The sequence below is a fragment of the Pedobacter sp. WC2501 genome (genome assembly GCF_052682415.1).
Window position 1 is genome coordinate 3573065 of sequence record NZ_JBQZFI010000001.1, and the last position, 115343, is coordinate 3688407.

General features: G+C 38.6%; 84 protein-coding genes, 1 tRNA gene and 1 pseudogene (2 of these 86 running past the window's edge). 49 read left to right on the forward strand and 37 right to left on the reverse strand.

The window, feature by feature from the left end; translation table 11 throughout:
- From ACUN24_RS15120 to ACUN24_RS15145, 6 genes and pseudogenes are all read left to right on the forward strand, one after another.
- Positions 1-2663 carry the 3' portion of a DUF6443 domain-containing protein gene (locus ACUN24_RS15120; RefSeq protein WP_445563249.1) on the forward strand. 898 nt of this gene lie to the left of the window's left edge, so only the last 2663 of its 3561 coding nucleotides appear in the window; its start codon lies beyond the left edge, outside the window; it ends in the stop codon at positions 2661-2663.
- Between the two features lie 103 nt (positions 2664-2766).
- Positions 2767-3456, forward strand: a complete 690-nt coding sequence (locus ACUN24_RS15125; RefSeq protein ID WP_445563250.1) for a hypothetical protein — start codon at positions 2767-2769, stop codon at positions 3454-3456.
- A 27-nt stretch (positions 3457-3483) separates the two neighbouring features.
- Positions 3484-3717, forward strand: a pseudogene (locus tag ACUN24_RS15130) (RHS repeat-associated core domain-containing protein); the annotation flags it as partial.
- 41 nt (positions 3718-3758) lie between these two features.
- Positions 3759-4310, forward strand: a complete 552-nt coding sequence (locus ACUN24_RS15135; protein WP_445563251.1) for a hypothetical protein — start codon at positions 3759-3761, stop codon at positions 4308-4310.
- Positions 4295-4933: a hypothetical protein gene (locus ACUN24_RS15140; protein WP_445563252.1), complete on the forward strand. Its 639-nt coding sequence runs from the start codon at positions 4295-4297 to the stop codon at positions 4931-4933. Before ACUN24_RS15135 ends, ACUN24_RS15140 begins: the two co-directional genes overlap by 16 nt.
- Before the next feature lie 115 nt (positions 4934-5048).
- Complete coding sequence (locus ACUN24_RS15145) at positions 5049-8234, forward strand: hypothetical protein (protein ID WP_445563253.1); 3186 nt, start codon at positions 5049-5051, stop codon at positions 8232-8234.
- Between the two features lie 462 nt (positions 8235-8696).
- Here ACUN24_RS15145 and ACUN24_RS15150 read toward each other — a convergent pair whose 3' ends face one another.
- On the reverse strand, positions 8697-8999 hold the full coding sequence (locus tag ACUN24_RS15150; protein ID WP_445563254.1) for a hypothetical protein: 303 nt from the start codon (positions 8997-8999) through the stop codon (positions 8697-8699).
- 78 nt (positions 9000-9077) lie between these two features.
- The gene (locus ACUN24_RS15155; protein WP_445563255.1) at positions 9078-9518 is read right to left on the reverse strand and encodes an Hsp20/alpha crystallin family protein; all 441 of its coding nucleotides are present in this window, start codon (positions 9516-9518) and stop codon (positions 9078-9080) included.
- 452 nt (positions 9519-9970) lie between these two features.
- Between ACUN24_RS15155 and ACUN24_RS15160 the strand changes: the two genes are divergently transcribed.
- The 3 genes from ACUN24_RS15160 to ACUN24_RS15170 are packed head-to-tail and all read left to right on the forward strand — an operon-like array spanning position 9971 to position 12836.
- Positions 9971-10825, forward strand: coding sequence for a COG1470 family protein (locus tag ACUN24_RS15160; RefSeq protein ID WP_445563256.1), 855 nt, complete (start codon positions 9971-9973; stop codon positions 10823-10825).
- Positions 10826-10864: 39 nt separating this feature from the next.
- On the forward strand, positions 10865-11836 hold the full coding sequence (locus ACUN24_RS15165; protein ID WP_445563257.1) for an ABC transporter ATP-binding protein: 972 nt from the start codon (positions 10865-10867) through the stop codon (positions 11834-11836).
- Entirely contained in the window at positions 11823-12836 is a 1014-nt protein-coding gene (locus tag ACUN24_RS15170; protein ID WP_445563258.1) for an ABC transporter permease, read from the forward strand. Before ACUN24_RS15165 ends, ACUN24_RS15170 begins: the two co-directional genes overlap by 14 nt.
- A gap of 292 nt (positions 12837-13128) precedes the next feature.
- On the opposite strand, the gene ACUN24_RS15175 is transcribed toward ACUN24_RS15170, so the two are convergent.
- From ACUN24_RS15175 to ACUN24_RS15205, 7 genes are all read right to left on the reverse strand, one after another.
- Positions 13129-15417: a GH92 family glycosyl hydrolase gene (locus ACUN24_RS15175; RefSeq protein ID WP_445563259.1), complete on the reverse strand. Its 2289-nt coding sequence runs from the start codon at positions 15415-15417 to the stop codon at positions 13129-13131.
- A gap of 146 nt (positions 15418-15563) precedes the next feature.
- Positions 15564-17771, reverse strand: a complete 2208-nt coding sequence (locus ACUN24_RS15180; protein WP_445563260.1) for an alpha-N-acetylglucosaminidase — start codon at positions 17769-17771, stop codon at positions 15564-15566.
- A 1-nt stretch (position 17772) separates the two neighbouring features.
- Positions 17773-19005, reverse strand: a complete 1233-nt coding sequence (locus ACUN24_RS15185) for an acyltransferase family protein (protein ID WP_445563261.1) — start codon at positions 19003-19005, stop codon at positions 17773-17775.
- 8 nt (positions 19006-19013) lie between these two features.
- Entirely contained in the window at positions 19014-19994 is a 981-nt protein-coding gene (locus tag ACUN24_RS15190) for a purple acid phosphatase family protein (protein ID WP_445563262.1), read from the reverse strand.
- 197 nt (positions 19995-20191) lie between these two features.
- On the reverse strand, positions 20192-21790 hold the full coding sequence (locus ACUN24_RS15195) for a RagB/SusD family nutrient uptake outer membrane protein (protein WP_445563263.1): 1599 nt from the start codon (positions 21788-21790) through the stop codon (positions 20192-20194).
- Between the two features lie 11 nt (positions 21791-21801).
- Positions 21802-24843 carry a SusC/RagA family TonB-linked outer membrane protein gene (locus ACUN24_RS15200; RefSeq protein WP_445563264.1) on the reverse strand — a complete coding sequence of 1014 codons (3042 nt, stop codon included), beginning with the start codon at positions 24841-24843 and terminating at the stop codon, positions 21802-21804.
- A gap of 60 nt (positions 24844-24903) precedes the next feature.
- Positions 24904-25791 (reverse strand): inositol oxygenase family protein, encoded by an 888-nt coding sequence (locus tag ACUN24_RS15205; protein ID WP_445563265.1) that lies wholly within the window; start codon positions 25789-25791, stop codon positions 24904-24906.
- Between the two features lie 485 nt (positions 25792-26276).
- Between ACUN24_RS15205 and ACUN24_RS15210 the strand changes: the two genes are divergently transcribed.
- From ACUN24_RS15210 to ACUN24_RS15220, 3 genes are all read left to right on the forward strand, one after another.
- The gene (locus ACUN24_RS15210; protein WP_445563266.1) at positions 26277-27284 is read left to right on the forward strand and encodes a LacI family DNA-binding transcriptional regulator; all 1008 of its coding nucleotides are present in this window, start codon (positions 26277-26279) and stop codon (positions 27282-27284) included.
- 124 nt (positions 27285-27408) lie between these two features.
- A complete protein-coding gene (locus ACUN24_RS15215) occupies positions 27409-29037 on the forward strand; it encodes a sodium/sugar symporter (RefSeq protein WP_445563267.1) in 1629 nt (542 codons plus the stop codon).
- Positions 29038-29084: 47 nt separating this feature from the next.
- Positions 29085-30503: a glycoside hydrolase family 28 protein gene (locus ACUN24_RS15220; protein WP_445563268.1), complete on the forward strand. Its 1419-nt coding sequence runs from the start codon at positions 29085-29087 to the stop codon at positions 30501-30503.
- 57 nt (positions 30504-30560) lie between these two features.
- Here the strand turns inward: ACUN24_RS15220 and ACUN24_RS15225 are convergent, their stop codons facing one another.
- Positions 30561-30845, reverse strand: a complete 285-nt coding sequence (locus ACUN24_RS15225) for a hypothetical protein (RefSeq protein WP_445563269.1) — start codon at positions 30843-30845, stop codon at positions 30561-30563.
- A gap of 148 nt (positions 30846-30993) precedes the next feature.
- On the opposite strand from ACUN24_RS15225, the gene ACUN24_RS15230 reads away from it, so the two are divergent.
- Both ACUN24_RS15230 and ACUN24_RS15235 read left to right on the forward strand, forming a co-directional pair.
- Positions 30994-31317 (forward strand): TfoX/Sxy family protein, encoded by a 324-nt coding sequence (locus ACUN24_RS15230; RefSeq protein ID WP_445563270.1) that lies wholly within the window; start codon positions 30994-30996, stop codon positions 31315-31317.
- A gap of 106 nt (positions 31318-31423) precedes the next feature.
- Entirely contained in the window at positions 31424-33304 is a 1881-nt protein-coding gene (locus tag ACUN24_RS15235; protein WP_445563271.1) for a gamma-glutamyltransferase family protein, read from the forward strand.
- 617 nt (positions 33305-33921) lie between these two features.
- Here the strand turns inward: ACUN24_RS15235 and ACUN24_RS15240 are convergent.
- Both ACUN24_RS15240 and ACUN24_RS15245 read right to left on the reverse strand, forming a co-directional pair.
- Positions 33922-34641, reverse strand: a complete 720-nt coding sequence (locus ACUN24_RS15240; protein WP_445563272.1) for a hypothetical protein — start codon at positions 34639-34641, stop codon at positions 33922-33924.
- Complete coding sequence (locus ACUN24_RS15245) at positions 34625-35578, reverse strand: hypothetical protein (protein ID WP_445563273.1); 954 nt, start codon at positions 35576-35578, stop codon at positions 34625-34627. The genes ACUN24_RS15240 and ACUN24_RS15245 overlap by 17 nt, the downstream gene beginning before the upstream one ends.
- A gap of 589 nt (positions 35579-36167) precedes the next feature.
- On the opposite strand from ACUN24_RS15245, the gene ACUN24_RS15250 reads away from it, so the two are divergent.
- Together ACUN24_RS15250 and ACUN24_RS15255 are read left to right on the forward strand one after the other, a co-directional pair.
- A complete protein-coding gene (locus ACUN24_RS15250) occupies positions 36168-37388 on the forward strand; it encodes a hypothetical protein (RefSeq protein ID WP_445563274.1) in 1221 nt (406 codons plus the stop codon).
- The gene (locus ACUN24_RS15255) at positions 37385-37888 is read left to right on the forward strand and encodes a hypothetical protein (RefSeq protein ID WP_445563275.1); all 504 of its coding nucleotides are present in this window, start codon (positions 37385-37387) and stop codon (positions 37886-37888) included. Before ACUN24_RS15250 ends, ACUN24_RS15255 begins: the two co-directional genes overlap by 4 nt.
- Before the next feature lie 211 nt (positions 37889-38099).
- Here the strand turns inward: ACUN24_RS15255 and ACUN24_RS15260 are convergent, their stop codons facing one another.
- Positions 38100-38654, reverse strand: coding sequence for a hypothetical protein (locus tag ACUN24_RS15260; protein WP_445563276.1), 555 nt, complete (start codon positions 38652-38654; stop codon positions 38100-38102).
- 749 nt (positions 38655-39403) lie between these two features.
- Between ACUN24_RS15260 and ACUN24_RS15265 the strand changes: the two genes are divergently transcribed.
- The 6 genes from ACUN24_RS15265 to ACUN24_RS15290 all read left to right on the forward strand — a co-directional run bounded on the left by ACUN24_RS15265 (position 39404) and on the right by ACUN24_RS15290 (position 48720).
- Positions 39404-40486: an efflux RND transporter periplasmic adaptor subunit gene (locus ACUN24_RS15265; RefSeq protein ID WP_445563277.1), complete on the forward strand. Its 1083-nt coding sequence runs from the start codon at positions 39404-39406 to the stop codon at positions 40484-40486.
- Positions 40487-40507: 21 nt separating this feature from the next.
- A complete protein-coding gene (locus ACUN24_RS15270) occupies positions 40508-43678 on the forward strand; it encodes an efflux RND transporter permease subunit (protein WP_445563278.1) in 3171 nt (1056 codons plus the stop codon).
- Positions 43671-45104, forward strand: coding sequence for a TolC family protein (locus ACUN24_RS15275; RefSeq protein WP_445563279.1), 1434 nt, complete (start codon positions 43671-43673; stop codon positions 45102-45104). Before ACUN24_RS15270 ends, ACUN24_RS15275 begins: the two co-directional genes overlap by 8 nt.
- 327 nt (positions 45105-45431) lie before the next feature.
- Positions 45432-46262, forward strand: coding sequence for an aldo/keto reductase (locus tag ACUN24_RS15280; protein WP_445563280.1), 831 nt, complete (start codon positions 45432-45434; stop codon positions 46260-46262).
- 784 nt (positions 46263-47046) lie between these two features.
- Entirely contained in the window at positions 47047-47508 is a 462-nt protein-coding gene (locus ACUN24_RS15285; RefSeq protein ID WP_445563281.1) for a VOC family protein, read from the forward strand.
- A 66-nt stretch (positions 47509-47574) separates the two neighbouring features.
- Positions 47575-48720, forward strand: coding sequence for a serine hydrolase domain-containing protein (locus tag ACUN24_RS15290; RefSeq protein WP_445563282.1), 1146 nt, complete (start codon positions 47575-47577; stop codon positions 48718-48720).
- A 1-nt stretch (position 48721) separates the two neighbouring features.
- On the opposite strand, the gene ACUN24_RS15295 is transcribed toward ACUN24_RS15290, so the two are convergent.
- Positions 48722-48919 carry a hypothetical protein gene (locus ACUN24_RS15295; RefSeq protein ID WP_445563283.1) on the reverse strand — a complete coding sequence of 66 codons (198 nt, stop codon included), beginning with the start codon at positions 48917-48919 and terminating at the stop codon, positions 48722-48724.
- Between the two features lie 8 nt (positions 48920-48927).
- Entirely contained in the window at positions 48928-49149 is a 222-nt protein-coding gene (locus ACUN24_RS15300; RefSeq protein WP_445563284.1) for a DUF3606 domain-containing protein, read from the reverse strand.
- Between the two features lie 466 nt (positions 49150-49615).
- Between ACUN24_RS15300 and ACUN24_RS15305 the strand changes: the two genes are divergently transcribed.
- The 4 genes from ACUN24_RS15305 to ACUN24_RS15320 all read left to right on the forward strand — a co-directional run bounded on the left by ACUN24_RS15305 (position 49616) and on the right by ACUN24_RS15320 (position 53249).
- The gene (locus tag ACUN24_RS15305; RefSeq protein ID WP_445563285.1) at positions 49616-49789 is read left to right on the forward strand and encodes a DUF3606 domain-containing protein; all 174 of its coding nucleotides are present in this window, start codon (positions 49616-49618) and stop codon (positions 49787-49789) included.
- Between the two features lie 10 nt (positions 49790-49799).
- Positions 49800-52496: a DNA ligase D gene (ligD, locus tag ACUN24_RS15310; protein ID WP_445563286.1), complete on the forward strand. Its 2697-nt coding sequence runs from the start codon at positions 49800-49802 to the stop codon at positions 52494-52496.
- Positions 52497-52546: 50 nt separating this feature from the next.
- The gene (locus ACUN24_RS15315; protein WP_445563287.1) at positions 52547-52843 is read left to right on the forward strand and encodes a Dabb family protein; all 297 of its coding nucleotides are present in this window, start codon (positions 52547-52549) and stop codon (positions 52841-52843) included.
- Between the two features lie 208 nt (positions 52844-53051).
- A complete protein-coding gene (locus tag ACUN24_RS15320; RefSeq protein WP_445563288.1) occupies positions 53052-53249 on the forward strand; it encodes a hypothetical protein in 198 nt (65 codons plus the stop codon).
- 223 nt (positions 53250-53472) lie between these two features.
- Here ACUN24_RS15320 and ACUN24_RS15325 read toward each other — a convergent pair whose 3' ends face one another.
- Positions 53473-55971: a TonB-dependent siderophore receptor gene (locus ACUN24_RS15325; RefSeq protein ID WP_445563289.1), complete on the reverse strand. Its 2499-nt coding sequence runs from the start codon at positions 55969-55971 to the stop codon at positions 53473-53475.
- Between the two features lie 157 nt (positions 55972-56128).
- Between ACUN24_RS15325 and ACUN24_RS15330 the strand changes: the two genes are divergently transcribed.
- From ACUN24_RS15330 to ACUN24_RS15345, 4 genes are all read left to right on the forward strand, one after another.
- On the forward strand, positions 56129-57298 hold the full coding sequence (locus tag ACUN24_RS15330; RefSeq protein WP_445563290.1) for a DUF3095 domain-containing protein: 1170 nt from the start codon (positions 56129-56131) through the stop codon (positions 57296-57298).
- A gap of 114 nt (positions 57299-57412) precedes the next feature.
- On the forward strand, positions 57413-58558 hold the full coding sequence (locus ACUN24_RS15335) for an ATP-binding protein (RefSeq protein WP_445563291.1): 1146 nt from the start codon (positions 57413-57415) through the stop codon (positions 58556-58558).
- A 53-nt stretch (positions 58559-58611) separates the two neighbouring features.
- Positions 58612-59985 carry an NAD-dependent succinate-semialdehyde dehydrogenase gene (locus tag ACUN24_RS15340; RefSeq protein ID WP_445563292.1) on the forward strand — a complete coding sequence of 458 codons (1374 nt, stop codon included), beginning with the start codon at positions 58612-58614 and terminating at the stop codon, positions 59983-59985.
- An 11-nt stretch (positions 59986-59996) separates the two neighbouring features.
- Complete coding sequence (locus ACUN24_RS15345; RefSeq protein WP_445563293.1) at positions 59997-60926, forward strand: NADP-dependent oxidoreductase; 930 nt, start codon at positions 59997-59999, stop codon at positions 60924-60926.
- Positions 60927-61074: 148 nt separating this feature from the next.
- Here the strand turns inward: ACUN24_RS15345 and ACUN24_RS15350 are convergent, their stop codons facing one another.
- Together ACUN24_RS15350 and mgrA are read right to left on the reverse strand one after the other, a co-directional pair.
- Positions 61075-62016, reverse strand: a complete 942-nt coding sequence (locus tag ACUN24_RS15350; RefSeq protein WP_445563294.1) for a cation diffusion facilitator family transporter — start codon at positions 62014-62016, stop codon at positions 61075-61077.
- 909 nt (positions 62017-62925) lie between these two features.
- On the reverse strand, positions 62926-63915 hold the full coding sequence (mgrA, locus tag ACUN24_RS15355; protein WP_445563295.1) for an L-glyceraldehyde 3-phosphate reductase: 990 nt from the start codon (positions 63913-63915) through the stop codon (positions 62926-62928).
- A 313-nt stretch (positions 63916-64228) separates the two neighbouring features.
- Between mgrA and ACUN24_RS15360 the strand changes: the two genes are divergently transcribed.
- Entirely contained in the window at positions 64229-65401 is a 1173-nt protein-coding gene (locus tag ACUN24_RS15360; protein ID WP_445563296.1) for an aldose epimerase family protein, read from the forward strand.
- 71 nt (positions 65402-65472) lie between these two features.
- On the opposite strand, the gene ACUN24_RS15365 is transcribed toward ACUN24_RS15360, so the two are convergent.
- Together ACUN24_RS15365 and ACUN24_RS15370 are read right to left on the reverse strand one after the other, a co-directional pair.
- Positions 65473-66138: an HAD family hydrolase gene (locus ACUN24_RS15365; protein ID WP_445563297.1), complete on the reverse strand. Its 666-nt coding sequence runs from the start codon at positions 66136-66138 to the stop codon at positions 65473-65475.
- A gap of 96 nt (positions 66139-66234) precedes the next feature.
- Positions 66235-66867: a phosphatase PAP2 family protein gene (locus ACUN24_RS15370; RefSeq protein ID WP_445563298.1), complete on the reverse strand. Its 633-nt coding sequence runs from the start codon at positions 66865-66867 to the stop codon at positions 66235-66237.
- A 138-nt stretch (positions 66868-67005) separates the two neighbouring features.
- Here ACUN24_RS15370 and ACUN24_RS15375 point away from each other — a divergent pair, with 138 nt between their 5' ends.
- The 3 genes from ACUN24_RS15375 to ACUN24_RS15385 all read left to right on the forward strand — a co-directional run bounded on the left by ACUN24_RS15375 (position 67006) and on the right by ACUN24_RS15385 (position 69717).
- Positions 67006-68049, forward strand: coding sequence for a tetratricopeptide repeat protein (locus tag ACUN24_RS15375; protein ID WP_445563299.1), 1044 nt, complete (start codon positions 67006-67008; stop codon positions 68047-68049).
- A gap of 15 nt (positions 68050-68064) precedes the next feature.
- Positions 68065-68595 (forward strand): metalloprotease family protein, encoded by a 531-nt coding sequence (locus ACUN24_RS15380; protein ID WP_208529856.1) that lies wholly within the window; start codon positions 68065-68067, stop codon positions 68593-68595.
- A gap of 429 nt (positions 68596-69024) precedes the next feature.
- Positions 69025-69717, forward strand: coding sequence for a lysoplasmalogenase (locus ACUN24_RS15385; protein WP_445563300.1), 693 nt, complete (start codon positions 69025-69027; stop codon positions 69715-69717).
- Positions 69718-69980: 263 nt separating this feature from the next.
- On the opposite strand, the gene pbpC is transcribed toward ACUN24_RS15385, so the two are convergent.
- The 3 genes from pbpC to ACUN24_RS15400 form a co-directional block, all read right to left on the reverse strand.
- Positions 69981-72362, reverse strand: a complete 2382-nt coding sequence (gene pbpC, locus ACUN24_RS15390; protein WP_445563301.1) for a penicillin-binding protein 1C — start codon at positions 72360-72362, stop codon at positions 69981-69983.
- A 216-nt stretch (positions 72363-72578) separates the two neighbouring features.
- Complete coding sequence (locus ACUN24_RS15395) at positions 72579-73130, reverse strand: REP-associated tyrosine transposase (RefSeq protein ID WP_445563302.1); 552 nt, start codon at positions 73128-73130, stop codon at positions 72579-72581.
- A 131-nt stretch (positions 73131-73261) separates the two neighbouring features.
- Positions 73262-78853, reverse strand: a complete 5592-nt coding sequence (locus tag ACUN24_RS15400) for an alpha-2-macroglobulin family protein (protein ID WP_445563303.1) — start codon at positions 78851-78853, stop codon at positions 73262-73264.
- Positions 78854-79066: 213 nt separating this feature from the next.
- Here ACUN24_RS15400 and ACUN24_RS15405 point away from each other — a divergent pair, with 213 nt between their 5' ends.
- Entirely contained in the window at positions 79067-79489 is a 423-nt protein-coding gene (locus ACUN24_RS15405; protein ID WP_445563304.1) for a nuclear transport factor 2 family protein, read from the forward strand.
- Positions 79490-79550: 61 nt separating this feature from the next.
- On the opposite strand, the gene ACUN24_RS15410 is transcribed toward ACUN24_RS15405, so the two are convergent.
- Positions 79551-79955, reverse strand: a complete 405-nt coding sequence (locus tag ACUN24_RS15410; RefSeq protein WP_121283269.1) for a hypothetical protein — start codon at positions 79953-79955, stop codon at positions 79551-79553.
- A gap of 93 nt (positions 79956-80048) precedes the next feature.
- A complete protein-coding gene (gene topA, locus ACUN24_RS15415) occupies positions 80049-82613 on the reverse strand; it encodes a type I DNA topoisomerase (RefSeq protein WP_445563305.1) in 2565 nt (854 codons plus the stop codon).
- A gap of 438 nt (positions 82614-83051) precedes the next feature.
- Here topA and ACUN24_RS15420 point away from each other — a divergent pair, with 438 nt between their 5' ends.
- Positions 83052-83564 (forward strand): glutathione peroxidase, encoded by a 513-nt coding sequence (locus ACUN24_RS15420; protein ID WP_057934336.1) that lies wholly within the window; start codon positions 83052-83054, stop codon positions 83562-83564.
- A gap of 353 nt (positions 83565-83917) precedes the next feature.
- Here the strand turns inward: ACUN24_RS15420 and ACUN24_RS15425 are convergent, their stop codons facing one another.
- Positions 83918-84754 (reverse strand): MBL fold metallo-hydrolase, encoded by an 837-nt coding sequence (locus ACUN24_RS15425; protein WP_445563306.1) that lies wholly within the window; start codon positions 84752-84754, stop codon positions 83918-83920.
- A gap of 46 nt (positions 84755-84800) precedes the next feature.
- Complete coding sequence (locus ACUN24_RS15430) at positions 84801-85244, reverse strand: MarR family winged helix-turn-helix transcriptional regulator (RefSeq protein WP_121283273.1); 444 nt, start codon at positions 85242-85244, stop codon at positions 84801-84803.
- A 170-nt stretch (positions 85245-85414) separates the two neighbouring features.
- Between ACUN24_RS15430 and ACUN24_RS15435 the strand changes: the two genes are divergently transcribed.
- Entirely contained in the window at positions 85415-86644 is a 1230-nt protein-coding gene (locus ACUN24_RS15435; protein ID WP_445563307.1) for an MFS transporter, read from the forward strand.
- Positions 86645-86857: 213 nt separating this feature from the next.
- On the opposite strand, the gene ACUN24_RS15440 is transcribed toward ACUN24_RS15435, so the two are convergent.
- Complete coding sequence (locus ACUN24_RS15440) at positions 86858-87877, reverse strand: LacI family DNA-binding transcriptional regulator (RefSeq protein WP_445563308.1); 1020 nt, start codon at positions 87875-87877, stop codon at positions 86858-86860.
- Between the two features lie 251 nt (positions 87878-88128).
- Here ACUN24_RS15440 and ACUN24_RS15445 point away from each other — a divergent pair, with 251 nt between their 5' ends.
- The 5 genes from ACUN24_RS15445 to ACUN24_RS15465 all read left to right on the forward strand — a co-directional run bounded on the left by ACUN24_RS15445 (position 88129) and on the right by ACUN24_RS15465 (position 93364).
- On the forward strand, positions 88129-89958 hold the full coding sequence (locus ACUN24_RS15445) for a glycoside hydrolase family 2 protein (protein ID WP_445563309.1): 1830 nt from the start codon (positions 88129-88131) through the stop codon (positions 89956-89958).
- A 63-nt stretch (positions 89959-90021) separates the two neighbouring features.
- Positions 90022-90846, forward strand: coding sequence for an SDR family oxidoreductase (locus tag ACUN24_RS15450; protein WP_445563310.1), 825 nt, complete (start codon positions 90022-90024; stop codon positions 90844-90846).
- A gap of 67 nt (positions 90847-90913) precedes the next feature.
- Positions 90914-92077, forward strand: coding sequence for a mannonate dehydratase (uxuA, locus tag ACUN24_RS15455; protein WP_445563311.1), 1164 nt, complete (start codon positions 90914-90916; stop codon positions 92075-92077).
- 749 nt (positions 92078-92826) lie between these two features.
- On the forward strand, positions 92827-93060 hold the full coding sequence (locus ACUN24_RS15460) for a hypothetical protein (protein ID WP_445563312.1): 234 nt from the start codon (positions 92827-92829) through the stop codon (positions 93058-93060).
- 230 nt (positions 93061-93290) lie between these two features.
- Positions 93291-93364 (forward strand) — tRNA-Arg (locus ACUN24_RS15465).
- A gap of 180 nt (positions 93365-93544) precedes the next feature.
- Here ACUN24_RS15465 and ACUN24_RS15470 read toward each other — a convergent pair.
- From ACUN24_RS15470 to ACUN24_RS15480, 3 genes are all read right to left on the reverse strand, one after another.
- Positions 93545-94432, reverse strand: coding sequence for a helix-turn-helix domain-containing protein (locus ACUN24_RS15470; RefSeq protein WP_445563313.1), 888 nt, complete (start codon positions 94430-94432; stop codon positions 93545-93547).
- A gap of 9 nt (positions 94433-94441) precedes the next feature.
- Positions 94442-95446 (reverse strand): aldo/keto reductase, encoded by a 1005-nt coding sequence (locus ACUN24_RS15475; RefSeq protein ID WP_445563314.1) that lies wholly within the window; start codon positions 95444-95446, stop codon positions 94442-94444.
- 165 nt (positions 95447-95611) lie between these two features.
- Positions 95612-96304, reverse strand: a complete 693-nt coding sequence (locus ACUN24_RS15480; protein WP_445563315.1) for a CPBP family intramembrane glutamic endopeptidase — start codon at positions 96302-96304, stop codon at positions 95612-95614.
- Between the two features lie 183 nt (positions 96305-96487).
- Between ACUN24_RS15480 and ACUN24_RS15485 the strand changes: the two genes are divergently transcribed.
- The 3 genes from ACUN24_RS15485 to ACUN24_RS15495 all read left to right on the forward strand — a co-directional run bounded on the left by ACUN24_RS15485 (position 96488) and on the right by ACUN24_RS15495 (position 98589).
- Positions 96488-97186, forward strand: a complete 699-nt coding sequence (locus ACUN24_RS15485; RefSeq protein ID WP_445563316.1) for a DUF1826 domain-containing protein — start codon at positions 96488-96490, stop codon at positions 97184-97186.
- Between the two features lie 75 nt (positions 97187-97261).
- A complete protein-coding gene (locus ACUN24_RS15490; RefSeq protein WP_445563317.1) occupies positions 97262-97978 on the forward strand; it encodes a DUF92 domain-containing protein in 717 nt (238 codons plus the stop codon).
- Positions 97979-98202: 224 nt separating this feature from the next.
- Positions 98203-98589, forward strand: a complete 387-nt coding sequence (locus ACUN24_RS15495; protein WP_445563318.1) for a hypothetical protein — start codon at positions 98203-98205, stop codon at positions 98587-98589.
- A gap of 584 nt (positions 98590-99173) precedes the next feature.
- Here the strand turns inward: ACUN24_RS15495 and ACUN24_RS15500 are convergent.
- Entirely contained in the window at positions 99174-99632 is a 459-nt protein-coding gene (locus ACUN24_RS15500; protein WP_445563319.1) for a MaoC family dehydratase, read from the reverse strand.
- Between the two features lie 383 nt (positions 99633-100015).
- On the opposite strand from ACUN24_RS15500, the gene ACUN24_RS15505 reads away from it, so the two are divergent.
- The 4 genes from ACUN24_RS15505 (at position 100016) to ACUN24_RS15520 (ending at position 106406) form a co-directional block, all read left to right on the forward strand.
- Positions 100016-102406: an ABC transporter permease gene (locus tag ACUN24_RS15505; RefSeq protein ID WP_445563320.1), complete on the forward strand. Its 2391-nt coding sequence runs from the start codon at positions 100016-100018 to the stop codon at positions 102404-102406.
- 501 nt (positions 102407-102907) lie between these two features.
- Positions 102908-105364: a TonB-dependent receptor gene (locus ACUN24_RS15510; protein WP_445563321.1), complete on the forward strand. Its 2457-nt coding sequence runs from the start codon at positions 102908-102910 to the stop codon at positions 105362-105364.
- Between the two features lie 264 nt (positions 105365-105628).
- Positions 105629-106069, forward strand: a complete 441-nt coding sequence (locus ACUN24_RS15515; RefSeq protein ID WP_445563322.1) for a PaaI family thioesterase — start codon at positions 105629-105631, stop codon at positions 106067-106069.
- Between the two features lie 163 nt (positions 106070-106232).
- Entirely contained in the window at positions 106233-106406 is a 174-nt protein-coding gene (locus tag ACUN24_RS15520; RefSeq protein WP_165902604.1) for a hypothetical protein, read from the forward strand.
- A gap of 76 nt (positions 106407-106482) precedes the next feature.
- Here the strand turns inward: ACUN24_RS15520 and ACUN24_RS15525 are convergent, their stop codons facing one another.
- The 5 genes from ACUN24_RS15525 to ACUN24_RS15545 form a co-directional block, all read right to left on the reverse strand.
- On the reverse strand, positions 106483-107763 hold the full coding sequence (locus ACUN24_RS15525) for a nucleoside recognition domain-containing protein (protein ID WP_445563323.1): 1281 nt from the start codon (positions 107761-107763) through the stop codon (positions 106483-106485).
- Positions 107764-108193: 430 nt separating this feature from the next.
- Entirely contained in the window at positions 108194-111052 is a 2859-nt protein-coding gene (locus ACUN24_RS15530) for a prolyl oligopeptidase family serine peptidase (protein ID WP_445563324.1), read from the reverse strand.
- A 419-nt stretch (positions 111053-111471) separates the two neighbouring features.
- Complete coding sequence (gene yidC / locus ACUN24_RS15535; protein ID WP_445563325.1) at positions 111472-113265, reverse strand: membrane protein insertase YidC; 1794 nt, start codon at positions 113263-113265, stop codon at positions 111472-111474.
- 20 nt (positions 113266-113285) lie between these two features.
- The gene (locus tag ACUN24_RS15540; RefSeq protein ID WP_315424145.1) at positions 113286-114902 is read right to left on the reverse strand and encodes a CTP synthase; all 1617 of its coding nucleotides are present in this window, start codon (positions 114900-114902) and stop codon (positions 113286-113288) included.
- Positions 114903-115061: 159 nt separating this feature from the next.
- Positions 115062-115343: the 3' portion of a GLPGLI family protein gene (locus ACUN24_RS15545; protein WP_445563326.1), read on the reverse strand. 480 nt of this gene lie beyond the right edge of the window; 282 of the gene's 762 nt are visible here — the last part of the coding sequence; its start codon lies off the right edge, out of view; its stop codon occupies positions 115062-115064.

Here is a 115343-nt window from a genome sequence, read left to right on the forward strand (position 1 = left end):
AAACAACTGATGGTTGTCTAAACACAACAGAAGAATTTAGGGACAAAGAAGATAAACTCGTTCTAAAGCGAACATATAATAAGTTGAAAGAAAGTGGTGAAGGTAGTCTGGAAATGCTATCCACTTACTACGTATATGACGACTTTAATAATCTGTGCTTTGTTTTAACGCCTAAGTCCAATCCTGACCTTGCATCTGGCATACCGGCATATATAGATGAATTTTGTTATCAATACCGGTATGATGAACGTCAGCGATTAGTGGAAAAGAGAGTGCCGGGTAAGGATTGGGAGTATATGGTCTATAACCTGCTGGACCAGGTGGTGATGACACAAGATGGCAACCAACGTAGAAAAGCGCCACGCCAGCAGTGGACTTACACAAAGTATGACGTGCACGGGAGACCGGTTATCACCGGTATTTGGTTGGACGATATATATGGCGGGAATACCGCTTCTCACCGGACTCAGGTGCAGCAGCTGGCCACTAATTATAGCACTAAAGGAGCGAACTGGGAGACATATAATGGAGGGAATGATGACGGGCAGCATACTGGCTACACCAACACAGTCATGCCGCAGGGCAGCTTCGGGCAATTGCTTACGGTCAATTACTATGATCACTACGATTTTCTGATGGTAAGCAGCCTAAATCCTAACAACGATTTCTTTGTTCAGCCGCAAGGCACACAGACCACTAGCGTGACTGGACTACTGACCGGTACCAAGGCCGGTATTCTGGGCAGCGGCACCTTGCTGATGATGGTAAACTACTATGACATTAAAGGAAGAGTGATCAGGTCGAAGAGTCAAAATCATCTTTCGGGAACCGATGAGGTTGACAACATATGGAGCTTTACAGATGAGCTGCTCAACTCTACCCGTACGCACAAGATAGGTACGGGTAGCACGTTGATAGCCGATAGTTACAGCTATGATCATGTGGGCCGTAAGCTGGAAACCCTGCAAAGCATTGATGGCTCTTCGCCAACCACAATATCCAGGTTGTCGTATAACGAAGTGGGACAGTTAACGAGTAAGAGTATTGGTAATAATCTGGAGACAATTACCTACAGCTACAATGAGCGGGGCTGGATGACCGGAAGTATGGCTAGCAAATTCTCGCTGTCTCTAGGGTATAACAGTGGCACCAGTCCCCAGTGGAATGGAAACATCAGTTTGCAGTCTTACAACAACAACGGCTCGCAGAACACCTATACTTATAGCTACGATAAGCTGAATAGATTGCTCTCAGGCTATGCTTCAGGAATGGATGAGCAGATTAGCTATGATATAATGGGTAATATCCTTAGTCTAAAGCGGGATGGTGCCGATCACGCTTACAGCTATCATAACGGCGGGCAGAGTAATCAATTGAAGTCTGTTGCCGGTCTCACAGCTACGGACTATGTATATGATGCTAACGGTAATGCTACGACGGATGGCAGGCTGAATAAAACCATCACATATAACCTTTTAAACCTGCCCGAAAACTTTAGTGGCGGTCCTGTATATACTTACCTTTCCAACGGGCAAAAGCTGAAGAAAGTGTCAAATGGCGTGACGACCGATTATATAGCTGGCATCCAGTATACTAACGGTATTTTAGACTTCATCCACACGGAAGAAGGGCTGGCTAAAAAAAGTGGCAGCACTTACAGCTATAACTACGATTTGAAGGATCACCTGGGTAACGTCAGGACCACGCTTTACCGTAACCCGGTTAATAACCAGGTAGAAGTACTGCAGCAGGATGACTATTATGCTTTTGGGCTAAGAAAAGCTACAGTTGGTGGAACAAATAACTACCTTTACAATGGAAAGGAGTTACAAGAGGAGTTGGGGCAGTATGATTACGGCGCAAGGTTCTATGATCCGGTGATTGGCAGGTGGAATGTTGTGGATCCAATGGCTGAACTGGATCGTAAATCTACTCCCTATAATTATGCATTTAATAATCCTATTATATTTATCGATCCTGACGGTATGTTTGGCGATTATTATGGTACTGATGGGAAATGGCTTGGTACAGATCATATTGATGACGATAAAGCCTATGTAGCAAAAGATGGCTCTTATACAAAACAGGGTGATGGATACGCCATAAAAAAAAGTGGGATTACAGAGTTAGAAATTGGTAATAAAGAACTTCTCAGTAAATCCGCGACCATATATGGTGAAAGTTCAGCTTTTAGGCTTAATAAAATTACTGATGATCTAAAAAAAGAAATGTTTTCTATCGCAAGTGTACATGAGAAAAATGATCTTGCTTTTGGGAAAGATAGTGATCAGGCTAAAGCATTCAATAAATTGACATCTGGTGAGAGAAATGGTACAATGAAGCAACTTGCTATCGCTGCAGAAATAAATGCGCAGATTGGCGGCGTTGATTATAGCTTTGGTGCAAGCCAATGGGACGGAGCTGAACAAGGGTTGTTTCCGGCTTCTGATAAAAGAAAATCTTCAGGGACTTGGGAGCTTCATAAAAATACGATGGGTTGGGATATTTCTGATGAACACTATTCGAAATGGAAAACTAGTGTAGGAAAGAATTTTGTTGCGCCTCAAGTAAGTACAGCAAACACAGGATTGAACAAAGGTAAAATTAGATTGACATCGAGTGCAGTTTACAATTCAACGATTTTTTGGAAAGTTAATAAATAGTACATTCTATATGAAATTTAACCTCATAATATTTCTACTTCTAATTTCTTGCAAATCCAATGATAATGGCTTTAAAATAGATAAGTTTTTAAATAGGAAGGGCATGCACTCAAAGTTAGTGAATAACAAAATACTTCAAACGAATATTTATGACCATAAATTAAATCTTATTCTAAAAAATGAATACAGTAGAACCGGTTGTAATCTAGTGGATTCAACCATTTATGTTTATTCAAATAAAAATCAGTTACTCGAACAAAGACATTATTCTGCAATAGATGTTCTATCTAATTGTACGAGTAAATTTAGTTTAAAAGATCAAATCTTGTTTAAGTATAATCCGAAGGGAGTATTAGTTAATAGAAATGTGTTAAAAGGTGTAGCTTTAGAAGACATTAAAAAAAATAAAAATATATTCAAAGATTTAAAGGACTCCTTATCTCTTCTTCAAACTTATGTTTCAGATATAAAGTTTATAGCTGATAATACTGCAAATTCAAATTTGAAATACGAAAATATAAATAACGTTAATATTTATACGTTCAAAATTAACGCTATACTATCTATTCTCTTAGAGTATGGCATTCCGACAAACGAGCTGTTATTACAGGCTAAAATTTATATTGAAAATAACCACTTAATTAAGGATGAGTTTAAGTTTGAGAACTATATACTAACTCGAGTATACGATTACAAAAATAGCCTACTGCAAAAAGTTATCATTGAAAATACTCAAATTGATAATAAAAATAAATCACTTTCAACCGAATACTTTGTGAAAATGAAACTTTAGTTATTCAATTAACTAGATTACTGTGCAAGGTTTTATGACCCGGTAATTGGTAGATGGAATGTGATTGATCCATTGGCGGAGAACTTTACACATATTTCAACATATAATTATGGTGTCAATAATCCAGTTTTGATGATAGATCCAGATGGGAGAGAAAGTACATCTACACATACTGATAAATATGGTAATGTTTTAGCTGTTTATAATGATGGGGATTTGGGTGTTTATAAACATGATGATGCTAAAAAAAGGAGGATATAGATAAACAACCAAGGGTTAGTACATCCAGAGGAGGAACAAAAATGGGCGTAACATTGATGTGGAATTCTTTTACAGAATTTGATGGTAATGGAAATCCTGCAGGGAAAATTAACTTTGGATCATTCCAAGCTAGCGGATGGTTGGATCGTTTCAATAAATCTATCAATGATGCAACTGATAATCTTGGGGATTTTTTGGCTAATAAGCATTATGCAATTAATGCTGGAGGTAATGATTTATATGATTATAAAACTCAAAACGGCAATGGATTGTATGCAGGATCTCAAATTTCTGAAGGAGTATATGTATCAGCTAGGGACGTAGGAAATTTTGCCGCGGGGCGTGCTACTGCTATGACTGGACAGTCAAAAATGGATTTTATGCTGACAGCAGGAGGATTTAACTTGTCCGGTAATAGTAAATTAGGTATAGTTTTCAGAACTTCTCATTGGCAGAATGAAGCTCGGAAATCGGGGTATCCAGCGTTTGGAGAAGCCAGAGGATCGAATTTCTTTCAGCGATTGGGTTATGAAAATGTAAGAACGAGTCAGGGGATGAAAACAAATTATAAAAGAATATGGGATCTAAAATAAATAAACTTTTTCTGCTATTATACTTGTGTATTTTTGCTGTAGGCTGCGGAGAGCGTCACTTTGATGAGTTAGAAGGGCCAGATATAAGTTATCAGATTTGTCCTGGCAAAACAGATATCCTGTGCATTAGGCGTACGATTGATAAAGGAGCACCATTGATTCAACTTTTTGATAATAGAGGAAATCTATTGGAATCATACGTTTTAGCGTCAATGGCTGGCTTTCAGGTAACTGCAATGGGAAATAATTCTATACAAATCACGTATTTTGTAGGTCAAAGTGATCTTGAAATGTTCCTGCCTTGGTTTAAGAAAAATAAATTTAATCCTAATCATATTGGTAAATATGCAATTAATTATAATTATGAAATACACAATGAGTATTCAGAAAGTGAAGGCTCAGGTATAGATTCGCTGAATGTTGATAAGATGGCACAGACTACATCATTATTTTTAAAAGGAAAATTGATTGCTACAAGACCTACGTATTTATTAATTCTCAAATCATCAGAATTGTTGGCATATGAACCTAAAGATAAAGTCTATACGCCTTACCTATTAGGCAATAACGATCTTGCTAAAGATTATCTTAATAAGATTCTTGCCAACTATGATAAAAAGTAATAATCAATAAGAAAGTATGCTTGTAAAGTAAGGTTCTATGACCTCATTATCAAAATAATCTATCATCATTAAAGTATGTTATTATACCAATTGAACCAATAAACTAAATCTTCATATGTCATTGAACCGAGTTAAATTAATACTTATTGTACTGCTGATGCCTTTGTCTCTATTTGCCCAAAACAAAGAGCAACTAGGTGCATTATTATCAAATGGAGCACCATTGACGCCCAACCTTACAAATATCGAAAGATATGGCAATTACGAGGTGTCTATGTTTACTGGTTTACCTAATATCAACATCCCTCTGTATACTATTTCAGTTGGCGATTTGCAGGTACCTATCAGCCTTAGCTATCACGCGGCAGGCATTCGTGTAAATGACACAGGGAGTTGGGTTGGAACTGGTTGGACCTTAAATGCGGGATATTCCATTTCAAGACAAGTTAGGGGACTTCCTGACGAACTGCTTAATAATTACCTTTCAGGAAACACGCCTGTTAAAACCACGATAAACTTAAGTTCATCGGATGATATAACCTACATGAGAGACCGGCATCGGGGTATACAGGATGTAGAACCTGATTTATTTTCTTACAATCTTCCTAATAAAAGAGGGCAATTTGTTTTTAATTGCAATGACAGCTACAAACCAGTAATCATACCATACGCTCCTATCGAGATTAACCGTACTCCAATTTCATTTCCTGCAGGAATGAATTTAACAATTTTAGATGATGATGGTTCGAAATACGAATTTTTTGAAAAGGAAGTGACGCGGGGGATGGATGATGTATCTGCTTACAATTCCAGTTGGCTAGTTAGCAAGATAAGTGCTGTTAACCAATTCGACCAGATCAGTTTTCTTTACAGTACGGTGAAATCGGCACAGTACGATATTGCCGACTACGAAATGGTAGAAGATTACGGTAGAGTTTTGCAGAAAACTCTCAACAATAGCACAACTGCTGAGCCAAAATGGTATACAAACTATAATCATACCAATATTTCAAAAACAATTACCACCAGCACGGAAGAAAAGTTCTTACAGGAAATTAACTTTAGAACGGGTAAAGTGGTGTTTTTTACAGCTTTAAGAGAAGATAGGTCGCCCTCTACTCCTTTGCTTTCATCAATTATTATATATGATGTAAATAATATCCAGGTACGTAAGGTTAAATTCAACTATAGCTATTTTATAAAAAATGGTGATCCGGAGACTAAGCGATTAAAGCTCGACAATATAAATATTCAAGACAGAAATTCTACTTCCGTTTTAACATACACTTTTGCTTACAATACATCACGGTTGCTGCCATCAAGACTTTCTAGGGGGAGAGACTACTGGGGATATTACAATAATCTTGATAACAACACTACCCTGATTCCAGGTATGAATGTCGATTATATACCGGTAAGCGGAGGACTAGGCCCGACTTTTCATGTTGGTGGAAATACTAATGGCAGAGAGCCAAATCCAGACTATATGCAGGCTTGTGTTCTTAACAAAATTACCTATCCCACTGGAGGTTTTACAGAGTTTACATATGAAACTAATCAATACAAGACCTTAAATGGTGTGATCAAATATGCCGGTGGCTTAAGAGTTTCATCGATACAGGATTTCGAGAATGCGACAGCTATTCCCGTGACAAAAACATACAAATATGGCACTGTCCAGGAACCTAATAGTGGTTGTGGTGAGGCAAATTTTTATCTTGATGGAAACTATTATAGAACCGAGCAAACCCTGAGATATTTTTATGGAAATGGAGGATATGATAATTTTTGTTTTGGTACGCAAGCCAAGCGAGTTAGAAATTTTATTTCCAGCCCATTAATGCCTTTAGATCCTACAGACGGGAGCCCTGTACAATACCCTTTTGTAACGGAATATATGGGAACAGAAACAACAAATGTCGGTAAAACAGAATATACTTATCGTTTTGTTAAAGATCCGATCAGTTCGTTCTCCACCTTGATATCAACAAAACCACAAACTACATCTCTTCAGTTTGCGCGGGGGCAACTTGAAAAAAAGCTTGATTACAGCAATGGTATAGTTATAAAAAGCCTCGAGAATGTATATGAGGCATTTCCGAGAAATATTATTGAGAACTTGGGTTTTTCGGTATATAAGAAGAAAATCAACCTTTTTGAAAACTCTGCTTGGGGGCCTTATATAGAAGGCGAATGCATTGGTAATCCGGAACAAAGTGATAAGTACAGTTACGATTATGGTAATTATGGCGTAATTACAGGTGACGACAAACTTGTTAAAAGCACAGAGAAAATTTATGGGGTAGGTCAGTCAGCGCCTCCGTTAACAAAAATTACCCAATATTCATACAACAATGTTTTACATATGCAACCCTCAAAGATTGAAATTGAGGCAGGTGGGACTAACGAAAAGAGTATAACAGAAATTAAATATCCAAGTGATTTTTCTACTGTTAATCCAATCGGCGACGCTTGGAAAGGACTTGTTTCTTTACAAAAGAAACATATTTTAAACAGACCGATAGAGAAAAGTACGTTCAAATTTTCTCTTACAAATAGTAACAAAAGATTACTGTCATCAAACCTGTTTTATTATAATCCAATTAGCCCGGTTTTAGATAGTATAGCCATAATAAGAACAGCGACACCCCTTAGTGATTTCATACCTGCTGCCACAATTAACAATTCCTTTGAAAAAGATGTCAGGTATAAAAGTGAAGTTTTTTTTGATAATTATGATGCTGAATATCAACTGTTGCAACAGCATTCGCTCAAAGGAGCCAATAAAAGTTATATTTGGGCGGGAAGTCATAAGCTTATAGCTGAGGCCAATAACTGTGACTCCAAAGATATTTTTCATGAGAACTTCGAATATTTGTGGCTTGGAACTGGTGAGCAAAGCGCCTTGAATGATAGTAGGTCTGGGCTTTACAGTAAAATTGGTGGCTTCAACATAACTTTACCATTACCGGGGAAACCAGCGCTTAATAATGGAAAATATAAGTTAAGTTATTGGAAAAAAATCAATGGTGAATGGAACCTTATTATTGATAACAATATCAACATAACCAACGGCACATATACAGTAATGCTGACAGGTCAAATCGATGATGTTTGCTTTCTGCCCTTAAATGCACAAATGCTGACCTATACTTATAATGTTGATGGTAATGTAACCAGCACTACTGATATTAAAAACTTTAGTGTTTATTACGAATACGATACTTTTCAGCGTTTAAAATTTTTAAAGGATCAAAAAGGGAATATCATTAAAGCTATAAATTATAATTATAGACCTTAAGTTAAACGAGCCGTCAATGGTAAAAGCCATTAGCACCATAAAGGGTAAAAGTAGCTTTAGACACTTGATCCTGATTATATCTTGCGATAGATATACCTGCGACGTTCGCCGCGTAAACTGATAACTAGTTCATGGCGCAAACCACCTGCCCGCGTTGCTATAAGCCAACGTATTAAGAAGGCATTAGCGTCAGCGAAATGAGATGCTGCTTTCAAAGTATAAGCTACTCAAAGCACTTGCCCGATCGGTGGAAAGCACCGTACAAATAAAATAGATAAACTAAACCACAAAACATGTGTATTATGTAATTAATGGCCTTATTCGGTATTATGTGCTTTCAGAACAGGTCTCAGTTGAAAGGGTTTTAATAATAGTCAATGACCCTTCGACCGTTTGGCCATTAAACATATCTTCTGGGTAGAGGATAGAACAATTTCTTTACAGGAATCGATCAAACCAATATTAACAATCAATATTTCCGTTCTCCAGGTGGGCGATGCGGAATATTTCCTTAGTAATAATTGCGATATTTTCTTTTAGCTCATCCAAGGAGCAGTTTATGGTGCCGATAGGAATAGGCAGTTCCATAAGTTCTTCCAGAAATTCTATTTTTAGCGAACAGCCTGGAACATCTTCTGCGCTTCCTTTTAGCTGTGAGAAAATTTCGCTGGCTTCTTTTTTGTCTTTGCCGAGAGAAAATTTGCCATAGGTGATTTTTCCACCTGGTCCCTGAAGGCTGATGTTGATGGTGAAACGGGTTTCCATAGCTAAATGTTGTATTTTCTTTAACAGATTTGGGTACATTATCAATAAAAAGTGCCGCATTTAGCGGCACTTAGGAAATTATTGTATTTCGATCTGTCTGGCGATCGCTTTTGCCTCTTCCTTTTTAGGGATGTTGAGTTTGAGTACGCCATCCGTATAAGTAGCCTGAATTTGCTCAACGTTAGCACTTTCCGGAAGGGTGAACGATCTGGTAAATGCCGAGTAGCTATATTCCCTTCTGTTATAAACTTTACCTTCAGTATTGTTTTCGGTGCGCTGCTCGGTAGAAATGGTCAGCATATCCCGCTCTACAGCTACCTTGAAATCTTCTTTTTTTAATCCGGGTGCCGCAAGTTCGATATGGTACTCTTCATTAGATTCGGAAATGTTAACCGCAGGTACGCTGCTTAAACGACGGTCGTTAAAAAAGGTATCGCCTAATACTGATTCGAAGATGTCATTAAAGCCTGGCAATAATGAACTGTTCTTTTTTTCTGGATTGAATTTAACCAATGTCATAGTTTTTTCTCCTTTTAATGTTTTAATAATAAATGGACTATAAATCAATTAATTTAACGCTTTAACCTTCTTTCAAAAGGTTACATTTCTAGTTAATCAAGCGCCGTGCCAAGGCGTTTAAGGCAGGCTAACGAAGGGTTTTTACTGAAAAATTTTCATTTTTTATGAAATTTTTTCAGTGCATTGCTGAAATTTTTTCAGCTTTAGCCAGGTGTGTTATCGTTATTACGTTTAAATAGGGGATACCAGCATTACACATTTATTGTCTTTTACTGCATTTAATAGTATCAATAAAGTACGCCATGATCATTTGACAACTTCTACAATATGAATTGTTAAAAAATGTTAAAATATTTTGAAAGAAATGCAACTTTTTTTTGTTTTGAGGCCTCATCAGATAATAAGATCAGAAAACATTTTTTAGAGCAATTATTAATATTTTGGTTTAGACTATGTCACTACAATTACTACCCGAATCCTCGCGAAAAGGCTTATTTCGCACATTTTTATTAATTATTTTTTTTGTGGCGACCAAGCCACTTTATGCACAAAATCAAGGAACTCCGAAAGGGGCATCTGAATTTTCTGCCAAGCTGATTAACATCGAATCGGCTGTTAACGAACCGTTCCGCTTTTCCGCTTCGCTGCACAATAGTTCAGCTAGCCAGCAAGTTTACGAACTGAAGTCGGAATTGCCCATAGGATGGCAGATTAGCTACCGTGTGGACGGTAGCCTGGTAACCTCTGTTAATTTAGCAGGTGGCCAAACGCGGGAGATCGCCATCGAAATTACCGCACCCAATAACGCGGCTACCAGGAAGTACCTCATTCCTGTCAAAGCGGTATCCTCTTCGCAGACGCTGCCCCTACAACTGGAAGCGGTGGTTAAGGGATCTTACGGTGCCAGCCTTGGTACGCCTAGTGGAAGGCTAAGTGAAGAACTTACGGCTGGTTCTCATCAGGATATTGAGCTTGAGGTGAACAATACAGGTACCTTGCCGCTATCTTCGCTGAGTATTTCTTCACAACTGCCTACCGGATGGGAAGCCAGTTTTTCGCCAAGCCAGATTGAAAGACTGGAAGGTGGTAAAAAGGCGACCGTTAAAGTGACGTTAAAAGTGCCTGATAAAACAATTGCCGGAGACTATAGTGCCACCTTTACCCTGAGCGGTAACAATGCCAATGCTCAGGCCCCTTTCAGGATCTTTATCAAAACCTCTGTGCTTTCTGGCTGGATCGGTATACTCATTATTGCACTAGCAGTTGCAGCAGTATATGTGCTCATCCGTAAGTACGGTCGTAGGTAACCATTTTTTTAAGACACCTTAAAATCTTCAACCAGAAAGATGGAACCTATTATAGATTTAAAGAACCTGTGTAAAAGCTATGGTTCGCATGTCGCCGTTGATCAACTTAACCTCAAGATTCCTCATGGCGAAATATTCGGCTTGCTGGGGCCAAACGGCGCAGGTAAGACCACCAGTATACTGATGATGCTTGGCCTGACTGAACCCGATAGAGGCACAGCCATTGTTTGTGGTTATGATGCCACACGAAATCCGATTGAAGTAAAACGAAAAGTGGGCTATATGCCCGATAATCTCGGCTTTTATCCACAGTTAACCGGTCTTGAAAACCTGGCATATATGGCAAGGCTTAATGGGTTGCCTGAAAAGGGTATTATTGAAAATGCCCGTCGGTTTATGGAATTGGTAGGGCTGAAGGCAGCCTCAGATAAGGCAGCTTCCAGTTATTCCAGGGGGATGAAGCAAAGACTCGGGTTGGCTGAAGTGCTCATCAAAAAACCGGAACTAATTATCCTTGATGAGCCTACTTTGGGGCTGGATCCGAACGGAGTGAAGGAGTTTTTAGAACTTATCAAATCGTTGCAGCAGGAACAAGGCTTAACGGTATTGCTTTCGTCTCACCACCTTCACCATGTTCAGCAGGTTTGCGACAGGGTAGGTATATTCGTAGATGGAAAGTTACTTGCAACAGGAGATTTGCCTACACTTTCCCATGAGCTCTTCGGGAATACAGGTGTAGAGACGAGCATTCATCTCACTAAAGTTCCAATGGATCCTGATGTCCTGAAAGATGAATTCAGTAGTTTGCCGGAATTTAATAGTCTGACTATTAATGGTGTGGACTTACAATTTAATACGACTGAGGACATTACCCCAAAACTCATTCGCAGGCTTATCGAATCAGGTGCAGACATCCAGGCGGTAAGCCAGAAACAATATGGACTGGATGAGATCTATGAGAAATATTTTGAAAAAAACACAAATTTAACCCCAGAGCATGAAAGCGCTTAGCGAAAGCCATTATTGGGCAACAAATAAAAATAATTCAAAGGAAAATTACCAGCTCAGTCCTTTTAAGGTAATGGTGAGAAAAGAGGTGTCAGATCACGTACGCAGCTGGCGTTTTATCCTGCTGCTTGCGCTGGTGGTGCTCACATTTTTTGCCTCACTGTACATTTCCATGTCCAACATCCGGGCAACCTTTACCAATACTAACGACCCTGATCATGCGTTTTTTTACTTAAAGCTGCTCACGGCTACAGATGGCTCTATGCCGCCTTTCCATATCCTGATGAGTTTTTTAGCGCCATTGCTTGGAATTACTATGGGCTTCGATGCGATTAATTCGGAACAAAACAGCGGTTCGTTGACAAGATTATTAGCCCAGCCTATTTACCGCGACAACATACTGCTGGCCAAATTTTACAGCGCAATGCTGATTATTGCAACATTATTTATTTCCCTCACATTGCTGATGATTGGCGGCGGACTGTTTCTTACCGGGGTAAGGATTGAGCCTCAGGAGTTTTTGAGAATTCTTGCCTTTGCCTTACTCACCATGGTGTATGTTGGTTTTTATTTAAGCCTGTCTATCATGCTTTCGGTTGCTTTTCGCCACGCCGCTACTTCAGCCTTAACTGCGCTGGGCATCTGGCTGTTTTTTACGGTATTTTATCCGATTGTGGTTAATCTGGCTATCAGGGCCTTTTTACCAGATGCGGCTTCTCTGACACAAAGTGAGACGATGGCCTACAATGAATTGATTCTGAGTATCATGCGTATTGCCCCGGGGCAGCTCTATAGCGATGCTGCAACTACCATGCTAATGCCATCTATCAGGAGTCTCGGGCCAATGAGTATGGAACAGCTTTCCGGCGCTATTCCTTTGCCGCTTCCACTACGGGAGAGTCTGCTGATTGTATGGCCACAACTTAGTGGACTTTTAGCAGGCAGCATTGCTTGTTTTGCGCTCTCTTATTATCTTTTCATGCGTCGTGAAATCAGAAGTTAATGTTTGGAGGATTGAATAAGTCAACGTATTCATAGGAATAATCTTTGGCACATTTTTGTATTTTATCGTCAGCCTGATCCGATCGCTATCGGATTTATTTCAGAGTCTTAGAGCCTGTTTAAATTTTATTGCAAATATTACATAGCCTTTTGTTGTCTTCCTGAACGTAATAGATTGCTTTTATTAATGCGTTGAAATGGTCTTCGACTACGCTCAGACTGACATACGAATTAATTTTATTTAATTTTTAAACAGGCTCTAATGAACAGAAAGATGCTGACCACACCGTAGCTTATGGTGTGGCAGGTTGATCCTGGAGATAAAAGATCAATTCTCCGCCCTGAATCAGCGATTGGTGGGTAATTTGATTTTTGTTAAGAGATTTTCCATTTAAAGTGATTTTTGAACTGTAAATAGATTTTTTACTCTTTTTAATGGCTGTTATGGTTAATTTCTTACCGTTTTTAAAGGAAATCACAGTTTGTTTAAACAAAGGACTGGTTAATTGGTAATTTCCTGAAACAGGATCTACCGGATAAAAACCCATTGCTGCAAATACATACCATGCAGACATTTGTCCGGCATCATCATTACCACTTAATCCGCCAGCCCCCTCATCATACTCTTCTGCTAAAATGCGCGATACCTGCAGCTGGGTCTTCCAGGGAGAAGCCGTATAATTATACAAAAAGGGGATCTGGTGACCAGGCTCGTTGCCATGCCAGTATTCCTTTTTGTCGAAAAGGGAATCAAGTTCATTTTCGAGGTTTTTACTTCCGCCCATTAATTTAATCAATCCAGGCATATCATGTGGTACGTAAAAGGTGTATTGCCTTGGGGTTCCTTCCGTAATATAGGGTTCACGGTGATCAGGATAAAAAGGCTTATACCAACTGCCATTGGCAAAGCGGCCCCGGGCCATTCCCACCTGTTGATCGAATACGTTTTTATAATTAGAAGCCCTTTCCATCAGCTGTTTATAATCTGCCGTTTTACCCAGATCTTTCGCTACAGTGGCCAAAGCATAATCATCATAAGCATACTCGAGCGTTCTGCTCACCTGTTCCCGTTTGTGAAAAGCATCAGGAATGCTGTCTTCCATGGGGATATAACCATATTTCAGGTAACTGTTAATCCCACGGCGGCCTTTGCCATTGAGGTAATCGGCCGAATCAGGCATTTGAAAGGCATTTTGGCGCATCAGGCGATAGGCTTCCTTTACATCATAACCGCGAATCCCCTTGTTATAGGCCGAAGCCAGAAAAGCAGTAGCGTGGTCGCCAATCATGGCTGCAGTATAATTATTCCAACAGGGGAAAATAGGCAGCCAACCACCTTGTTGCCCTTTTAGCACCAACGAATTTGCAAAATCATTGGTCAGATCAGGTTTTAAAAGTTCTGTAAGCGGTAATTGGGCACGGTAGGTATCCCACATCGAAAAATCATCGTAATAATTGCTTTTTGTCAGTGTTTTTTTAACATAACTGCCTGCAAATTGAGGGTATCCACCATCTACATCATTAAATAATCGGGGGTGCTGCTGTGCATGGTAAAGTGCCGTGTAGAAGATCCGCTTATTTTTTTCATTAGGGTCGTTAACCTTAACCTGGCCAAGCGACTGCTCCCAAACGCGACTTGTTTTAGCCACAACGGTTTCGAAACTGGCCGTATTGATCTCGGTTTCGAGGTTAAGTTTTGCTGCGGCTATGCTGGTGAAAGAAGTACCGGCATAAATGCTGATGGTTTCTCCTTTTTGTAGTTTAAAGCCCAGATAGGCACCTAAATCTATTTGGTTTTCGATGGATTGACGTGCTGAAACATTGCCACTGCTAAATACACCACTTCTGGTAAAAGCTTTTTCAATGCGTATAAAAAAATAGCCGCTAAAGCCTGCTGGCTGTCCCCAGCCCTGGTAAATGCGGTGAACAGGATTGTAGCCTGAGATTTCACCTCTTTGGCGGTCAATTTTAATATATCCTTTACCCTGATCACTATTTGGGGTAATTAACAGATAAACACTATCTGCCTTTAATGCTGTAATTTTAATCAGGCCACAACGCAAAGTGGCGGTAGCTTCCGTAAGTAGCTTATAGCCAGGTAAAATTGCTTTGTAATAAGCAGGTGTGGCTATTTCACCCTGATGTGTATAATCAACAGCGTAATCTGTTGGGCTGGTTTTCAGTTTGCCAGAAATGGGCATAATGGTAAAGCTACCATAATCTTGCGTACAGGAGCCGCTGATCCAGTGACTGGCCCTGATGCCATAAAATTTCTTATTGTTATAATAATAGGGGGCAAGGCATTTTTTTTCCGAAAGCTGGGTTTGTGGCGTCCACTGGGTCATGCTAAAGGGTGGTGCAACGGCTGGTATGGTATTGGCCAGCCGTTCTGTTTTATCTTCTATATGCTGGCTGGCTAGTGTTGTACTGGCGGATGTACCCGAAAATGGCTGAACATATTTGATTACAGATTGCTGCGCGAAGACTTTACTGCCAACAAGGATAAAAAGCAATAAAATACCGATATAAAATGTTAATCGGACGTCCCGGTTGTGACTTCGTTTTGTAAACGGTTTAATCATTTTTATATCGGGGAAGCTAATCATCGCAGCGTTTTTATTGCCTCTTTCTAGTCAATGGGTAATTAATATTTTTAAAGCATACCAGATCTTTTGTATTCAAAACGATGCTGTTATTGAGCACTGTTTTTCAATTTCCACAACGAGGTTTACTGGTGCATTATCCCCATGGTTTTGCGGTATTTCTGATACATTTCCATAGCAACATTTACCGGGTTTCCAACGGTTTTGGTTGGGTAGTCTTTTCGCTGGTTAACCCATTTCCATTCCCAGTTGCTCACTTCTTCATTAAATTGGCTGGTATTAAAATCACTTTGCTGTTTTAATGATTGTTCAGCACGGCTTACGAAAAGCTGCCATCTTGGTTTATAAAAATCACTTAACAAGCCGCTCCATTGTCTGCAGGCATACTCATTTAAAGGGCTTTTAGTATCGCCCCATAGGGTAATCAGGTCTTTGGCATTCATTTCGTAAAGTGCTTTTTCGGCCGGTGTTTCTCCCCATTTCCTTGCATCACTTACCCATGGGCCAAGCATAAAATCTTTTCTGGTGGCCAAAAGCCTGTCCATATCATCAATCAGCTGTATAAATTTGCTGCTTTCTTTTTTAAAGGTAAGCAGGTCTTTTTTGCGGTAGGCCGCCACCATATTTCTTTGTACAGGCAAGGCATAATTGGCCATTACCTGTCGGGTGATATCAACCAGATCGTATTGAAAACCATCACTGGTTTTGCAAAGTGGTGCCGCTTTTACAAATTCATCCCAGGCCGGCAGCAAATCTTTTTCCTTGTAATTTAAGGTGGTTTTTGCCCAACGGGTCAGCGAATCGAAAGTAGGGCGTGCCTGAATGATCGATTCTGCACCATCTCTGATATATTTATCGGCCGGCACGTTGTAAACGGTTTTACGCAATATTTCCCAGCCTTTTAACGCATTTACATTACTTTTTCCGTAGCGGTTGCGCACAAATTTGGGTAACCAGGTTTTTAAATCTATGGGTTTAGACTGCCAGGCATTATCCATCATTAACTCATAAAGTACCGGGTTTTGTTCTATACCTTCCATGCTCAACCCAATACCTTTCATTTTACCACTTTGTGGATCATTGAGCGCCTCGGCCGGCGCAGTTGCCACTACATCCATCCGCCCAAAAAGGTTAGTATTGCCACCAAAATTGTGCAACATATTCCAGATCCATGGTTTACCATAAAAGCCTTGTGTCCTTTTCCAAACCGGTTCTATTTCGGTAGCCAGATCAAGTAAAATCATCTTATCGTTTGGTACAGCCTTTAATAAGGCCTCTGTTTGCGGCTCTTTCCAAAATTTCCGATCACTGTAGAATAACCATCCCTGCATTACCCAAATGGCTTTCGGATCTGCTTGTGCCATACCATCGTAAATCCTTGCGCTTAGTTTACCTAAAAACTCCGGATCGGAAGAAGGCGGCTCATTCTCATTAAAAGTATCGGCTGAGTAAAGGTGATCAGTACCTAATAATTCGGTTTGTTTCTGCAGGAATTTCTTCCCGATCTGGGCAAACATCGGATCTTCAGAATCAAGGATATAAGTATCGGCAAAGCCATTGGTCCAGTTGGTGGCTTTTAACTTGGCTTGTGGGAATTTGTTTTTAAATGCTGCTGGCACATGTCCGGTAAAGGCAGGCAGTACCGGTTTCATCCCTAGCGACCTTTGCCGCGCTAAAATTTTCTTTTGCAGTTCAAAATGGCTTTTCATCCAGCTTACCGGAAGCGGACCAGCCCAGCCATCGATATTACCCATCCAAAACCACGAGAAATAAGCAGGTCCGGTAAAAAAACCTTTAAGTTCTTCATCCGAAAAGCCCATTTCTTTGTATAAAAGGTACCAGGTATATTCTTCACCGGTAATAGCAAGAGGCATGTTGATCCCATGGAGGGCCATCCAGTCTATCTCTTTTTCCCAGCGCGACCAATCCCACCAGCTCATACTGTAATTAAAAGTACAATAGTTTAAATAGTAACGGTAATCGTAGGGTGTTTCCTTTCTTAATTTCGTTTTTACTGCAGGCAGGGTAGCGGGCAGATTTAAATTGGTGCCATTCCAGGTAATCTGGCAGTGTGCATATTCAGTTAAGTAATAATAAAAAGCCGAAGCCAGGGCAACACCGCTGCTGCCACTAAGTACGATCTTGTTGTTTTTGCTTTCAATTTCAAAAACATCTTTACCATTTGCTGCAGCAATACTTTTGGTAACGAATGTCTGGTGTTGTTTCGGTAAAATCCGTGCGATAAGTTGATTAGATGAAACCAGGTATTCCTGAGACCACAGGTTAGTGAACGATAGTACGAGCAGCACTATGAATAGCATTTTTATTTTCATATCAAATTTTTAGGAACCACTTTTTATCAAAGAGGAACTTTAAGCCAAACAATTGTATTAGGAGTACACCGGTCCATACGCCAGCCTGTTGCCACGTGGCAGGGATGGTATTGATGATTCCGCCGAAGAGGAAGTTAGCAGTAGATTCGAAATTAAACAGACCGTGGGCAAAAATATAAATTAATATAGAATTGGTACCCATCCATACCATGGGCATACACCATTTTTGGAAACTGAACACATCAATAAAATAATAGAAAAGTGCAAAAAATATGATGCTCCAGCCGCCTGCAAAGAGTACAAAGGTACTCGTCCACATGGTTTTGTTGATGGGGAAAAGGAAGCTGCCAGCGAGTGCGATTAACAGTAGTGCAATGCCCGCAATGATTAAATACAATACTTTTTTATTTGGATTGGGGCATACTGTTTTATTCTTGATAAATGTGCCGGTAAATATACCCAACATGGCCGAGCAAATGGCCGGTATGGTACTCAGTAAGCCTTCCGGATCGTAAACTACCCGGTGAAGTTTACCTGGAAGCAACAAACGATCTATATAAGCAGAAAGATTGCCTTCTGGCGTAAATATACCACTGCCAAAGCCTGGAACGGGCACAAAACGCATAATGAGGTAATAGCCAACGAGGATAGATATAAACCAGATGACCTGTTTTTTAAGTGAGGTGTTCAGGTATATTAAAGCAGCAAAAAAAGTGGCCAGGCCAATACGCCCCAGTACACTGGCAAAACGGATCTGCTCATAACCTTTCCATTGCAGCATGCCGTTAACTACTGCACCCAGTAAAATTAAAATCAGGGTTCTTTTAATCAAGGCATAATAAATTTTACCTGTTGAAGCCTGCCCGGTCTCTTTTTCCATGAAATACTTCTGGTAAGAAAAAGGCATAGATACCCCCGAAATAAAGATAAAAAGCGGGAAAATAAGGTCGTAAAAGGTAAAGCCATTCCAGGGCGAGTGGTGCAGTTGGTTGCTGATGCCCACCAAAATCTTTTCTAACAGAGAGAGATTTGGGGTGCTTGCAATGGTCCAGTTGTGCGGATCCCGTACTAGTGCATGGTCTTCTTTAATGCCATTGGCCAATCCATGAAAAATACCTTCGCCACTCACAATCCAAAACATATCAAAGCCACGTAAGGCATCTAGCGATAGCAACCGCTTGGGTTTATTTGCTATGGGTGCTGTTGAAGATATTGTATTGGTTGGTTGATCCATGATTCAGATTATTTTTTAATCAATGTATTATAAATAATCTCCCCCTGATCGTTAATGGCTTGTACGCGTAATTGGTTGTTGGTAACTGAGAATAACATGAAGCCATATTCAGATGCCACCATTTCAGCATCGGTAATGAGTTTTACTGGTGTTTTTTCAGAAGCTGAACCGGAAATAAAATAATGTGTTTTTCCGGCAGGTTTAATATACTGCATACTGTGTTCGTGACCGGTAAGATACACATCTACGCCATATTTTTCAAAAGTTGATTTTAATGAATTACGCACAGCTTTAGTATCATATGCATCGGTGCGGCTGCCGCCCGTATAAATAGGGTGGTGGCCTACAACAATTTTCCACTTAATTGCAGGATCGGTATCTGCCAGTGTTTTAGCTATCCAACGTTTTTGCGCTGTGGTATCTTGTCCTTTAACATTTGGGCCATATTCGGCATTGCTGTAAAATTCGGGTATAAGTGGGTTAGTATCGATAAAAGCAATGAGTACCTGGTTATTGAGGTCTCCATTGATGGGGAATTTCTTAGCGTAATACCGGGCCGGCATTTTCCACCTGCGGCTGATTTTTGAATACTCTACCTGTGCATCAGGGTTTGATTTATAATCGTGGTTGCCCAGAACAGGGTACCAGTCCCATTGCAATGAAAAATCGGTATATATATCTTCGAAAGAATATTTAAAAGAAGGGTCTTGGGCGCTGATTACGCCACTGGGATAGAAGTTATCGCCTGTAGAAATGATAAAATTAGCCTTTACTTCAGAAGCCGTGATACCCATTTGTTTGGCTACCTGTTTTTGATGATCGGCACCATTCCTACCCCAATCGCCCATGGCGATGAAATTTAAAGCAGTTGGATCTTTGGTCAGCAATTTTGTTGCCGTAATATTTTGTGAAGGGCTTTTGGTTATAGTTTGAGCATATAAAGAACCCGAAATAACAATGGGGAAAATCAGTAGTAATTTTTTAATCATAAAGGCAGATTTAAGCTGTTGCAAGTTTAGGAGAAAAAAATAAGAAGAGGCTATTTCATAAATCAATTTATCTTTGAATTTTGTCACGTTGAGCTTGTCGAAACGCCTTAAAAGACACTTTCGCAAGTCCTTCGACAAGCTCAGCATGACATCTGTATTTATGAGACAACCTCTTCTTATAAAGTTGCTGGATATTTCTAATTGTATCCGGGATTCTGTTTTAGCTTAGAATTTAAAATCATCGCTGAGGCCGGAATTGGCATGAGTCGATGGAATGTTTGCGCATCCGTTTTGAAGCCCCATGTACCTTCATACTTGCCAAAGCGAATCATATCGTTACGGTGCCAGCATTCCCAGGCCATTTCTCTGCAACGTTCTTTATACAAATCTTCAAGGGTAACTGAGGTCCATGCTGGTGAGGTTGTACGAACTGCTCTTAGTTGATTAACCAATGATAAAGCAGTTTGACCTTGTGTAGGTGTTGCACCTCTCAATATAGCTTCTGCTTTCATTAACAAAATATCAGAATACCTGAAAACCGGTACATCATTATTCTGGTTTCTGCTGGATGATGTGCTGTCACAGTAAAATTTATTGTTTCTATATCCCATATTCCAGGCAATTTCATCGTTTCCTGCGTCAAAAGGTCTGGATGCATCTCTAAGGGTTACGGTTGGAGTAATATCAACCTGGTAAGTGAGTGCCGCTGAACCATCAGAACCTGCATAAAATTGATCGTATCCTTTTTTTGTGGTAGGTACTGTCACCGGTGAGCCATCATAATAAGTCTGTAGTCCCTTTATCCATTGTGCATTTCTTTTATCATTAGGATCATTGAAATTAGCGTAATATTCCGGCAAGGTACTCATTGGTGCACTTGGCGTAAATTTTAAGCTGTATTTTTTCTGTAAGGAACGAGGCATGGAGTAACGAGAATAAATCATGGTACCATTACTAAAACCCGGGTCGAAGGGGATCGCAAAAATAAACTCTTTGATTTGCGGCCCGTTATCAATAAAGAACATTTTTCTATAATCGCTTTCTAAACCATAAGGAGAACCTGATGCGCCAATAATGGCATCACACATGGCTACTGCCTCATTGTATTTTGGCGTATTAATATAAACTTCTGCATTCAGGTACATTTTAGCCAGAATAGCATAGGCTGTATATTTATTTGGGCGACCATAGGTCGCTGCTCCTACGGCGCTGCTTAAATTAGGCAATACCTCTTTAAGTTCTGCTTCAATAAAGTTGAAAACTTCCAGGCGCGATTTGGTTTCAGGAGGTGTTGTTTGACCAAAAGTAGTCACAACAGGAATATTTCCCCATAAATCCATCATTAAGAAAAATGCTAAGGCTCTAGTAGCCCTAACTTCGGATACTGCTACTGTTTTTGCCGGAGATTCAGGCGCATCTTTCAGTAAGAACAAGCTTTGATTTGCTTTACTGATGGTTGCGGAAAGCCAGCCCCAGCCACTATTCACATGGCCATTATCTTTAGTCCAGGTATGCTTATGGTGGTTTTCAAATACGCCACCATCGTACCAGTTACCGCCCCTGGCAGGCATAATGGCTTCATCAGTACTTAAAGACTGCATAAAGAAATAATCGGTACTCCAGTTTTGGCGAAGCTGTACATATACCTGACCCGTTAGCTGTATAAAGTGTTGGTCTGTTTGAGGAAATGTTTCAGGAGTGAGCTGCGTTTCCACTTTCAAATCCAGTTTATGGCAAGATGTGAACAGGCTTAGAGATAAAGCTGTACCTGCTATGTATTTAATAAGATTTTTCATCTTTTTTAATTTTAATTAAATGATACGTTTAAACCAAATAAAAATGTTCTGGTTTTAGGATAAAAGTTATTGGTATCTACGCCTGGAGCAGTACCGCCCTGGTTAATTTCCGGGTCGATGCCTTTATAGCCTGTAATTACAAACAAGTTATTCGCTGTAGTATACAAACGAAGAGAATTTACACCAGGAATGATTCCTTTTTTGAATGTATATCCCAGTGTTGCGTTATCTAAGCGTAAATAGCTACCATTCTCTAAGAACCTACTAGAGTATTTAGGAGCGTTAAAATCAGCTACTGATTCATTTTCAACCTCTACCGGGATATTGGTAAATTGTGCAGTGCTAGGGCGGAATAAATCTGCACGGGTAACATTCATGATTTTAAGACCTAAAGCAGCTCTCATGAACACACTTAAATCAAAATTCTTGTACCTGATATTGTTTGTCCAACCTAAAAGTGCTTTTGGCTGTGCATCTCCAAGAACATAATAGTCTGTTTTATTTACCGGGGTCGTTGTAACATTACCAGCTGCATCATAATACTGTGAAACACCGTTTGCATTTTTACCTGCATATTGAAATGTGAAAAAAGTTCCGATTGGCTGCCCTGGTTTTAGTATTTGAATTGTTGCACCACTTTGTCCCGCTCCATCAGGAGAAACTGTCAATCGGTCTTCAATATTAAATCTACTATCATCCGATAATGAAATGATTTTATTTTTATTATGGGCTAAGTTGAATCCTGTAGTCCAACTAAAGTTATCTGTAAGTATTGGCGTACCGTTTAAAACCAGCTCGATACCTTTGTTGCTCAAACTACCAACATTTGCCGTATAAGATGGTGCTGGATACAGGTTATTATCTACCGGAAATGTCAAAATCAAATCAGTTGTTTTTTTATCATATAGATCTACAGATCCTGTTAACCTGCCATTAAATAGTCCGAAATCTAAACCTATATTGGTTGTAGCGGTTCTTTCCCATCTTAAATCAGGGTTTTCATTTTGGATTGCGCCATAGGCACCTTCTCTTGGAGAACCATTGTAATAAAACTGACCCACATTACCATATATGAGCTTGGTGGTCAACGGTGCAAATCCAAGAGAGTTACCCGCAATACCATAACTACCTCTCAATTTAAGGGTTTTGATCACGCCTATGCTTTTAAAGAAATTTTCCTGATCAATGTTCCATGCCGCACCTACAGATGGGTAATAACCCCATGTTTCATTTATTCCGAACACATTTGACCCATCTCTTCTGATTGAACCTTGTACAAGGTATTTGTTTTTGTAATTATAATTTACCCTTGCAAAATCAGAGATCATCAAAATTTCCTGATAAGTTGTGCCCGGGTTATAATCAACCCTGAAATCAGTTACCGCATATGGGTTTCCTAAACTTAAGTTGTTGTAACTTACCTGGTTAATCGGGAAATTTGTTGAGGTAGACTGAAAACCATCATTATTTAGCGATTGCTGATAAGAATAACCCACCACGGCATTAATATCATGGTCACCAAATTTTTTATTCCAGGTTAAATAGGTCTCTATAATTTTATTGGTGCTCTGATAGGCATTTCTTACCGCCAAACCATCTTTACCCACCAAAGTTACAAAGCTAGGCGTTGCAGGTGGCTCCGGAGTATTACGAACATTGTTATACCTGGAAGTATAAATGCTGTTATAAAAGGCACCATAAACGTTTTGGCTATTCTGGTAAGATGCAGAAATATCGTAAGAGAAACCGAAAGGTAATTTTAAGTTCACGGTTAAATTTCCTAATATATTTTTATTCTTCAGGTTCTCTGTACCGTTTTCAAGCATAGAAACCGGATTATAATAGCTGGTTTGGATTAAGTTATCGAAATAAGACCCATCTGGATTCTTTACCGGCGCTGTTGGCAGGTAAGTAAGCATTTGCGAAAGTACCGTATTGCGATATGGAACCAGATTAGCATTGGTTACCGAATTGCTAATGTTCAGTCCGATCTTCAACTTGTCGTTTAAAGCCTTTTGTTCAATTCCGATGCGACCGATAAATCTATCTAAATCGCTGGTTTTGATAATTCCTTCTTGTTTGAAATAATTTAAACTGGCATTATAGGTAGTTTTTTCGGTACCACCACTTAAAGAGATGTTGTGGTTGTATGATAAAGCATCACTGCGTTGTACCTCGTTTTGCCAATTGGTATCCGCACCCTTATCATTTGCTGGTGTAAGAGCCGAATTGCTTTTAGCTAAGAATGCCTTTAATTGATCAGCATTCATCATGTCATATCGGTTAGATACATTTTCTACACCAAAGTAACCATTGTAAGCAATTTGTGTTGCACCTGCTACACCTTTTTTGGTGGTGACCATAATTACACCATTGGCAGCCCTGTTACCATAAATAGACGCAGCGGCTGCATCTTTTAACACGTCGATCGTGGCGATATCATCTGGCGCAAGAATCGAAATGTCGGCACCAACTACACCATCAATTACAAATAATGGCGATTGCGCACCGTCACGCAGGGTAGATGCACCACGCATAATGATTGCTGCACTTTTGGTAGGATCTCCATTTTTGGTAATGTTTAAACCAGGTACCTTACCTTGTAACATCTGGCCAATATCACTAATAGCCCCCCGATTCAAATCATCGCCTTTAACCGTAGAGATGGAGCTGGTTAAAGCTTTTCTTGAGCTTTTACCATAACCTACCACAACCACATCATTAAGAGCGGCTGTAGATTCTAAGATAGTAACTTTATAAGTAGACGCTGTACCTACGGTAAGTTCCTTAGTTTGGTAGCCCAGGAAACTGAAAAGAATTTTGTCGCCGGTTTTTGCTGAAATGCTGAATGATCCATCTGTACCTGTAGAAGTTACTTTCGAAGTACCTTTTACTGAAACAGACGCACCGATTACAGGCTGGTTTGTATTATCCAATAAGTTTCCAGTAATTTTTCGTTCAGTTTGCGCGTAGGCAACATTGAACACCTGGCTGATGAGTAAAAGCAGCATAAATAAGCCACTATACTTTAAGCGTGTACATTTAAATCTCATGATTTTTGTAAAATTAGATTCATAAATTGTTTATTTGGTTATTAATGTTTGGAGATAGAATTAAAATTTAATAGTAGCCGGTAAATATTTAGCCACCAGTGCTTTGTAATAAGGTTGCAGTTCTTCCCAGCTTTTTTGATTGGGGTTTTTGGAATATAAATCGTAAGGGTTAAAGAGGTTAACCCATTTAAACATTTCATGGTCCTTTTCATTCATCAGGTGATCGTATGCATTTTCCCTGTGCTGTGAATAAAAAGAATGGTAACGGAGCATATATAAACCTGGTTCTGGTAAGTAGGGCTTCATCATGTGGTACACATATTCATCGTGTCCCCAAGACATATCTACATTATCCAGCCCACAATTTTGGGTGTAAACACCCAATTTGGTTTGATAAGTTTCATTGTTGAAATCGGGATTCTGACTGAAAAATTCAGGATAAACAATTTTATCTGAATAAGCACAACCTACCGGGAAAGTATCGCCAACTACAGCCCATTGTGGTTCTCCGAATAAACAAAGCACTTTACCCATATCGTGGATTAAGCCTACCAACACCATCCAATCGGGATGGCCATCGTTTCTGATGGCCTCAGATGTTTGCAACAAATGCTGCATCTGGTCTAAATCGGTATCAGGATCAGAATCGTCTACTAACTTATTCAAAAAATCAAACGCACTCCAGATAGGCATCTCTTGTTTGTCGAACTTTAAGTAATCTGCTTTTTTCTGCTTTACGAAATCGTATGTTTGATAGGTATGGTTAAGCCTGTAAAATTCTTTTACACTATCTTTTTCGGTTTCTTCGTAATTTCTGAACTGCTCTTCTTTTTTGTCAGCATTGATGTTTTTAGGATCCGGATAGCGGGTTAATATATCCTCTTCCCATTGATCAAGATTTTGCAACGGATTTTGGTTGTCCTCTGAAGATGCACTTGGGTTTCTCATAAGGCTAGAAATTGATTTGAATAAAATTTTGTTGGTTGTTGGGTTAAAGTTGAGTTTTTGAAAGCTTAAAATTTTATTTTTGGCCAATTTTATTTACTTAAACGATTACGTAAAATATTCTTTCGGACTGCGGAATACGAATTAAAAAGTTTAAATTTAAGTAGTTGCAAATTGTTGCTGGTTTAACAAATGCCGCTCTGCCTGGATAATGGTAGAGAAACGGACAAAAGAAAAAATTGAAGATGATGTAACGATTATTTTATATTTGCGTTTGCGGCCAGCTATTTATTCATAAAGAAAAGATCTCTGGCAGTTTAACCAGCTAAATTATTTTTAACATCAACTTCCTCTGTTTATATCCGTATAGCGAGGAAGCTACTGTTTTTGATAAAGGTGCTGGCGAAGGAAAGGGAGGGTTTGGCCTATCGCATTTCTCGCGGTAAAGCCAGGTAAACCTCAAAAAACTAACAAACAAAATTAAATACATGGCGGAAACAGTTAATATTAAGCGGTTGGCTCAGGAATTGAACATTTCTATCGCAACCGTTTCTAAGGCCCTCAACGACAGTCATGAAATCAGTTTAAAAACCAAAAACAGGGTGTGGACTTTGGCTAAAGAACTAAATTATACACCAAATCCGGCAGCGAGTAACCTTCGGAGCAATAAAACCAAAACCGTTGCAGTAGTTATACCCTGTGTAGCCAATAATTTTTTCTCCTTATCCATCATGGGAATTGAAGAAATAGCCCGACAGTATGGTTACCATGTGCTCATTTATCAAACCCATGAAAATATAGAGGCAGAAAAAGCCTTCACCAACAGTTTGTTAAATGGAAGGGTAGATGGTATTCTTACTTCTGTATCAAGCAGTGAATACAATAGTGAATATTATGCCAATCTGGTTAAGAAAATCCCTTTGGTGTTTTTCGACCGGGTGTATGAAAACCTGGATGCGGTTAAAGTAACTACTGATGATTATGAAATTGCTTTTCAGGCCACTGAACATTTAATTGAGTGTGGCTGTACCAAAATTGCCTATTTATTTGGCCTCGAAAATCTTCCGGCTGGTAAATCAAGGTTTGCGGGTTATCTAGACGCATTGAAATCACATGGGCTAGCGGTTTCGGATGAACTCGTGATTAAATATCATGATGACGAAGAATTTAACCTGCAACAGATCAAAGAATTGCTTGGAAAGTATAAACCCGATGCACTTTTTTCTTCTATTGAAGAATTCATCATTCCTGCTTATTGTGCCTGTAGGGAATTGGGCTTGCAGATCCCAAATGATGTTAAAGTCCTCAGCTTTTCTAACCTGAGTACGGCAAAGCTCTTAAGTCCCTCGCTTACAACAATTTCGCAACCTGCTTTTGAAATTGGGCGTGAAGCGGCAAAATGCCTTTTCAAAATCCTCCACAACAAACAATTGGACGATGAACAGAATATCATATTAAAATCCGTGCTGACCAAACGCGAATCTACAGGTTGTTAACGGGATAAATTTAGGTCTTGCTACCTGATACGCGAAAACGTTTACGTAATTAAATAATTGAATTAAACCTTCAACATTGGGATTTTTTCTGATTTTTAAAAAAAACCAAATGTAAAAAATCCTTATGAATCACTTGTCTGTATTCGATTATGTTGTTTTTTTAATGTATTTTATCATTGTTTCGGCGTATGGCTATTGGGTTTATCGAAGCAAGAAACAAAAGCGTACTGATACGAAGGATTATTTTTTGGCGGAAGGTTCACTCACCTGGTGGGCAATTGGTGCATCTATCATTGCTTCTAATATTTCTGCCGAACATTTTATTGGTATGTCTGGTTCGGGTTTTGCCATGGGGCTTGCCATTGCCAGTTATGAATGGATGGCTGCCGCTACATTAATTATTGTAGCCATATTCTTTCTGCCCATTTACATTAAGAACAAAATTTACACCATGCCACAGTTTTTGTCTAATCGGTATAATAATACGGTAAGTACATTAATGGCTGTTTTTTGGTTACTTGTTTATGTATTTGTAAACTTAACGTCCATTTTCTTTCTTGGTGCCATCGCTATTGAAACGATTACGGGTATTCCTTTTAATATCTGTATCATTTTTTTGGCCATTTTTTCAGCCATTATCACCCTTGGCGGCATGAAGGTAATTGGTTATACCGATGTAATACAGGTTTTTGTTTTAGTGGCAGGCGGACTGATTACCTGTTATATGGCGCTTAAACTAGTAGCTGAAAAACTGGATGCACCCAGCGTTTTGGCCTCGCTTCCATTATTGCGTAGTGAAGCATCCGATCATTTTCATATGATATTTTCTAAAGGAGATAAATTTTACCACGAATTGCCTGGTATTGCGGTACTGGTAGGTGGTTTGTGGATCAATAATTTAAATTACTGGGGCTGTAACCAGTATATTGTTCAGCGGGCATTAGGAGCCGATTTAAAGACCGGGCGTAACGGATTAATATTTGCCGCGTTTTTGAAATTACTCATTCCGGTAATTGTTGTTATTCCAGGCATTGCAGCCTACGTGCTTTATCAACGTGGTTATTTCCATTCCGAAATGCTTGATGCAGCCGGAACTGTTAAACCCGATCATGCTTACCCGGTTCTCATGAATTTATTGCCTGCAGGGATAAAAGGACTAGCTTTTGCTGCGCTTACTGCGGCTATCGTAGCCTCACTTGCCGGAAAATGTAATAGCATTGCCACTATTTTTACACTTGATATTTACAAGAAGTTTATCAAACCCGAAGCTTCAGAAACCCGATTGGTTTCGGTTGGTCGCTGGTCTGTGGTTGTCGCATCTTTAATTGCGATCGTTATCGCTCCGGCATTGCGCAGTTTTGATCAGGTTTATCAGTTTATCCAGGAATATGTAGGTTTTATTTCGCCGGGTGTTTTTGCTATCTTTTTACTGGGCTTTTTCTGGAAGAAAACCACTTCACGTGCAGCGCTTACCGCTTCTTTATTAACCATCCCTTTATCTACTTTTTTTAAATTCCTGCCTACTCTAACCAGCGGAGCTATCGCACCGATTCCTTTCTTGAATAGAATGTCGTGGGTATTTGTGATTATAATGGTTTTAATGGTTCTGGTAACCTTAACCGATCCTAAAAGTAAAGATAACCCGCAGGGACTGGAAATTGACAGCAGCATGTTTAAGGTTACTCCGGCATTTACCATTGCCTCGGTTATTATCTGTGGTATTCTTGCAGCGCTTTATACCGTCTTTTGGTAAGCAAGTCATGGCTTAAAATAACCTATTTTATATTATAACGAATTGAAATGAAGATTAGAATTTTACTTTTTTTTGCACTGCTGATTTCTTTCAGTGGGATGGCCCAGAATAAATTATATAATATTAAAAATTATGGTGCGGTTGGCGATGGCAAAACCAACGATGCAGTTGCCATTCAGAAGGCCATCAATGCCTGTTCTGCAGCAGGGGGTGGGCAGGTGATTGTTCCCGCCGGGCATGTATTTTTAGCCGGTCCTTTTAACTTAAAATCGTTTGTTGATTTAAGGGTAGAAGGTGGAGCTAAACTCCTGGCTAGCCCTGATGAAAAACTGTATACGCAAAGTGCTTTTAGAGAAAATAAAGGCGAGGGTACCATTTGGATAGGCGGAGAAAAACTAGAACAGGTAAGCATTAGCGGAACAGGGGTGATTGATGGGAATGGAATTTCGTTTATGGGGGATGAACTTAGCGACTCGTATGTTTTAAAACCTTTTAATGTTGTAGATCCGCGACCGCATTTGCTTACCCTAATCGGCTGTAATAAACTGAATATAGATGGGGTAACTTTTCAAAATTCAGCCTACTGGACCGTTCATTTAATAGGTTGTAATGATGTTTCGATATCGAATATAACATTACTCAACAGTATTAAAATCCGTAATAGTGATGGAATTGACCTGGATCACAGTAAAAACGTGCGGATTACCAATTGTTTTATCGAATCGGGTGATGACTGTATCTGCTTAAAAAACAGGCGTGAATTTGAAGAATACGGTGCCTGTGAAAACATTGTAGTTAGTAACTGTACCATGACCTCCAGCTCATGCGCCATTAAAATAGGTTCTGAAAATATGGACCGGATTAGTAACGTACTGATCAATAACTGCAATATCAGAAAGAGTAACCGCGGTATAGGTATTCAAAACCGTGATGAGGGTACCGTAAATAATGTGATTTTTTCTAACCTGTTTATCGAATCGAAACTTTTTTCGGATGTATGGTGGGGTAAGGCAGAGCCGATTTATATTACCGCTTATCCAAGAGCAACCAGCAATAATAAAGATGCTGGCTGGCGTTTGCCGAAGGGGCAAACGAAGGGCAAGGTTGGAGCAGTTAAAAATATTTATTTCAGTAATATCAGATGTACAGGAGAAAGTGGTGTGTACATCAGTGGTGAAAGCCCTGATAAAATTTCTGAGATCTATTTTGACCAGGTTAGTGTTTACCTCGATAAAACTACAAAAGAAGCAGGAGGAGTATATGACCGCAGGCCAAGCAATGTTGAAGGGCTCGTTAAAAGTGCAATTGCGGGATTTTATTTTGAAAATACCGGATACATCAGCCTACTCAACAGCAATGTGGTATGGGGTGCAAATAAGCCAGAATATGCAGGAAAAGCTTTGGAGGAAAAGAATGTGAGTAAACTTAAAACAGTTAACTTTAGCGAAACTACAGTAGGGAAGTAAAGAAATTTAAATACTGGAGCTGCGTTCGTGGGCCAGCCCCTGCTGCGTTTTAATATATTAATTTAGCTGTTGCTTTCCGGTGTTATTGGTGTCAATTTCAGCTAATGCAACTGTAATTTTATTAATGGTTTTGATACTGAAAACATGCCTGCCAGTTAACCACCTTTTGATTTCATCAGGATTAATATCCAATATAAACGCCAGGTCGTTTTCAGTTGAACCTTTTACTGCAAGTAATGCTGTAGTTTTAAGGGCAGCTTCCAGGTTTAGCTGTTCTAGTTTCTCAATTGCAGGATTTCCGGTTTCTTCCAGCCAGATAGAAACAAAATCGTTTTTTTCCATTTTATAATTTTCCTTTTAGCGCAACGGTTTGCCTGAACGAGCAACCAGCTTTTAGGGCGGCAAATTTAGTGATTAAGCGTATCATTGCAAACCAGAATCAAAAGAAAGATTTTAATCAAATTAAAGTTTAAATTAAATCAATTTACAAATGGCATCAGATCAGAAATTCGTGGACTTTGTTATCGATCAGATTGGTTATTCCGGACAGGTTACCTGTAAGAAAATGTTTGGTGAATACGGTTTGTATTTTGATGATAAGTTATTTGCGCTCGTGTGCGATAACAAATTGTTTGTTAAGCCTACTTTATCGGGAAGAGCATATATCATTGACGTTGTGGAAGCACCACCTTATCCGGGCGCAAAAAATCAATTTCTAATAGAAGAACAGTTGGAAGATAGCGATTGGCTGAAAAAACTGGTAAGTATCACCGTAGCTGAACTGCCCGAACCCAAGCCCAGGAAAAAGAAATAAAGGCAGGATTTAAAATTTTGTAACAAGCTTGTTTTATTGTCCTGAATTAAGGGTTTTTAGTGCTGATGCGGATTGCCATAGTAGATATTTTAGCTATATTGGAAGTATGAAAAATTTATTCCTCTTTCTATTATTATCACTTTCTTTTCATCCTTTATTTGCACAGCAAACACAAAAGCCGATGCTGTACGGTAACAGCTGGATGGCCATCACGGGAAAGCCAATGGCAGCAACAGCAGGGTCAATGATCTTTCAGCAAGGAGGAAATGCTGTTGATGCGGCATGTGCCATGTTAGCTGCCACTTGCACCATGTGGGATACCTTAAGCTGGGGAGGAGAAACACAGGCACTGATTTACAATCCGAATACCAAAAAGGTAATCGCCATAAATGCGATGGGCGTTGCCCCAACCGGAGCAACGGTAGCCTTTTTTAAGGCTAAAGGGTATAGTTTTCCGCCAGAATACGGTCCTTTGGCCGCCACTACACCTGGTACGCCCGGCGGCCTGATCTACATGCTGAGTAAATACGGTAGCATGAGCCTGGGTCAGGTTTTAGCACCTGCCATGCACATGGCTGCGGGTTATGCCATAGAAGCACAGGCTGCAAACAGTATGGAGCGCGATAAAGAATTGATTAAAACCTGGCCTTACAGTAAAAAGGTGTTGTTGCCACACTTGGGTGAGAAACGTGAGGCACCAGAAGCAGGGGAGGTTTTTGTTCAAAAAGAACTGTTGGCCACCTTAACCAAAATGGTTGAAGCAGAACAAGCAGCGTTAAAGAAAGGAAGCAACCGAGAAGAGGCATTAATGGCCGCTTACGATCGTTTTTATAAAGGAGACATCGCGAAAGAATTTGTCCGTGGGAGTAAAGAACAAGGCGGTTTGATAACCATGGATGATCTTGCTAAATGGAAACCGGTTGAAGAAGAAGCGCTAAGCACCGATTATAAAGGAATTGAAGTGTATAAATTAAAACAGTGGACACAGGGTCCGGTTTTACTCCAGGCATTGAATATATTAGAGAATTTTGATCTAAAAGCAATGGGCTATAATAGTTCAAAATATATTCATACTGTTTATCAGGCGATGAACCTGTCTTTCGCCGACCGCGATTTTTACTATGGTGATCCAGATCAAAATCCTGTTGAACCGATAAAAGGTCTTTTAAGTAAAGATTATGCAAAACAACGGGCCTCGCTTATTCAGGCAGATAAAAATGATGTAAACGTAGGCCCTGGTGATCCTTATCCGTATGAAGGCAGGAAAAACCCTTACTTAAATCTGTTAAAGAGCAGGGGTTTTAACCCTGATACAGCCAAACGGAATTTTGCGCCAAAACACGATTTGGGCAACAATACGCCAAAAGAAATTTATGAAGACCGTTTATGGCGGGGAACAACGTCGATAGAAGCTGCAGACAAGGCAGGTTGGGTGGTATCAGTTACCCCAAGCGGAGGCTGGCTTCCGGCCTGTATTGCCGGTAATACAGGTATTGGAATGAGTCAGCGCATGCAAAGTTTTGTGCTCGATTCTGCTTTAAATCCCTTCAATGTTGTTGCGCCTGGCAAACGACCAAGAGTAACCTTATCGCCCTCACTATTTCTCAAAGATGGTAAACCTTTTATATCTGCCGCAGTTCAGGGTGGGGATACCCAGGACCAAAACTTACTGCAATTCTTTTTAAATATGGCTGAATTTGATATGAATGTGCAAAGGGCAACCGAAGCCGCTAATTTTAACACCAATCAACTTTGGCTTTCGCTAGGTGGTACTAAAACGAGCGACAGAGCACCAAAGCCTGGTCAGATCTTGTTAAATGCCAATACTAAAGAAGAGGTGCGTAACGAACTAAAAAAAATGGGTTATACACTCAGTTTTTCAGAACGTACCAGTGGGCCTATCAATGCCATTTATTTTGATTGGAAACACAATAGCTTGCAAGGTGGATCGAGCAACCATGGAGAAGATTATGGCATTGCATGGTAGTACGTTGGTTTGATGAATAACCTGTGCTGTATTATTGTTTGATAGCATAACGAACTAATGCACCAAAAACACGCATAGTGTTTAAATTTATAATGCACATCAAGACTAAGCGCAATTACAGTTTAATATCTATAATTGTATGCTTTGGTTAAGATTTGTATTTTCTGGCTCTGGATTGCCCGGTGCTTCGGCTAATGGTGCTATGCCACAAGCTGCCCATATAAATTTAAAAATATTTAGGAATTCGCATTGGATATCCCTTTCAGATTGTATTTCGTTTTCCATTTTGTGCCGCTCTAATCTGGTTATAAAACAAAGAAGGGCTGGTTTGTGTTTGCTAAGATAATCTTTTAATGTAAGTATTCTGTTTCATAAATGTTAAGATAATGTTCGTTGTTGAAAGGGCAAGAATTATAGCGAATAACAGCGATTTGCTCCGGTTTGCCTTTTGCATTCTTCACAAGTAGTATAGGTTATTCCTGTTTCGCTCCAACCACCATCTTTTCTTTCGAAAACACAAAATTCTCCGTCAATTTTTACACACCTTAACGTAGGTAGGAAAAATAATTTATCCCTCTTAGCCCTTTTTTTTCTTAATTTTCTCATTGTTAGCAATGTTAAGGTTTCAAAATAATGGTGTCTTCATACCTCATAATAAGCGATACCTTATCGCCCAGTACATCATCAACCGATATCACTAATGCCTTGTTGCCGCTTAGCTGATTTTCTTGCGTGAGCACTACTTTTTCAATCCGAAGACTGTCTGAAGTAAAGTTGGAGCCATATTGTTTATCCAGTAAAAAATATATTTTGTCACTTTTTCTCTTGGTTGGCGTATAAGTTGTGCATTTAGCAGTTATCTTAAAAGTTTCATCAGTAAGGAGATAGGGGCCAGATGCCCGGCTGTCTAAAATTCCGTAATAAAAAGGGCTGAAACCTGTGGCAACATCTGTTTCTAACCATGGCCGCTGTACTGTGAAAAACAAGAAACTGTTTTTGTTTCCACTTTTTGCATCAAATAAAATAAGGTAAACATCATACTCGCTTTTGCCTCCTCTATTATAGGAAGTGAACTCATTTTTGCGCTGTTTACTCAGAACCGCCCAGTCTACGAAATGATTCTGTTCCATCCAGCCTTGAAGAAAACCTGCTTTATATACCCTTGCACGGGTGGCATTCTTTTCAGTGGCCAGTATAGATTTGCTTCCGCCGATCACACTTTGCAAAAACGCTTTATCAATGTCCTTATTAAAGTTAAACGGATGTTTCCTGATGGTGCAAGAGCTCAGCGCCACCAGCAAAAAGATAATGAGTTTACTGCTATTTAACTTTAACATAATTGATATTATTAAATGATCCTCCAATAAAAACCCTGTTCACATCGTTATTTGGGTGCAAAGGCATTTTTCCAATTACGTGTATCAGATCCTGAAAAGAAAATATAGTTCCGTTTTCACCTACCCTTAACGAACCCAAAACACCCGCATCAACACTAAAATGTTCATTTAGTCCAATCCTGAGATGATATTGAGAACTGTTGTAGTTCGAATCTTTTTTTCTTTTCGACTGATCATCGGCAGACTGAGCATACGGAGGAACATCTATACCGATGATTTCAGAAAGCTCGAACAAAAATGGCTGGTAACCTGTAAACTGATCGAAACTTAACTCACCATAATTAAAGCCCTTGCGGGAGTGTACGAAGAATGAACCACCACCTGTCCACCAGCGATCAAAACCATCGCCAATGCCAAACCACTTTACTGGTGCAGCACCATCATTATAATAATTAAAGCTAAGTCCAGGCCCTGAAAGGGTAACCGAACCTACCACCTGGTTGCGCCGATGGTTGTTGAATACAATATTGGTAGAGAGCAGTCCGAAATAATTGTTGTTTAAGTTGATGTTGTAGAAAGCAGAATTCTGCATCGTACGTATTAGTTTCTTATAACTTAGTGGATTACCACCGTATCCTGCAGAGATAGAATTGGTAAAGTCTATCTCAACATTATCAATCAAGGGATTCAGATTGGTACCAACAGTTTTCCTGTATATAGAAATACTGCCACCATAGTTTGCGATAAAGCTGTTTTTGTAAACGGCACTCACTGCAAAACCGCCATAGAGGTTTACCCCAGGAAAAGTTTGCTTTTTTCCATAGTTAAGATTTACATTAAGCCCAAAACTGAAATATGGTGCGTAAGCCCAATCTTTTTGAGCGTAGGTTCTACCATTAAAAAGAATCAAGAAGACAAGTGTAACTAAATATTTCATGGTAGAGCGACTTAAATAATCAGTTATCAATACAATAAACTATATGTACTTTGCTTTAATCAGGTCGTACTAATTATCTTTATGGTGTAATATTAGTTTGTATTGGTTATGCAATTTAACCAATGTAGTGCAGAATACAAATACCTATTAGGCGGTATTTATCGTATTTTTTCGAACGGATACATTAGATTTTATACCCAGCATCGGGTATTGGAATCTATCAGGTGATCCGTTATATTTACGTATTCGATAACAGTAAATGCTGTAGTTTAAAGTGAGCTGTTATCGTCGGTTGAGTGCTATATATATTTCAATTAATATTACCCGGTATGTCCCCAAGCGGATTTTGTGCTGTGCCTTAGGGATATTTCATCTAAAACTTTTCAACTCATGAATATTTTGCCGACTTTGGATTACTTAAAGACAGACTTCTTATCCATGCAAATGCCTTTGTTGCAAATCCGGATTACAGCATGTCGATTCCGGATAATTTGATCTCAGGAGAAGAGATTGTAGAGAAGTTTATGAGCAGGAACATGCTCAGTTTTATGGAGAAACATTTCAGGTAATAAAAATTAACCTAAATAAAATGATATACAACGAACGAAAAGCCATGGATCCTGCTATAAAGAAATGTCTTATCGAAAAATTGCTGAATAACAAAATTACGGTTAGCGAACTTGTTGATTTGCGGCCTGAAATTAATGAGTTTGATCTCTCAGAAATTATTCAGCACATCTACGATCTTAATCTGGAGCAGGTACGTAAAATAGCGGCATTAGCACCTGTCATGGCCAAAGTTGACGCATTAAAAAATAGCCAGCGTAATGCCCGTTTTATAAAAAAGGTAAAAAATAATTTTCGTAAGCATAATGCTAAGCACAACGGACTTAAAAACAGGGTTGTGGTGGTAGAGGGCGATTCCTGGTTTAATTATCCCATTCTTTTAAGCGATGTAATCGACTGGGTTGCTATGGAAGAAAATATAGCTGTTTATAGCCTGGCCTCCGGAGGCGATTGGCTGATGAATATGCTTAGTGCCAAAAAATATGTGGAACAGCTTTCCACACTTCAGCCTGATGTATTTATCATTAGCGGGGGCGGAAACGATCTGGTCGGAAACCGGAGGATTGCAGCCATGGTTACACATAAAGGCGATTCTAATGAATTTGAAAATAGTGCATTTGCGAAATATCTCTATCAAAATGCGGTTAAGGCACCCGATAAACCGGAAGATTTTATGCGGGGTACGCAGTTCATATCCAAAGATTTTTATGCTTTACTGGCCTTTTTTCAGCTGCAATATTACTTTATTATAAATGGAATTCTTACCGGAGGAAAAGGCAAGGGTGAAAAGGGCAAATTTCCGGGAATACAGATCATTACCCAAGGTTACGATTACGCTATTCCGAGCGATAAAAAGATAACAGGGTATAACCCATTCAAATGGTATCGGTTGTTTGCACGAACCTTTCTCGGACATGGCGGATGGCTAAAAACGCCCTTGCAGCTCAGAGGTATTTACGACCCCGAAGACCAACGCAAAATTGTTTATGCCATGATTTACCTGTTTAATGAAATGATGATCGATATTGGCCGCACTTTTACTAAAATGTTAGGGGAGAACCGGGTATTCCATATCGATTCGAGAGGATCAATTGGTAAAAACGGCTGGACAGATGAATTGCACCCATTGCCTAAACATTTCAAAAAAACAGCAGCAGCCTTTATCCATTGTATTAATAACCCAAATAAACAAGGAACTGCAGTTGTTGAAGTTGTAAACCAACAGGAAGGAGGACAGCAATGAAAAAGATATTGATTTTAGCATTTGTTATCGTTTGTGGTGTAATGTCTTTTCAAGGAAATGTCCTTCAGCAATTCAGTGGTAAAGGAATCATTGGCCTGGAGCTTGCCAATAAAGATACAGGAACGGAGATTATTTCGCTTTGGAGCGACACGCTGTATGGCGACCAAACACTTTTAAACCTTGCACAAAAGAATACACACCTCGATTTTCTGTTTATTTTGGTCTATGTATTGCTTATCATGACACTATCTAATGCGCAAATGCAAAGAGAAAAAACAAGTTGGTTAAATGAATTATTAAGATTTAATTTATTTCTGGCCTTCTTAATTGGCTCATTGGATGTTATTGAGAATGTCAGACTGCTACACAGTTTCCATCACCCTGGCAACCTGGCTGAATTTTGGCGAACAGATTTTATTGCCTGGCCTAAATTTGTGATGGCAGGCTGGGTAATCCTAATCTACCTTTTCTCGGTAATTAAGGGCTGTTTAAATAAGTAATTTTGGGATCAATCGGCATCAACGGTTGAATAAATTTACAGCACTATATTACCGCTTTTTAATACCCTTAAAAACTAATCACTACCTCGTCGGTTATTGGATGGATAAACATGCCAATGAACGTATAAAACAATCGGGTTTCCATAGCCCCATGCTTTTTGGCATAGGGCTACCGAAATATTTGTTATTTTTTATTTAAAAAAGCGGACAATTAAATTGCACCGTCTTCTTTAACCATTTTATTAACGGCTTTTTGTACTTTGATTACATCTGTTTCAACTGTTTTTCTAACCGCTGCATCAAATGATGCTGCAAATTCTGCACTGATAGAAATCTGGTCTTTTTCATTCAGTACATTGAGTACAAAAGCATGGCTTCCAAATTTAAATCCGCTTTTTATTTTAATCACCTCTTTTTCAAAGGTTTTCAAAAATTCGTAACTGTTGCTGATCTGATCAAAACAATCTCTTACTGCCTGAAAAACAAGGTGCGTTTCGATATCCAAACCGTTTATAATTACCATAACCGAGGTAAGATCATTTAGCTCTGGAAGAAGGTCTTCGCTGTAAATAATGTCTTTTGGGTCCAGGATTACAACTGTTTCCTTATCTGCATTTTCACCTGCCTGTTGTGTTAATTGCATAGTGGCATTACCGTCTTTTAGGGTAACAGTGTTTGCAGAAGTGTTTTCAATTTTAATATCGCTAATGGTATCTTTTATGATGCCTACAACAAGTTCGAGCGCTTTTGATTGGGTACTGTTCATTATGGTATTTTTTACAAAGGTAATGCTTGCCTACGGTGCTGGATAATTATCGTTCAAATAAATATAACATTTATTGCTAAGTGTTTTATTTTTAAAGGCTTAATCTTTTATTTTGGCTGGTGTTATTTTATTTCAACTGTTTGTTACATGGTGAAGGTAAAGCTGCGGACGATCAAAAACGATTTCGTGAGGGTAAACTGCTCCGTATCCTCGTAACCGATCTCTGATATGCCATCTTCATCAAATTGATAAATACTGGCCCCGATAGCAGATGAGCAGAGGGGAGTGCTCGGCAATAGTAAACTGGGACTGGCCCGGTTTATCCCATTGATTAATTCATTTCATGTAGTTTAACAGTCATAAAACCTTTTTCTTCACTATGACGGAAATATTCAAATACATAAAAACAAGCATTTTTTTTTGGGGAAATGCCAATTTCTTCATCTAAAAGGAATCATTAATTGCTTCATTAGTTAAAAAAGCACTATAAATATGATGTTTGTAATTATAAATCACCTCTTTATGTGCTAAACCACGATTTTCAGAATGGAAACCTGAAGTTCAACTTCATTATAACTTCATAAATCTGTATTTATTTCGCATTCGAATTAAATCATTGCGTAACCAGAATTTATTGAAATCAATTAAGTATCTACAAACCGGTCGTAGATCACTTTTCATATAAATTGGTTGCCAATGGAAACTAATTAGAAAAATTAAATCAGATTAAAACCATTCAACGAAAAAAAATGAAAAGAGTTCTCATGTGCTTAGGCTTGTGTACTTTGCTTTACGTAACAGGTTGCACCTCGAAGAAAGAAGAAAAAGAAGAAGTAGCCACTTATGCGGTAACAACGCCGTTAAGGATGGATACTTCCTTTACCAAAGAATATGTTTCGCAGATTAAATCCGTTCGGAACATCGAAGTTAGGGCCCAGGAAAAGGGTTATCTCCAAAATATTTATGTAGATGAAGGCCAGCATGTAAAAGCAGGTCAGCTTTTGTTTAAGATTATGCCTAAAGCTGCACAATCTGAATTGCTAAAAGCACAAGCTGAAACTAAATCGGCAGAAATTGAGTTGGAAAACACAAAATTATTGTCAGATAAAAATATCGTTTCTAAAAATGAACTGGCGATGGCTAAAGCCAAACTGCAATCGGCAAATGCTGAAACCTCACTGGCTAAATTCCACTTGTCTAATACCGAAATCAGGGCGCCTTTTGATGGCACCATCGACCGTATTCCTTTAAAATTAGGGAGTTTGGTAGATGAGGGCGCTTTATTAACCAGTCTTTCTGATAATAGTCAGGTTTTTGCCTATTTTAATGTATCTGAGCCAGAATACCTGAACTACCAGAGTAGTGCAAAAGCAAAGGGGCAACAAGAGGTTAGCCTGCTATTGGCGAATAACGAGTTGCTGAAATCGAAAGGTAAGGTTGAAGTAATCGAAAGCGAATTTGATAACGAAACAGGAAACATCGCTTTCAGGGCCAGGTTTAATAACTCGGATAACTTGCTAAGAAACGGAGAAACCGGTAAAATCCAGATGGTAGTTCCCTTAAAAAATGCCTTGGTAATTCCACAGAAAGCCACTTATGATATTCAGGATAAGACTTATGTTTTTGTGATTGATAAAAGTAACAAGGTGCATTCCAGAGCGATTACCATTGCGGGCGACCTCCCTGATTTATACATCATAGGCGATGGCATCACAGCTGAAGATAAAATATTGCTTGAAGGTGTACAGAAGGTTAAAGACGATGATAAGATCGCCTTCAAATTCCAGCAGCCTCAGGAAGTGATGAAACAATTAAGATTAAAAACTGAATAATCTACCCTCCAAACTTATTTTATGTTTAGTAAATTCATACAAAGGCCTGTCCTTTCTATAGTAATATCGCTTATCATTGTGTTTCTTGGGGTATTGGCCATCAGCTATCTGCCCGTTACACAATTCCCTTCTATTTCGCCGCCTAAAGTTAATATTACGGCAGAATACCCAGGGGCAAATAACGAGTTGTTGATTAAATCGGTGGTTATTCCGCTCGAGCGTGCACTTAACGGTGTACCGGGAATGAAATATATCGCTTCTGACGCCGGTAACGATGGTGAAGCATCAATCCAGGTGGTATTTAACCTGGGTACCGATCCCAATCAGGCTTCACTTAACGTTCAGAACCGTGTTGCAGCTGTTACCAATAAACTTCCTCCTTTAGTGGTTCGTGAGGGGGTTAAAATCACCCGCGAAGAGTCTAACATGTTAATGTACATCAATTTGTACAGTAAAGACCCTAAAATGAACCAGAACTTCCTGTACAATTATGCCGACATCAACTTGCTTTCTGAGTTGAAAAGGGTAGATGGTGTGGGTTTTGCCGATATTTTGGGTGATAGGGATTACGCCATGAGGATCTGGCTTAAGCCCGACCGGATGCAAGCTTATAAAATCTCTGTTGATGAAGTGATGAAAGCACTTGATGAGCAAAGTTTAGAAGCCTCACCAGGTAAAACCGGTGAGAGTTCTGGTAAACGCTCACAAGCTTTTGAGTACGTATTAAAATATTCCGGACGCTTTAGTACGAAAGAAGGATACGAAAATGTAGTGTTAAGAGCAAGTGCCAATGGAGAATTACTTCGCTTAAAAGATGTGGCCGATGTAGATTTTAGTGCTTCTGCTTACAATTTATACTCTACATTAAACGGAAAGGCTTCAGCAGCTATTGTGTTGAAACAATCGTATGGTAGTAACGCCAGTCAGGTAATTAAAGATGTGAAAGCGAAAATGGCCGAGATCAAATCGAGCTCTTTTCCTAAAGGATTGGATTATGAAGTAAGTTACGATGTTTCGAAATTCCTCGATGCCTCAATTGAAAAGGTAATCCACACCCTTGTCGAAGCTTTTATTTTGGTAGGTCTAGTGGTATTCCTGTTTCTTGGCGACTGGCGCTCAACACTTATTCCAGCTATTGCTGTACCCGTATCCTTAATCGGAACCTTTGTGTTTATGCAGTTTTTCGGCATTACGCTCAACTTAATTACCTTATTCGCCCTGGTGTTGGCCATCGGGGTAGTAGTAGATGATGCCATTGTGGTAATTGAAGCCGTGCATGCCAAGATGGAGCACGATCGGAAACTTTCGGTACTGAAAGCTACACAACAGGCCATGAAAGAAATTGGTGGGGCAATTATCGCCATTACCTTTTTAATGGCATCGGTATTTATTCCGGTAGCTTTTATGTCTGGGCCAGTAGGTATTTTCTACCGTCAGTTCTCCATCACCATGGCAACAGCAATTATCCTTTCGGGTATTGTGGCTTTAACACTTACACCAGCGTTGTGTGCCATTATGTTGAAGAATAACCATGGATCGAAGAAAAAGAAGACCATTATTGATCGCTTTTTAGATGGTTTCAACAATGGTTTTGCCAAACTTTCTGGTAAATATGAATTGGTGTTAACCAAGGTAGTAAGTCGCAGGATATTAACCTTTGGTATTCTGGTGGTGTTTTGTTTAGGTATCTGGGGATTGAGTGGAAGTGTGCCATCAGGATTTATCCCGAATGAAGATCAGGGGATGGTTTATGCCATTATCCAAACTCCGCCGGGATCTACATTAGAACGTACCGACCAGATTGCAGAGAAACTGCAGAGAATGTGCGAAGATATTGACGGTGTAAAGTCAGTTTCATCTTTGGCAGGATATGAGATTCTTACTGAAGGTACAGGATCGAACTCGGGTACCTGCTTAATTAACCTGAAAGATTGGAGCGATCGTAAACATTCGGCAGTAGAGATTATTGAAGAACTTGAAGAGAAATCGAAATCTATTCCAGGTGCAACTATCGAGTTTTTCCAGCCACCAGCTGTTCCCGGTTATGGTGCTGCGGGAGGTTTCGAGCTTCGTTTACTGGATAAAGCGGGTAGCGGCGATTACAAAAAAATGGAAACTGTTGCCAACGATTTTGTAAAAGAGCTGAATAAACGTAAAGAACTTTCATCAGTATTCACTTTTTACAGTGCAAGTTTCCCTCAGTACATGTTAGATGTTGACAATGATATTGCACAACAAAAAGGCGTGAGTATTGATAATGCGATGAATACACTATCCACTTTTGTAGGTAGTAATTACGAAACCAGTTTTATTAAATATGATCACCAATACAAAGTAATCGTGCAGGCATTGCCTCAATACAGGGCTTTGCCAGAAGATATCTTAAAACTGTCGGTTAAAAACGATCGCGATGAAATGGTGCCTTTCTCAGCGTTTATCAAAATGAGGAAAGTATATGGTTTATCTGAAATTACCAGACACAACATGTATAATGCTTCGGAGATCAGCGGACAATCTGCTCCAGGTTATAGTTCTGGTGAAGCCATTAAAGCCATTACCGAAGTAGCTAAGAAAACTTTGCCAAGGGGTTTCGGTATTGATTGGGCCGGTATTTCTAAAGATGAGGTATCAAGAGGTAACGAAGCAATATATATCTTCCTGATCTGTTTAGGCTTCGTTTATTTAGTTCTGGCAGCCCAATATGAAAGTTTTATTTTGCCACTTTCAGTTATCCTTTCATTGCCAGCGGGTATTTTTGGTGCTTTCTTGTTCTTAAAATTATTAGGATTGGAAAACAACATTTATGCACAGGTTGCAATGGTGATGCTGATTGGTTTACTCGGGAAGAACGCAGTATTGATTGTGGAATTTGCCGCACAACGGCAGGCTCAGGGGGCAACGGTACTAAAAGCGGCAATGGAAGGTGCAAGTGTACGTTTCCGTCCGATTTTAATGACCTCTTTTGCCTTTATTGCAGGTTTAATTCCTTTAATGATTGCTTCCGGACCTGGAAAAATAGGTAACAGGACCATTGGCTCGGCTGCTGCCGGCGGGATGCTTTTCGGAACCATTTTCGGAGTAGTTGTAATCCCTGGACTATATTACATATTCGGATCAATAGCAGCAAAACACAAGCTGATCAAAATTGAAGAAGAACATCCATTAACTGAAGAAGTAGAAGATAATGTTTAAGAATAATATTTATAAAGGCCTTGGCTTAGTGCTGATATGCGCGGCATATACCGCCTGTAAGCTACCGGAAGTAGCCCAACGTGCCGAGAATAAAAACGTACCTGTGAGTTTTAATGGCTCAGATGATACTGTAAGTACAGCTGGTATGCAATGGCGTAACTTTTTTACAGATCCCAACCTGATCAACCTGATTGATACCGCTCTGAAAAATAACCAGGAGCTGAATATTACCCTTCAGGATATCGAAATTGCCAAAAATGAAATTAAGGCCAGAAAAGGAGAACTTTTACCAAGTGTAACCTATGGCGTTGGTGCTGGATTGGATAAAGTTGGCCGTTACACCAGTTCGGGTGCAGGCGATGCTTCTACTGAAATTACGCCAGGTAGAGAAGTGCCTGAAGTATTGCCCGATTATCGTTTTGGTTTACAGGCCAACTGGGAAGCGGATATCTGGCATAAACTGCGTAATTCTAAAAAAGCAGCCATTAACCACTATCTTTCGACAGTAGAAGGTAAGAATTTCGTAATCACCAATTTAATTGCCGAAGTAGCCAATTCGTATTATGAATTGTTAGCTTCTGATAATCAGTTGGAGACGGTAAAAAAAACGATCGAACTGCAAAGCAATGCATTGGAGTTGATGAAAATACAGAAACAGGCCTCCAGGGTTAATGAACTTGCCGTGCGTAAGTTTGAGGCAGAGGTGCTCAGCTCAAAAAGTTTAGAATTTGATATTCAGCAAGATATTACTGAAACCGAGAATAAAATTAATTTCCTGCTGGGCCGTTTTCCTCAACCCATTGTTAGGGATAAATCAAGTTTTACCGATTTGGTACCGGCAACCGTACACTCGGGTTTACCAGCTCAGCTGTTGGCCAACCGTCCTGATATTAAACAGGCAGAGTACGAACTGGCAGCTGCTAAATTGGATGTTAAAGTAGCTAAGGCACAGTTTTATCCATCATTGGGTATTTCTGCTGCAATTGGTTATCAGGCTTTCAATCCTTCGTATTTATTAAGAACGCCAGAATCTTTGATCTACTCTTTGGCCGGAGATTTGGCCGGACCACTGATCAATAGAAATGCCATTAAAGCGGAATATTCATCTGCAAATGCCAAACAATTACAGGCAGTTTTTGACTATGAAAAAGCCATTTTAAATGGTTATATTGAAGTAGCCAATCAGTTATCGAAAATCAGCAATTTGCAGAAAAGCTATGACCTGAAGTCGAAACAGGTCAACGCACTTACCCAATCGATTGATATTTCAAACGATTTGTTTAAATCTGCCAGAGCTGATTATTTTGAGGTATTGATGACCCAACGTGATGCTTTACAATCGAAATTAGAATTGATCGAAACCAAAAAACAGCAATTGAATGCTGTGGTAGATATTTACCATGCTCTGGGTGGCGGATGGAAATAGTTAAATTGCGATAACCTCATTTTATTATTATCCTTATAAATCTAGTCAGGCTGTTCCAAACCGGGGCAGCCTTTTTCTTTTTTTGTCATTCTGAGCACAGCGAAGAATCTTTATAGCTGCTAACGCTCGTTTCTAATTGAGTTAAATAATAAATCGTTTATACGATCAAATCGTAAAACTATTCTTGCACTCGTTTGAAAATGAGCGCAAACACCAGAGTAGCTTTTACCCTTTGTTCATTTATTTATCATAAAATTTATTTTGCAAACAATGGCATTTGTCTGAGGTTATCTTTATCATAGAATTTATCATCATATCTGAAATAAAATGGGAAAAACTACATTTAAATTTGGCGAATTAGAAGTTAACCGCTTAGGTTATGGCGCAATGCAATTAACCGGAACGGGTGTTTTTGGTGAGGTAGAAGACCGCGATAATGCGATGACCGTTTTGCGTGAAGCAGTTGCTAATGGCGTTAATTTTATTGATACTGCGGAGGCTTACGGACCAAAATTTAACGAATCACTTATTGCCGATGCGTTATCGCCTTTTCAAAAAGATCTTTTTATTGCTACTAAAGGTGGTTTTGACCGTCCAGGTCCAAACAATTGGGTGCCTAATGGTGCACCTGAAAAAATCAGACAGGATATTGAAGGAAGTTTACAGCGTTTAAAAGTAGATTCAATCGATTTATGGCAACTGCACCGCATTGATCCCAATGTGAATGTCGCCAAAACCCTGGAGCCTGTGGTCGAAGCCGTGAAAGAAGGTAAAATAAAAAATGTGGGCTTATCAGAAGTAACTATCGATCAGATTAAGCAGGTGCAGGACATTCTTCCGATAGTTTCGGTTCAAAATTTATATAACCTTAGCGACAGACAGTGGGAGGGTGTTTTGGATTTTACAGCAGAACAAGGTCTTGCTTTCATTCCATGGTTTCCGTTAGCTTCTGGTCCGCATAAGTTAGCCGATAAGATTAAAGCAATTGCCGAAACACATCAAGCTACAACCGCGCAGATTGCTTTAGCCTGGTTATTAAAAAGATCATCAAATATCCTATTAATCCCTGGAACAAAATCTGTAGAACATTTAAAAGAAAATTTAAAAGCCACAGAAATTGAATTGACTGAGGCAGAATTTGAAAGTTTAGCACAATAGGATGGCTTTGTCATTCTGAGCGCAGCGAAGAATCTTTTTCTTTCTTAGAGGTTTTAGCCTATTTAAACTCACTGGTCTTAGCGTCTCGCTAAGACCTTTTTCACTACAGTTATTTTTTTGCCACGGAAGCACAGAGAACACTTTACTGGTCTTAGCGTCTCGCTAAGACCTTTTTCACTACAGTTATTTTTTGCCACGGAAGCACCGAGAACACGGAAAATTCCCCGCGATCGTCATTTCGAGCGAAGTGCAACGCAGTCGAGAAATCTGTCTAGATAGATCTCTCCATTTCGCTGCGCTACAGTCGAGATGACGAAGGTTCTATTGGAATCTTTTTTTTACTACAATTAATTTTTGCCACGGAAACACCGAGAACACGGAAAATTCCCCGCGATCGTCATTTCGAGCGAAGTGCAACGCAGTCGAGAAATCTGTCTAGATAGATATCTCCATTTCGCTGCGCTGCAGTCGAGATGACGACGATTCTAATGGAATCAATGGTAGCGCAGCAAAGAACCTGAAGGCTCTGCGAAGCAGGTTTTTTAGTATGAATACATTAACTCGTGTCGTCATCCTGAACTTGTTTCAGGATCTTTACTGGATAGAATAATCAAGTTCAAAGATCTCTCCACTCTACATTGCTCCAGGAGATAATGATCGCGGTTTTGCGTTTTTACAAACTTTGTCATGCTGAGCGGAGTCGAAGCACCTCTCAAAAAAAATGATTGGAGGATGTATTAAAAAAAATATAAAAATAATTCCTTTAGAAGTTTGATATTTAAACATGAAAAAAATCTTCCTTTTTACTGTAATCTTATTTTCTATCACTTTTCAAAGAGCCATGGCGCAAAATAAATCCGAAAATTTACCTGCTGTTTTAAATCATATTGCTGTTTACGTAGCTGATCTGAACAAAGCAACTGCTTTTTACGAAAGTGTATTCAACCTTAAAATCATTCCTGAACCTTTTAAAGATAACCGCCATACCTGGTTTACCTTAGGGACTGCCGGACAGTTGCATTTAATCCAGGGCGCAAAAGGAAATGAGGTTTTTGATAAAAACGGGCATTTATGTTTCAGTGTTCCGTCAGTTGATGAATTTGTAAAGAAGTTGAATGCAAAAAATATCAGTTTCGAGGATTGGCCAGGAAAGAAAGATGGAATTACCTTACGCACCGATGGCGTAAAGCAAATTTATTTTAAAGATCCGGATGGGCATTGGCTGGAAGTAAACGATGCTAAGTAAATTTTTTACTACGTGTAGATTTTATTTTGCACCATCTCTTATATTTAGGTTTTATCCGCTAAACTTATGAAACTAAAAGTCCTGAAGTATTTTTGCATTACTTTTTTAATAATTGGTGTAGTAGAGCAATTAAAAGCTCAAAATGCCAATGCCGAAGCAGAATTTAAAGCCGTAATGGAGAAATATAATGCGGTTGGTGCTTCTGTGGTTGTGGTAAAAGAAGGTAATATTATTTATACCCACTCTTTTGGACTAAAAGATTTAGAAAATAAAAGGCCTTTAACTGATCAGGATATTTTCAGAATTGCATCTATTTCTAAGTCTTTTTCTGCTACTGTAATCATGCAACTGGTAGAGGCCGGTAAAATTTCCTTAGATGATGATTTTGGAGATCTGGTAGGTTTTAAAATCAGGAATCCAAAATTTCCCGATCAGAAAATTACTTTAAAAATGGCATTGTCGCATACCTCTGGTTTAAATGATTCGCAGGGATATTTAAATCTGGATGTGATTAATCCCGATAAAAATCCAAACTGGGCCAAATGTTATAACGATTATGCCCCGGGAAGTAAATTTGATTATTGCAATCTTAATTTTAACCTGATTGGGGCAATCATTGAGAAGAAGTCGGGCGAACGCTTTGATTATTATGTGAAAAATCACATTTTAAAGCCATTAGGGCTTTATGGGGGGTATTGCATAGATTCTTTAGATAGTACACGCTTTGTAAAATTGTACGAATACCATACAGATACCAAAACTTATACACCGTCTCCAGGTGCTTATGCGCCGAGGCGGACAGAAATTGCCAATTATGTGATGGGCTATACCACGCCAATTTTTTCGCCAACAGGAGGAATGAAAATTTCGGCTACAGATTTAGCTAAATACATGATGATGCACATGAATTATGGCACATCAAATGTTGTTAAAATAATCACCAAAAAAAGTGCTAAAATGATGCAAACGGCCTTAACTGATGATGAAGGATATGGCTTGGCCATTAGAACTGCCGATCAGCTCATACCTGGCGTTAAGTTAAAAGGACATACTGGCTCTGCTTATGGTTTATATAGTACCATGTTTTTTAATCCCAAAGAAAAATTTGGATTTGTAATCATAACCAACGGAATCAATGCAACCTATACAGATGGTTTCCCCGATTTCAGTAGAGCTGCTATTAACAGTTTGTACCAATCTTTTTTTAAATAGCTTAAAGCAGGTTAGATAAACCGTTCTTATGAAAGAAAGCGGTTAAAGTTCTAATGCCTGCCTTTGGATGGTTTATATTGTTCCCTTTTAATTTTTTGTCGAAAATACTTTTAACAGGTTGCAGATCAATTAAATGTGATGAGTCAGTAATGGCTTGACCTACCGCTACCGGATTTTTTCTTTCATTTTTATAATACATATTCCTTATTATTGATTCACAAACCGTTGGTAGGTAATTCCTGATTTAATTTTTTCCATCATAAAATGTTCTTTCAGTTTGGAAAATTCCATGCTGTGAAGCGCTCTTACAGCTGATTTAAGTGTTTCGGTGCTTATGCCCAATCTGGCAGCCCAATAATTGCGGTCTTGTTCGTCTGCAATGTCGATAAATTCTTTTCTCGCATTCATTGAATTAAGTTGATGTTCCATTTTTATAATTTTGGTTAGTGTATTCATAAAAACAGAATATTTTCCTTTTGGTTTTCCATTTTTGTCAGTAAATTCTCAAAAAATAGTATTGATACTAAATTTTAGTTAGTCCCTAAAATTGAACTCCCGGAAAATGGCTTTAACGCAATAATTATTTGACAAATTCGGTCGTTTTAGGTGTTTAACTATCATCACTGAAAAGAGTAATATTTTCTTTACAAAACACCTGCTATCTTTGGCTATTATCAGCCTGCCTTATTTCCTGGTGCAGTTAAGGCTTATTTATAACGCCACTAAAAGTAGGTTCGCCTATGCAGAAGAAACGGCGGGGGAAATGATTACTGCGCTAATAGTTTAAGTTTTAAAATTTTATTTTCTTAAAGGTTTTAACATCCGTTTTTATAAAAGGATGTTAAAACCTTTTTTGTTATCAGGCTGTTTTATAGCAATCTAATCAAAAATCATTATGGATGATAAACTAAAAAACGGGAGTGCTGATCGCGGTAGGATCAACATTAATGAAGGTTATGAGCTGGACTATTGGTCTAATAAATTTGGCGTGAGCAAAGATAAGCTAAAAGCAGCCGTGCAAATAGTTGGTACCTCTGCCGATAAAGTTGAAGATTATTTGAAAAAGTAAAATATTGATTATGAGTTTGAAAAAGTATGTTTCCAAACGCGATTTCTCAAAAACGGCAGAACCGAAATCGGGTAAAAGCAGCGATCGCAATAAATTACATTTTGTAATTCAAAAACACGATGCATCCAGGTTGCACTATGATTTCAGACTCGAAATGGAAGGCGTTCTAAAAAGTTGGGCGGTGCCAAAAGGGCCATCAACCGATCCAAAAACCAAACGCCTGGCTATGATGGTAGAAGACCATCCTTACGATTACAAAGATTTTGAAGGCATTATCCCGAAGGGTGAATATGGTGGAGGAACCGTGATTGTGTGGGATGAAGGTACCTATGAACCGATTGAGGCTATAAAAGGTAAAAAAGCACAGGAAAAACATCTTTTAAAACAGTTAAATGAAGGTTCGTTGAAAATTAAATTGAACGGAGAAAAACTCCATGGCGAATTTGCCCTGGTTAAAACGCATGGCATGGGCGAAAATGGCTGGTTGCTCATTAAACATAAAGATGATTATGCCTCCACAAAAGATATAACCAAAGAAGATAAATCGGTTCTTTCTGGAAAAACCATCGAAAAGATGGAAAAAACATCCGATAAGGTTTGGAAAGCAGGAAAAGAGCAAAAAATAAAGCCCGAAAAAAAAAATATTGAGCCAAAGGTTAAAAAAGAAACGAAACCTGTAGGCGATGATAAAAACATTGATGTAAAAGCCATCCTGAAAAAAGCGCCAAAAGCAGCAATGCCTAAAAACATAAAACCCATGTTAGCCACATTGGTCGATGAGCCATTTGATGATCCAAACTGGCAATATGAAGTAAAATGGGATGGATACCGTGCTTTGGCCTTTATCAATAAAGGAAAGGTTGATTTATTATCGAGAAATAATAAATCCTTTAATGAAAAATTTTATCCCATTTACGACCTGCTTTTGGACTGGAAAATCAACGCGGTGCTCGACGGGGAAATTTTGGTGTTGAATGATAAAGGCATATCCAATTTCGGTTCATTACAAAACTGGAGAAGTGAGGCAGATGGGGAACTTGTTTTTTATGTATTTGATATTCTATGGTATGAGGGCAAAAACCTGATGGAACTCCCGCTTGATGAGCGTCAGGCTATTTTAAATGATGTTCTGCCAACCGATGATGACCGTGTGCGTTTAGGAAAAGTTTTCAAAGCCAGTGGTGTCGATTTTTTTGATGCTGCTCAAAGGATGGGTTTGGAAGGCATCATCGCCAAAAAAACGGATAGCACTTATGTTCCCGACCGAAGATCGAAAGAGTGGTTGAAAATTAAAGTACACAAACGCCAGGAAGTTGTTATAGCCGGTTTTACCAAAAATGCCGATACCTCCAAATCTTTCAGTTCACTTTTACTGGGCGTATATGAAAAAGGAAAATTGCAATATGTAGGTAAAGTTGGTACCGGGTTTTCGGATAAAATGCAAAAAACAATGATGGAGCAGTTTAAACCGATAATAGTAGATAAAAGCCCTTTCGAAAGTATCCCCGATGTAAATAAACCTTCACGTTTCAGGCCAAACCCACCAAAAGCGAAAGCAACCTGGTTAAAGCCAGAACTGGTATGTGAAGTTGCTTTTACAGAAGTAACTGATGATGGTGTTTTCCGCCATCCGTCTTTTCAGGGCATGCGTGAAGATAAAAAAGCCAAAGAGGTGGTAAGAGAAATAGAAGTGCCAACAGAAAAAATTGTTGACGATACTAATGAAGAAAACCCACATAAACAGGCAATAAAAGCACCGGAAGGTAAACAACCCAAAACTTTGTTAAATCCGAAAGATGAAACGCAGGTAAGGAAAATTAAAGGTCACGAGCTTAAATTTACCAACCTGAGTAAAGTATATTGGCCAGAAGATAAAGTAACTAAAAGAGACATGTTTAACTACTATTATCAGGTTGCTGAATACATTTTACCTTATCTGAAAGACCGCCCGCAATCGCTTAACCGCTTTCCGGGTGGAATACACGGTTCGAGTTTTTACCAGAAAGATGTAAAAGGAAAAGCACCGGACTGGGCAGAAACTTTCCCTTATGAAAATGGCGAAGGCGAAAAAAAAGAATACCTGGTTGGAACAGATGAAGCTTCCCTACTCTGGATGGCCAGTTTGGGCTGTATAGAAATGAACCCCTGGTTTAGCCGTGTACAGCACCCCGATAACCCTGATTATTGCGTAATCGATCTCGATCCGGATAAACACACTTTCGATCAGGTGGTTGAGGCTGCCCTTGAAACCAAAAAAGTGCTTGATGCCATTGAGGTGCCCAGTTACTGTAAAACCTCAGGCTCAACCGGTATGCACATTTACATTCCTTTAAATGCCAAATACGATTATGATCAGAGTCAGATGTTTGCTAAAATCATTGTAAATCTTGTACATAAACAGATCCCCGATTATACTTCATTAGAACGGATGGTTGCTGCAAGAAAAGGAAAGATGTACCTTGATTTTTTACAGAACAGGCCAGGGGCAACTATTGCCGGACCTTATTCTTTACGGCCAAAAGTGGGAGCAACGGTTTCCATGCCTTTGCATTGGGACGAAGTAAAACCTGGTCTGAAGATGAAAGACTTCAATATTTTTAATGCTGTAGATCGTTTAAAAGTTGAAGGAGACTTGTTTAAAGGGGTTTTGGGCAAAGGTATAGACTTAAAAAAAGCCATAAATAAGGCCAAGAGTGTTTTTGGATAAAGATGAATAATCTTTTCCCGCTTTCATTATATTTGAAAAAAATTAAAATAATGATCGCACACCACGTTTTATTCTGGCTTAAAGCCGATACCACCGACGAGCAAAAAACTGCTTTCCGCAATAGTTTACAAACATTAGAAAACATTGAAGTTGTTAAAACTTTTCATCTTGGCATACCAGCCCCGATTGAGCGTGCCGTTGTAGATATTACCTATACTTTTAGCTTGCTTTTATTATTTGAAGATTTGGCTGCGCATGATGTTTACCAGGTTCACCCATTGCATAAAGCTTTCCTGGATGAGTTCAGGGTTTATTTTGAAAAGGTTGTTATTTACGACGCAGCATAAGATCTAGTGCCTTCGATAAACCGGAGGCATTTTTTTTATGGTTGTATATTATGCTTTCTTCAGCGTATCGCTAAACTTTTTTAAGAAATGTTCAACTGGTTTATGAACTGGCATATTACTGATTAAAAATACAACTTTATATAATTATTTATAATTCCGAAAAACCAAAATGTTTTTGATTGCGTAAATGTTTTAAACCGCGATCATTATGGAAAAAGCAGCTACATTTATTAAAAGAGCCTCAATTAATGTAAACCAATTGGATAGCATTAAAATTGGTGATTTTTTATCTGATGAATATGGTAAATCTGGCAAAGTATGTGAAATCGAAAAAATAAACCGTTGCGGCGAGTTTCACTATTACTTTAAATTATTTAAGGCCGGTACAATCTTAATTATTCTATAATTCTTTATTAGTTCAAGGCATTGGTGTTTCTTTTACTTTTATCAATGATATCTTATAACCATTTGCTTTGCCTATCAATGATGGAGTTTTTTACGAAGATACCGCCATCATCAATTAAGAGAAAATTTCAATCTCCAGGGATTGATTAGGTAAAACAATCGTTTACTTAAACAAAAAGCTCCAGATCTACCGACCTGAAGCTTTTCTTTGAAATATTTTTTGCTTAAAATTTATAAGATAATGTAGTCATGAACTGACGTGGAGGAATTGGGTTAACACTGTAGTTCTCATGCACAAAGTAATTTAACTCATTCGTAATGTTCGAAAGTTTAGCTAATAATGAAAGCTTTTTCCAACTATAACCAGCAGATAAATCGAACGTGGTAAACGCACTTAACGGAATTAACCTGCTATAAATTTGTGCTTTAGTATCATTGTAACCACCGTTACGCGAACCTGTATAATAAGCAGATGCACCAAGTTTTAAGCCTTTAACATTTCCTTCCTGGAAAGTATAAAATAAAGTTCCGTTTGCAGTGTTTTTGGTAGAACCTACCAATCGTTGCCCTTCTATCACACCACCAAGAGTTATCGTTCTGGTTGCTACCGGGTTCTGCGCAGTAGGAGCAGGCACAGTATATACTGTTTTATCACGTGTTTCGGTATAACGGATAAAATTGTAACTATAACCTGCAATAAAATTCAGGCCTTTTACAATTGTTCCTGTAATATCAAGTTCCACGCCATCACTTAACGATTTTCCATTTAATTCCTTAATGTTTGTATCACCATTTGGTGCACCTTGTGCATTGATAGGAGCCTGTTGTGCAAATTTATCGTTAGCAATTCTATACCATGTTAAATTAACTGATAATCTGCCCTTAAATAAATCGTTTTTAACACCAGCTTCGTATTGTTGTAATGTAGATGGATCTAAGGGCGCTGAATTTATATCAGTTCCGGTATTTTGAATAAAATTGCTCGAATAGCTTGCATAAACTGAAGTGGTTTTTAAAGGCTGATAGATTAAACCAAATTTAGGCGTAAAAGCACTTTCTACTTTTGAGCTTTCTAAACTATTTACACTTAAAGATTGAACTCCAGTTGCCAGTATAGTGGTAACAGTTCTCGGTGTTTTCTGGAAAGTATAACGAATTCCGGCAAGTACTTTAAATTTGTCTGTAACAGTAATCAAATCCTGAACAAAAGCGCCCATGCGGTATAATGGGGCAAATACTTCCGAAACAACATTTACGTTTGGCTCAATACCAGAACCGTAGTAAGTTGAAGGATCAAGTAAGTTTACATTGCCATAATTAAACGTTGTTAGGTTATTGTTGAAAGTAAAACCTCCGCTTGTAGTGCGCGATTGATCAGCATCTGCACCCACCAATAAAGTATGGCTGATACTTCCTGTTTTGAAATAACCGTTTAAATTAATCTGCTCGTTATAGGTAAACTCTTTTGTTTTAGAACGGGTAACATTACGCTCCGCAAAACCATAAGGAAGCTTACTAGCTGCTTTTGTATCGGCAAACGGACGTTCTGCACTGAAATAATTACGGTTGTAAGATTGCAGGTTGGCCAATATATTCAACTTCCAGTTATCATTGAATTTATGGTTGATGTTTAGCTGTGAAGTAACCGTGTTTGTTTTATTATAAGCCCAGGGTGCATTTACAAAAGTCTTACGGCCTATGTCTGCAATCTGGTTTTCTACGGTACCGATACCAAAATCAGGTGTCATATTGCTTTTTAAGTAATCACCTTGCAATAAGATATCTGTTTTCTCATTGATTTTATAAAGCAGTGATGGATTAACATAAACCCTGTTCGAAGTTACACTGTTCCTAAAGCTAGCTGCATCTTCATAAGTACCGATTAAACGAAAAGCAAGGTTCTTTGTAATCGGGCCATAAATATCACCTGTTGGTTTGTACAAGCCATAACTGCCTGCACGCATGGAAACTTCGCCACCATATTCGAATTTAGGCTTTTTGGTTACCATATTCACTACAGCACCACCACTTACGCCACCGTAAAGTAAGGCTGCACTTCCTTTTAAAACCTCAACCGATTCTAATGTACTGGTTTCTGGCATACCACCACTGCTAGCACGCGATCCATTTTTAAAAACATTGTTGGCACCTAGGCTATAACCACGGGCGAAGAATGTTTCGCCACTTACCGATCCGCGGTTTTCGCCGAAAGCAACACCGTTTACGTTTTTCAATACATCACTTAAACGATTAGCTTGTATGTCGGTAATTACCTGATTACCAATAACCTGTACCGCTTGTGGAAGGTCCATGGGAGCGATAGCAATTTTACCTAAGTTAACCGGCTTTCTATTTGGCGTTTTATATCCGTTAATGGCTACTTCATCTAATTGTGAAGAAGATTCTGCGAGGGCGAAATCTGCATTTACAGTTTGACCGGCAATAACAGTAACCGATTTTTCCTGAGCAGAAATACCGATAGCAGATGTTTTAATCGTATAAGCGCCGGGTGTTATATTTTTGAAGATGAAATTACCTTTTTCATCAGTTTGTGTAGTTTTGCCTGTGTTTTTTAACCCAACATTTACATAAGCAGCCGGATTGCCATCGCTTGTTTTTATCGAACCAGAAACAGAGCCATTTTTGTTTTGTGCCATTGTATTCCCTGCTAAAAACAGAAAAAGCGCTATGAAATTTAAAAGAAGAGTAAATTTTTTATTCATTTTATTTAGATTAATTCTTAGTGGCCGCAAAGGAACCGTTTTTGAAGTGGATTAGCAAATTATTTTTATTTGTTCTAAATAAGGTTAATTTTTTAATCGAAGGTTTAGAAATACTTAAGCTTTTGTTATGCGTATATTAGGTGTATTAATTCGAATTATGCCAGATAGCGAAGATCATTTTTATTCCAATTTGCCCATCCATAAAATGCCATTACATCAGTTATTGGTTAAAAATCAATTATTTAAAGAAGTAATTGCAGGCTGGTGCGTAATTATTACTGATATCAAGCGTTCAACAGCTGCTGTAAATTCGGGTCTGCACGAGAATGTTAACCTTATTGCTACGGGAAGTATTGTTGCCGTGCTCAATATTGCGTTTAAAGCCAACATTTCGGTTCCATTCTTTTTTGGTGGCGATGGAGCCACTTTTATTGTTCCGCCAAGTATTGTAGATGATGTGATGAAATCACTGTTAAAATACAGAGAGAACACTTTACTGAATTTTAACCTCGATTTAAGGGCTGGGATTATACCGGTTGCAGAAATTTATAAAAATGGTCATACCCTTAAGATTTGTAGATTTAGCAGCGCTGAAACGTTTTCTATACCCATTGTTTTGGGCAATGGCCTGGCTTATGCTGAACAAATTATAAAGGGAGAAAATTACCTGCTGGCTGATCATAAGACAGCAAGCGATGAAATTGATTTAAGTGGGATGCAATGTCGCTGGGATAAGATTGCACCACCTGAAAACAGTGATGAGGTGGTTACATTAGTTGTAATCGCATCAGAAATCGCACAACAGGCAGCCGTGTTCAGCAAAGTAATCCTTCATCTTGATCAAATTTACGGAAGTCCGGAAAAGCGTCAGCCCATTTCTGTTCCTAAATTGATTTTCAGAACAAGCTTTAATAGTTTGGGTAAGGAGATGAAGCATCGCCTGGGAAAGATTAAATTCCTTGAACTCATTAAATCATGGTTCATCAATGTTTACGGATATATTTATTTCCGGACAGACCGTGGTAAAAAATACCTCAAGCAACTTGTCGAAATGTCGGATACGCTAGTGATCGATGGCAGGATAAATACGGTAATTACCGGTACCGCAAAGCAACGTTTGGCACTAGAGCAAGCCCTTAACCAGCTTGAAAAAAACAATGAAATTTTGTATGCTTTTTACGTAAGTGGCGAATCGGTGATGTCTTGTTATGTAAGGGACCTGGAAGATGACCATATTCATTTTGTTGATGGAGCAGATGGAGGATATACCCAGGCCGCAGGAATCCTTAAACAGAAAATACGCGATAAATTTGACGTTTTGCGATAAAAGTCAACAATTTAACATACTATTTAACAGACTAACCCAAACATTTGTGAAGGCTGACTTGTATGATACTTAGTTCAATTTGATTCATCAAAATATCAGCATAGTCTACCATATATGAAAAGTTATTCAAAGGTTTTAAGTAATGATCAACTTTTAGAAGTTCTTTTCTTATCAAAAGATGCAACAGCTATATACACTTCAGAACAAATCGTAATCGAAATGGCCAACGACGCCATGATTTCTTTTTGGGGTAAAGATCGCTCTATTATTGGCAAGCCACTGGAAGATGCAGTGCCTGAGTTAAAGGGACGGCCATTTATTAATATGCTAAAAAATGTGTTGCTAACGGGGATTACTAATAATGGCGATGCTATTCCCGCCGAAACGATGAGGGACGGTAAGTTACAGACCGCTTATTATACCTACGAATATCGGGCCATTAAGGATGATTCAGGAATTCCTTATTGTATTCTTCATACCGCGAGCGATGTTACTGATATGGTAAAGGCAAAAAAGGCAATCAAGGAGACAGAACTACAGCGTGAAGCACTGGACCAGGAACAGATTTTAATCAGCATAAAGGAAGACCAGCAAAAGAATGATTTTATCAGTATGGTAAGCCATGAGTTGAAAACGCCATTAACTTCTATCAGTGCTTACGTACAGTTAATGCAGAGTCGAAGTTTAACAGATACTTTTGTCGCAAATACTTTAGCTAAGGTGCAAAAGCAGATCCGCAAAATGAGCACATTAATCAGTTCTTTTTTAAATGTATCGCGTTTAGAATCAGGAGAAATTCAATTGAATCCATCACATTTTGATCTCAATAAACTGATTCATGATCTTGTTGAAGATTTAAGATTAATATATCCTACTAACCAGATTGATTTTGAAGAGGGAGATGCTAAATTAATTTATGCAGATAAAGATAAAATTGGCTCTGTAATTTCAAATTTGATTAGCAACGCTGTTAAATATTCAGATCAGAAAAGTACCGTTTTGGTTGAATCTGAAACCAGAGAGAATGAAATACATGTTTCTGTAACCGATCATGGCATTGGTATCAATGCCCATGATCTTGGAAAAATCTTTGATCGGTTTTATCGTGTAGAAAGCCATGAAACTGAAACCATTTCGGGTTTCGGGATAGGTTTATACCTCAGCGCAGAGATTATTAACCGTCATAACGGCAAAATATGGGTAGAAAGTAAGTACGGTGAAGGTTCTACTTTCCATTTTGAGATTCCAATTGTTTCTTAGCTGATATATTCAAATAAAAAACACAATCTTAAATGCTCATTTGTTACTGTTAAATGAGCATTTCATCAATAAACCCTGTAAACGGGGCAATCATAAAAACTTATCAGGAAGATACTGAAGAGTTAATCCATCATAAAATAGATCAGGTACATCAATCATGGTTAAGTTATAAGGAAACCGATTTTCAAAGCCGCTCAAAGCTGTTGTTGCAGGTTTCGAAACTTTTAATCGAACGTAAAGATCAGCTGGCCGAACTTATGGCGTTAGAAATGGGCAAACCCCTAAAAGCTGGCGTAGCAGAAGTTGTCAAATGTGCTTCTGTTTGTGAATACTATGCAAAAAACGGTGCTGAATTTTTAGCCGATCAAACTATAAAAACCAGCGCATCCAAAAGTTATGTGAGCTTCCAGCCTATTGGTGTGGTATTGGCCATTATGCCCTGGAATTTCCCTTTCTGGCAAGTGTTTCGCTTTCTGGCGCCAGCCTTAATGGCTGGTAACTGCGGTGTTTTAAAACATTCATCAGGTGTTACGGGCTGCGCCATAGAAATAGAAAAAGTAATTGTGGATGCTGGCTTTCCTGCCAATGTTTTTAAAACATTGATCTGCAGCAGTAAAGCCATCCCAAAAGTAATCGAAAACCCTAACATCAAAGCAGTAACCCTTACAGGAAGCACCGAAGCCGGTAAAAAAGTAGCCGAACAAGCAGGGAAATTAATTAAAAAAACAGTTTTGGAACTTGGTGGGAGCGATCCTTATGTGATTTTAGAAGATGCTGATTTAAAAAAAGCGGCCAAAATATGTGCAGAAGCCAGGTTAATTAATAACGGGCAAAGCTGTATTGCTGCGAAACGTTTCATTGTGGTCAAAAAAGTTGAGGAGCAATTTACCCAGCTTTTTAAAGCCGAAATGGCAAGTAAAAAAACTGGCGATCCCTTGCAGAACGATACTGATTTAGGACCAATGGCGAGAGCAGAACTTCGTGATGAATTGCATCAGCAAGTTTTAAAGAGTATCGAACAGGGTGCAAAATGTATTCTGGGCGGAGAAATTCCCAGCATGGAACGCAAACATGCTTATTACCAACCCACCATATTAACCCATGTAAAAAAGGGCGTATTGGCTTATGATGAAGAAATATTCGGTCCGGTAGCTGCAATTATCTCCGCAGAAGATACTGAAGATGCCATCCGGATAGCCAATGATACCAATTTTGGACTTGGTGCAGCCGTTTTTACCGAAAATTCCGTATTAGCAGAAGATATTGCGCGGAATAAACTTGAAGCGGGCTCTTGTTTTGTAAATGAAGGTGTTAAATCAGATCCAGCATTGCCTTTTGGAGGCATCAACCAATCTGGCTACGGCCGTGAATTAAGTATGTTCGGTATTCATGAGTTTGTGAATATTAAAACCGTATACATCAAATAATAATATCCGATATGAAAGCAGTTAGAATCCATGAGTTTGGCGGACCAGAAGTTTTATCTATAGATGAAATTCCGGTTCCCCAGCCAGCACCAGATGAAGTATTAATTAAAGTGCATGCAACCAGCGTAAATCCGGTAGATTGGAAAATTAGAGAAGGACAAAGGAAAGTGAAATTTCCAGTAAAATTTCCTTTAACCCTGGGTTGGGATGTTTCTGGCACAATTGAGGCATTAGGCGAAAAGGTAAGTGCTTTTAGAAAGGGAGATGAAGTTTATGGCAGGCCAGATCCAACAAAAAACGGTGCTTATGCCGAATATATTGTGGTAAAAGCCAACATCATTAGCATTAAACCCACTAGCATAGGGCATACCGAGGCTGCAGCAGTACCCCTTGCAGGTTTAACGGCATGGCAAGCCTTATTCGATCATGGTTTGTTAAAAGTCGGACAAAAAGTATTGATTCACGCTGCAGCCGGTGGGGTAGGAACCTATGCCGTACAATTGGCAAAGTGGAAAGGGGCTTATGTAATCGGTACTGCCTCAAGTGCTAACATCGATTTTTTGAAGCGTTTAGGTGCCGATGAGGTAATTGATTATAAAATGGAAGATTTTGAGACCGCTTTAAGTGATGTTGACCTGGTTTTAGATACCATTGGCGGAGAAACGCAACTCAAATCGTTAACTATATTAAAAGCAGGAGGAAGGGTAATCACCACCTTAATGCCAGAGTTTGTGGCAGAAGCAAAGGCGAAAAACGTTCATCTCATCGGCTTTACTGCACAATCAATTCCTGATCAACTGACTGAAATTGCTACTTTGATCGATTCTGGTAAAGTTAAACCCGTTATAGAAAAAGTTTTGCCTTTTACCAGCGCTAGGCAAGCTCAAGCCGACAGCGAGCAGGGACATACAAGAGGAAAGATTGTATTGCAGGTAATTTAGGAGAGAAGTCCGAAGTCGGATGTCAGAGGCCCGAAAAAATAATAATTCATATTATTATCGTCCTCCTGAATAAATTCAGAAGGGCGATAATATTCAAACCTTAAGTGAATTAATGATCTTAATAGCTTAATGGTGAAAAAAACAAATTTTACTCCAAAAAGATATCCTTACTAAAATCATTCTCCGCTACATCAGCAGACTGTGGTTGAATAATGACAAACTTGATCACGCTATATTCTGATTTTATTTTATCCCTCAACCTGTCTATCGCATTGGTTAAATTGGTAGTGGTTAATTCTGCTTTAAACGTAAGAATGAGCACCAGCAATACTTCCTTTGGTGATTGATACTGGGATAATATGCTTGTTACTGTAATCACATCCTGATCATTTTCCGCCAGTTCTTTTATCTTCTGCTGTGTTTCAGGCATTAAACCTTCGCCCATTAATAAACTACGGCTTTCCCTGGCCAGTATAAAGGATACGAAAATTAAGAGTGTACCCACCAAAACAGAAGCCAGTCCATCTAAAAATGGAAGGTTTAAGTTGTGGCTCAACATCATAAATATAAAAACAATCAATAGTCCTAAAACGGCTGCTCCATCTTCAAACAATACTAAAAAGCCAGAGGGATCTTTACTTTTGATAATCGCTTTCCACCAGGGCAAACCTTTACGTGTTTTGTTAAATTCTTTCATCGCAATGATTAAAGAAACACCCTCAAATATGAAAGATAAACCCAATACCACATAATTCCAGGTAGGATTGCCTAAAACTTCAGGATGACGGATATGCGCAATTCCTTGTGAAATAGAGACCACACCACCTAAACCAAAAATCATGATGGATACAATAAACGACCAGAAATACAACTCTTTACCATAACCAAATGGGCGGGATTTGTCGGGCGGTTTTACACTTCTTTTTAAGCCATAGAGCAATAAAAGTTGATTGCTGGTGTCAACCGTTGAGTGGATGCCTTCGGCAATCATCGATGAGCTGTTGGTAAATGCCCCAGCAATGAATTTGGTTACTGCAATTAATAAATTGGCCGCTAATGCGCTGTAAATAGAATTGTTGGCTCTTGCCATAGATTAAGAAATGTAAAGGATTCATTTCTTAAACGGTTTTAATTTGTTTTGGTTTTATAACGAGCGATGAAAAATACGGTATTCCCAATTCAATTGGGAATACTAATTTATACTCTTTAAGGTTCCAGCCTGTGCCTATCGTGTGGGCATATCTTTTTTAAGTTTAGTTTAGGCGTTTTGCTAAGCAACATTAATAAAGCACGGATTTTAACCAAGGACGCTGTCAATCCCAAGAGCCGGGGAAATCAAAAAAACAGGTGCACAACAGTAAAAATGGCCGTAACAAACCTGAAACGCAGTGGTTTTGTGTTCGTAACCGATGATTTTATTTTAAAAAATATTGAACACAAAACGAAGTGTCGCTGTTTTTTTGATGCGTGTGAGATTGTGCAAGAGGCTCATTGCTGGATTGACAAAGCGCTTTGGGTACTTTGGCGCTCCAAAATGCGTAGCATTCTTGAACACAGCTAAAAACAACATTAACTGTGAAAAACTACCATGCCACGCGGCATAGAGCGATGAAGAATGCTTTACTTAATTATGTCGACAGATAAGGTATAGAGCGTAAAAAAAATCAACATTTATCCCAAAATATAGTTTTTAAGATATAAAAGCTTGTAATTTAGCAGGAAAGATGCTGAAATAAATTCAGCATGACGATCGTCTAAGGAATATCTACTAAAAACAAATACAGGCTAACATAGATGTGTCCACACGATAGGTCTGGGCGAGAATGACGTTTTTTTTGACTCTTAAACGGTTTTAATTTGGTTTTGAAAAGTATGAGCGGATAGGATCGTCATTTTAACCGCTGTGGAGAAATCTTTTAATAAAGTTCAAAGATCTCTCCATTTTGTTATGTTCCATCCGATAGCTACCGGATCGGGATGACGGTTATTTTTGGGATTTTTAACCTAAAATTTCATCAATCAATTTGATTTCAGTTTCACTAAATTCAATGTTATCTAATGCTTTAATTGAATCGGTAATCTGCTCTGGTTTACTGGCGCCAATCAGAACAGTAGTTACCCTATTGTCTTTCAGGATCCAGGATAAAGCCATATGTGCTAATTTTTGTCCACGCGATTTAGCAACATCATTAAGTTTGGTAATTACAGCTAATTTCTCTGGGGTAATATTACTTTCTTTCAGGAAAATACCACTCGTAGCAACTCTCGAATCGGAAGGAATGCCGTGTAAATATTTATCGGTAAGTAAACCTTGCGCCAATGGCGAAAACGGAATACAACCTACACCATTTTGTGCTAAAACATCAAGTAAACCATTTTCTACCCAACGTTCAAACATGGAATATTTCGGCTGGTGGATTAAACATGGAGTACCGTTATCTTTTAAAATTTTAATTGCTTTTGCAGCTTCTTCCGCCTGATAATTTGAAATACCCACATACAAAGCTTTGCCTTGTTGAACTAAAAGACTTAAAGCGCCCATAGTTTCTTCCAAAGGAGTTTCAGGATCCGGCCGATGGTGGTAAAAAATATCAACGTAATCCAGTTTCATGCGTTTTAAGCTTTGGTCTAAACTAGAAACCAGGTATTTTTTCGAGCCCCAGTCACCATAAGGACCATCCCACATGGTATATCCCGCTTTGCTCGAAATAATCATTTCGTCACGATAGCCCTTAAAATCTTCATAAAGGATTTTTCCGAAAACTTCTTCAGCAGAGCCAGGAGGAGGGCCATAATTATTGGCTAAATCAAAGTGGGTGATTCCGTTGTTAAAAGCAGTGTAGATGAGATTTTTGCTGTTTTCAAAAACGTTTACATGTCCGAAATTATGCCATAAACCCAATGATATTGCGGGCAATTTTAAACCACTGTTACCACAACGGCGATATGGCATTTTGTCGTAACGATCTCTTAAAATGATTTGGTTCATATTTGAGTTTTGATTGCCACAATAATAATTAGTTTTAGCGGAATTTAATGGCTATTGCTTAATATATTATCAACTTATAAGTGATGGAATATACAATCAGTATATGGTTGCTGCAAATATTTGTCGAAAATCTATTCAAAGTTAATTTTAAGACTTCCACATTTTGTAATCATCAATTCTGCAAATCGTATCGTTGCCCATAGCTTAGGTAAATTATTGCATAAAATATGTTTTTTGATTATTCTAAATCGTTTTATTTGTAAAATTAAGTGATATATTTATAATTAAAATCTAAACCAAGTATTCCATTTTTATGAAATTAAAATCATTAGCAGGCCTCGGCGTTCTGGCTGCAATCGGGTTTGCGTCCTGCCAATCTGAAACCAAAAAAACTTCTTCTACAGATAGTTTGAAAAGCGATTCTGCTGCAGTTGTAAAATTAGTCCCCGATTCTTTTAAAAAGGAAATTGATGGTAAACAAACAGCATTGTATACTTTAAAGAATAAGAACAATGCGGAAGCAATTTTTACCAATTACGGCGGGCGCCTGGTTAGCTTATTAGTGCCCAATAAAGATGGTAAGTTAGTAGATGTAGTGGTGGGTTTTAAAAGTGTTGGTGATTACGAAAAATCTACCGAACCCTATTTTGGCGCAACTATAGGCAGGTATGGTAACCGAATTGCCAAAGGTAAATTTACGCTTGAAGGTAAAACCTATTCGCTGTATACCAATAATGGCCAGAATACCCTTCATGGTGGCAAAAAAGGCTATCAATATGTAGTTTGGGATGCGAGCCAGCCCAATCCCAATACTTTGATGCTACATTATCTATCAAAAGATGGCGATGAAAATTTTCCTGGTAATTTGGATGTTAAGGTAACTTATATCTTAACAGATGATAATGAGTTGAGAATGGACTATGAAGCTAAAACAGATAAAACCACAGTGGTAAATTTAACAAATCATGCATTTTTTAATTTAAATGGCGATGGAAGCGGTGAGATTTTGAATCACGAAGTGCAGATTTATGCAGATGAATATACCCCTGTTGATTCTACTTTGATTCCGACAGGTAAAATTGAAAAGGTTAAGGGTACACCGTTCGATTTCACCACTGCAACAACTATTGGTACACGTATAAACAATAAAAATGAACAGTTAACTTTCGGTAAAGGTTACGATCATAACTACGTGCTTAATAAAACCAAAGCAATGGGCATGTTCCACGCGGCTACGGTTAAAGGAGATAAGTCCGGTATTATAATGGATATTTATACGCAGGAGCCAGGTTTACAGTTCTACAGCGGAAACTTTATGCAGAGTAAAAATACTTTTAAAACTGGTGCTAAAGATGATTTTAGAACCGCAATTGCAATGGAAACGCAGCATTTTCCGGATTCTCCAAATCAACCTGCTTTTCCTTCAACGGTTTTAAAGCCAGGACAAGTGTATAAAACGAGTTCTATATATAAGTTTACCAAATAATCATGTTGAGGATCAATGTATCCCATAATCATAAATAAATACGGCCCGTAGAAATGCAGGCTGTATTTATTTTAGAAAAGTTCCTGCAAAACGGGATCTGTATAATCCTCTATAAAAGTAATAATGTTATGGTAAGCAGAAAATTCTTCCTTAGTGTGCATAGTGGTCAATACAACACATTTCATTCCCGCATTTTGGGCGGCTTCGACACCTTTTGGTGCATCTTCAAAAACGATACATTGATTAGCTTCAACACCTAAAATTTCAGCCCCTTTGGTAAAGGTTTCCGGATCTGGTTTACTATGTACAACGTCTTCGGCACTTACTATCGCTTTAAAATAAGAGCGGATATTTAAGTTATCAAGAACAAAATTAATGTTGAAAGGAATCGCTGCCGAGCCAATTGCCATTTGAATGCCTGATTGTTTTGCTTTTTCGAAAAAATCGCCTAAGCCTGCTATTAACGATAAATGTTTTTTATATGCCGCCTGATAGCGGTGCTCTTTCTCGATAGAAATCTGATCAATCTGTTCCTGCGAGAAATGACCAACACCAAAAACACGTTCCAACAGATCCTGGTTTTTGCCGTACATCTGTTTTTTAACCGCATCAAAGCTGATGCTTGCGCCTAAATCCTTGGTAAGGATATTATGCCATGCCTGATTATGAAAAGCCATATCGTTAATCATGGTACCATTTAAATCGAAAAGAAAAGCTTTGGGTTTATCGTTCGTCATGGCGGCAAAATTATCAGAATTTTTTATGATTATGACAAAATAAGGTTATCATTACGAAAATTTAACTGAGCAAGAAAGAAAAACCGTAAGAAAGTGTTAATCTTTTTGCTTTTTAAAATAAAAGTAACAAAGTGGAAAGAGGCAAATCAAGCCTAAAAGAAAACCACCAACGGTATCTGTAAACCAATGTGCACCCAGGTAAATTCTGGATGGGGCAATGGTGATCATCAAAAATGCTGATAAATAAGTTACTATATTTCTGGTTAGCTTGGGCACATCTTTTAACGTATTCATCAAAATAATTAAGAACCCAAAAAAGAGCGTGTAAGAAAGTACATGCCCGCTGGGGTAGCTTTGAAACCGGTTTACTTCCACCAAACGTACGTAAAATGCAGTAGGACGAGGGCGGTTGATTACATTTTTTATACCCAGAATAATTAATCCGGATAATAAAACTGTCGAAATGAATATTCCCTCCCGTTTATATTTCTGATAATAAAATATAAATGCAACAACTACTACTGAAAGTAATGAATAGGGAAGTTCGCCAAAAAAGCTGATGGCCAACATTAATTTATCTAACCAGTCTGCGTGGTATTGCTGAATAAATAGCGAAGTTCTAATGTCAAAATCAAGTATAGGATGCTGCGCAATAAAAAAACTTAAACAGGTAAAGGCAGCAATTAGCAATGCGAGTATTAAAATTAGTGTATTTCGTTTTAAAGGCATAGTCATAGGTAAATCAAAAAATCAAAACTATGGATTTTATGCCAATAGAATAAAAAAAAACAGGCTTTTTAAATTAGGTACGCTTTAATGGTCGGAATTGTTAAAAAATATTATCTTTATTGCTTTAACGAATCTCACATGCAAGAAAATCATTCCGCAGAAGGTGCGCCAGAAAGCCATTTTAACGAAAGCCTGTGCGCAAACTGTCAGATAAATGTATACGAGCCTGGCTATGCCATTAATTTATGTTCTGATTGCCGAAAAAGTTTAATAAAGTATCCCATACCCAAATGGATTAAATTTTTCGCGCTCGGCATCTTAGCGGTTATGGTGATTAGTTTGTTACGCACTCAACAATATATTTCTGCTGCAGTCCATTTAGGCAAAGCGGAGAAAGCAATCGATAAAAAACATTTTATAACGGCACAACGCGAGTTGAGTTTAGTATTAAATAAGTTCCCGAAAGACTTTAATGCCAATGCCTACATGATGGTTGCAAGTGCCTATAATTTTGATTTTGAAGCATACCAGATTGCTTTTGACAAGATAGCGGATATAAAAACAGAGGATGAAAACTTATTGAGCAAGGTAAATGCGGCTTCTGAATATATTGCCCAGTCGTTCGCTAAGGACACGTTGATGTATAAACGTATTGTTGCCGTCGCCAAGGATAAAGAAAAATTATTGGCTATGGTAGATAGTACTGACGAAATTGTATTAAAAACGCATATCGCAAACTTTTTATTCGAGACAAAAGATTATGATCGGGTAGAAGATATTGTAAACAAGGTATTGGCATTTGATCCTAATTTTTATCAGGCTTTGAGTTTGAAAACTGCTGTTAAAAGAAACACGGCCAAATATGATGAAGCTTTGGCCCTTTGTGATCGATTATTGGGATTTAACGCCGAAGATATTTATGTTTTATCGCAAAAGGCCAGGATTGAACTTAAACGAAAACATGATAGAGAGGCTGCCGCTTTTGCTTCAAAAGCCCTGTCCCTTGATCCTGATAATGACAGTGCCATTGAGGCCACTGCTATGGTAGACTATTTTGCCGGCAGGAAAAAAGAAAGTTTGGCGCGTTTGGCTAAAATAAAGGCTCACGAAACTCACTCGGGAGATAGCACCATATCGAAACGTTTATCACCCATTATTTTGGGTTCAGAAATTTATAGGTAATTAGAAGATAAAATTATGTTTGTTCCAGGTATATTAATCAGTATCGCTACTTTTCCAGGCGTAATTGTACACGAGCTTGCCCACCAGCTTTTTTGCAGGTTATTTAAGGTTCCGGTATTCGAAGTTTGCTATTTTAGAACCGAGAATCCTGTAGGTTATGTTTTACACGAGCCCGCACCAAAGGTTTATCAAACAGTATTTATTTCTGTAGGGCCATTTATTGTTAACTCACTGTTGTGTTTTATTATTGGTTTTTCTGCTGCGCTGCAGTTTAAATTCGATTCGGCAAATGTTTTAGATTATTTACTGATGTATCTGGCCATTTCGATTGGCGCAAATGCATTTCCAAGCACAGGAGATGCAAACAGTTTGTGGAATGCAGTTGTAAAATCAAAAAATACTTCCTGGTTGTCTAAAATAGTTGTGACCCCAATAGTCGGTTTCATATATGCCGGTGCATTGGGATCTTTCTTTTGGCTCGATATTATTTATGGTGGTGCCGTTGCTTTAGGCTTACCTTATCTAATCATTAAATTTTTGGTGTAATAAAAACCATAGTGGTGAGAAATATTCATCAAGGAAATAAGACGATTCATCAAGGAAATAAGCCTATCTGTATAATCTGTTATGATAAGTTGAAAGGATTTTTAATCTTAGGGTCAGATAATAAGGATATCTATGCTTAATTGGTTGGCAGGATTAATTCCTGCCAACTAAAAAAGCGAACCCCTTCTACAATTTATTCATAAATTATACTTTTTGTGTTAACGCTTCGGCCCAAGCCTACCTCCTTTAAATAAGGAGGTGCTTAGGTTGTTACCATATCCTCCGTTTTAGCGCTTCGAGTATTTTAGGTCATTATTTTACTGGTATCTTTTTTTAAATTACAGATAGGTTATTGAGTAATTTTTGTGGCTATCCATTTAATATCCGTAATTTGGTTTTTTAATTTGCAGAATGCAAATCCTAAGACTGATGAAGACTAAGCTATTTTCATTTATATTCTCCCTTGTATTTGTAATTCAGCTGTATGCCGAATATAGTAATAATACAAGCTTGCGTACTTTTTCTAAACCGCTGATTGTGTTGGTGCTTTTGGTGTGGCTATATGTTGCTACAAATTTGAAAGGCCGTTTCCATAAAAGGATTTTTACCGGATTAATTTTCGCATGGGCAGGAGATCTGTTATTGATGCTCCAGGATGGGATGACAAGTTTTTTTATCTTTGGATTGGCTGCTTTTTTAGTTTGCCATATTTTTTACATCAGGGCATTTACGCTCGATCATAAATCGAACCCAAGTCATAAAACACCATATTTTTTATGGGCTGTAGGTGCATTTGCCATTTTTTGCTCAGGTCTGTTTTTCTACCTCCAGCCAAAACTAGGAGCAATGCAGTTCCCTGTTTTAATGTATGCCATTATCATCAGTGTGATGGCATTAATGGCTGTTAACCGCTATGGAAAAGTGAATATTTTTAGTTTTAAACTTATTCTTTATGGTGCGTTATTTTTCTTGCTGTCTGACAGTGTCTTAGCTGTTACTAAATTTGCGCAGCCCATTCCACAGGGTGGTGCGCTGATTATGGCTACTTACATGATTGCGCAGTATTTAATTGTTTACGGTACTATTGAGCGCAAGTTAGTAGTAACGCGGACGGAAGTATAGGGAGTTGTTTTTTGAAAAGCAGGGTTCTGTGTTAATCGGTTACTGTAGTCCTGCTATCGTTCCAATCTTTTTAATAGGTGCTGTCAGTACATTGAATACGGAGGAAGCGTATCGGTTACAGATGCTTCGTACCTCAGCATGACAGTATATTTATGGTCGTTGCAAATTAAAAAGGATTTTCACTATATCAGGTTTATAAAACTCAAGGCAGTAGAGGAAAGAAAAATATAAATCACTGCCTTAATCTTCAATCATATCATCCTTTACCTTCCACTTTTCTTTTCCTTATCCAAAACCGTAAAAACCTGTACCAGGCGTTCTCCATTTTCATCAACTAAGGTTAAGGTATGTTTACCTGGCGGCGGACTAATGGCCAATTGATGAAAATTAGTGGTGGTGCTTACGTATTCATTATCAATGTGCCAATATATTTTAGCACCTGGATTTCTATGTGCTGCATTAAGCACAATTTTACCTCTTGATCCATCCTGTTCTAATGGAATGTAAACTATCGCGTTGTTTTTTGGATAAATAATCTCCATTACACTATTGCCGCCCGAGAGTTCACAGCCAGCTTTAAAAGGAGGGAGGGATTTATAATCGCTATTTTTTATTTTATAATAATATTCCATGGCCGGTGGTAAAATAAACCAGCTTTTATGCTGCATATAGGGTATGCTTTCGCATTGGTCTGTAACCCTAAAAGTACCTGTTCTGTCTAAATGGACCAATTTGTGAAAAGGACAAATGGCAGTTTTTTCTCCCAAAACAGGAACAAGCTCTTCTACAACATCAGTACAATATTCTGATGCCTTGTAGCCGCTTTTTTTACAAATTTTAAGCCTTTTGAGCTTGGTTGTGGGCGTTTCGAACCATTTTCCATTGGGTAATAACCTGAAAATATCAAAGAGCACTGGTGCGGCAGCTTCTATTCCCACCAAACCGGGTCTGCCTTCGCCATCTGCATTACCCACCCAAACACATACTACATAATTTGGAGTTAAGCCTACGGCCCAGGCATCGCGAAAACCAAAACTGGTACCAGTTTTCCAGGCTATTCTTTGCGACGAGGAAAATTGTTCCCATAAACCTTCATCACCCGGGCGCATTACTTCTTCCATGGCATTAAAGGTTGCCCATATTGCACCATGATCTAAAAATGAGTTGCGCTGATAGTCTTTTTCTTCTTTCGTTTTATTATTAAAGTAAGTTGCCTGTTTATAATCTTCAGGATTGTAGAGGCCTTTGTAAGTGTTGAAATGGTTTAGCGTACGTACCATACCCATATAAGTGTTAGCCAAATCCCACATCGTAACTTCACTGCCACCCAAAATTAACGACAAACCATAATGATCTGCTGGCTGGTTTAGTGTGCCTATCCCCAATTTTTTTAATTTATCATAAAAACGTTCGTATTTATACTGCTGCAACATTTTTACTGCTGGGATATTTAGCGAGCGGCTCAGCGCTTTATCTGCAGCGATGGCACCATCATAACCCAGATCATAATTTTGAGGCGAATAACCTGCTATTTGAGTCGGGATATCTGGAATTAAGGTATGCGGCAATATGAATCCATCATTCATCATGCTGGCATAAAGTAATGGTTTTAAGGTACTACCCGGGCTGCGCGGCGCTTTAATCATATCTACGTGACTTTGCAGGTCAGCATTTTCCGGCTGGTAAATATTGCCTACATAACTCACTACATGGCCTGTTCTGGCATCAAGCACTAAAGCCGAAATATTATTAATGTCGTTGGCTCTGTAGCGGTTGTTATAGCGTTTTAATATCGAGTTTACTTTCAACTGGATGTTTTCATCCAATGTGGACGTAATCCTCGTAGAATTGATTTTTAAACTTGCTCTTTCCGCTTTAAAACGGTTTAATAAATGGGGCGCATTTTGTGGTAGGGGCATGGGTTTGCCTGGAACAGGCTCTAACTTAGCTAAATTAGCCGTTGCCTGATCTATGTATTTTAACTTGGCTAACTTATCTAATAAATCGTTTCTTTTTTTGATCAGCCTGTTCGAGTTTTTGCCAGGATGAACCAACGATGGGCTGTTGGGAAGAACGGCTAAAGTAGCCATCTCACCCCATGAGAGCGTTTTGGCATCGCGACCATAATATCGCCAACTTGCGGCCTCTAAACCCACAACGTTACTTCCAAAAGGCGCATTAGCAGCATATAAGCCAATAATTTCTTCCTTTGAATATTTTATTTCTAAGCGTAATGCTAAAATCACTTCCAATAATTTTTGCCAAACCGTTCGGTCTTGTTTTCGTGATAAACGGATTACCTGCATGGTTAAGGTACTGCCACCACTTACTACACTTTTTGCCCGCCAGTTTTGTCGCATAGCCCTGCTCATGGCCAGTATATCTACGCCAAAGTGGCTATAAAATCGTTTATCCTCGAAAGCGATAATGCAATCCTTAAATTTTACTGGGACGCTGTCTGCTACCGGGAAGCGCCATTGTCCATCGCTGGCAATTGCAGCACTTAATAAATTGCCATTGCTGGCCTCAATAACATAGGAGGTAGGCGTTTTGAAAAGTTTGGATGGTAAAGAGAAAAGAAATGCCAAAAGCAGGACAAAACAGATGAGATCGGAAATGAGAAATGCTTTTGGGATTTTGTTCATTTTGTTATAGAAACCTATCAGGTTTTTAAAACCTGATAGGTTTGAAATTTATTTGTTAATTTATCTAATTTCGGTTCGTGGGGACACGAACCGATGCTAACTCTAGTCTTAGCGTCTCGCTAAGACATTTGTTGTTTATTATTTTTTATTTTTAGAAAGTCGTAGCGTGACGCTACGACTAGAGACTTGGCATATATTATTTCAAAATATTAAAAGTTATTCGATAATAATAAGATCAACTTGTCCCTTTCTAATTTGATAATAATCACCAGCACTACTGTTAATCCAATCTTCTTCTTTTTCTACAAAGCCTGCCTTCACAGGATTTTGGTGAATATAATTTAAACGCTGGTCTAAAAAATCATTTGTATCTAGTTCTATGGGGTGACTGTGTTGTTGCCAAAATTGAAAGTCTTTATTTCTTTCATTTTTACTCCCTAATTTTTTCATAATTTCTAACATCCACAACTTTCGACTTTCAGTATTGCTATTTTCAATGGATTTCCTAATGTGCCTTGAAGTAAAACTTTTAAAATCTCTTACAATATCAGATATTACTCCATTTTCAGTCCCAATAATTAGATGGATGTGATTTGTCATAATGCAATAGGCATATAATTCTAATCCCTTTTGTTTTTGACAAAACCTTAAACTATCATAAATAATATCAATGTATTCTTGCCTTGTAAATACGTCAATCCAATCTACAACGGTGAAAGTCACAAAATAAAGTTTAGTATTATCATGAAATTTATACTTTCTTCCCATTTTATTTTACAAACGATACCTAGTCTTAGCGTCTCGCTAAGACTCTCGCTCAGTTTAATCAACTCAACGTTAATGTAATTATAGGTCGTAGCGAGACGCTACGACCAGTATTTTGTGGTGCACAAAATATTCTACTTCACCACCTGCACCCACTTGCCTGCCTCTGTGGCCGAGATATCATTGTTATACATCGCTTCACATTGAACAGCCGATAAGTAATATTTACCCAGATAAGATGCGTTCAGCAATACCTTATACACCAAGCTTTCGCCTTCTCTCACGTTAAAGTAAGTGAAAACGCGATCATCCCTAATGTCCTGATAGGTAAAAGGAGATGAAGCTAAAATACTCTGGTTATCATTCACACGGGTATTGATAATTTCCCATCCTGAAGGGAAGATTTGAGTTAATGCCATTTGTTCGTAGTAACCCATTCGCCCGGGATTTTTTACAGTTACCTCTGCATAGAAATCTGTTCCTTGTTTTAAAGTAGTAGGATCTAAAACCTTTCCGTTTAAACGTTTGTAAATCACACTCATATCCAAAACCTCAGGACGGTTAGGTAAGAAGTTGTTCTGGCCAGCAACTGGCTGTCCTTCTAAAACCAAACGCACAAACAATACATTATTTCCATTATTAGTAACTGAAGCGGTATTTCCCTTAAAGGTTACAGGTGTACTATTAATGTATTGAGTAGAATTTACAGGAGCTGATTTTCCATCCAATACATATTGAAATTGCAGTTTATTTGCCGATTGGTTAGATCCACAGAATTTAGCAATAGCCAACAAACTATATGCGGTTGTTTGTGTACTGTACCAGGTATTTTCGCCAAGCTTGGCTGCTAAAGGCTGTAATAAACTGGCTGCTTTTGCTTTCTGACCGAGTAGGGTTAACGTTTCTAAAATCATCGCTTCATCGCGTACATCAGATCCATAAGTTCCGCCCAATTGTTTGTAAGCCTGGATGGATGTATCCAAACCTCTGATCATGTTTTGTGCCACCTCATTTTGCCCGGCCAGTTTATAAGCTGCTGCCAAACGCCATTTCGCTGCCACAGATAAATATTGGAAAGCTTTTAAACGGTTCATGACAGCCATTTCAGGTTTTTTAGCCAGTGCCAGCATGTATAAACGATAGGCTTGTGATAAATCGCCACCATAGAAATTATTGCTGTTTGGTGCCCAGTTTGTGGCTTTTGATTTTTGAAAGCGCAATAGCTCATCCAGAAGGCCAACAGGTAGGGTATAACCAGCATTTTGTGCCTCAACTAAGAAATGGCCGGCATAATTACTTCCCCATTCGTCGGATGTGCCCTCTCCAGGCCAGTAAGATAAACCACCATCAGTAGTTTGGAAACCTTTTAGTCTGTTTATGCCAGCTTTAATATTTTTCTCTGTTTTGGCTTTCTGCTGTTCATTCAATGGGCTCAACCGATCTAAAAATAGTTGTGGAAATATGCCCGAAGTCGTTTGCTCAACACAGCCATGGGGATATTGAATGAGGTAACTCAATCTTTTGCCAAGGTTAATCGCCGGGATAGAAGATACCTCCAGTGAACCAGAATTTGTTCCCGTCATCCCGATTGGTAGATAGTTTACAGCCCATTTGGTATGCGGCTGAACGGTTGCAGAAACCACATTGGTTACATAAGGATTTGGATTTCGGATGTCCATTTCCACATCATAAACCGTTTTTTCGGAACCACTCTGCGCGATTACTTTTACCTTAGCAATACCTACATTATTCGGCGCTTTTACCTCGAAAGAAGTCATCTGCTCACCCGTTTGTTTGTAGTAGAGCTGTTGTTTGTTACTGCCTTGAACAATTAGATTACTGGTCTGAAGCTGTACGGATACATTTTTAAGGTTGTTCTCTGTCGCAAATACTGTGACAGGCAAGGTAAAACTCTCACCTGGGCCAATTACCCTTGGCAAGGTAGCCAAAACCATTAAAGGCTTTTTAACCTGAACTGATTTTTCTGCAAAACCATAAGCCGCATCCTGTCCGGCAACTACCATTGCCCTTACAGCGCCAATGTACTGCGGTAACTTAAATTTGTGTGTTTTGCTTTCGCCTTTACCAATGGTAAACGGCCCCATAAATTTAACCACTGCTTTAAAGCGGTTCGCTTTAGCCGGATTAAGGTTTTTATTGATGCTACCATCACCGCCAATGCTTAAAATACGTTCTAAATTTCCACCCCAAGCGCCAAGAACATAGTCGAATAAATCCCATGTTTTAACGCCCAAACCTTCGCGGGCATAAAATGCACCATGCGGATCTGGTGTTTTAAATCGGGTTAAGTCAAGCAAACCTTCATCAACCAAGGCAATGGTATAGGTCATTGCTTTACCGTTCTGCTCACCTACAGTGATGGTGTTTTCGGTTTCCGGTTTAATTTTATCGGCCATTTTAATGGTCGGTTTTAAAATGGTTTGCGGATCTTCTATAGAAAGTGGAATAGCACCATACATTCTAATTGGTAAATCGTTAACCGTTTGTGCATGCGGTTGTAACAACGTAATATTAGCAAAAACATTTGGCGCCATCTCTTTTTCTGCCTTGAACTTAAATTGCGTTTGTCCGGCTTTGGTATCTACCCAGAAGGTTTTTAATACCCGGCTTCCATTTTCAATTGAGATAAGTGCTCTTCCATTTTTGCCTGTTGGAATAGTTAAAGTAATATCTTCTCCAACCGTGAATTTTTCTTTATTGGCCGTGAAAGATAACATAGAGGCCTCTGTAGGGTTGCTGCCTTGTTCGCGTTGTGCCCAGCCCGGCCAATCAATGTAAACAGATTTTCCGGTAACATGTCCGCCATTTACATCGCGTACTAAAATTAAATAACGGCCCCATTCTGGTTCATCAACACGTAAATTCCAGCTTCCTTTTCCGTTGAACAGGTTCACCTGATGACTTTCTACCAGTTTATTGAATTGGTTTTGAGTGAAATTGGCATAAGTGTTCTGATCATCTTGTTCCCACCACCAGCGCCATTGGGTTTTATATAACTCTACTGTAACGGTTTTGGTGCCGCTCAATAATTTTCCATCTGTATTTACATTAACGATTTCAATTTTATGCTCTTTTCCGGTCAGCAACATACCACTTAAACGATCGCCCTTTTCAGCACGGATCCCTAAATAGCTGTTGTATACATGGTAAGGAATACTGAAATTATCGATGCTGAAATTACCTCCTGGTTCGAAAACTTTTGTGGTGAAATTTGCTCTCAACACACCTGGAGCCGTATTGTTCTCATTTAGATTGGTGTTAATCTGAGCGGTACCGTTTTGGTTTAACGTGCCTTCGAAAATGGTTTTAACCTGCGATTCAAAGTTAACGGTAGGATTATCAAAACTAAAACCCTCGAAGCCTTTAAACTTGGTTTCGGTAGTGTTTAAGTTTACATCAACCTTCGCTTTTAAGTTTTGTGCAACGGCACCGAATAGCCATTTGGCCGATAGGGTAGCGGCTGAGGTTCCTGCGCTTAAATATGTTCTATTGCCAACGTTGAAATCAATTTTCAGACGGTTTGGCATTACGGTTTCAATTTTTAAGGTTTTGGTAAAAGTAGCACCGCCTGCTTTCACTTTAGCCATCCAGTTACCGGTAGGTACCGTACTTTCTGTAGCGGTTTTAAAGGTGTAGAATCCATTTAAAGGCTTGCCGTTAATCAACCTTTTGTAAAGCTGGCCTTTGGGATTATAGAATTCCATGGTCACCGGATAATTCGCCGGAAGTTTTTTTAGTTTATCTTCCAGAACGAAAGAAACAAATAAACTGTCACCAGGTCGCCAAACGCCGCGTTCTCCATAAATAAAACCTTTTAATCCACTTTGAACTACATCGCCTCCTACATCAAACCTGCTTAAAGGAAGTGAGCTTCCATCGTCTAATTTAAGGTAGCCACGTTCTGAACCATTTTTAGCGATCAATAAAAATGGCTGGCGTTTTAAGTCAAAACTTGCAAAACCATCACCATCAGTTTTAGTTGTAAAAATGATCTGTTTCTGGTAATCCATTAATTCCAGGTTTATACCACTCAATGGTTTTGCCGTCAATAAATCGGTAGCAACAATCAGCATGCTATTGTCGTTACCACGTTTAGCCACTAAACCTATATTTGAGGCAATTAAGTTTCTGCTGGCCCAGCGCTGGGTGGTATAAAATGATGGTGTGCATGGATTGTCTTTATCGTCCCATTTGTAATTTGGCGGATAATAATTATTATAACGCTTCCAAAAATCATCGTCCTCATCAATCTTTTCACCATAACCATCATAATCTCCATATTCGCTTTCCTCATCGTCACCATCGCCTTTTTCTTCTCCGGCTTTACAATTATAGGCGTTATATTCCTGTCTGAAAGCAATGGTAACACGGTACATCGCACCAGGCTCAGTACGGATCATTTTATCCAGATCGAGTGTAAATCGGTTCTTTTTATGGAGGTTAAGCGCTTTATCTTCATCTAAGCGAACGGTTTTCTGTAAAATAGGTTTCGCTACCCTGCGCAGTTCATTGCCATCCTTATAGCTATTGGTCTGGAAGAACTGTGGAATATTATTTTCGTAAATTTTGATTACTGTTACGTCAACCGCTTTTAAATTAATCGCTTCGAAAGGTAAAACCAATTTTCCTGAATTGGGTAAAATGGTACCTGCACCTGCGATGGTTACAGATGGCAGTTTATCCTCAAAAACAAGATTGGCTACTTTACCGGTGGTTAGCGTTTTGGCATTGATATTTTCGACCCCCGCATTTACACTTAGGGCATAATTGCCTTTTAATTCTTCGGGAGCATACACTTTAACCTGACTGGCATCAATGGTATACCTAACATCGCTTAGGTTACCAAGGGTGATCATACCGGTTAAATCCTGTCCTACACCAATCGGCTCAGAAAACTGTACCAATGCATAATCTTCTTCGCCCTGAATGGCTTTCATATCAAGGATTTCGAATTTATTTATGGACGGAACACGAACTTTTACTTCTCCTTTTTGTTCGGCATCAATGGCATCACCATCCCACTCTAATTTTAGATTTTGGTCGTTACCCGTCTTTTTAATGCTATCAATGGTGAATTTCGAGGTGTTTTTGGCCGGATCATGCTGCCACTTGATTTTTAACTTCTGGTCAAAATCCAATGAAAGGGTTTTCTCTATTTTACTGGTTTCTTCCACATCGGCAGTAGCTACTTCACCTGTAAGTTTCATGTAATCCAGAGAAGTGTTGTTCTGTGAAACCAAGCCGTTTTGCGACAACATGATTCCCGGGGTAATTACTTTAAATTCAAATTCGAAATCTTCAAGGCCTTTTTCTGTAGCAGAAACTTCCGAAAGTTTAAAGGTAGCCTCGTAGTTTTTACCAGGTTTAAGGTTCTCATCAGGTCTGAATTCAACTGTTTGAGGATCTATCCAGTAGGTTTTTCCAGAGATAGAAGGAGAGAAGTCGAAAAGTTCGCGGCTATCTGCTTTGCCTAAATCTTGCATGCCAGTTGCGGCATTAGCGAGGTGGACGCGGATAAAACTCTTTTTCGAAATGGTACCGGAAGTATAAGCTTCGATATATTTCGCATAAGCCTGGTTTTCTTCGTGGTTTTTCTTTTTTCTATTGAAATAGATAAATACGATTGCGACTATTGAAACAGCAAGCAGGCCAATAAAAATAAATTTCTTTTTTGAGGACGATTGGTAGGTAGATGGTTGTTCCATAAATGAAATTCGTTAAGATAAATGAGAATATAATGCTGCGGTTGCCGCAATTGTTATGCCGTAAATTATTTGAATAGGCCGATATTCCTCTGTTCCATCAGAAAATTAACTAAAATCGACGTTAAAAGAAATAATGTTGAAAATTAAAGCGAATGGTTTGTTCATTTGCATGGATTTGGATAAGTTTACAAGATAAATCCAATACAACCAGATATGATCAGGAAACTCTTAATTTTTTTGTGTTTGTTAATTTCTACACATTTTTGTTTTGCGCAGAAAGCTGAAGTAGAAAATGCAGTGACGCAATTGACTAAACTGATGGTTAGCCCAGATAGCGTGGCTTTGGATAAAATCGTGCTTAATAATTTAAGCTATGGGCATTCGGGTGGAAAAATACAGACTAAACAGGAGTTTTTACATTCTTTACTTTCTGGCGAATCTGATTTTGTAGATATCAACTTAACGGATCAATCGGTTATTATTCAGAATAAAACAGCCTTGGTTAGGCATACCTTAAATGCTAAAACGAATGATAAAAATGTTCCAGGAAATGTAAAATTATATATTCTTTTAATCTGGAGTAAAGAAAAATCAGGCTGGAAGTTGCTAGGAAGACAGGCGGTTAAGGTGCCTTAGTTGAGTACCCGGTCTTGAGTCATAAATCGGTAGTCAAAGACTCTGGACTTAAGACTCATGACTATTTTATCATCACTCCCGGTCTATTCACCAATGGAATTTTAATCAGATTAGAATCGATGATGCTTTCGGGCAGGAAAATAAACTTTTTGTCGTAAATGGTGCTATCTATGTAGTAGCTTAGCCAATATTCGTTGGTTAAACCAAAAACTTCGGGATCAATGGCTTCTACGCCAGCAAAAGAATTTGCTTCCATATCACCAACAAAGTGCCTTAACACAGAAGTTTTTACCTGCTTCCCGTCTTTTTCACCATAACCTTTAGAGCTGATTAAAACATTTGTTATCGGTTCGTTTTTTAAATTAACGAGATAAACCGTCCAGCTTTTTACTTCAGGTGTTTCGCCCATTAATACAACGGCCATTGCAATATCTTCAACTGTATTTTCTGGTAAATCTGCTTTCAACTGGGTTAACTGTTTAAACTGCTTAATCGGTTAATTGTATAATTTATTTTAGGATGATAGAATCCTACCATCCTAAAATCATTTAATCCTGGCCTATTTTTTCTTCGCTACTGCCTTTTTTGCCGGCGCTGCTTTTTTCTTAGCGGGTGCTTTTTTCTTCGTTTCAAAAGCATTAGGTACCTGCTCCACAATCATTTTCTTAACGGTTTCCAAATCAATATCAACCAGTTCTTCTGGTGTGTATTTTTGTTTGGTAGCCTCATTGTATCTCAATTTCAGCATCAATTTGCCAAAACGGATAAACGGTCCCCAACGGCCATTTTCAATAGAGATTTTTTCAGCATCCCAGGTTTTAATGTACCTGTTGGCTTCTTTTTCTACTTTTTTGCCGATTAAGGTATTGATATCTTCTTGTGTTAAATTATCGAAATCGTATCCTTTTGCCGGAATATTAATAAACAAATCGTTCCATTTAATAAACGGACCGAAACGGCCTTTACCTTTTGTAACGCCTAAACCTTCATAGTGGGCAATAGGTGCATCATCATCCATTTTCTGTTTGATAATTTCAACTGCTCTGTCATAAGTTACCGATAAAGGCTCCTCATTTTTAGGAAGTGAAATAAAACTTTCGCCCCACTTTACATAAGGGCCAAAACGGCCAACCCCGATCATTACTTCTTTACCTTCAAAATCAGGTAATTGGAAAGGAAGTTTAAACAGTTCCAATGCATCATCCAAAGTAATGGTGGCTACCGATTGATTACGCATTAAACTGGCATAACGTGGTTTTTCTTCCTCATCAAGCTCGCCGATCTGCACCAATGGTCCAAATTTACCTACTTTGGTATATACATTTTTACCCGTTGCAGGATCTAAGCCTAATAAACGCTCACCTGTAGCGCGTTCGGCAGTTTCTAAAGTGGTTTCTACTTCACTATGGAAAGGATTATAAAAAGAGTGCAGCATTTTGGTCCACTCCTGTAAACCTTGTGCAATTTCGTCAAATTCCTTTTCTACTTTGGCCGTAAAGTTAAAATCTACAATGCCTTTGAAATGTTCTACTAAGAAATCGTTTACCACTTCACCAATATCAGTTGGGAAGAGTTTGGATTTCTCGGCACCGGTAATTTCCGATTTGATTTCTTTTTTTACCTGTCCGTCTGCTAAAACGATAGACGTAAATTTACGTTGTTTACCATCTCTGTCTTCTTTTACCACATAACCACGGTTTTGTACCGTAGAAATGGTTGGTGCATAAGTAGACGGACGGCCAATGCCCAGTTCTTCTAGTTTTTTAACCAAACTGGCCTCTGTATATCTTGCCGGCGGACGCGAATACCGCTCTGTTGCCTGCATTTCTTTTAAAAATAGTTCCTGCCCCTTACTTAAAGGAGGTAAAATTGAACCACCTTCTTTTTCTTCGTTTTCTTCATCATCCGTAGATTCCAGGTAAACTTTTAAGAAACCATCGAACTTTAATACTTCACCTTCTGCAACCAAATGTTCTTTTCTGGTTGAAGCGGTAATTTGCGCGGTTGTTTTTTCAAACAAAGCTTCACTCATTTGTGAAGCAATGGAGCGTTTCCAGATTAAATCATATAAACGTTTTTCTGAAATATCTCCATCTACAGTATGTCTGTCGAAATATGTCGGGCGGATGGCTTCGTGAGCTTCCTGCGCACCAGCCGATTTGGTTTTATAAACGCGGTGTTGGTGGTATTTATCTCCATAAGCAGATTTAATCTCGGCAGCAGCCGCATTTAAAGCGGTTTCTGATAAATTTACAGAGTCTGTTCTCATGTAGGTAATCTTACCCGCTTCGTACAGTCTTTGCGCCACCTGCATGGTTCTCGCAACCGAAAAACCTAATTTTCTGGAAGCTTCCTGTTGCAGGGTAGAAGTGGTAAAAGGAGCGGCCGGATTGCGTTTTGCCGGACGGGTTTCTAAACTCGTGATATCGAATTTAGCATTAACACAGTCCTGAAGAAATTTTTCGGCATCCGCTTCGCTTTCAAAACGTTGTGGCAACTCTGCCTTCACCATTTCTTTTCCTTTTCCGGTAGAAAACTGTGCGGTAATTTTATATGCAGCAGCTGCATTAAAGTTCAAAACCTCTCTCTCTCTGTCAACAATTAAACGTACGGCAACAGATTGTACACGGCCTGCAGAAAGTGATGGCTTTACTTTTTTCCATAAAACAGGAGAAAGTTCAAAACCCACCAAACGGTCTAATACACGGCGTGCCTGTTGGGCGTTTACTAAATTATAATCAATCCCACGGGGACTATCGATTGCTTTTAGAATTGCAGGTTTGGTAATTTCATGAAAAACGATACGTTTTGTTTTCTCTACTTTCAGGCCTAAAGTTTCGAATAAGTGCCAGGAGATAGCTTCTCCCTCGCGGTCCTCATCGGATGCTAGCCATACCATTTCGGCCTCTTTAGCTAGTTTTTTTAGTTCAGCGACAACGTTTTTCTTGTCGGCGGGTACCTCGTAGGTTTGGGCAAAATTGTTCTTGATATCAATCGCCATATCGCCCTTAACTAAATCACGGATGTGGCCATAACTAGATTTCACAAGGAAATCTTTGCCTAAATAGCCTTCTATAGTTTTAGCTTTTGCGGGTGACTCGACGATTAATAAGTTTTTGGCCATGAAATACGTTTTTGTGCAAATAAAGCTATAATTAAAGCATAAATCCAAACCTGAGGAGAATTTAATACATTTTTTTTATTAAGTAAGGGATAAATATGTTTGTTTACAGGCCGATTTTAATCTGGTTTTAATCTTGTATACAAAACCTACAAGGTTTCAAAAAGCCTATAGATTTATATACCGAAGCAACCTATTCCTCATCTATATGTTATTTTTTGGAAATGCATGGTTCTGTTATAGTGGCGGCCGGTAGCCCTGCTATCGCTTCAAGTCCTCACTCGTTCCTCGCTCCGGGCTTTCCGCTTTATCAGGTTTATAGATGGGGGTTCGGTTAATTCCATCTTACCTTTTACATCGTCCATCATATAATTTACAGCCACATTACATCAAGGCAACCGATTTGTACTTATATTCGTATATAAATATAAAATAAAAACGATGATCAGCACAATTCTAATCCTATTAAACTTATTGGTATCCCCACCAAAAAATGTTTATGATTTCAGCTTTAAAACCATTGATGGTAAGGAAATTAAGCTTTCTAAATTTAAAGGCAAAAAAATCCTAATTGTTAACACGGCGTCTAAATGCGGTTTTACACCACAGTACGAAGATTTAGAAAAACTTCAGAAACAATATGGTAAAAAGGTAGTATTAATCGGTTTCCCGGCAGGTAACTTTGGCGGACAGGAATTTTCTACCAATGCAGAAATTAAAGAGTTTTGTACCGGAAAGTATAATGTTTCGTTTTTGCTTGCAGAAAAAAGCAGTGTTAAAGGCGATGACATCAGTCCTTTGTTTAAGTATTTAACTTCTCAGACCAATACTGAAGAGCAGGGCGATATTAAATGGAATTTTGAGAAATTTTTAATCAACGAAAAAGGAGAATTGGTACACCGTTTCCGTTCAAAAACAAAACCTACTGACGAGGCGATTGTTAAAAACCTGTAGAAGGATGTAAAATGGATGATGTAAGAGGGAAGATGTATTAATCTTTCGCGTCTTTAAATAATTTAAAAGGTAAAGTGGTTAGCCATTTTGCCTTTTTTTATGTGCTATATATTAAGGAATCGGAGAATTTTGGGCAAAAGAAAGGGGCTTAAATCCATAAGCCCCAAATAAACCAAACAAACTATTTATGAAGTTTATATAAAACGCCTGTTCAGATAAAAAGTTTTTGAAAAAAAAATAAATTTATTCGTTGAAATGTTGTGTTGACAGCTCAATGGCTATTAATAACGTAAAATAGGGGATACTGTAACCGAATTGATGGAAAAAGCCGGAATATTTTTGACACTAAAATGTTAAAACAGGTTAAGTTGTGCTGGCTGATATAGACTAGGGTCGAAGCTGTAAACCTCAGGCGTATCTTGCTTGTTGCTAATGTAATAAAGCGCTGTTTCCTCATGTCTTGAAGCTACTTTTACAAAAGTATCGCCAGCCACATTTTTAAAAAGATTTTCAACCAACTCTGCGCTGTTATTATCTTTTGATAAGTGGCTCAGTAAGAGATGGCTCATGTATGGTGCTTTGTGATTGATGAAAAGTTCCAATGCCTGTGCATTGCTCAGGTGGCCATGTCCACCCGTAATCCTTCTTTTCAAAAAATAAGGATATTTACCACTCTCCAGCATTTGTGCATCATAATTGGCTTCCAGGAAAGCGGCATGACATCTTTTGAAATGGGTAATTAAACGATCGCATACTGAGCCAATATCTGTAAAAACACCAACTCTTACTTCGTTACATTCAATAGTAAAACTATAAGGATCAGCCGCATCGTGAAATTTAGAAAAGGCAGCAATCTTTAAGTCGCCAATATGAATGTGCTGTTGATGGCTTAATGAAAAGGTATTGTTTGCATCCAAAAGCAGTCGGCTGCTTTTTAAGGTAGCTGTACTGATGTAAACCGGGAGTTTATATTTTTTAGCAAAAACAGCTACCCCTTTAATATGGTCGCTGTGTTCGTGCGAGATAAAAACAGCTTTTACTTTGCTTATAGGTAAACCCAAACGGTTCATCCGGATTTCAACCTCTTTACAGGTTAGGCCAATATCAACCAAAACGGCTTCATTATCATTACCTATATAGTAACAATTGCCATTACTGCCCGAGTTGATTGATGTAAAATATAATGCCATTTTCAGGTTGCAAGATAAGGCTTATTTGGTGAAGCAAAAAAGAAAATTATACTCTTGCACCGTTGTGTTCTACCAAACGAGAAAGTAGTGGTAAGAAAGCCTGGATGAGGTTGATTTCTTCGGAAGAAAAGATTTTTTCCATGGTTTGTACCAGCCATTCTTCTTTTATTTTTCTAGTTGCAATAATGTGTTTTTCGCCAAGTTTGGTTAAGCCGATAAAAACCTTTCGTTTATCCTCTTCGCTTGGAAAGCGCTCTACACATTTAGCATCAAACAGGCGGTTAATGATCTGCGAAATAGCCTGTTTGGATACTCTTTCCATGTCTGCCAGTTCTGTAGAAAGCATTTTACCATGCTGTTCCAGTAGCGACATGGTCAGTAATTCAGCGTTACTAAAGTCTGAACTTACATTTTGCTTGCGTAACTCTCTGGTTAAACGGGTAACGGTGCTTCTTAACTTTGCGGCAATCTCTTGTGTTTGAGTAGGCATCTTATTGGTAAATAAACTTTACAAATATAAGGTTTAATTTTTATAGATAAACTAAGTAACTTTTATTCGGCGTGTAAATTATGATGTTTTCGTGATAAAAGGGAGTTATTTTGGTTTTATAGTTTAAACAAAATTTTTTACTTTTGTAAAGTTACTTTACTATTTTAATCATGAGTATTTTTCGTTCGTTAAGACATTACAATTACAGGTTATTTTTTACAGGCCAGGCTATTTCTCTAATAGGCACGTGGATGCAGCGTGTTGCCATTAGCTGGTTGGTTTACCGTTTAACAGGTTCGGCATTTTTATTAGGACTGATTACTTTTTTGAGTTTAATCCCTTCGCTGGTACTGGCACCCTATGCAGGGAGCTATGTAGATAGGCATAATAAATACAAGATATTAGTGATTACTCAGATCATTTTGATGTTGCAGGCCGGTGCCCTGGCGCTGATGATTTGGTTTAAAGTGTATGATATGTTCTGGATTGCCGCACTTTCGCTGGTTCAGGGCCTGGTGAATGCTTTTGATGTGACTGCGCGCCAATCGTTAATGGTAAATTTAATTGATGATAAAGAAGATTTGCCTAATGCCATAGCACTCAATTCTTCAATGTTTAATGCGGCCAGGCTAGTCGGGCCGGCATTGGCAGGCGTAATTTTAAGTGCCTGGGGAGAAGATATCTGTTTCCTGGTTAATTTTGTGAGCTTTATTGCAGTGTTAGGCTGTTTGGTTATGATGAAACTGAAACTCACAGAGCACCAAAAATCGACAGAAAATATCTGGATCGACCTGAAAAAAGGTTACGATTATCTTAAATCATCTCCGGATTTGGCCTCTATGATATTAATGATGGCTGCATCGAGTTTATTGGTAATCCCTTTTACTACTTTATTGCCTGTTTTTGCAAAAGATATTTTTAATGGAAACGCCACAACATTTGGGTGGTTTGAAAGCGCTGCCGGACTTGGAGCCTTCTTCGGGGCAATTTACATGGCTACTTTAAAGGCAGGTCAGAATCTACAGAAAATTGTAATGATGTCGGGTGTACTGTTGGCTATTTCTGTTGTGGCGCTGGCTATATCCCCATCACTTATTATGGCCTTAATTTGTACCGGTATGGCTGCATTGGGTTTAATGGCGCAAAATTCATCTATCAATACCTATTTGCAGACCCATGCCGATGATGTAATGCGCGGCAGGACTCTAAGTTATTATATTATGGCTTACCAGGGGGTGTTGCCAATTGGTAGTTTATTAATGGGTTACCTGGCGCATCTTTTCGGTACGCAAGTGGTTGTGGCTTTCGAAGGTGTTGCAGGATTGTTGATTGTAGCAGCGTTTGTGTATCATGAAAAACATAGAAATCAATTGAATAGCAGTGTGATGTCACTGAATTAGTATTTTCCTTAAAACTTCTCCAGTCTTGGCGTCATCTCGACTGAAACGCAGTGGAATGGAGAGATCTGTAAAAACAGATTTTGCTTTTTTTGCCATTAAGGAGTTAAGAAACATTAAGGTTTAGTGCAAATTGTTTCCCGCAGATTAAGCAGAAAAGAAACGCAGATTTTAACAGAGTAGGTTAAAACGCCAGCCGCTATACGCTACCCACATTTACCCGTGTACAATCAACATACAATCGACCATTACTTTTTTGTAATTATGAATATCGATTTCTTTGTTAATCAATTGGATCAGTAAAGCAATCGCATTTTCACCTACCGATTCGGGGTTCTCTTCAATAGAGGCGATAGGGGGCGAATCGAGATAACTGATGAAAGAAGTGTTGCCAAATCCTATACACTCCACTTCGTTGGTTTTGAAGTGCTTTGTGGATCTTAGGTACTTCATCGCGTCGAATAAGATAGGTTCTTTAAAAGCGACAAGCGCAGTGGGTTTATTTTCCGGATAGGTAAATAAATTCTTAATTGCCGAGATCGTATTTTCTTTATCAAAATCGGTGTAAGCAACTAATTCTGATGAAAAAGGCACCTGGTTATCTTTTAAGGCATTGATATAGCCATTAAAGCGATCGTGCGTAAAATTAATCATTTTGGGGCCACCCAAATAAGCGATCTTCTGATGCCCTCTGTCTATTAAAAACTTAGTAGCCTGGTAACAGCCCTGGAAAGTATTGCACAATACTTTGTGGCAGTTTAGGTTAAAACTGGGGTTCCGGGTATAATACACTACCGGAATGCCTATGTTTTCAAACTGGTTTAGGTGTGTAAAATCTTGTGTGTGCTTCGAAATAGCCACAATTAAGCCATCTACCCGGCTTCGCAATAACATATTTGCAGATTGAATCTCTTTTTCCAGTTCATCATGAGATTGACTGATAATCACATTGTATCCATTTTGCGTGGCAAACTGCTCTATGCCATAAATACTCCTGGTAAAAAAGTGATCTAAAAGATTCGGTAAAATAACGCCAATAATGCGCGATTTCTTTTCTTTTAAATTGATAGCTGATTTATTCGGCGTAAAATGCAGATCGCGGGCCATTTCCTGAACGCGCTGCCTGGTGTATGCATTTATAGTCGGGTAGTTGTTAAGGGCTTTTGATACTGTTGAAACTGACATCTTTAACTTCTCAGCCAGGAATTTCAGTGTAACAGGGGTATTGTTCGTCATCTTTTCCAATCTCAGTACATAATTAAGAAAAAAAGCAATTATTTCAAACGTTTGAAATGTATTTTTAGTAGATTTTATGGCGTTTTGGCCTTTTTAAACCATTTAATCTGTTAAGCTTTTCTAAATTCGTGATCACAATATAAATCAATAAAAAACAGAATCTTGCTCAAATTTAGGCTAGCGACAGAGAAACCGTCCGCAATTAATTGTTAGTTTTGAAACGATCAATTAATAATATTAAAACTTAAGTTATGCTAAAAACAACCTATAGCGTATTTTTAATCTGCTTTTCGCTCCTTTCATCATTCAGTTACGGTCAGGTTACCGCTATACAGAACATTCAGGGAAGGAAAATCCAGAGTCTTAATGGTAAATGGAATTATATTATCGATCCTTATGAAAATGGTTATTACGATTATCGTCATGATCCATACGATCAGTCGAAAACCGGATCCGGAGGTTTTTATGATGATAAAGTTCAGAAAGATAAGTCAGAGCTGATTGAGTATGATTTCGATCATTCGCCTCAAATGAATGTTCCAGGTGATTGGAACTCGCAATCAGAAAAATTAGAGCTTTACGAGGGCAATGTTTGGCTTCGCAAAAAGTTTGATGCAAAACCCGAAAAAGGAAAAAAATATTTCGTTTACTTTGGTGCGGTAAATTACGAAGCCCATGTTTATCTTAACGGTAAAAAACTAGGGGTACACAAAGGCGGATTTACACCCTTCCAGTTCGATGTAACCAATAATTTAAAAGCTGGCGAAAACTCCCTGGTGCTTAAAGTGGATAATATCCGTAAACAGGATGAAATCCCAACTGTAAATACCGATTGGTGGAATTATGGTGGCATAACACGTGATGTTTTTTTAGCAGAATTTCCTGAGCATTTTATCAGTGATTACAAACTTCAGCTCGTTAAAGGAAATAATAATCTGTTAAGTTTTTCAGCAAAACTTGCCGACGCCACTGCCGGACAGGAAATTACGCTTTCTATCCCGGAGCTTAAGCTCGAAAAGAAATACAAAACAGATGGCGAAGGTAAAATTGCTGATGAGTTTACCTGGAACAATTTAAGCTTATGGTCGCCCGAAACACCAAAATTATATGCAGTAAATATTAAAACCGATAATGAAGATATTAATGATAAAATTGGTTTCAGAACCATTAGGGTTGATGGCGATAGCATCCTGTTAAATGGTAAATCTGTTTTTTTAAGAGGAATATCACTACATGATGAAAACCCTCTTTTAGCCGGTCGTTTGCGCTCAGAAGGGGATATGCGGATGATGTTGCAATGGGCAAAAGACTTGAATTGTAACTACGTTCGCCTGGCACACTACCCTCATAACGAAGAGATGATTCGCCTTGCCGATGAAATGGGCCTATTGGTTTGGGCCGAAGTGCCTGTTTACTGGACCATTAGCTGGACTAACCCGGCAACCTATGCCAATGCCAAAAAACAATTGACTGATTTAATTGTACGCGATAAAAACAGGGCAAGTGTAATCGTTTGGTCGATTGGGAATGAAACCCCACTTAGCGATGCCCGTTTAAGTTTTATGAGCAATTTGGCAGAAACTGCCCGTGCTTTGGATGATACCCGTTTGGTGGCTGCCGCTTTAGAGGTACACCGTGAAGGGAATACGATCATTTTAAACGATCCTTTGGGCGAAAAAATTGATTTGGTTAGTTTTAATGAATACGCTGGCTGGTACTGGGGAGGTAATCCATCCGAAATTACCAAATACAATTTCGATATCAAATATAAAAAACCTGTGGTAGTTACTGAATTTGGTGGCGATGCACTGGGCGGATTCCATGCTGATGAAAATACCCGCTGGAGCGAAGAGTACCAGGAGGCATTGTATAAAAACCAAATTACGATGTTGAGCAAAATCGGTGCTTTACGCGGGATGACGCCATGGATTTTAACCGACTTCAGATCGCCAAGAAGACAACACCCAATTTATCAGAATTTCTGGAACCGCAAAGGATTGATCAGTGAAACAGGTAAGAAAAAGAAAGCCTTTTATGTACTGAAAGATTTTTATGACCAGATGCAGGTTAAATATAAATAATAGATGAACAACGTAATCTTTTGATTCACGAAAGGATATAGAATAAATAAAAGAACTAATTAGATGATAAAAGAAATAGAGAGCCTGTTTTCGTTAAGGAACAAGGTAGTAGTGGTTACTGGCGCTACAGGTGTTTTGGGCGAAGCTTTTGTAAATGGATTATGTGCCGCGGGTGCTACAATCGTTGTGATCGGAAGAAACGAAGAGGCTGCAAAGCAAAGGGTTGCTGATGTAACAAACGAAGGTGGAACAGCCATTTATATTATTGCTGATGTACTGAATGAACAGAACCTGCTCGATGCGAATGAAACCATTATCAAAGAATTTGGCCGAATAGATGCTCTGGTAAACGCCGCAGGTGGAAATGTGGCAGAAGCTGTGATCCAGCCTGGAAGTGATATTTTTGAACTTAATATTCCAGCCCTGAAACAGGCATTTGACCTCAATTTATTTGGAACCATTTTACCTACGCAGATTTTTGGTAAAGAAATCGCAAAAAATGGGGGAAGTATTGTGAATATTTCATCTGTTTCGGCTAACCAGGCCATTACACGCGTATTGGGTTACTCGTTAGCCAAAACTTCAATAGATTGTTATACCAAATGGATGGCTGTCGAACTGGCAAACCGCTATCAGGATAAAATCAGGATCAACTCAATTGTTCCGGGCTTTTTTATCACCAACCAAAACAGGGCTTTGCTCACCAATCCAGACGGTAGCTTAACCGCAAGAGGGCAGGCTATTATTTATAAAACACCATTTAAACGTTTCGGTGCCCCTGAAGAGTTAATTGGTGCATTGGTATATTTGCTAAGTGATGCCTCTAAATTTGTAAACGGCGAAAATATTAAAGTAGATGGAGGATTTACTGCATTCTCCGGAGTTTAAATATCAGAGTAATGCTCCAACTATTATCGGTGTAATCATATAAATCAGTGTAATCATATATTATATAATGAAAAAATTAGAACAAACCTGGCGTTGGTATGGTCCAAACGATCCGGTTAGCTTACAAGACGTTAAACAGGCTGGCGCTACAGGCATTGTAACTGCATTGCATCATATTGCACATGGCGAAGTTTGGCCATTGGAAGATATTCAGGAAAGAAAAGCCATTATCGAGGCTGCAGGTTTAACCTGGTCGGTTGTAGAAAGTGTTCCCGTACACGAAGCGATTAAAACGCGTAGGGCAGATGCCGGAAAATATATCGAAAATTATAAAACCTCTTTGCGTAATCTTTCGACCTGCGGAATTAAAATTGTATGTTATAATTTTATGCCCGTTTTAGACTGGACACGTACGCAGCTGGACCTGGAAATGACCGATGGATCGAAAGCGCTTTATTTTAACTGGATCGATCTGGCCATTTTTGACCTTTACATTTTAAAGAGAGAAAGTGCAGAAGCTGATTATTCGAAATCTATTTTAGATCGGGCTGCAGCTAAATTTGCTACCTTATCCGAACAGGATTTGATTGATCTCCGGATCAATGTATTAATGGGAATCCCTAACGAAAAAGAAATCGAGCTGGAGACCCTGCGCAACAGTATCAATGAATACAAAGTCATTGGTACACAGGGTTTAAAAGAAAATCTGAAATTTTTCCTATCCGCTATTGCTGAAGTTTGTACTGAAGAAGGCATTAAAATGACCATTCACCCGGACGATCCGCCTTATGCTATTTTGGGTTTGCCAAGGATAGCAAGTACACTGGAAGATTTTAATTACATCATCAAAGAAGTAGACCAGGCTTTTAACGGTGTTTGTTTCTGTACGGGTTCTTTGGGTGCTGGTATGGGTAATAATGCGTTAGAAATCTTTAATGCGGTTAAAGAGCGGGTGTATTTTGCGCATTTGCGGAACGTCAAAAAAGATGAAGATGGTAGTTTTTACGAAGCAGATCATTTAGGTGGTGATGTAAACATGTACGAAATCATAAAAGCATTAACAGAAGAAAATGCAATGCGTGATAAATCAATTCCTTTCCGTCCAGATCATGGTCACCAAATGTTGGATGATCTGGCAAAAGAAACCAATCCGGGTTATTCAGCTATCGGTAGATTAAGAGGTTTGGCCGAACTGAGGGGCTTAGAAATCGGGGTTACAGGGAATTACTAAACAAATTTCCTGGAGAAACACATTCGCAATCCATCCCCATTCGTTTTGTAATCCTGAGGGATAATTCATGGTGTAAAAATGAATATTAGTGACAGAGGATTTTTTGTACTATGTACCGGCGAGGAATTGTCATTGCGAGTAACCATCAGGTCAGTGGCCTGAAAAAAATAGCAATGACGTCCTGTACGCGATTTCTAACGTATTAGGTTTAAGATTTTGCATCCTGCAAAACTCATTGAGCTAAGATGTCTAAGGTGGTCGTAAAAATTAAAGATTATGCAGTTTAATTAACCACCTTAGACACCTAAAAACATCTAATTCATTAAGTAATTCACACCATATAAGCTTATATGATCCTTAAATGTCTTATATGGTCAAAAAAATAACACTAAAATCAGTTGTTTAAATAAACGTCATTACAAGGAGGCCTTTCAGCCGACAAAGCAATTTTACAACTATCGCTAGTAGCGAGCGCTTTAAGATTGCTTCGTGCCTCGCAATGACGATCTTTCTGTTGGGGCTGTCTATGGTGGCGTAGTCTAAGGATCTTTTTAGCGTTTAATTTACCACAGATGCGCACAGATAAACAAAGATTTATTTGTGCCCATTTTTGTAATGGCTGCGCTGGTTTACGCCTTTTGCCAACCGCCAAACAATACCGTTGATCCTTATTATCCATAAATACACCCAAATTGCCAAAATTTTAACTCACCTTTGCTTGTGGCTTGAAATTTGAGTCTCTTAAAATTATGGAAAATAGCAATAATCCCAAGAAGAAGATCTTAACGCCTTCTGTTGTGCATGACGATTTACCAGAGGTTAAAAAGCCTGAGCATTTGAGGAAATTACCGCTAGATCACGATGGCGGATTGCCGGAAAATCCTGAAAGAAATTATCACCACGAAGAATTAAAGAGTATCACCTCCAGTCATGACGAAATCAGGCATGCTGATGATGATATCTGGAACGGAGAAGACGCTTAATTTATACTTCTAATCTTTTTTAGCTAACTTATTCTGATCTTTTAGCCCGGAATACGGCGTTTAATATTGTTTTTTGTAGTCAGAATTAAAATTTATTTAACCTAAATTAAATTTTAATTGCTTCGCTCTTAATCACTTATTTGAAATGCGAAAAGCAGCTTCTAAATAGTTTAAAATATATTTTTACATATTAAATAGAACTTCTATATTTGCAGCTCATTAAAAAATGAGCCTCGGTAGCTCAGCTGGATAGAGCGTCGGTTTTCTAAACCGAGGGTCAGGGGTTCGAGTCCCTTCCGGGGTACATTTAAAGGCTTCTAGTTAAAAACTGGAAGCCTTTTTTGTTTTCGTTTTGTTTCGCATTTGGCGCGCTGATTTTGGATTAATTGGGATTCTTGGGGGGAAGGAAATTTTAGGCATATATTTTCGCTAATCTGAACAAGAAGAATTTGATATCTTGTACACCTCCTCGAATATCCGTTGTTTAGTTAAAAGCCTGACGAAATTCCAGCGGAGATAAATTCGTTTTCTTTTTGAAAAGCGTACTAAAAGATTGCGGGTGTTCGAAGCCCAGCGCATAGGCAATCTCACTGACCGATAGGCTGGTCGTAGAAAGTTTTTCCTTGGCTTTTGCGATCAGTTTTTCATGGATATGCTGCTGTGTGTTTTGCCCGGTATGAACCCGGAGCAGGTCACTCAGGTAATTCGGCGACAGGTTCATTTGTCCGGCAATAAATTGTACCGTGAGCAAAACCTGTACGTCGTTATTAAAATATTCATCGATCAACTGCTCGAACCTGGTTAGCAGTGCTGAATTATTATTCTTTCGGGTCAAAAACTGCCGCTCATAAAAACGGTTGGAGTATTTTAACAGGCTCTCGATCTGCGTGAGAATGATCTCTTGGGTATATTTATCGATATGCTGGCACTCCTTATCAATTTTATGGAGGATAGTGATGAGGTCATCTTCTTCCTCGCCAGATAGATGCAGCGCTTCGTTAACCGCATAATCGAAAAAGCCGTAGTGGTTAATTGTGTTGGCCAGGGGATGCTGTAACAGGAAGTCAGGGTGAAAAATCAGGAGGTAACCAGACCCGCATTCCATATTTTGCAGGTCCAGTTGTTGTACCTGGTTAGGTGCGGTAAAACTCAATACTCCTTTATCATAATCGTAATGTTGCTGTCCGTACCTGATCTTGCCTTTGGCTTCACGTTTGAGTGCCACGCAATAGAAGCGGTTAACGAAACCTTTCCAGATCTCATCTTCCAAAAAGACACTTTCCGCCAGATTGATCACGCTGACCTGTGGGTGGCGGGGTTCTGGTAAAGATAGCAAACGGTGAAATTCTGATATTGAGTTAATGGCGTTCATAAAACAAATTTAATCAATTAAGCCCATACTGAACTCATCATAAGGCGCGCCGGTATCCGTACCCAAAGGAACGATGTTTTCCAGTTGCGCCAGATCCGACTCCGTTAATACAATAGTTGTTGCTGCAATGTTTTGCTCCAGGTATTTCCGGCGTTTAGTTCCCGGGATCGGAAGGATGCCCTTGCTCATGATCCAGGCCAATGCCAGTTGCGACGAAGTAACCTGCTTAGCTTCAGCCATTGCTTCGATGGCTTTCACCAACTCAATATTTTTGTCAAACTGTACACCCTGGAAACGCGGAATTGCTCTGCGGAAATCGTTTTCAGGCAGGTCATTTATACTTTTGATCTGTCCGGATAAGAATCCACGGCCTAGTGGTGAGTACGCTACAAAACCAATGCCCAGTTCCTGTAAGGTTGCCAGAACCCCACGTTCTTCCACTGTCCGCTCAAACAGAGAGTACTCGCTTTGTACGGCAGTGATCGGGTGCACGGCATGCGCCCGCTTAACCGTTTCGGATGAAACTTCCGACAAACCAATATAACCCACTTTGCCTTCTTTAACCAGCTCGGCCATCGCCTCAACCGTTTCCTCGATCGGTGTATTTTTATCCAGGCGGTGCAGGTAATACAGATCGATGTAATCTGTATTCAGGTTTTTGAGCGAACGTTCCAAAGATTTCTTTACATATTCTTTCTTTCCATTAATTGTCCAGGTTACCTTATTGTTATCATCGATCTCCCAGCCAAATTTGCTCGCTAAAATATACTGATTACGTTTGCCACTGATCGCTTTGGCGATCAACTGTTCATTTTTCAGCGGTCCGTACAGATCGGCAGTATCTAAAAAATTACCGCCTAATTCAAGTGAACGGTGAATCGTCGCAATCGCTTCCTGCTCATCGGAAGGGCCATACATATGCCCCTCTTCAAAACCTGTCATGCCCATGCACCCAAGGCCAATTGTGGGCACAACCAGACCCTGGCTGCCCAATGCTATTTTTTTAATTTCCATGATCCAAAGGTCGGCAAGCCAAATCATAAGCATGTATGCAAAGCCCTGAAGCTTGTAAGCAAATCAAGGAATTGTTTTTTACTGTCTATACGTTTCGATTTATGAGCGCGTAAAAATTAACTTTTATGTCATCGATTCTTTTTCTAAAATGGTTCTGTCAGGGGCTCAACTACTTTGATAAGATGTAGGTCGCTGCTGATTTTTTTTTCTAATGATAAGAGCAATTACCCAAATTAACAGTATGCTTACAAGCAAAATCATTTTGGTGGTATCCATTGCGGTAAAAAAGTTGTTAAGTGAATGAAAGGCAGATACCGCAAGTAGCGAATGGGTGCTGTCTGCAACCTTTCCGATTCCCCAGCTTCCAAAGACTAAAATTATAAAGAACACCAGGTTTGAACTGGTTAGATTGAAGTTCAGATGCCAGATAAACCATAGCGATGCAACAAGCAGGATGTTTAAAAACTCTGGCAAGGGCTTTAGTTCACGCTGCAAAAAGCCACGCCATCCGATTTCCTCCAAAAGTCCATAAAGCAAAATTGAAATCACTATAGCTGGTGTTATGGTTCCTTTTATAAAATATTCTGCTCCCGAAATCAATACGATAGGAATTGCCCAATATAAAAGAAAAGGGATGCTTATTTTGCTGTAATTTCCTTTGAGGTTGAGTGTGGGTTTTATGTTAAAGATGTAGAATGCTGCTATTGCACCGATTGCTGGTGAAATACCTTGCAAAATAACTTTCAGAAAGTTGCTTGATACTCCTTCCAGGAGGTCAGTTTTATTAGTGAGATAACGAAGCGATATGGCGATAATGTAGAATGTTAGGATAGCAAAAACGTTAATTTTGGTTTTCATTTTTTATGCTTTAAAAATGGAATATCTTCAAGGTGGGCAAAGATATTAAATGGAAACATATTATATCACGTATATGTGGTATATTTTATAGTAAAATTTGCAACCTTCGCATATTTAACTTATCCTCTGAACTATTATTCCTTATTTTTGCAGTTCATATCGGCTATATGGCTTCACTAAAAAATGGATAAAAAATTTTCTGAACGTTCACAGGTTGCGATGGTCTCCACTTTTTCTGATCTTTTGGATACAGATTTTAAGGGAGATATTAACGCCGTTTCCTGGCATAGAGACCTTTTGGGCGATTTTAAGGAAATTGTGTGCAAACTTGAATTGAAAGCGGATCTGACAGAAGTATCTATGGAAGATCTCCAGGCGCTCGAGCTTTCAGAAAAAGGAAGTATGGCCAGGGCGGTTATCCAGAGCGATTTTCAGCTGTTGGCAGATTCAGGAACATCGCCTTCCCTTAATTTAATTAAAGGTTATGAACGGGATGAGGAGTTTGATTTCATTTCAACAGATGTATATTCTTTTCATGTAGACCGATCGCCCATTGGTACAGATACATTTTTATGTACCTACTATGGTGCCGCCAGCGAAATTTTACCCAATCATCAGGCTGAGCAAAAAGTACAGGTACCGGAAATCCGGCAGAAGCTCAAGGAATTGCATGATGGTTCGGAGGAAGAATTTGAAAGCTTTTTGACGGAACATTATTTTGATCTGCATTACCAGGCCAAACCAGGTGCAATACCTGTAAACCTGGGATTGGGCCATTTATGGAGGCTGGCAGTAGATCATCCTGAGAAAAAATGTTTACCCTGCATCCACCGGGCACCAATAGAAAATGATGGAGAGTACAGGTTGTTACTTATCTGTTAAATTAGGCAAGCTAAGTTTTTAAGAGTATAGAATGTTATGGCTTCTTCATCAATATAATTCAAATATATTTGCGATATGTTTAATAACGGCATCTTTTTGCCTATCATCATAATTGCTGGTATTGTTTATAGTACCTTGGCCAAAAAACTGACTATTCCGGCTGCGTTGACTGGAGGTATGCTGGCCTGTCTTATTTATATCGCCGCTGGTTATACAGGCGTTGCAATGATGAGCCTGTTTTTTATCATGGGTTCTGCAGCCACTTCCTGGCAGAAGCATAAAAAGCAGCCTTTTGCCACAAGTGCAGAAACTAAAAATGGCCGTAGTGTGCTGCAGGTGTTGGCCAATGCCGGGGCTGCCGGTATTGCGGGTACAGTGGTTTTATTTTATCCCTCACTCACTTATTTAATGCTTCCGGCTATGGCGGCTGCTTTTGCTTCGGCTACTGCAGATACGCTGTCTTCAGAGCTAGGAATGGTTTATGGAAAGCGGTTTTTTAATATTATTTCTTTCCGTCCAGAACGTTGCGGGATGGATGGTGTAATCAGTCTGGAAGGAACGGTGATCGGTATTGGCGGTAGCTGTATTATTGCTGTTATTTATGCGCTGGGAAACGGATGGAATATTAACTTTTACTTTATCGTTATTGCTGGGATAGTGGGAAACCTGACGGATTCTATACTGGGTGCAGTACTTGAGCGCAAAGAGATAATTGGCAATAATATGGTCAATTTTTTGAATACGCTGACAGCAGTGCTGGTGGTATTGATATTGGAAATTATTTTTATTTAATTATTGTAAATATTTAGATAAAATGTGAACTAATTGCAGATTATGCCATCAATTATAATCAATAATTTCTACGGCGAAAATCGTACTCACCTTTAATATCAGGCCGATTATACCTTACTACCTTAATTTTTGAAATCATCTTTTTGTATTAACAAAAAATATTTTTTGCCAATTTATAATAAGTTTTTTCGCGATATTTATGTTATTGTTTATTCCATAAGATCATGAAAAAAATCATTTTTGTTTTACTGCTGGCAGCCTGTGGATTTTCAGGTTACGGGCAAACTTATCAGCGTATCACCAGTAAGAATAAAACCTATCTGGAAACATTGAAAGGAGTGAGTTACACCTATAAACAGGGTATTGTAACCCTGAAGAATAATGGCAACTATGCTTTAGGAACTGTGAGTGTTGTGGCCTCATCGAAAGTTGACAGTACCCTATTTGGGATTGCTTTGTTTGAGGACGGAATTGAAAAAGGGGAGACTGCTAAAGCTGATGTTTATTTTACCACCGGCCTAGGTAAAAAGGCACATGAGGTGCCGTTAAAGCAGGTCGATCAGAAAAACCTGGTACTGTCTTTTGATAAGGCAACCCGGGCTGTAAAATAATCGTTTGTGGCATTACTTTTTTAAGTGTTGATTTTAACTTACAGTTCAGTGCATTAGTGGCAGTTAGCAAAATAAGCCTGATTACCCCGGAAAAATAGCCTGCATCTGTATTGATATTATTGAGAATCAATTTTCCGTAACATGTTATAAATATTTAACACTGGCTTAATAATCGATATTTAGATTTGCGATATAAATATTTGGTTAGTATTTATAAGTTTAGGTTAGTTGATAAGAAAAGCCCGGATGGATATCCGGGCTTTTTATGTTTTAAAACTGTATTCGAGATAAAAACTCGTCAGCTACAATTTTTCAATCTTACTTCAATAAGTATGTTATTTTTTTAAAAGGTTTTAGGTTTCGTGAACTTGCAACTACAAACTATCAATTACAGATTAAAAAAGTTGACGTCATTTCGACTGAAGCGCAGCGAAATGGAGAAATCTTTTAACATAGTCCAAAGATTTCTCCACTGCGGTCGAAATGACGCCCTATGTATTATATCTGTCCTAGCAAAAACCAAGGTTGCCAACATTATTTCTCCGGGCATGAAACAAAATTAAATTGCCGGAATTAGCTGATGATTATATAAAATGATATAAGAATACCACGTCACCAACATATGCTGGCTTTGGCTGGTCTTTAATTACAAGAGTAGCCTGAATGGTCACTTTAGTTATTCCCCTCAAATTACTGATACAATTTAATTTAGCTTTTAACTGCACTTCGTTATCCACTAAAACGGCCTGACCAAATTTAAAGCGTTCAATGCCATAATTAATTTCCATTTTAATATTACGTACATCTGCAATCTGCTTCCATAAATAAGGAATTAACGACAAGGTTAAATATCCATGTGCAATTGTTGCCTTAAAAGGTCCCTCATTTTTAGCTTTCTCCGGATCGGTGTGTATCCATTGATGATCCAGGGTTGCATCGGCAAATTTATTAATCTGTGCCTGGTCTATAGTATGCCATTGCGAAACACCCAGTTCTTTACCCAGATGCGATTCATACTCTTCAAAATTATTAATCACCAACATATATTCTGTTTATCTTTTTATAGGATTAGTATTATTTACAACTCCCTTAGGTATAACAGTCCTTCAGGTATTATAGTTTCACTCACTTTTTTGCATCCAATTATAATCATAATAACCGTGTTTTTGACGATATAAGGATAAAAATTTTGAAAGGATTTTTCTGACGATTTTAGTCTAATCAGTGCAGGTTGTTTATAATCAGTTAGATATAGATTGTAAGGCGATTTTGAGAATTTATATATTGATATTGAAATTTATTGTCCGCTTGCGTACAGTGTTGTTCGTTTATGAACAGTAATTGTATTTTATTCGCCTTTTCCCCGTTTTAAACCGCATATTTATATTTGGCATAAGAATGGAGTTGTTTGCCGAAATTTAAGTCTATGTTCAGATTAAACTTGAAAATTGCTTTTAGAAACCTGGTTAAAAACAGATCATATACCTTGATTAATATACTTGGTCTGTCTGTCGGGATGACAAGTTGCATTTTGATCTTCATATTTATCAGGTTTCAATTGAGTTATGATACACACTTTAAAAATGCAGATCGGATATATAGGTTTGTAACCGATTGGAAATACAATAATTTTGATGATTATTCTGCAGGTGTACCCATACCGTTTGCTCCGGCTGCTAAACAAGAGTTAGAAGGAATAGAGAAAATTGCAAGAATTTCGCGCAATAGTGGTGTGGTAATGGTTAAGAATAATGATGGTACTGAACGTTTTAAAGCCGTTCGTGAAGTATACTTTACTGAATCTGATCTGTTTGATATATTAACGGTAAAATGGCTTTTTGGTCAGGCCGCACAATCGCTTTCCCGGCCTAATACTGTAGTGCTATCCGAAAAAACTGCCACAACACTTTTTGGTTCCGCCCAGCTTGCTATTGGTAAAAGTTTTACTCTCTGGAATTTTATCCCCCTAACCGTTGTCGGCGTATTTGCTGATTTACCCGAAAGTACCAGTGTTCCAATGGATATTATGATAAGTTTTCCAACTTTTTCTGGGAGTAAAAACCAGGATTGGGATTCGGTAAATTCATATGATGAGTGTTTTGTGCTCCTGAAAAAAGACGCTTCCATGCCATTATTAGAACAGTCGTTAGAAAGGTTAAATAATAAATATTTAAAACAGAAAAAATTACCAGGCAATCAAAAGAGTCGCTTACAGCCTTTAGCTGATGTACATTTTAGTGAACGTTACAATAATTTTGCTGATACCGCTATTACCAAAAAAGAAGTGTACAGTTTGGCCATTATCGGACTCTTTTTAATAGTCACAGCATGCATCAACTTTATTAATCTGGCCACGGCTCAGTCAGTAAACCGTTCAAAAGAGGTAGGCGTACGCAAAGTGATGGGAGCAATGCGTAAGCAGCTTGTGCTTCAATTTTTAGTGGAAACTGCTGCAATTGCTACTGTTTCTATGCTGTTGGCTTGTATATTTTCAGAGTTATTATTACCTCAGTTGGCCAGCCTATTTAAAGGGCAGATCAATCTTTCTCTTTTTGCAAGCCCTGTAATTCTTGTTTTTCTGTTTTTTATGGTGCTAACTGTAAGCTTTCTTGCAGGATTTTATCCGGCAATGATTATTTCAGGTTTTAGTCCTGCTTTAGCCATTAAGAATAAAGTGCGCATCAAGTCAGGAAATTTTAACCTTCGCATGGTGCTGATTGTGATGCAGTTCACCATTACTATTGTGCTGATAATTGCTACGGTTGTAGTAGTGAGGCAAATGCAATATGTAAGGGAAAAACCCCTTGGTTTTAAAAAGGATGCGATTGTGCTGATCAATTTTCCAGGAGATAGTGCCAGCCTAACCAAACAGCAAATGTTCAGAGAAAAACTGTTACACATACCTGGTGTGGAAATGCAGAGTTATTTTATACGTCCACCACTTTCGGGTATGATGAATACTACCAATTTTTATGTAGATGGCCGCGAGAATAAAGACTTTGAAGTGCGGCTTTCTATGAGCGATGAACACTATTTTGATCTGTTTGGACTTCAGTTTGTGGCCGGTAAGGTTTACGGGAAAAGTGATACGGCAAATGCTTACATCACAAATGAGACCTTTGTCAAAAAAATAGGAATTTCGAATGCTCAGCTAGCACTAGGAAAAGTAATTTCGCAAAATGGAAGAACAGGGCCAATTGTTGGGGTAATAAAAGATTTTAATGATCAATCGCTTCAGGAGAAAATTTCGCCCATGGTTTTCTATCAGGAGAAAAAGCACTATTATAATATGGCTGTCAAGCTTAATCGTAAACAGCTTGTTGAAGCGATGAGAAACATCGAAACCATGTGGAAAAGCAATTTTCCAAATGAAGTGTATTCAGCAAAATTTATAGATGACGATATTAACGGATATTACGAGTCGGAACGGATTACGGGCCTTTTATTTAAGATTTTTGCCTTTGTAATTATGTTTATTTCTTTTATCGGCCTTTTTGGATTAATATCTTTTGTTGCCACACAGCGCACACGCGAAATGGCTATCAGAAAAGTTTTAGGTGCTTCTACTGTCGAACTCATAAAAATGCTCAATGGATCTTTTGTTAAAATGGTTTTTATAGCAAACCTGGTGGCTTGGCCCTTAGCCTATATTTTAGCAAATAAATGGCTATCTGGTTTTGCTTATCGCACTTCTCTAGGTTTATGGCCATTTTTACTAGCGATGATTGGATCAATGCTGTTAACAATGGTTACAGTAAGTTTTAGATCGTACCGTGCAGCTAAAGCTAACGCTGTAGATGCACTTAAATACGAATAATCTTTAAATTATTTCAATTGCATAACCCAAAATACTCAAGTGTTTTAAGCACTACCATATCTACGTGTGTTACGCTGAGTGTATTTGAAGAGCTTTTTGCTTGATCATTGCCCTTAAATGTGTCACCCTGAGCGTTAATTTTTGTATAAAAATCAATATAAATTAAATAAGAATTTAAAGGGATTAAATCACCTCAGATTATCGCCAGCAATGACGACCTTTCTTAAGAGATCTGTCAAGTGTAGCGTAATCGAAGGATCCATCTCTGCATAAATCTGCTAATCCGCTGGCGACATACGCTATAGTTTTCTTATAGATCAAAAAAAGGCCGGAAACTGTAAGCATTCCATACCACCTCTCACCATTAAAAAACACTTTTCGCCTTATGCTAAACACTTATCTACCTTTGTCTTAAATATCATCTAAATATTTTATTTGATATATGTAAATTAAAATTTAGATTTGTCTAAAATTATATTTAGATAAATCATTTTTGTGTTTATGAAATCCTCGTTATTATATTGCTTCTGTTTTTTTATATCACTAAATGCCATTGCCCAAAAGGTTACAGTTAAGGGATCCGTGACTTCTCAGCATGTACCTGTAGAAAACATCACTATTAAAATTTTAGGTACTAACCAGTTAACAAAATCGGATAGTTCAGGTAGCTATCAATTCAGCGGAATCGCTTCTGGAAATTGCGATCTGGTTTTTTCAGGCATCGGTTATCAGTCAAAAAGAATTAGAATAACATTAAAAGGAGATACCACTTTGGTTAATGCCGACTTATTAAGTTTAGCATCAGATCTAAACGACGTAGTAATTACGGGGGTAAACCGGGCAACACAATTGCGGAAAAGTCCTGTGCCCATTGCCATACTTTCTAAAAAAACAATGGATCAAAATGTAAATACAAACCTGATAGAAGCTATTGTGAAAGGGGTGCCAGGAATTACAGCGGTTACCACTGGCCCAAATGTTTCTAAGCCTTTTATAAGGGGTTTAGGTTATAACCGTGTGTTAACTTTGTATGACGGTTTAAGGCAGGAGGGGCAGCAGTGGGGCGATGAACATGGAATTGAGGTAGATGAATATGGTATTACACGGGCTGAAGTTGTAAAAGGACCTGCCAGTTTAACCTATGGTTCAGATGCATTGGCTGGAGTAATTAATATGATTCCTTATACGCCGAATTTTGAAGATGGAAAGTTGAAGGGCGATTTTACTGCAAATTACCAAAGTAATAATGGGATGATTGGTTCATCGCTCGGACTGGCCTACATTAAAAAAGATTGGAAATATACCTTTAGGGCGACCGGGAAAACAGCACATAATTACGAGAATAAAATTGATGGACTGGTTTATGGAACAGCTTTTAGAGAATACAATTTATCTGCCAGTGCCAGAGTAGATAAAGCCTGGGGCTTTTCTAAAACGGCTATTACCTATTATAATAATTTGATGGAAATCCCTGATGGCAGCAGAGATTCTTTATTGAGACGATTTACCAGGCAGGTTTTGGATGATGGAGATGATATTAAAAACAGGCCTATTGTGACTGAAAGTGAATTGAATACCTATTCCATCAATCCCTTGCATCAACACATTCAACATTACCGGTTTTATAACACCAGTCAGTTTAAATTTGGAACGAGTGATTTAAATTTATTGATTGGCGGACAGCAAAGCGTGAGGAGAGAGTATAACCATCCTACATTACCAGATCAGGCAGGGCTTTATGTGGTGTTAAATACTTTTAATTACGATCTCAAATACAATCTGCCCGATTTTGCAGGTATCGAAAGTACCATCGGGCTTAATGGTATGTACCAGGGAAACAGGAGCAAGGCTGCTACCGATTTTCCTATTCCAGATTATGATCTTTTCGATATCGGTGCTTTTTATTTCGCAAAGAAATCGATGGGCAAGGTAGATGTTTCCGGCGGTATCAGAATCGATAGAAGGAATATCAATTGGGGCGACTTTTATGTAGGTACCAATGCACAAACCGGTTTCGGCGAGCAGGTAAGCGCAAATAACCCTACTGGGAAGTTACAGTTTCCATCTTTTAATAAAAACTACTATGGCTTATCAGGAAGCCTGGGCTTAACGTATAATATTTCAGAAAAACTTTTGATTAAGGCCAATATTGCGAGAGGGTATAGGGCTCCAAATATCACAGAAATCGGTTCGAATGGATTAGATCCAGGAGCGCATATTGTGTACCTGGGCAACAGGGCCTTTAAACCAGAATTTAACCTTCAGGAAGATATTGGCATTATTGCTTACTTAAAAGATGCTGAAATAAGTGTTGAACTGTTTAATAACAATATTCAGAACTACATTTATCAATCGCGCTTAACTGATGCCAACGGAAATCCGGTGGTTATTGTTCCTGGTAATTTAACCTATCAGTATCAGCAATCAAAAGCCAGATTATATGGTGCAGAAATTTCGATAAATCTACATCCTGCAAATTTAAAATGGCTAAGTTTCAATAATAGTCTCGCTTATGTAGTCGGGTTGAACCAAAACCAGGAACTCTTGGATAAACATGGTAGAGACGCGAAATATTTGCCTTTTATTCCGCCTTTACAATTGAGAACGGAAATTAAGGCGACAGCGCAAAAGCCTGTTGGTATTTTTGACAAACCTTATATTAAAATTGATGCTGCTTTTTTCGCTGATCAGGATAAATTTTATGCGCTGGATAATACGGAAACCTTTACCTCAGGTTATACTTTAATCAATGGTGGAATAGGATCGACACTAAAAACTAAAAAAGGAAAAACCTTATTCGATATTTTTCTTCAGGCCGATAATATTTTCAATATCGCCTATCAATCAAATTTAAACAGGTTGAAGTATTTCGAATATTATAACCGCTCACCAAATGGCCGGTCAGGGATTTACAATATGGGCAGGAATTTGAGTTTTAAAGTTATTATTCCAATTTAAGAATGGAGGATGTAAGAGGGGAGATGTAAGATGGATGACCATAATGTGAACTTACCCCATTATCCATCTTACATGATTACATCTTCCATTTTTATTTGGCGCCATTAAACCTTTTTTCTGCCAGCCGTTCCATCTTATGGACTATGGACTATGGACTATGGACTATGGACTATGGACTATGGACTATGGACTACGGACTACCGATTATGCTCCATTTTTCCTACTTTTACCTCATCCATCTTACATGATAACATTTTACATCTAATGGAACCATCTTTAAGCGAACAGCGTTTAACTTTTTTAAGGCAATCAATTGGCAAGGTAATTACCAATTCGCCTTCAAACTTTATGAACTGGCTGGCTCCGGTTTTAATCAAAGCAGATCATGGCATATTGGTGTGCCAGTATACCATCCGTAAAGAAATGACCAATCCTTATCAAATTTTGCATGGCGGTGTAACGGCAGGTATTATTGATGATTTAATTGGAGCAACTGTTTTTACGATGGGATTAAATGAACGATACACCACCGTAAATAATTATATCGATTATTTTGCTACGGCCAGCGAAGGCGACGAAGTTGTTGCAGAAACCTCGATTGTAAAAAGAGGCCGCACGATATTAAATCTGCAGTGCGAAATATTTTTACCCTCAAAAAAGCGTTTAATAGCTAAAGGCTATTCCAACATGTTAAACATAGGTTAAGTCTTTTCTGTTAGCTTAAGAATTAATTATTAATTCCTTTAAATTAACGAAACATTCTCGTTTATAATTTGTTGTAAATTAACCAAAAATATAATGAGCCATGTTAGAAAATTATTCCACCCTGCAATTCAATGTTAGAGGCAAAATTTTTAAGGGATTTTGCATGCGTATTCAAGATGATTTTCACGAAACCTATGCCGTTGTTTTAGATGGCTATCATTCTTTCTGTATCTGGTTAGATAATAAAACAGAAAAATGGTGTGCTTCGAAAAATGTAGCAATTGATCCTGATGCTATTGATGAAATCATCAATAGGATTTCCATTCCGGTTTCGTAGTTTATGCACATCTGATATAATGCTCATAAAAAAAAATCTCCATTTGGCTTTTCTCAAATGGAGATTTTTTATGCTTTTATTTTAATCCAGGCCAAAAGAGGTAAGCCATGCTTATCGCAGTAATTACGCCAACTAAATCGGCCAATAACATCGAACCAATTGCATAACGGGTATTTCTGATGCCAACAGCGCCAAAATAAACAGCTACTACATAAAAAGTGGTATCTGATGCACCCTGAAACACCCCTGATAATCTGCTGGCAAAAGAATCTGGTCCGTTGGCAATCATGGTACTCACCATCATGCCCCTGGCCGCTCCGCCACTCAAAGGCCTGATCAAAGCCGTAGGTAGTGCATCAACGAAACGGGTATCTGCGCCTAAAAAGATGAAAGCATGTTTAATTCCGTTCATAATTACATCAAAAGTTCCGCTAGTCCTCAACATACATACGGCAACTAAAATCCCCACTAAATAGGGTATAATTTTGATGGCCGTTTCAAATCCGCCTTTTGCGCCTTCAACAAAAGAATCAAAAATGTCTATTTTCTTGTATAGCGCACCAATAACGATGAGTAAAAAGATCAGTAAAATAAGTCCACCACTTAGCAGGCCAGAGAAAGAAGTAACGCTTGCTGCATTTAAACGGCTCACATACCACACTATGGCTGCAATTACGGCTGAAATTCCTAAAACCCATGTTAAAATAGCAGGTTGTAAAAGATTGATTTTCTGCTTGAAAGAAACAATCAGCATTGCAGCCATGGTACCTACAAAGGTTACAATCATACAGGGAATAAAAATATCGGTAGGATCCTGCGCATTTTGGGTTGAGCGGATGGCAATTACACTTACAGGGATCAAACACAAACCTGCGGCGTGCAGGCATAAAAACATAATCTGCGAATTACTGGCAACATCTTTATTCGGATTCAACTCCTGCAAACTTTCCATGGCTTTAATACCGAAAGGGGTTGCTGCATTATCTAAACCTAATAAGTTTGCTGAAAAGTTCATGATCATGTGGCCCATAGAAGGGTGACCTTTTGGCACTTCGGGAAAAAGCTTTGAAAAAAATGGGCTGATCATCCTTGATAATAAACGGATACCACCTGCTTTTTCTGCAATAGCCATAAAGCCCATAAACAAAGCCAAAGTGCCTACCAACTCAATACAAAGTTTTACAGCAATGGAACAGGTTTGAATAATTCCGTCCAATTTAAGCGGATTTGCCGGATCATCGGACTTTCCGATTACCATCCAGTTAAAAATATCGCTTTGCCCAAAGAAAAAGCATTTAATACAAGCTACAACAATAGCTACAATAATAAATGCCGACCAAATCCTGCTTAATGCCATTAGGGTTGTTTAGTTTTATTTGAAGCCGTTAAAATACCTTTTTTAGTCGAAAATTCATAGTGGAGAGTTATGGTTGATGGTCAATGGTTAGTTAGTTGATAGCAAGTATTTTTAGACAATGTGCCTATAAACTTCAGTTCCATTAATATTTATTCATACTGACTAACTTTAAGCTCATGAAACTAGGGCGATCGTCATGCTGAATTTATTTCAGCACCTCTCCTGCTAAATAGACCTGAAATAAATTCAGTAAGAAGGCATGAACGAAAAATGTCTGTAGTAGACCTCTAAAGGAATATTAATAACCGAAGTGAGGTTATAAGACTATCAACCATGAACTATCAAACCATTAACCAAAAAAGTCCATAGCCAATAGTACTAAACTATCAAACTATGGACTAAAGACTTCAGACTCCGGACTTCCGACTAACTACGGTTTATCATCTGTTAGTTCAAAACCCCAGGTTTTTCCTTTTTCAGTAGCAGGGATTCCGCTTGTCATCCAGGCAGGAGCTTTTGCACCTTTTAAATAATAGTCGAAAAATTGTTGCTCGCGAATTTGAATATCCTTACGGTTCTGGCGTTGAACCAGGTTGTGCGCTTCACCATTGTAATTTAACATCCAAACGGGTTTGCCTAAACGGCGAAGGCCTGTAAACATTTCGATCCCTTGATACCAAGGCACAGCACCATCTGCATCATTAGCCATGATCACCACGGGTGTATTAACTTTCGGAAGCATAAATAGTGGAGAGTTCTCGATATATAATTCAGGTTTTTCCCAAAGTGTTGCACCGATACGGCTTTGTGTTTTTTCGTATTGGAACTGACGGTTCATACCGGTTTCCCAACGGATACCACCATAAGCCGAAGTCATATTCACTACAGGTGCACCAGCCCAGGCTGCTGCATACATGTTATTTTGCGTAATGAGATAGGCTACCTGATAACCACCCCAGCTTTGACCCTGGATACCGATTTTATTACCATCAACCCAGCTATTTTTCTTCAGGCTTTCCACACCTGAATTGATGAATTCAACTGCTGATTTACCTGGATGACCAGTTTCATAACTAATATCGGGTGCGAAAACTAAATATCCGTTACTCACGAAATAAGAGATGTTTAGGCGCGAAGGAGTTGGAGCCGGCGCTTGATAAGTATACAAACCATCCGTTAGTTTTTCGTAGAAATAAGCGATCATCGGATACTTCTTATTTGGATCGAAATTTTCCGGTTTGTACAAAATACCTTCGGCTTTATAACCCTTTGGCGTAGTCCACTTAACCAGCTCAGCCGTTCCCCAATTGTAGTCTTTTTGTTGAGGGTTGGTATTGCTTAATTTGGTTTCCGTTTTGAAATCTGTGGTGATGTAAACATTTGGCGATTCTACATAACTGGCTTTATCGTAAATGTAGATCTCAGCATCTTTTGCTTTTATCAGGTTCGAGTATTTAAATTTAGCCATTACAACCAGTTCAGGCGCTTTAGCTGAACCTACACTGGTGCGGTAAAAACCATTTTCTTTTGTCAAATTGTTAAAGCCATCTAACCAGACTGTTTCGTTCGCTTTTACAAATTTGCTGTCTGCATTGCGTTCAAATCTGTTGTCCTGCTGTACTCTTTCGTAACGGAAGGTAATGTTGTTTGCTCTTCCAAAACCGGCAGTAATGTTTTTTGGCGCCGTTTTTCCATCTGGAGAGAATGACCAGATATCGTATTTATCGTAAATTAATACGGCTTTATCACCTTCAGTCCAGGTGGCTAAGCCGTAAGCAGAAGGTAAATCGGGTACATCATTTTCTTCATTGACAAATTTTTCTGTTAATCCGGTTGTTAGTACAGTTAATTTGCCTGTGCTTATGTTATAAGTATTCCAGCTACCTGCTTTTCTATCAAAATATAAAACGTAGTTTCCGCCAGGAGAAGCCATGGCATATCCACTTAAATTATCAATAATTTTCTTTTTCTGACCGTTTTTAGTGTCAACTAAATAGTAATCTTTTGTGGTAGAACCGCTCCATTGCGATTCGATCCTACGGCCATAGTCTGTAGATGCTAAAACCACATTGGCATCACCTTCCGCAACCATATTGGCATCCGGTAGTTTTAGATCTGTTAATGGAATTACTTTAGGATCGCTGCTGTAAACATCAATAACGGATAAATAGCTTTTTTTGCTGTCCCTGTCCGCGTTTTTAAGCTGCATCGGCTGTAGATAATCGTCTTTGTAGTTCCAAACATCAACTTTGGCCACTTCGAAATCTACGATTGTAGTATCTTTTGGCTTTTTAATAGGAGAGATGCCAAAAAACAATTTCTTGCCATCTTTACTAAAAGTTATTTTACCATCGCCATTAACCGACCATTTTGCAGGCAGTCCGGGCATATCAAAATCAACCAGGATCTGCGCTGTATCAAGCGTTAAAGAGTTGTAATATATATTGTAATCTTTTATTTCTTGTTTCTCCGGACTTTGCTCACCCACGAAAGCAACATGTTCACTTTCCTCATCAAAAGTGAAGTTTTTAAAACTTCCTTTTCCTTTAATCAGGATTTTTAATGTGCCTTTTTCTGTATTCAGCAAGAACACACCCTGAGGGGCTGTTTTGTCCTTTTTAGCTCCACTGCAGGCAAAAACCAATTGTTTGCCGTCTTTACTGAAATAATAATCGGTGACGAATTTATAGGTTTTATCCGTGCCTGTTAAAAGGTTTTTCACCACTAAATCAGTTCCTTCTTCGGCTTTGCCTTTTCCTGCAGGTTCATCATCGGCAAAATCAGTTTCGCCATCTTTTTTCTCAGCAGGTTTTACTGTTTTCTTTGCCGTATCAGGTTTTTCAGTTAAATAGGCCATTACTCCAGCGCCTTCTTCAGGGAATTTGAAAGATTTTACCCTTGCTACTTTTGTAACAGCACTGGTAGTAAGGTTGGCAATGCCCAACGAATCTTTTGGTAATTCATCTGTCTTTTTCTTTTTAATTTTAGCCTGACGTAAGTCTTTATTTAAAGGACGGATGTTAAATGCTGCGAACTTAGAATCGTTGCTAAATTGCGAGTTCATCCCTCTTGGGATATTTATCTTCGCATTTGTTTTAATATTAGTAAGGTATAATTGGGCATCTCCTTCTTGTTGTAAGATACTGTACATAGCCCATTGACCATTATTTGATAATTGCTTTGTACCTACAGATTCCCAGGTATCGTACACTGAATGATCTAAAGGTTTCTTTTGTGCGTAGGCAAAGCTGACAACGAAAAACAGAATAATAGTTAGTCTCTTTTGCATTTTTAAATTTATTAATTTGTTGGTTGAGATTTAATCTTCTAAAATTGGAATTTTTTAGCTTATTAGGAAACTTGTATGTCAAATATTACAATTAAAAGGTGTTTTTGGTGAGGTTAAATGGAATTAGTCTTGAGAGTCCGAGGTCGGATGACCGAAGTTTAAGCTGTGTGGGCCAAACGCCCAAGTCATTAAGTTAAGCCATTGGCACATGTGAAAATAATTTAACCACAGATAAAAAGGATACACACAGATATAAAAATCCGTGTTTATCTGTGTGCATCTGTGGTTAAAAACCTTAACTTAATGATATTGGCCAAATGCCTCACGCTTAGCACTCTTAGCTTCACGCCCTCTGCTCAAAACTAAAAACCCCCGATTACTTTAAGCAATCGAGGGTTTTCATATCATTAAAGGCTAAATTACTTTTTAGCTTGTTGTTGCTGACGCATATAGTCATCTAAACGCTGTTGGAATTTAGATTTTTTCTTTTTCTCATCAGCTGGTCTGGCTTTGTTTTGCTGGATTAGCGCATGGATTTTCTCATCATCAACCATTCTACGGATTAAGAACTGCTGTCCGAAAGTCATTAAGTTGGCTAAGAAATAATAATAGTTTAATCCGGCAGGGTAGCTGTTCAATACCCCTAAGAAAATAACTGGCATAATATAACCGATGTATTTCATTTGGCCTGTTGCTCCAGAAACCTGGTTATTGAAATAAGTCATAATTAATGTAGAGATGGTCATCAATACACACATTAAACTTAAGTGATCGCCAATGAAAGGAATTTTTACGCCAAATTTGATAAACTCATCATAGGTTGATAAATCCTTCATCCACAAGAAACTCTCACCGCGTAACTCAAACAAGTTAGGGAAGAAGAAGAAGAAGGCCATTACCAAAGGCAGCTGTAATACCATTGGCAAACATCCACCCAGAGGATTTACCCCTGCTTTCTTATATAGTTTTAGATATTCCTGTTGAACCAATGTTGGGTTATCTTCACCTACTTTAGCTTTAATTTCATCCATTTCTGGCTTCAATACACGCATTTTAGCCATTGATAGGTATGACTTGTAAGTAAGTGGAGATAAAGCAACCTTTAACAAGATGGTTAATACCAGGATGATCAAACCGTAGTTCCAGCCAAAGCTGTTTAAGAAGTTAAATACCGGTAATACAATAAAGCGGTTAATGTATTTTAAAGGCCAGTAACCCATATCAACCTGCTGCTCTAAATCATAACCCTGTGCTTTTAGGGCAGAAAATTTGTTGGTTCCGAAATAGAATTCCATTTCATAAGCCTGGTTTGCAGTATGTGTATATGGCAATTGCATATTAGCATCATAAAACTTCACCTGTCCAGGAGCCGTTGGTATTTTAACTTCTAAACTTCCTTTTTCGAAAGCTTGTTTCGAGATTAAAGACGCTGAGAAAAAGTGTTGTTTGAAAGAAAACCATTGGATTTTGCCTTTCGATAATTCTTCTTTCTCATCTTTCGAAACACTAAGGTGGTTTACATCGCCATCTAAATATTTGTAATATGGTGCAGAATAACGGTGTTCACTTTCGATCGATTTTTCTTGTTGTAATAAGGTAGTCGACCAGTTTAAACCAATAGTATTACCTGCAATTACCTGTTGTAAACCAACTAAATTAACATTGAAAGCTACTTTGTTGCTAGAGGCTTTTAAATCGTAAACATATTCTACGTAAGCATTGGCGCCATAGTTGGCACGCATGGTAACAGTATTACCTGTTTTTGTCGAATTAAAATATAAATCGTTGGTATTAATTACTTTACCAGCCGCATTTAAATTTAAACCAAACTTGGTTTCGCTACCAGTAAATAAAATAAGTGGTTTACCGGTAAAGGTTTTTTGCCCTTTAACTTCAACAGATGTAATTTTACCGCCTTTATTGCTTAAAGTGATTAATAAATTTTCGTTTTCCAGAACCGTATTGGCTTCAGTACCCGTTAAAGCAGTGCCAAAAGGGCCTTTTAAAGCTAAAGAATCTACAGCTGGATTAGCAATCGCAGCAGTTTTGGTGGTATCTTTTTGTGCAGGTGTAACACCAGCTTTTTTCAAAGAATCTAAACGCTCTGTTTCTTTGGCTTTTTTCATTTCAGCCTCGTTCGGCCTCAAAAAGTAGAATGATCCTGCCAAAATGATCATAATCAGGAACAGTCCTGTAAAGGTATTTCTATCCATTATTTATGTATGTACTGCTTTTAATTCGTTTTCTTTTTCGCAAACTCCATCGCAGCGGCGACAAATTTAACAAAAAGTGGGTGAGGATTAGCAACTGTTGATTTTAATTCTGGGTGAAACTGTCCGCCAACGAAAAATGGATGATTTTTTAGCTCCACAATTTCAACTAAATTGGTTTGCGGATTCATACCTGAAGCAATCATTCCTGCATCTTCATATTGCTTTAAATAAGCATTATTAAATTCGTAACGGTGACGATGACGCTCGTTGATATGCGATTTACCATAAATAGAAAAAGCTTTTGTTCCTTTTTTAATATCGCAAGGATAAGAGCCTAAACGCATTGTTCCACCTTTATTGGTTATTTTTTTCTGCTCTTCCATCATGTTAATGACCGGATTTGGCGAATTTTCTTCAATTTCTGTCGTGTGTGCATCTTTCAAACCTAAAACGTTACGGCCAAATTCGATAACTGCACATTGCATACCCAGGCAAATCCCGAAGAAAGGGATATTGTTCTCGCGAACATATTTGATGGCATCAATTTTACCCTCAATACCCCGGCTACCAAAACCCGGTGCAACTAAAACTCCCTGTAAATGACTCAATTTCTCTTTTACGTTATCCGGGAAAATACCTTCAGAGTGGATATATTCTACCCTCACTTTACATTCGTTTTTCGAACCTGCGTGTACAAAAGACTCGATAATTGATTTATAAGCATCAGGTAATTCTACATATTTACCAATCAGGCCAATTTTTACTTCGGCAGTTGGGTTTTTTAAACGACCCAGGAAATCTTTCCAGCTTTCCATATCCGGATCGTTCTTGGTAGGCAGTTTTAATTTCGATAAAACAGTTTTATCCAATTGCTCTTTTAACATCAACAATGGCACATCATAAATAGTAGATGCATCCATCGATTCGACTACCGCATTGATGTTAACGTTACAAAATAATGCAATTTTTTTTCTGATATCAGGGCTAATGTGGTGTTCTGTTCTGCAAACCAATATATCTGGCTGTATTCCGTATTCCAATAAGGCTTTAACAGAGTGTTGTGTTGGTTTAGTTTTTAATTCACCTGCAGCGGCTAAATAAGGAACCAGGGTTAAGTGAATAACAATGGCATTGGAGCTGCCTTCTTCCCATTTAAACTGACGAACAGCTTCGATAAATGGTAGAGATTCAATATCACCAACGGTACCACCAAGTTCGGTAATTACAATGTCGTATTCACCGCTATCGCCCAAAATGCGCATGTTGCGTTTAATCTCGTCGGTAATATGTGGAACAACCTGTACCGTTTTACCTAAATATTCACCTTTGCGCTCTTTGCTAATTACGTTTTGGTAAATGCGGCCAGTAGTAATGTTATTTGCCTGCGAAGTTGGAACGTTAAGGAAACGCTCATAATGACCAAGATCCAAATCGGTTTCAGCACCATCTTCAGTAACAAAACATTCGCCATGTTCGTATGGGTTTAATGTTCCTGGATCAATATTAATGTACGGATCGAATTTTTGAATGGTTACACGGTAGCCACGTGCCTGTAAAAGTTTAGCTAAAGATGCGGAAATGATGCCCTTACCTAAAGAGGAAGTTACACCGCCCGTAACAAAAATATACTTTGTCATGATTGATAATTTGTGGAATTAACCAGGGGTTTTGAGCCTGTTTAATTGTTTTTGTACGGGATACAAAGGTACAAAAAATTATCACTCGATTAGGTTTTGCATGAATATTTTTTAATGGTTTTATATGCTTGATATTGACTGTTTTAGGTGATATGCCATTTAAAGTATCAGCGTATAAAGTTCTTTTTTAATAGCTTCTATCTTCCTGGGATTCTTTTTATCATCATAACGGGTATAGAGGTCGACCATTTTTTTGAAATCTTTTTCCGTATCAGTTCTCTTTCCTTTTGCCGGAGGTGCGATGTTCAAGATCGGAACGTTTTTGGCTTCCACCTTGGTAGCAAACCAGGTGGTGTTATAGCGTGGTATAGCCAAACCCAATATCATTCCTGGTAAACCGGTAAATCCCTCTGGGCCACCTTTTAATAAAATCTCATCAGT

What these genes read in the sequence shown, in the direction of transcription:
- ACUN24_RS15125 (WP_445563250.1), top strand. Translation starts at nt 2,767, where the DNA reads ATGCACTCAAAGTTAGTGAATAACAAAATACTTCAAACGAATATTTAT.
- ACUN24_RS15135 (WP_445563251.1), top strand. Translation starts at nt 3,759, where the DNA reads ATGGGCGTAACATTGATGTGGAATTCTTTTACAGAATTTGATGGTAAT.
- ACUN24_RS15140 (WP_445563252.1), top strand. Translation starts at nt 4,295, where the DNA reads ATGGGATCTAAAATAAATAAACTTTTTCTGCTATTATACTTGTGTATT.
- ACUN24_RS15145 (WP_445563253.1), top strand. Translation starts at nt 5,049, where the DNA reads ATGTCATTGAACCGAGTTAAATTAATACTTATTGTACTGCTGATGCCT.
- ACUN24_RS15150 (WP_445563254.1), bottom strand. Translation starts at nt 8,999, where the DNA reads ATGGAAACCCGTTTCACCATCAACATCAGCCTTCAGGGACCAGGTGGA.
- ACUN24_RS15155 (WP_445563255.1), bottom strand. Translation starts at nt 9,518, where the DNA reads ATGACATTGGTTAAATTCAATCCAGAAAAAAAGAACAGTTCATTATTG.
- ACUN24_RS15160 (WP_445563256.1), top strand. Translation starts at nt 9,971, where the DNA reads ATGTCACTACAATTACTACCCGAATCCTCGCGAAAAGGCTTATTTCGC.
- ACUN24_RS15165 (WP_445563257.1), top strand. Translation starts at nt 10,865, where the DNA reads ATGGAACCTATTATAGATTTAAAGAACCTGTGTAAAAGCTATGGTTCG.
- ACUN24_RS15170 (WP_445563258.1), top strand. Translation starts at nt 11,823, where the DNA reads ATGAAAGCGCTTAGCGAAAGCCATTATTGGGCAACAAATAAAAATAAT.
- ACUN24_RS15175 (WP_445563259.1), bottom strand. Translation starts at nt 15,417, where the DNA reads ATGATTAAACCGTTTACAAAACGAAGTCACAACCGGGACGTCCGATTA.
- ACUN24_RS15180 (WP_445563260.1), bottom strand. Translation starts at nt 17,771, where the DNA reads ATGAAAATAAAAATGCTATTCATAGTGCTGCTCGTACTATCGTTCACT.
- ACUN24_RS15185 (WP_445563261.1), bottom strand. Translation starts at nt 19,005, where the DNA reads ATGGATCAACCAACCAATACAATATCTTCAACAGCACCCATAGCAAAT.
- ACUN24_RS15190 (WP_445563262.1), bottom strand. Translation starts at nt 19,994, where the DNA reads ATGATTAAAAAATTACTACTGATTTTCCCCATTGTTATTTCGGGTTCT.
- ACUN24_RS15195 (WP_445563263.1), bottom strand. Translation starts at nt 21,790, where the DNA reads ATGAAAAATCTTATTAAATACATAGCAGGTACAGCTTTATCTCTAAGC.
- ACUN24_RS15200 (WP_445563264.1), bottom strand. Translation starts at nt 24,843, where the DNA reads ATGAGATTTAAATGTACACGCTTAAAGTATAGTGGCTTATTTATGCTG.
- ACUN24_RS15205 (WP_445563265.1), bottom strand. Translation starts at nt 25,791, where the DNA reads ATGAGAAACCCAAGTGCATCTTCAGAGGACAACCAAAATCCGTTGCAA.
- ACUN24_RS15210 (WP_445563266.1), top strand. Translation starts at nt 26,277, where the DNA reads ATGGCGGAAACAGTTAATATTAAGCGGTTGGCTCAGGAATTGAACATT.
- ACUN24_RS15215 (WP_445563267.1), top strand. Translation starts at nt 27,409, where the DNA reads ATGAATCACTTGTCTGTATTCGATTATGTTGTTTTTTTAATGTATTTT.
- ACUN24_RS15220 (WP_445563268.1), top strand. Translation starts at nt 29,085, where the DNA reads ATGAAGATTAGAATTTTACTTTTTTTTGCACTGCTGATTTCTTTCAGT.
- ACUN24_RS15225 (WP_445563269.1), bottom strand. Translation starts at nt 30,845, where the DNA reads ATGGAAAAAAACGATTTTGTTTCTATCTGGCTGGAAGAAACCGGAAAT.
- ACUN24_RS15230 (WP_445563270.1), top strand. Translation starts at nt 30,994, where the DNA reads ATGGCATCAGATCAGAAATTCGTGGACTTTGTTATCGATCAGATTGGT.
- ACUN24_RS15235 (WP_445563271.1), top strand. Translation starts at nt 31,424, where the DNA reads ATGAAAAATTTATTCCTCTTTCTATTATTATCACTTTCTTTTCATCCT.
- ACUN24_RS15240 (WP_445563272.1), bottom strand. Translation starts at nt 34,641, where the DNA reads ATGTTAAAGTTAAATAGCAGTAAACTCATTATCTTTTTGCTGGTGGCG.
- ACUN24_RS15245 (WP_445563273.1), bottom strand. Translation starts at nt 35,578, where the DNA reads ATGAAATATTTAGTTACACTTGTCTTCTTGATTCTTTTTAATGGTAGA.
- ACUN24_RS15250 (WP_445563274.1), top strand. Translation starts at nt 36,168, where the DNA reads ATGATATACAACGAACGAAAAGCCATGGATCCTGCTATAAAGAAATGT.
- ACUN24_RS15255 (WP_445563275.1), top strand. Translation starts at nt 37,385, where the DNA reads ATGAAAAAGATATTGATTTTAGCATTTGTTATCGTTTGTGGTGTAATG.
- ACUN24_RS15260 (WP_445563276.1), bottom strand. Translation starts at nt 38,654, where the DNA reads ATGAACAGTACCCAATCAAAAGCGCTCGAACTTGTTGTAGGCATCATA.
- ACUN24_RS15265 (WP_445563277.1), top strand. Translation starts at nt 39,404, where the DNA reads ATGAAAAGAGTTCTCATGTGCTTAGGCTTGTGTACTTTGCTTTACGTA.
- ACUN24_RS15270 (WP_445563278.1), top strand. Translation starts at nt 40,508, where the DNA reads ATGTTTAGTAAATTCATACAAAGGCCTGTCCTTTCTATAGTAATATCG.
- ACUN24_RS15275 (WP_445563279.1), top strand. Translation starts at nt 43,671, where the DNA reads ATGTTTAAGAATAATATTTATAAAGGCCTTGGCTTAGTGCTGATATGC.
- ACUN24_RS15280 (WP_445563280.1), top strand. Translation starts at nt 45,432, where the DNA reads ATGGGAAAAACTACATTTAAATTTGGCGAATTAGAAGTTAACCGCTTA.
- ACUN24_RS15285 (WP_445563281.1), top strand. Translation starts at nt 47,047, where the DNA reads ATGAAAAAAATCTTCCTTTTTACTGTAATCTTATTTTCTATCACTTTT.
- ACUN24_RS15290 (WP_445563282.1), top strand. Translation starts at nt 47,575, where the DNA reads ATGAAACTAAAAGTCCTGAAGTATTTTTGCATTACTTTTTTAATAATT.
- ACUN24_RS15295 (WP_445563283.1), bottom strand. Translation starts at nt 48,919, where the DNA reads ATGTATTATAAAAATGAAAGAAAAAATCCGGTAGCGGTAGGTCAAGCC.
- ACUN24_RS15300 (WP_445563284.1), bottom strand. Translation starts at nt 49,149, where the DNA reads ATGGAACATCAACTTAATTCAATGAATGCGAGAAAAGAATTTATCGAC.
- ACUN24_RS15305 (WP_445563285.1), top strand. Translation starts at nt 49,616, where the DNA reads ATGGATGATAAACTAAAAAACGGGAGTGCTGATCGCGGTAGGATCAAC.
- ligD (WP_445563286.1), top strand. Translation starts at nt 49,800, where the DNA reads ATGAGTTTGAAAAAGTATGTTTCCAAACGCGATTTCTCAAAAACGGCA.
- ACUN24_RS15315 (WP_445563287.1), top strand. Translation starts at nt 52,547, where the DNA reads ATGATCGCACACCACGTTTTATTCTGGCTTAAAGCCGATACCACCGAC.
- ACUN24_RS15320 (WP_445563288.1), top strand. Translation starts at nt 53,052, where the DNA reads ATGGAAAAAGCAGCTACATTTATTAAAAGAGCCTCAATTAATGTAAAC.
- ACUN24_RS15325 (WP_445563289.1), bottom strand. Translation starts at nt 55,971, where the DNA reads ATGAATAAAAAATTTACTCTTCTTTTAAATTTCATAGCGCTTTTTCTG.
- ACUN24_RS15330 (WP_445563290.1), top strand. Translation starts at nt 56,129, where the DNA reads ATGCCAGATAGCGAAGATCATTTTTATTCCAATTTGCCCATCCATAAA.
- ACUN24_RS15335 (WP_445563291.1), top strand. Translation starts at nt 57,413, where the DNA reads ATGAAAAGTTATTCAAAGGTTTTAAGTAATGATCAACTTTTAGAAGTT.
- ACUN24_RS15340 (WP_445563292.1), top strand. Translation starts at nt 58,612, where the DNA reads ATGAGCATTTCATCAATAAACCCTGTAAACGGGGCAATCATAAAAACT.
- ACUN24_RS15345 (WP_445563293.1), top strand. Translation starts at nt 59,997, where the DNA reads ATGAAAGCAGTTAGAATCCATGAGTTTGGCGGACCAGAAGTTTTATCT.
- ACUN24_RS15350 (WP_445563294.1), bottom strand. Translation starts at nt 62,016, where the DNA reads ATGGCAAGAGCCAACAATTCTATTTACAGCGCATTAGCGGCCAATTTA.
- mgrA (WP_445563295.1), bottom strand. Translation starts at nt 63,915, where the DNA reads ATGAACCAAATCATTTTAAGAGATCGTTACGACAAAATGCCATATCGC.
- ACUN24_RS15360 (WP_445563296.1), top strand. Translation starts at nt 64,229, where the DNA reads ATGAAATTAAAATCATTAGCAGGCCTCGGCGTTCTGGCTGCAATCGGG.
- ACUN24_RS15365 (WP_445563297.1), bottom strand. Translation starts at nt 66,138, where the DNA reads ATGACGAACGATAAACCCAAAGCTTTTCTTTTCGATTTAAATGGTACC.
- ACUN24_RS15370 (WP_445563298.1), bottom strand. Translation starts at nt 66,867, where the DNA reads ATGCCTTTAAAACGAAATACACTAATTTTAATACTCGCATTGCTAATT.
- ACUN24_RS15375 (WP_445563299.1), top strand. Translation starts at nt 67,006, where the DNA reads ATGCAAGAAAATCATTCCGCAGAAGGTGCGCCAGAAAGCCATTTTAAC.
- ACUN24_RS15380 (WP_208529856.1), top strand. Translation starts at nt 68,065, where the DNA reads ATGTTTGTTCCAGGTATATTAATCAGTATCGCTACTTTTCCAGGCGTA.
- ACUN24_RS15385 (WP_445563300.1), top strand. Translation starts at nt 69,025, where the DNA reads ATGAAGACTAAGCTATTTTCATTTATATTCTCCCTTGTATTTGTAATT.
- pbpC (WP_445563301.1), bottom strand. Translation starts at nt 72,362, where the DNA reads ATGAACAAAATCCCAAAAGCATTTCTCATTTCCGATCTCATCTGTTTT.
- ACUN24_RS15395 (WP_445563302.1), bottom strand. Translation starts at nt 73,130, where the DNA reads ATGGGAAGAAAGTATAAATTTCATGATAATACTAAACTTTATTTTGTG.
- ACUN24_RS15400 (WP_445563303.1), bottom strand. Translation starts at nt 78,853, where the DNA reads ATGGAACAACCATCTACCTACCAATCGTCCTCAAAAAAGAAATTTATT.
- ACUN24_RS15405 (WP_445563304.1), top strand. Translation starts at nt 79,067, where the DNA reads ATGATCAGGAAACTCTTAATTTTTTTGTGTTTGTTAATTTCTACACAT.
- topA (WP_445563305.1), bottom strand. Translation starts at nt 82,613, where the DNA reads ATGGCCAAAAACTTATTAATCGTCGAGTCACCCGCAAAAGCTAAAACT.
- ACUN24_RS15420 (WP_057934336.1), top strand. Translation starts at nt 83,052, where the DNA reads ATGATCAGCACAATTCTAATCCTATTAAACTTATTGGTATCCCCACCA.
- ACUN24_RS15425 (WP_445563306.1), bottom strand. Translation starts at nt 84,754, where the DNA reads ATGGCATTATATTTTACATCAATCAACTCGGGCAGTAATGGCAATTGT.
- ACUN24_RS15430 (WP_121283273.1), bottom strand. Translation starts at nt 85,244, where the DNA reads ATGCCTACTCAAACACAAGAGATTGCCGCAAAGTTAAGAAGCACCGTT.
- ACUN24_RS15435 (WP_445563307.1), top strand. Translation starts at nt 85,415, where the DNA reads ATGAGTATTTTTCGTTCGTTAAGACATTACAATTACAGGTTATTTTTT.
- ACUN24_RS15440 (WP_445563308.1), bottom strand. Translation starts at nt 87,877, where the DNA reads ATGACGAACAATACCCCTGTTACACTGAAATTCCTGGCTGAGAAGTTA.
- ACUN24_RS15445 (WP_445563309.1), top strand. Translation starts at nt 88,129, where the DNA reads ATGCTAAAAACAACCTATAGCGTATTTTTAATCTGCTTTTCGCTCCTT.
- ACUN24_RS15450 (WP_445563310.1), top strand. Translation starts at nt 90,022, where the DNA reads ATGATAAAAGAAATAGAGAGCCTGTTTTCGTTAAGGAACAAGGTAGTA.
- uxuA (WP_445563311.1), top strand. Translation starts at nt 90,914, where the DNA reads ATGAAAAAATTAGAACAAACCTGGCGTTGGTATGGTCCAAACGATCCG.
- ACUN24_RS15460 (WP_445563312.1), top strand. Translation starts at nt 92,827, where the DNA reads ATGGAAAATAGCAATAATCCCAAGAAGAAGATCTTAACGCCTTCTGTT.
- ACUN24_RS15470 (WP_445563313.1), bottom strand. Translation starts at nt 94,432, where the DNA reads ATGAACGCCATTAACTCAATATCAGAATTTCACCGTTTGCTATCTTTA.
- ACUN24_RS15475 (WP_445563314.1), bottom strand. Translation starts at nt 95,446, where the DNA reads ATGGAAATTAAAAAAATAGCATTGGGCAGCCAGGGTCTGGTTGTGCCC.
- ACUN24_RS15480 (WP_445563315.1), bottom strand. Translation starts at nt 96,304, where the DNA reads ATGAAAACCAAAATTAACGTTTTTGCTATCCTAACATTCTACATTATC.
- ACUN24_RS15485 (WP_445563316.1), top strand. Translation starts at nt 96,488, where the DNA reads ATGGATAAAAAATTTTCTGAACGTTCACAGGTTGCGATGGTCTCCACT.
- ACUN24_RS15490 (WP_445563317.1), top strand. Translation starts at nt 97,262, where the DNA reads ATGTTTAATAACGGCATCTTTTTGCCTATCATCATAATTGCTGGTATT.
- ACUN24_RS15495 (WP_445563318.1), top strand. Translation starts at nt 98,203, where the DNA reads ATGAAAAAAATCATTTTTGTTTTACTGCTGGCAGCCTGTGGATTTTCA.
- ACUN24_RS15500 (WP_445563319.1), bottom strand. Translation starts at nt 99,632, where the DNA reads ATGTTGGTGATTAATAATTTTGAAGAGTATGAATCGCATCTGGGTAAA.
- ACUN24_RS15505 (WP_445563320.1), top strand. Translation starts at nt 100,016, where the DNA reads ATGTTCAGATTAAACTTGAAAATTGCTTTTAGAAACCTGGTTAAAAAC.
- ACUN24_RS15510 (WP_445563321.1), top strand. Translation starts at nt 102,908, where the DNA reads ATGAAATCCTCGTTATTATATTGCTTCTGTTTTTTTATATCACTAAAT.
- ACUN24_RS15515 (WP_445563322.1), top strand. Translation starts at nt 105,629, where the DNA reads ATGGAACCATCTTTAAGCGAACAGCGTTTAACTTTTTTAAGGCAATCA.
- ACUN24_RS15520 (WP_165902604.1), top strand. Translation starts at nt 106,233, where the DNA reads ATGCGTATTCAAGATGATTTTCACGAAACCTATGCCGTTGTTTTAGAT.
- ACUN24_RS15525 (WP_445563323.1), bottom strand. Translation starts at nt 107,763, where the DNA reads ATGGCATTAAGCAGGATTTGGTCGGCATTTATTATTGTAGCTATTGTT.
- ACUN24_RS15530 (WP_445563324.1), bottom strand. Translation starts at nt 111,052, where the DNA reads ATGCAAAAGAGACTAACTATTATTCTGTTTTTCGTTGTCAGCTTTGCC.
- yidC (WP_445563325.1), bottom strand. Translation starts at nt 113,265, where the DNA reads ATGGATAGAAATACCTTTACAGGACTGTTCCTGATTATGATCATTTTG.
- ACUN24_RS15540 (WP_315424145.1), bottom strand. Translation starts at nt 114,902, where the DNA reads ATGACAAAGTATATTTTTGTTACGGGCGGTGTAACTTCCTCTTTAGGT.